Here is a 111,773-nt window from a genome sequence, read left to right as displayed (position 1 = left end):
CCATCGTCCCAAGCCCTTGGACGGGATCGACCTTGGCACGGAGACTTCCTTCTCCGTCTTCCCTCGCATCGCTCTCGGATTCGCGCTGGGCGTCAGCCTCCTGGTCGGGGTCGGCGGGTGGGCGGCGACGACCGATCTCAACGGCGCCATCCTGGCATCGGGAGCGGTCACCGTCGATCAGAATGCCAAAGCGGTCCAGCACCGGGACGGCGGCGTCGTCGGCGCGATCCTTGTGCGGGACGGGCAGGCCGTGACCGCCGGTCAGGTCCTCATCCGCATCGACGATGCCCAGACACGCGCCGAACTCGCGATCGTCAGGGGACAGTTGGGGGAGTTGTCGGCCAAGAAGGCCCGCCTGTTGGCGGAGCGCGACGGGCTGCGCGAGATCGCCATCCCGGCGAGCCTGTCGGACGGTGATGCGGAGATGCGGGCCATCCTCGACGGCGAGAGCCGTCTGTTCCGCGGCAATCTCGCCAGCCGTGACAGCCAACGCCAGCAGCTGGAGCTGCAGATCGGTCAGGTGGCCGAGGAGATCGCCGGCCTGGTCAAGCAGAAGGAAGCCAAGCGCGACGAACTCGCGATCCTCACGAGCGAACACGGCAAGCTGCAGGGCCTCGTCGACAAGCACCTGTTCGAGAGTTCGAAGTTTCTGCCCATCAGCCGCGACCGGCACCGCCTGACCGGTGAGCAAGGCTCGCTGGAAGCCTCCATTGCCAGGGCCAAGGTCCGCACCAGCGAAATTCGGGTCCAGCTTCTCGCCATCACGGAGACCGCGCGCACCGAGGCCCAGAAGGAGCTCAGCGTCGTCGATGCCAAGCTCGCTGAGCTGGGCAACCGACGCGTCGCCCTGGAGGATCGGCTCACCCGGACCGAGATCCGCGCCCCCGCCACGGGCGTCCTGCACGAGCTGAAGACCTTCACGGTCGGCGGCGTCGTCACGCCGGCCGACGTGCTCGCGACCGTCGTGCCCGTGGACGCCGCGCTGCGGATCGAGGTCCGCATCTCTCCGGCAAGCATCGACCAGATCGGCATCGGACGCCCGGCCAAGCTCCGGTTCACCGCCTTCAACCAGCGCACGACCCCCGAACTGAAGGGGACGCTGACATACGTCTCGCCGTCGACCACCAAGGGAGGCAAGGATGAGGCGTTCTACGTGGGGTACGTCGAACTCAACGAGGGGGAGATGAACCGTCTCGGCGAGAGATCTCACCTGGTTCCCGGCATGCCGGTGGAGGTGCACGTCGCAACCGAGGAACGCACGGCGCTTTCCTATCTGATGAAGCCCATTCAGGATCAATTCACGCGCAGCTTTCGGGAGAGATGAGTGCGGGAATGACGTAAATCATTCCATCTTGTCGCCCGATATGCAGTCGATGACTGGCGTGGCGGGAATGATATCAGGAATCGGTATTTCTACTTATTCCGAATTAGTGATTTCAGTGGTTTTTTGTGCTACTCTCATGACGATCAGGTCAAGGAGGGAGCGCGGCCGATGGGCCCAGAAGTCGTTGGCGTAGCGGACGTCGCGCGAGCATCGATCGCCATCGACCGAGAGGATTTCCTCGGCATGGTGTTCGGTGCCTTCACGGACGCCCTGGACGATGCCGTCGGAAGGTCGGAGGCGAGCGGCTTCATCGCCCTGGTGAGCATGGCCGTGTCGGAGGAAATCAAGGCGCGATACCTTCGCGCGTTGGGAACGCCTCGGCTGGATCTCGCCGCCACCGTCGACGCCATGATTGATCTCAAGCGGCGCTTGGGGGGAGACTTCTATGTCATCGAGGCGACACCCCGGCGCATCGTGCTCGGCAACAGGCGCTGCCCGTTCGGCGAGTTGGTGAAGAAGTCCCCCTCGATGTGCATGGTGACCTCGAACGTCTTCGGTCACATGGTTGCGGAGAGCCAAGGCTATGGTCGAATCACGCTTGGTGACACCATCGCCCGCGGCGGCGCCGGCTGCAGGATCGTCATCGACCTCGACCCCGATGCCCCCGACGAGGGAGGACAAGACTACTTCGGACAGGACTACTTCGGACAGGATGTCGCCTAAGTCGGATTTCGAAGTCCTGTTCGAGTTCGTCCCCGCCCCGATGCTCATCGTGCGGCCGAGCGGGGAACTCGAAGCCGCCAACGCCTCCGCGCGCGATGTGTTGGACGGTCTCCGGCTCGGTGACGTCCTGCCCGTCCAGCAAGCCGCCGAGCCGGAGTTGCGCCGTTATCTCGAACGCTGCGCTTCCTGTGCTGCCACGTTGCCGGGCACCCTGTTCCTCCAGGACGACGATGGAAACCTTGAGCGGCATGCCTGCCACGGGGCGCGTGCCCGGCTGGGCGGCTTCCCGGGTCGTCCGCTCGTCATCCTGCACCTCGACGGAGTGGGACTCGGCCGTCGGTTCGGGATTCTCGCCTCGAAGCTCCACGATGCCCGCCGCGTCATGCTGGAGCGGCGGCGGCGCACGCGCGAGATGCAGGCGCTCCTTCGGGAACGCGAGGATCTGCTCGTCCGCCTGGAGGCCGATGCCGCCGCACGCCTGGCGGCCGAACGGGAACGCGACGAGGTGCTGACCCGGCTGTACCGCGCCGGACAGGACGAGCGGCGCCGGCTTGCGCGCGACCTCCATGACCATGCCGGCCAGCATCTGGTTGCCCTGAACTTCGGTCTTCGACGCCTCCTGCCCTACCTCTCGGGTGAGGATGGACGCTGCGAACTCAACCGCCTCCTCGATCAGGCCCAGGAGGTGGGACAGGCGCTGCGTCGCGTCACCCTCGAACTGCGACCGGCGGCCCTCGACGAGTTCGGTTTCGTCACCGCCCTGCGCTACCTCGTGGAGGAGTGGAGCCGCACCACGTCGGTCCCGACGGAGCTGCAGGTCAGCGGGGCGGAGATCCCCCTGCCTGCCGAGCACGCCATCACGCTGTATCGCATCACGCAAGAGGCGCTCAACAACGTCGCCAAGCATGCGGGCCTGCCGAGCTACGTTTCCATCGTGCTCCTGTTCGGCGCGGGGCGGCTGACCCTCACGGTCGACGATGACGGCCTGGGATTCGAGGCCGATGCCGCCTCGGTGAATGTCCTGGTGACCCAGGGCAAGCTCGGATTGATCGGGATGCGTGAACGCATGGCCCTCATCGGGGGCGGCCTGGAGATCGAGTCCTCCCCTGGCCAGGGGGCGTCGGTCGTCGCACGGGTGCGGCTCGGAAAGGATGCCTCGGGCCATGAATGACCAACGCCCCATCCGGATCGCGCTCGCGGACGACCATCCCGTGTTCCGGCACGGCGTCGCCGACCTTCTGGCGAACACCGGCGGGATCGAGATCGTCGCGTCCGTGGATACTGGCCTCGACGCGGTGCAGGCGATATCCAGCTTGTCGCCGGACATCGCCATCCTGGACTTCGCGATGCCAGACATGAACGGGGTCGCGGTGATCCGCAAGCTGGTCGAACGGCAATGCCAGACCCGGTCGATCATCCTCAGCGCCTACGAGAGCCGGGTCTATGTCGACCAGGCGTTCGAGGCCGGCGCGGGGGGATACGTCCTGAAGCGCTCGGCCTTCCTCAACATCGTCCAGGCCGTCCGAGCGGTGGTTGCCGGCGGCACCTACGTGGATGCCGCATTGCCGTCGCGCGCTGCCGGCCACAAGGCGCCGATGGCGTGTCAGAGCCACGACGACATGCAGGCTTCGCTGGCCGACCGCGAGAGGGAAATCCTCCGCTTCGTGGCATTCGGCTTCACCAGCAAGGAGATCGCCAGCCACCTCGGTTCCACGCCGAAGACCGTCGAAACCCAAAAGGCCCGGGCATGCGGCCGGCTGGGCATCAACAGCCGCGCCCAGATCGTCCAGTTCGCCATCATGCAGGGATGGCTCCAGGGCTCGATCCCCATTCGTTGAGGATCGTTGAGGATCGCTGCGACGCCGTCGGAATGGGACGCCGGTGACGTGCGTGACGCAAGGCCCTGGATGAAGCCGACCAGAGTGCCGGGCTATGCCTCTCCGGCTGGCTCCATGATCGCCTCCGGGACCTTGAACGCGTCATCCGCCCGACGACACGTCAGCCTCCCAATACCTCGATGCATCGAGAGGTTGTCATGAGCCGGCCGCGAGTCGAGCGACCTGGCTAAGGTCGAGCGACCTGGCTAAGCATGAGACAGGCGAAGATATCCCGCTCCGGGCAGCCCGTCTTCCGGGAGGCCGGTCGCGGAGCTGCACGAAGTGCGGCCCGAGGAGCAGCGTAAGCAGCGGAGCATGGGGCCGCGCGCGTGAACACCTCCGCCGGGGCGCCCGTATTCCGGCGCCCGCCGCTTTGGCCTATCAGGCGTCCATGTCCGCCGTTCCCGTTGCTCCCGACGACATCGCCCACGTCATCCAGATCGCCCTCGCGCCGGCCTTCCTGCTGACGGCGCTGGCCACCCTGCTGAACGTCTTCTCGACCCGACTCGGGCGCGTCGCCGACAAGGTCGATGCCGCCGCCGCCGGCCTGCGGGACGCGGATGCGCGCGAGACCGTCCGGCTGACCCGCCAGATGTCGTACCTGCGGCGGCGCTCCTTCGTCCTGGACGCGGCCGTCGTGCTGGCATCGACCGGTGCGGCGATGACCGGCATCGCCGTGCTGACCCTGTATGTCGGGGCGCTGCGCGACGCCGCGACGGCCTCGATCCTGTTCGCCTGTTTCGGCATCGCCCTGGTCTGCACCGTGGCGGCGGTCTGTGCCTTCCTGGTCGAGATCCTGATGGCCGGGCGCGGCATCCGGGACGAGGTCGACCGCCAGCAGGAGCAGGCGGGCGATCCGGGTTCGTCCCGACGCGGCTGATCGGCCCGGGATGCGCCGGGCGGCGGGGCGTCCTGCGCCGAGGCCGTCTCGATCACCGGCCCGGCGCCTGCTAACGCGGTCCGGCGATCGGGCCGCCGGCCCGGACAGGCAGGAATTTCCGGGACCTTTCGATGGCGGTCGAGCAGACGACGAAGGCGGACATCATCGTCATCGGAGGCGGCATGGTCGGGCTCGCCTCGGCGATCGCCCTGCGCGACCGGGGCCTCGACGTCCTGCTGTGCGACCCCGGCGAGGCGCGGGCCAGAACCTCCTACGGCAATGCCGGCGTGGTCAGCCGGGGCTCGATCTTCCCGATGTCGAGCCCGGCGCTCTGGGCCAAGCTGCCGACCTACCTGCGCAACGCCGACCGGGGCCTGCGCCTGCGCCATACCCATGTCGCCCGCGTGCTGCCCTGGACGGCGCATTTCCTGGCCGCCGCCCGGACCTCCGCCTGGGAGCGGGCCGCCGCGGCCCTGGTCCCCCTGACCAGCGCGGCCCTGCCCGAGCATCTCGGCCTGGCCGAGCGGGCCGGGGCCGGCCACCTCATCCGCCGCTGCGGCTGGATCAAGCTCTATCGCACGCCCGAGGCCTTCGCCGGCGCCGCCCTGGAGCGTGCGATCCTGGCCCGGCACGGGGTCGCGGTGGACCTGCTCGATGCCGAGGCGGTCCGGGAAGCGGAGCCGGCGCTGATCCGCGCCTACGCGCACGGGATGCTCCTGCCGGAGACCGGCGCCGTCAGCGATCCGGGCGCCCTGATGGAGGCCTATCAACAGCTCTATGCCGACCTCGGCGGCCGAATCCTGCGGATGGTGACCACCGGCCTGCAGCCGACCGAAGACGGGTGGCAGGTGCGGCACGCCGAGGGCGCGGTGCAGGCGCGCCAGGTGGTGCTCGCGGCCGGAGCCGCCTCCGGCGAGATCGCCCGCGGCCTCGGCTATCGCTTCGCCTTCGCGGCGGAGCGCGGCTACCACACCCATTACGCACTCCATCCGGACAGCCCGGCGCTGACCCGACCGGTGCTCGACACCGGCGCCGGCTCGATCGTCGCCCCGATGGGGGAGGGGCGGGTGCGGGTGCTCTCCGGGGTGGAACTCAATGCCCGCGCGGCGCCGCCCGACTACGTCCAGATCGAGGCGGCCGCGCGGGAGGCGGCCGGGACGCTCCGCCTTGGCGCGAATCTCGACAACCGGCCCTGGATGGGCGCGCGCCCCTCGACCCCCGACGGCCTGCCGGTGATCGGCCCAGCCCCCCGCCATCGCGGCCTGATCTTCGCCTTCGGCCATGGCCATATCGGCCTCTCCACCGGGCCGATCACCGGTCGGCTGGTGGCCGACCTCGCCACCGGGCGCGAACCCGCCATCCCGGTCGCGCCCTTCGCGCCGCAGCGCCTGCTCGGCTGGCCGCGCCGGCGGCCGCCGCAGCCGGACGGTGCCATGGCCCGGCCGTAGCGCGCCTCGACCGTCCGGCCGCTCGCTTCCGAACCTCGCTCGGCCCCGGCGTGGATTGACGGCCCTCGCGCAAGGCCCCATTCCGAGCCGACGCGTCCCTTCCTCGTCCGAGGACACCGGTCTCCATGCGCCTGAGCGTTCGCCTCGACGGGGGCCTGTGCCGCCGTTGGCACCTCCGGCTGATCGAACGCATCCTGCGCCGTCCGGGCCTGTCGGTGTCGCTCGATGCGTCGCCGGGGCCGGGCGCCCTTCCGGCCAACGCCGCACTGCTGTTCCGCCTCGAATCCCTGCTGCGGCGCCTGCCGGGGACCGGGCCGTCCCAGCCCATCCCACGGGCGGGCCTCGACGCCGTCGCCGGCCCGGCCACCGGGGCGCCCGACCTGATCCTCGACCTGTGCGGCGATGCCGAGGCGCCCGCCGGGGTGCCGGTCTGGCGCCTCGCCTATGACGGCGTCTGCGGCGAGGCCGCCCTTCTCGCCGCCCTCCTGGCCGGCACGGCGCCGGTGGTGAGCCTGACCGATGGCGCACGCGTGGTGGCTTCCGGCCGGGTCGGCACCGAGGCGCGCGGCGTCATGCTCACCGCCTTCGAGGATGCCCTCGTGCGCACCACGAGCCTCATCCTGGCCGCCCTCGCGGGATCGGGTCCGTGCCTGTCCCCCGAGGGAGGCCCCGTCCGCGCCCCGCCGCCGGCATCCTTCACGGCGCTCGATCTCGCCGCCCGCGCCGTGCGCACCTGTACCCGGATCGCGGGCCGCCGGCTCCAGTCGCTGGTGACCCGGGCGCCGCATTGGCGCGTCGGCTGGCGCGCCCTGTCGGGGCCGGACCTGATCGACCTGCGGGCGCATCCCGAAACCGGCTGGCACACCCTTCCGGATGACGGCTTGCGCTTCTACGCCGATCCGTTTCCGATCGCCGATGCCGCGGGCACGGTGCTGTTCGTCGAGGATTACAGCCACGCCTTGCAGAAGGGCGTGATCTCGGCGGTGCGTTTCGGCCCGGCGGGGCCGCTCGGAACGCCGGTGCCGGTGCTGGAGGCGCGCCATCACCTGTCCTACCCCTTCGTGTTCGCCGCGGCCGGCGCCCACTGGATGGTGCCGGAGAGCGGCGCCACCGGCACCCTCGACCTCTATCGGGCCACCGCGTTTCCGGGCGGCTGGGTCCGGGAGGCGACCCTGATCGCGGGCCTCAACGCCAGTGACCCGACGCTCCTGTGCCACGGCGGGCGCTGGTGGCTGTTCGCCACCGTGCGCGACGACGGCGAGCAGGATGGCCCCTTCGCCGCCTGGGGTTCGTATTCGGACAGCCTGCACCTGTGGTCGGCGCCGGACTTTCGCGGGCCCTGGACGCCGCATCCCAAGAACCCCGTGCTCATCGACATCGCGGCGGCCCGGTCGGCCGGGCGCATCGTCGAACGGAACGGAACCCTGTTCCGGCCGGTGCAGGATTGCCGGTCGAGCTATGGGGAGGCCCTCGGCCTCGCGCGCATCCAGCGGCTCGATGACGACGGCTACGCCCAGAGCGTCGAGATGATCCTGCGCCCCGGCCCGCGCTTTCCAGGCACCGGACTGCACACGCTCAACCGCAGCCCGGCCTTCGAATTCATCGATGGCGCCGGCCGCGTCCGTCGGCGCTTCCGGGCGAGCCCCTGAGGGTCCGCAAGGATCGCTCGGCCGTTCTACGGCACGTCATCACGGAGAGTTTAATCCGTCCGCCAGGAACAATGGTTCGAAGCTGCGCTTTGGGCAGCGTCGTCGCGGACCGGGCTCCCCCGTCCGTGTTTCGTCCTGCTCGAACGTCCGGAAGGGCCCCTCCATGGCCGAGACGCCGTCTTCGCACATCTCGACCACGCCCGGAGGCTCCTTGCGGGCGCCCTCGACCGGGGTTCTGCGCGGGCTCGATGCCCTCAATTTCTTCCTCGCCGACGTGCGTGACGGGCTCGGACCCTACCTCGCGATCTACCTGATCGCCGTGCGGGGGCCGGACCAGGGCTGGAACGAGGCCACCACCGGCCTCGTGATGACCATCGCGGGCATCGCCGGCCTGATCGCGCAGACGCCGGCCGGCGCCCTCATCGACCGCACCAATCACAAGCGCGCCATCGTCATCGCGGCGGCCGTTGCGGTCACGCTGAGCTGTCTGGTGCTGCCCTTCATCTCGAATTTCTACGTGGTGGCCGCCACGCAGTCGGTCGCCGGCATCGCCGGGGCGATCTTCCCGCCGGCGCTGGCCGCCATCACCCTTGGGGTCGTCGGCCCGAAACTGTTTGCCAAGCGCATCGGCCGGAACGAGGGTTTCAACCATGCGGGCAATGCCGCCTCGGCGGCGATCGCGGGCGGCACCGCCTATTTCTTCGGCCCGATCGTGGTGTTCTGGCTGATGGCCCTGCTCGCCGTCTGCAGCATCGGCGCCATGCTGATGGTGCCGGCCAAGGCCATCGACGACGATCTCGCCCGGGGCCTCGACCAGACCGAGACGCAGGCGCGCACGGACGGGCAGGAGGAGCCCTCGGGCCTCACGGCCCTTCTGAAGAACCGGTATCTGCTGCTCTTCGCGGTGCTCGCCGCCCTGTTCCACCTGTCGAACGCCGCCATGCTGACCTCGGTGGGGCAATTGCTGACCAAGCTGTCCGGCAAGGACAACGCCACCTCGCTGATCGCCATCTGCATCGTGGCCGCGCAGCTGGTAATGGTGCCCGTGGCGGTGTTCGTCGGGGCCAAGGCCGACGCGATCGGGCGCAAGCCGATCTTCCTCGCGGCCTTCGGCGTCCTGGCGGTGCGGGGCGTGCTCTACACCCTGTCGGACAATCCGTTCTATCTCGTCGGCGTCCAGCTTCTCGACGGCATCGGCGCGGGCATCTACGGCGCGCTCTTCCCCGTCATCGTCGCCGACCTGACCCGCGGTACGGGCCGGTTCAACGTCTCGCAGGGGGCGGTCGCCACCGCCCAGAGCCTCGGCGCGGCACTGAGCGCCACGCTCGCCGGCCTGATCATCGTCTCGGCCGGCTATTCCACCGCCTTCCTGGCCCTGGCAGCCATCGCGGCGGCGGGGTTCGCCCTCTACCTCTTCGCGATGCCGGAGACCTACGGCTACGAACCCGGCGCCGCGCGCACCGGCGGCGGTCCGTCGCCGATCCCGTCCCCGGCGGCCTGACCCGTGTCCGCCTCCGACGACATCCTCGCCTTCGCCCATATCGGCGACCTGCACCTCACCGGCGCGGAGGCGGACAATGCCCGGGACTTCGCCGCCATCGTCGACCAGCTCAATGCCATCGAGGGGCTCGATTTCGTCTACCTGCCCGGCGACAACGCCGACAACGGCACGCTCGAGCAATACGCCCTGGTGCGGACCCAGCTCGATCGGCTGCGCAGGCCGGTCCACGTGATCACCGGTGATCACGACCGCGAGGGCGGCAGCCTCGAGGCCTTCTATGCCGGGCTCGGCACCCCGCGCCTGCCCTATGGCGTCACGGTCTCGGGAACCCGCTGCCTGTTCCTCGACATGTGCGGACCCGGGACGGGCGGCCTCGACTTTCGCCTCGGGCCGGATCAGCTGGCCTGGCTCCGGCAGGCCGTCGCCGCGGCCGAGGCGGAGGGCCGGGATTGCGCCCTGTTCATGCACAGCTATCCGGCCGACCTGACCGATGAGGGGGAGGCCAATGCGGTGGCCGAATTGGTTCACGCCTCGCGCATCCGCTTCGTGGAGATGGGCCACACCCACTACAACGAGCTCGCCAATGACGGCCGCACCATCTACGCGGCCACCCGCTCGACGGGACAGATCGAAGAGGGACCGGTCGGCTATACGGTCGCGGCGATCGACCGGGGCGTGGTGAGCTGGCGTTTCAAGGAACTCGCCGCAGGTTGGCCCTTCGTGGTGATCACTGCGCCGGCCGACCGGCGCCTCGCCCATGCCGAGGACCACATCGTCGCGGGACCGACCGAGATCCGCGCCCTGGTGCTCGGCGCCAACCGGATCGCGGTCTGCGAGTTCAGCCTCGACGGCGGCCCCTGGCGTCCGATGAAGCGCGGCGACGGCGAGCGCCGCTTCCGCGCGACCGTCGATTGGCCCGCCGGCGGAAGCCGCCTGACCGTCCGCGCCCAGGATGCCGAGGGCGGCGTCGGCGAGGACCGCATCGAGCCGGCGGGCGATGCCCCCGCCCTGGTCCGCTCGAAGGGGCTCGGCAGCGACGCTGATTCCGTCGGCGCTTGGCCCGACCGGGGAATTCTCGGAACCCAGCTCGGCCCGAACCGCAATGGGCGCCACTGGTGACGCGCGCCCGGCGCGCCTGAACGCTTCTCTCTCAAGGACGTCGAATCCCGATGGGTGCGCTGACGCTGACCCCGAACCTTGCCACCTGGGCCATCGCCGGCCTGGCCACCCTCGGGGTGATCACCCGGCCGTTCTCCTGGCCGGAAGCGGTCTGGGCCGTCCTCGGGGCGGCCGCCCTGGTGCTGTTCGGCCTGATGCCCGCCGGGACCGCCTGGGAGGGCGTCCTCAAGGGCACCGACGTCTACCTCTTCCTCGTCGGCATGATGCTGATGTCGGAGGTGGCCCGAAAGGAGGGGCTGTTCGACTGGCTCGCCGGCATCGCGGTGCGGGCGGCCAAGGGCTCGGCCACCCGGCTGTTCACCCTGATCTACATCGTCGGCACGGTCGTGACGGTGTTCCTCTCGAACGATGCCTGCGCGGTGGTGCTGACCCCGGCGGTCTACGCCGCCACCAAGGCCGCCAAGGTCGAAAACCCGCTGCCCTACCTGCTGATCTGCGCCTTCATCGCCAATGCGGCGAGCTTCGTTCTGCCCATCTCGAACCCCGCCAACCTGGTGGTCTTCGCCGAGCACATGCCGCCGCTGACGCAGTGGCTGGCGATGTTCGCGCTGCCCTCGGCGCTGGCCATCGTCGCCACCTACGCGACCCTTCGGCTGACCCAGAACGCCGCCCTGCGCACCCAGCAGGTCGCGACGGATGTCGCGGCCGTGCCCCTGTCGCGGACCGGCCTCGTCGCCGGCCTCGGCATCGTGGCGACCGGCGGCGTGCTCATCGGCGCCTCCGCCCTCGGGCTCGACCTCGGCCTGCCGACCTTCGTGGCCGGCGGCCTGACCACCGCGGCGGTGCTGCTGATGAAACGCAGCGGCCTCGTGGAGGTCGCCAGGGACGTGTCCTGGAGCGTGCTTCCCCTGGTGGCCGGCCTGTTCGTGCTGGTCGAGGCGCTCGAGACAACCGGCGTCCTGAGGATGATCGCCGATGCGCTGAAGCAGGCCGCCTCGACCGCGCCCACCGAGACCGCCTGGGGCGCCGGCACCCTGATCGCGGTGCTGTGCAACCTCGTCAACAACCTGCCCGCCGGCCTGATCGCCGGTGCCGCGGTGCAGACCGCCCACGTGCCCGACACGGTGGCGGGCGCGGTGCTGATCGGCGTCGATATCGGCCCGAACCTGTCGGTGACCGGCTCGCTCGCCACCATCCTGTGGCTGACCGCGATCCGCCGCGAGGGCCAGGATGTCGGCTTCTGGCGCTTTTTCAAGCTCGGCCTGCTGGTGATGCCGCCGGCCCTGCTGCTGGCGCTCGCCGGGCTGCTCCTCGTCTGACTCCCTGTCGTCCGATCCATCCTCGTCCGACCCGCGCTATCCAGCCCAAGGCTCCCCGTGAACGCCGCCCTGCTCTATCCCTTCATTCTCGTCGCCGGCATCCTGCAGGCGCTCGGCAATTCGATGAACGCGCAGCTGCGCGGCCGGCTCGTGAACCCCTGGCTCGCCGCCTCGGTCTCGTTCCTGCCCATCGTCTTCGTGTTCGCCACCCTGTTCCTGGTGATGCCGACGCCGCTCCCCACCCTGGAGAGCTTGGGCAGGATGCCCTGGTATGCGCCGCTCGGGGGTGTCGCCGGCGCGGTGGCGGTGTTCGGCGGCCTCGCCTTCATCGACAAGGTCGGGGCCGGGCCCTTCAACGGGTTGACGCTGACCGCCAACATCCTGGCCTCGCTGACGATGGATGCGTTCGGCCTGTTCGGGCTCCCGGGCGGCGGCTTCAAGCCGATGCCCTGGCTCGGCGGGCTGCTGATGGCCATCGGGGTGTTCTTCATCGCCCGCACCACCGCCGACAAGGGCGGCGCGAAGGACGAAGGCCATGGCCTCAATCCGAAGCTGCTCTACCCGTTCATCGTGGTTGCGGGCATCCTGCAGGCCGTCGGCGTGGTGTGGAACGCGCAGCTGCGCGGCGCCCTCGTGAATCCCTGGCTGGCCGCCACCGTCTCGTTCCTGCCGGTCGTGTTCGTGTTCGTGCTGGTGTTCCTCCTGCGCCCGACACCCCTGCCCGCGAAGACGGACGTCGCGGGCGTGCGCTGGTGGATGCCGCTCGCCGGCATCACCGGTGCCGTGGCGGTGTTCGGCGGCCTGCTGTTCGTCGACAAGGTCGGGGCCGGCGCCTTCAACGGGCTGCTGATCACCGCCAACCTGCTGACCTCGGTGGCCCTCGACCATTTCGGCTGGGTCGGCATGAAGCAAGTCAAGGCTGGCCCGGCTCGCCTCGGCGGCGCCGCCCTCATGGTTGGGGGCATCGTCCTCATCTCTGTGTTCTGAGGCCCGCCTGCGTATTCCCAAGCGCGAAGCTTGAGGACAAACGGTTGCACCCACCGGGTAACGTTGGCCTTTTCGGCCCCCGGCGTGCTAAAGCTTCGACGATCCCGCCCGGAGCCGATCCGCGTCAAGGGTGTGTGGACTGCCTCTCGTGCCGCCCGATCGCCGTTTCCGGCGTCATCCGGCGCGCGTCACGACCCCATCGGTCACCGGACCTCGGCGCGTCGAGCCGCCCACGCGGCCGCGCCGTCCGACAGTCAGGACGCTGCGCTGCGCGCGTGCGGGAGGGTTCAAGGATAGGAATGCAATGAGCGACGAGACCGACGCCCGGACCCGATCCGAGGAGCGTGCCGAGCGTGCCGAGCGGATGGCCAAGGAAGGCGCCCAGGCCATGGCCGAGCACATCGCTTCGGTGAAGGCCGTGGACGAGCGGACGGTGAAGCTGCGTGCCCTGCGTCTCGCCAAGGAAGCGGCCGAGGCCGAGGCGAAGGCCGCGGCTCCGCCGGCCGCCCCCAAGCGCAAGCGCTCCTGACACGATCCGGCGGAGAAGAAGCCATGGCATTCGATCGCTCCCGTCGCCCGAGCGACCCGCGACAGGCCGCCGAGGCGGCCTTCAAGGCCGCGACCACCAAGCCACCCGAGGTCGCCAAGCCGGCCGCCGTGGCGCCCGTCGCCGGCGTCGCGAGCGCTGCGGTGCCGGGTGCCCGCGAGATGGTGAGCCTGCGCCTCGATCGGGCGGTGCTGGAGCATTTCCAGAAGGACGGCCCGGGCTGGCAGGATCGGATCAACGCGGCCCTGAAGAGTGCCGCCGGCCTGTAGCCGACGCCAAGCCGGTTCAGCCGAACCCGCCCCGCTTGAGCCGCATCACCGTGCGGTCGAGGACGCCGAGGAATGCGGAGCGGTCACGGGCCGAGAACGGCTTCGGGCCGCCGGTGATCGCCCCGGCCTCGCGCAGGTCCTGCATCAGGTTGCGGGTGGCCAGCGCCATGCCGATTCCGCTCTCGCTGAACGGCTTGCCGTTGGGGCCGATCACCTCCGCCCCCGCCTTCACGCAGCGGCTGGCCAGCGGGACGTCCGCGGTGATCACGATGGCCCCCGGCCGCGCCCGCTCGGCGATCCAATCGTCGGCGGCATCGAAGCCGTCGCTGACCACCACCCGCTCGATCCAGGGTTCCCGCGGCAGGGCCATGAAGCTGTTGGCCACCACGAACACGTGGAGCCCGTAGCGGCCGGCGACCCGATAGGTCTCGTCCTTCACCGGGCAGGCATCCGCATCGATGTAGACCACGATCGGGTTGGGCGGGGCGGCGTCGGTCATTGGGCGGCGACGCTCTGGGCGAGGGGCGTTTCGTCCAACATCGCGACCGCTGCCGGCACCCGCTCCAGGGTCGAGACGCTGAGCGGTTGTCCACGCCCGCGCAGGGCATGGGCCCCGAGGGACCGGGCGCGGATGCCCTCGGGCAGGCGGGTGATCCGGGCCAGAAGGTCGTCGGAGACGAGGATCTCGGTGGCGAGGGGGCGACACAGGGATTCGATCCGCGCGGTCACGTTCACGGCGTCGCCGAAATACGCGATCTTGTGTCGGTCGACCCCGACTTCCGCCGTGACGATCGAGCCGCCGTGCAGGGCCGCGCGCAGGCGCGGCACGGTGCCGAACCGCGCCATCCAGGCCTCGGATTCGGCTTCGAGGCGATCCATCACGTCGAACACGCAGGCGACGCAGCGCGCGTCCTTCAGGCCACGGGCCATGGGCCAGGTGATCATCGCCATGTCGCCGATATAATCGTCGATGGAGCCCGAATTGCGCCGCACCGGTTCCGCGAGCGCGGCGAAGACCGCGCCCAGATAGGCCTGGGCCTTCAGGTCGCCATGGGTCTCGGCGAAGGCCGTCGACCCGACGACGTCGAGGAACAGGAAGATCCGCTCCTCGCGCACCGGCTGGTGATAGCGCCCGACGAGGAAGTTCACGAACACCTCGCCGCCGATGAGGTCGCGCATGCGGATGACGAAGACCAGCATCGCCGAGACCGCGAGGCAGTAGGCCAGCACCCGCGGGGTGATCCGCACCGCGTGGCTGAGGTCGTCGTCGGTCAGCCCGAGAGCCCAGACCAGAAGTCCGCCCAGGGCCATGCCGGCGGCGATCATCAGCACGTAGGCGAGTTCGGCCGCCGGAACGTAGAGCTTGGCCGGCATCCGGCGCATCCGCGCTTGGAGCCCGCCGAGAATCATGCCCCGGTCGAAGGCCAGGGTCGTGCCGCCGACCGCCAGACCGTAGATCATGCCGGCGAGCGGCGTGGCGCCGCCGGCGAAGAGCACGTTGTAGAGGAGGCCGGCCCCGCCGCAGGCGATGAGGATGAGGAGCCAGAACCAGCGGTGCTGCGGCAGCATCAGCGGCGTCCCCCGTGCGGCGCCCCGGCACGGTCCGGCGGCGGCGATCCGGCGGGAATGGGGGAGGGAGCAGCGCTGCGCAACGGATGTACCCCTTCGGGGATGGGTCCGCCGGCGGCGCAGCCCCTTGGCGCGCCGAGCTTCGAACCGCGTTCTGATCACCGTCGCATGATGGCGCGAGTAAGGCCAAGGTGGCGCCCCCCGTCGGAACGGGGACCGGTGTGGCCTCCGCGCGTTGGTAGGGGGACCCAACAGGACGGGAGTGGACGGGCATGCGCAGCAGAACCTTCGGCGGAACGGCACGCGCGGTCCCGGTGGTCGGGCAGGGCACGTGGCACCTCGACCAGGCCGATCCCGCCGCCGCCATCGCCACCCTGCGGGCCGGGCTCGAGGCCGGCATGACCCACATCGACACCGCCGAGATGTACGGCGAGGCCGAGCCCCTGGTGGGCGCGGCGATCGCTGGCCGGCGCGACGCGGTGTTCCTCGTCTCCAAGGTGGTGCCGGGCAATGCCAGCCGCGCGGGCGTGGTCGCCGCCTGCGAGCGCTCGCTGAAGCGTCTCGGCACCGACCGCCTCGACGCCTACCTGCTGCACTGGCCGGGCCGGCACCAGCTGGCGGAGACCATCGCGGGCTTCGACGCCCTGCGGCAAGCCGGCAAGATCCTGTCCTGGGGCGTGAGCAACTTCGATGTCGCCGATCTCGACGCCGCCCTGGCCATCGCCGGGCCGGGGCAGATCGCCTGCAACCAGGTGCTCTATCACCTGCAGGAGCGCGCCATCGAGCACGCGGTCCTGCCCTGGTGCCAGCGCAACGGAGTCGCGCTGGTGGGCTACTCGCCCTTCGGCAGCGGCGACTTTCCGGACCCTCGCAGTCCCGGCGGCCGCGTGCTCGCCCGCATCGCCGAGGCGCACGGCACCACCTCGCGCGCGGTCGCGGTCGCGTTCCTCACACGGGCCGAGGGCAGTTTCACCATTCCGAAGACGGCGCGGCCGGAGCGGGCGCGGGAGAACGCGGCGGCCGGGGCGATCACCCTGTCGCCGGAGGATCTCGCGGCGCTGGACGCGGCTTTTCCGCGTGGCCCGCGTCCGCGTAGCCTGCCGATGCTGTAATCCATCGGATGAACCCATGGCCTATGGCCAAGGTTGACACGGGTGGACCGTCCGCGCCGGAGGGCGGCGCCGGTCGATGCAGGGAGTGCGAGCGATGGCGCGTTGGCTGGGTCCGACCGGTCTTGGGCCGTACAATCGTGGATTGTTCGGTCTTGGGCTGTGCTGCCTCGCCAGTGCGCCCGCTGCGGCCGAGGAGGCCCGAGCGCAGACGCGCAATGCGTACCAGCCCAACGGCGAGACCCTGACGATCGACGAGAAGGGCATCACCCTGACCTTCCCGGACGATGTCGCCAAGCTGCGCATCGGCGGCAAGCTGCAGCTCGATTTCGGGGTCGCGGGAATCCGCCAAGCCGGGTTTCCCGAGCCGTTCCCCGAGAATTTCGCCGTGCGGCGCTCGTGGATCGAGAGCTATCTGACCCTCGGCAAGAGCCTGGAACTCGCCTTCCAGTACGATTTCGCCGACCCGATGCGGCCGATCAACGATGCGGCCGCCGCCTATACGGGCTTCGAGAACACCCTGCTGACCGTCGGCAACATGAAGGAGCCCTTCAGCCTCGATCAGCTCACCAGCGACAACAACACCCTGTTCACCGAACGCTCGCTGGCCGATGCCTTCGCGCCCGCCCGCAATTTCGGCTTCGCCGTCGGCCGGCACGGCGAGGACTGGACGGTGGTCGCCAGCGTCTTCGGCGGTAACGCCAACACGGGCGTCACTCGCGAGGGCGTCGCCGCCACGGCACGCGCCACCTATGCGGTCATCCACGAGGAGAACCGCGTGCTGCATCTCGGCCTCGCCGGCAGCGTGCGCGACCTGCCCCGCGACGGGTCCGGGCTGGCCCTGTCGAGCCGCTCCGAAGCCTTCCTGTTCCAGCGGACCTTCGTCGATACCGGTGACATCCGCGATGCGTCGGGGGTGCGCCGGATCGGGCTGGAGGCGGCCTATCGCGACGGGCCGTTCCTGGTCCAGGCCGAGTACATCCGCACGGAAGTCGACCGCTTCGGCGGAGCGCCGTCGGCCGGCTTCCAGGGCGGCTACATCCAGGCCAGCGTCGTTCTCAACGGCAAGGGCCGGGCCTACAAGCTCGCCCCCGATTACGGCACCACCTATGCGATCTTCTCAGGGGTGGAGGTGCCGGAAGCCGACCGGGTCTCGCGGGGCGGGATCGGGGTGTTCGAACTCGGCACCCGCTTCAGCGCCATCGACCTCGACGATGCCGGAATCCGCGGCGGCATCGAGCGGGACGTCACGGTGGGGCTGAACTGGTATCCCGACCGCAACATCCGGATCGTGGCGGATTACGTCCGCTCCCATACCAGCCCCTCCGCCGTCCAGGGCGGTCGCACCCTCGACGCGGACACCTTCATCGGCCGGTTCCAGCTCTACTGGTGAAGCGCAGGGCCAGGGTGCGGCAAGCGGTGCCCGGGCGCTACTCGCCGACGCCGAACAGCTTCTCCAGGAAGTTGCGGTCGTCGCGGCTCGGGCCGCGGCCGGCATCGGCGTGGCGTGCGGTCGGGCGCGAAGGGGCGGCCGCCTGCGGCTCGCCCAGGAGGGCGCCGATCAGGCCGCCGGGCGTGCTGTTGGTCACGGCCGGCTCGGAGGGAGCCCGATTGCGCCAGTTCCTGGCGCCGGGGAGCATCACGGGGGTCTGGCCCTTGAGCGCCACCGTCATGTAGGCTTTCCAGATCTCGCCCGGCAGGTTGCCGCCCGAGACCTTCTTGGTCGGCTCGCCATCGTCGTTGCCGAGCCAGACGCCGGTCACCAGGGTGGCCGAGTAGCCGATGAACCAGGCATCGCGAAAATCCTGGCTGGTGCCGGTCTTGCCCGCGAGATCCCAACCCGGGATCTCGGCCTTCCGAGCGGTGCCGGAGACGAAGGTCTCGTGCATCATCGCGTTCATCATCGCGTCGGCGTTGGCGTCCATGACCCGGCCGAGGCCGCCGTCCTTGCGCTTGTAGAGCACCTTGCCGTCGGCGCTCTTCACGCTGGCGATGATGTAGGGGATCACGCCGGTGCCCCCGTTGGCGAAGGCCGCGTAGGCGCCGACCATCTCGAGCGGCGTCACCTCCGAGGTGCCCAGCGCGATCGAGCCGTTGGCCTGGAGCGGAGAGGAGATGCCGAGCCGCTGCGCGGTCTGCACCACAGCCTTGGGGCCGACCTCCTGGCCGAGGCGGACCGCCACCGTGTTGAGGGAGAGCGCCAGCGCGTCGCGCAGGGTCACGGCCCCGCGATAGTCGCGCGAGTAATTCTCCGGGCTCCAGCCCTTGATGCTGATCGGCGCATCCTCCCGCACCGTGTCGGGGGTCAGGCCGCGCTCCACCGCCGCCAGGTAGACGAAGGGCTTGAACGAGGAACCCGGCTGGCGCTTGGCCGTGGTGGCACGGTTGAACTGGCTCTGGGCGTAATCGCGCCCGCCCACCAGGGCGCGGATGGCTCCGTCCGGCTTCATCGACACGAGGGCGCCCTGGCCGACGTTGTAGCGGCCCCCCTTCTGGTTCAATTCGTCCACCAGCGCCTTCTCGCCGGCCGCCTGCAGGCCGGTCTCGACGGTGGTGGAAATCACGATGTCGCTCTCGAACTTCGGCACGAAGTCGTCGAGCACGTCCATCACGAGGTCGGCGACGTAATTGGCCGAGCCGCCGCCGCGGATGCCGGCCGGTCGGGCCGGGGTCGCGAGCGCCAGCTTGACGTCGGCGGGCTTGGCGAAGCCCAGCTCCTCCATGGCGGCGAGCACCTGGGCGGCGCGGGTCTGCGCGGCGGGGAGGTTGCGGTTCGGCGCGAGGCGCGACGGTGCCTGCACGAGGCCGCCGAGCATGGCCGCCTCCGCCAGCGTCACGGCCTTGGCCGGCTTGCCGAAATAGCGCTGGGCCGCCGCCTCGACGCCGTAAGCGCCGGCGCCGAAATAGACCCGGTTCAGGTAGAGTTCGAGGATCTCGTCCTTGCTGTACTTGTGCTCCAGCCACAGGGCCAGGATCGCCTCCTGGATCTTGCGCGAGGCCGAGCGTTCCGGGGTGAGGAACAGGTTCTTGGCGAGCTGCTGCGTCAGGGTCGAGCCACCCTGCGACACCCCGCGCCGGGTGATGTTCTGGGCGACCGCGCGGGCGATGCCGACGGGATCGACCCCGAAATGGCTGTAGAAGCGCCGGTCCTCGATCGCCACGAAGGCGCGCGGCAGGTAGGGCGGCAATTCCTTGATGCTCACGACCCGGCCGCCGGTCTCGCCGCGATTGGCCAGCAGCGAGCCGTCGCTGGCCAGGATGGCGATGTTGGGTGGGCGCTTGGGCACCGCGAGCTGATCGATCGGGGGCAGTTGCGAGGCGTGATAGGCCACGAGGCCGGCGATGCCGATCACGCCCCAGAGTCCCACGACCACCGTGACGTAGGTGAGCCGTCCGAGGATCGAGCGACGCGCCCGGCGCGGCCCCTTGCGGGGACTGCGCCCGCGGGAGGGCGCGGGCTTGCCGGCAGACGCAACCCGTCCGCCCCGTGAACCTGACTCGCCTCGCGCCACGCCGCCTCCCGGGCGATCGGCCCGCGAGAGGCGCAGGTCGAGATCGGCCGGATCTCCGGCGCGCCCCTCGGGCACGTCGAAATTCGGCTCCCCCCTGCCTCCGCCTGCGCGTCCCTTCGCCATTCGTCCCGTCTGCCCCAAGGTTCGTTCGTGATCCGAGCGACCCTGCTTGCGCACGGTAATTGCGGCGGGTTTAAGGGGTGTTAACCGGAGGAATTTTCAACGCTTTGAGAAATCAGGGAAATTTCGGAATCGGCAGGCTTCGTCGTCAGGCTTTCTCGTCAGGTTTTCTTGCGCAGCGGCCTGACCCAGAGCGATCCGATGTCGGAGAAGCCGGTGGCCGCACTGAAGGCCATCAGTTCTGGTTGCTCCGGGCCGATCAGCAACTGGATGGTGCCGCATCCGGAGGCGCGGGCGGCCTGGGAGGCCGCCTTGAGCAGAAGGCGGCCGATGCCGCGCCGGCGCTCGTCCGGTCCGACCAGCAGGGTGGTGATCAGGGCCGTCGGCAGGTCCGCGTCGAGTGATCGGTAGGCGTGCCAGACGATGAGACCGCTGGGGGGACCCCATTCCAGGGCCAGGAGGGCCGACCCGGTTCCATGCCGGAAGGCTTCGATCCGTTGCGACAGGCGATCGGGGTCGAGGCGTTGACCGGCGGCGCGCAGGAGTTCTGACAGGCCAACCGCATCGGCGCCGGTCGCCGCCCGGATCTCCAGTCCGTAACGGCTCGCCACGTCCGACTCCGGTTTGCCCCGCGGGCGATGCGCCGGCGGAGCCAAGGTGTTTCGAGGGAATGGTGGCGGGCGGGTGTTGCCCGGGCGTCAGTCCCGCCGCATCAGGCCGTACAGGGCGAATCCCGCCAGGGCCGCCAAGCCGAGGGCCAGCCCGCGATTATCCTGGAGCCGGCCCATGGCCGCCTGGCCCGCGTCGCGCAGGTCGTTGCCGAGGGGCGAGCCGTTCAGGATGCGCTCGGCGCGAGCCTGGTTCTCCGGGCGGATCGCGATCGAGACGGCGAAGGCCTCGTCGTCGATGCGGTCGATCTCGACGCTGTTGCGAGCGAATCCGGCCCGGGACAGGCGGTCCCGCGCTGCACGGGCGGCCCGGAGGGACGGAACCGTCACGGAGGCCAACACGCTGTCAGACATTCAGTTTTCTCCTTATTTGGCAGACCAAACTTCGGCCGCGCGAAGGTGGTTCCGCGGGGACGCGTCGATGCCGGTCTCTTAAGCTCTCGGCAACCGCCCCGGTTCTAAGCCCCGCTCGTCTCGCCCGAGCCGATCCCGCGGGCCGTCGCATCAGGAGTTTGCCGGGCTTGCGCGATCCGTTCGTACCTGCCGCCCTTGCCGACCGCCTGCGGGAGAAGCGCCGCAAGGCGCGCCCGCGCGCAGCCCTCGCCTATGAGCCGGCCCAGCCGGTCTTCGCCGAACTGCTCGACACCCGCGGACACGGCACCGGGCAGTTCGTGCGCCTGTCGCAGGGGATGGTCGAGGCCATCACCCGGAGCGCGCGTGGGATGTCGGACCCGTCCTGACAGCCTGGCCTGTAGCCTGCCGGCTTGGCCTGTCAGCGGTCGCAGCCGATGCAGATGTCGCGCACCACGCGCTGGCGGCTTGGGCCGGTGCGCTGGTTCGGCAAACTTCTGTTGAAGGCGTGCTCGGCCGCGCGGGCCACCGGCGGGACTGGTCTCGCAGGTTGCGGTACCGGGGGTTGCGATGGCGTCGGGGCGGGGGCCGTCAGGGCCATGTACTGCGCCGCCGCAGGTGCCGGGAGTGCGAGCCCGGAGATCAGGCCCGCGACAGAAAGGGCGGCCAGCGCCCGTCGCCGCGACAGGACGGCGAACGCCTGTCTCGGCGGCTTGCCGGGCGTCGGCGGTGCAGGACGTCGCGTCGCCATCCGGGCCTCCGGTCGTCTATCCCTGGTCGGTGCGGCCTTCGTTCTCCGCCGCGGCTGCAGTGACGGGAACGAGGCGGAGTCCGGATCGTTCCGCGACCGGCTTGCCCGGGGGCTTGCCAGGGCCTTGCCGGGGGCTTGCCCAGGGGCGTGGCAGGCGCCTTACCGACGCGACGGATCAGACTGCCCGGAGCGATGCCACCTCCGGCCGCGTCCGTTCGCCGACGATGTGGAACGCCCGGGGCCGCACGAACAGGAACGACAGGCGCGTGTGGCGCACGAGCCGCTCGAAGGCCAGCGGGACCAGGATCGCCACCACGGTGACGACGAGGCTCGCGAGCCCGATGTCGGTGATCGCCCCGGATTTCACGATCAGCGTTCGGGTCAACGCCATCGGCAGGAAGAACGCCAGGTAGATCACGATCGAACGCTGGCCGCAGGCCCGCAGGGCCGCCGTCACCGGTCCGCCCGTGCGGGACAGCAGGGCGCCGATGGCGACGACCGCGAGGGCGCCCGCGCCGCTGAGGATCAGGGCGAGGCCCGGCAGGGCCGCCAGGACCGGAACCGCCCGGAACCCGGTCGGGACGAAGACCAGGGCGGCGTTGACCACGGCCCACAGGGCCAGCCCGATCAGGGCGGTGCGGGCGTGGCGCTGCACCAGACCGGCGAAGGTGAAGATGCGCTCGGCGAAGAGGTAGCCCACCAGGAACCAGACGTAGCGGTCGCAGAATTCATCGACGAGCTCCGCCCCGGTGTGGATCGGCAGCACCTGCAGCAGGGCCGCGCCGCCGAGGAGCCACGGCAGGGGCACCCGCCGAAGAGCCTTGGTCAGCACCGAGAACACTGCCAGCAGGTAGATGAACCACAGGGTGGAATAGGGCTCGATCAGGGCCTGGGCGAGATGGGCGACGAAGGCGCCCGGGCCGGCCCCGTCGACGATCTGGCCGTACTTCACCGCCGACTGGATCAGCACCCAGAGGAGGTAGAAATAGACGAAGTGCACGAGGCGCCGGTCGAGGAAGAGGCGCCAGTCACGGTCGATGACCCGACCGAGAAACAGGCCCGACAGCAGGAAGAAATCCGGGATTCGGAACGGGCGCGCGAAGGCCACCACAATGTGGAGGAAACCCTCGCCCTCCATCGCGATGCCGGTGCCGAGGGTCGAATGCATCATCACCACGAGGATGATGCAGAGGCCCTTGGCGACATCCACCCAGGCGAGCCGGTGGCTCTCCTTCGCGGACACCCCCGCATGCCGCTCCGCTCCGACCACCGTCATGATCCCGCCCCTGCCCACCGGGGGGGCAGTTTCGGCGCAGACCCTTAAGGAGGCGGATACGCGGCCGAACGCGCCGGGATCATGCCGAATGTGGGGTTAAGGAGCCGGTGGCGATTGTCCCGGTCAGTGCGGGTCGCGCTTGGCGCTCCGGCGCCCGCGGGTCATCCGCGTCGCGGCGTGGAAATCGTCGGGCTTGGTGCGGACCCAGGCCAGGAACTCCGCCATCTCGGGGGCGGCCCGCAAGGCGTCGACGTCGGCGAGGCGGCGGGCGATCTCGGCCTCGCTGAAGCGGGCATGGATCGCCGAGTGGCAGATCTGGTGCAGCCGCACCGTGCCGGCTCGCGCGCCGCCCTTCAGCTTCGGGGTGAGATGGTGCAGGCTCGACTTGGCGTGCGGCGGGATCGCGCGCTCGCAAAGCGGGCAGATGACCGCCGGCTTCGCCTGGGAGCCGTGCGTGGTCGGGTCGTCCTCTCGCCAGAGCCGGGCGCGTCGTCCCACGGTGTTCTCCTGATCAGACCCGCCGGGGGATTGGGCTCGACGAGGTGTTGGTGCCGACGAGGTGTTGGTGCGAACAAGGTCCTGGTGCGGACAAGGTCCTGGTGCCGATGATCGGCAGTGTTCCGGCGGCGGGGCCGGGAAAATCCGAAGCTTCCAGGCAGGTAGGGACTGGACTTTGGCGTGTCACCAGCGATGTTGCGTCGCGTGAAAGCCCCCGATCCGTCCACCACCTCCCGCATGGTCTTGCGCGCTCATCGCGGTGCGGCCCGCCCGCGATCCGCATCGGCGGTCAGGGTCGAGTGCCGCGCGGATTGATGGGCATGGCAGGGTGCGTGCGGGGAAAGGGGCGGATCGGCCTGAGCACGAACGTGCTGCTGGTCGGACTGATCTTCAGCGGGTTGGGCTTCGGGATCGGAGCCGACCTGATGGAAGGCTCGGGCGCCGCCTTCGTGTTCCTGATGGCCGGGTGGGTGCTGGGGCTCTGCCTGCACGAATTCGGCCATGCCGAGGCCGCTCGCCTCTGCGGCCTGCCCGCGGCCGGGAGCCTCAGCCTCGATCCGCTGCGCGCGCCGAATCCGCTGGCGACGATGCTGTTGCCGACCGTGTTCACGATCCTGGGCGGGCTCGGCTTTCCGGGCGGGGTCGGCGCGTCCCCCGAGGGCGTTTCGAGTCCGGCGCGCCGGTCGATGATCGCCGCGGCCGGCCCGGCGATGAGCCTCGCCTTCCTGGTCGCGCTCGTGGTCCTGTATGCCCTGGCCAGTCCCGCGGCGGAGACCCTGCGGGCCGCCCTGGCCGTCTCGGTGCTGTTCCAGGGCACTGCCCTGATCCTCGGCCTGATGCCCGTGCCGGGCCTCGACGGTTACGATATCGTCCGCCCCTGGATCTCAGGCCCTGCAACGGCCCGGGCCGGGACCGCCCCATCACGCCCGTCCGGCATATGGACCTGGGCGGATCGGATGGCCCGGCATTCGAGCCTCGTGCTGCTCGGCATCTTCCTGGTCTCCGGCGCCTTCACCCGCCCGCTCTTTCGCGCGAGCCTGCGGCTGACCGCCGGCCTCGGCATCGATCTTGCCGACGTCATCACCGGCTACAGGCTCGTACGCCTCTGGTGATCGCGGGCGGCGATCGGTCGGGGGTGCGTCCGTGGCGCGTGAGGATCGCGCGGCTTTCGTGCTAGGTGCGCTCCGCACCCGGACCCGGCTCGCTCCGCCGCGGAGCCGGTGGAGACCCAAGATGGCCCTCAAGACGACGTTCCTGGTCCAGACCTTCGTGATCAAGCGCAAGCGGCTCTCGCCGGGCGACCGGGAGGTGGCCGTGACGGAGAGCGGCGCCCTGAAGAAGGCCGAGGCGATGGCCGGCCGCTTCCCCGGCACGGCGGCGATCAAGGTCGTGGCCGACGACGAGACGGGCGAACTGGAAAGCGCCACCATCCTGGGCAGCTTCGGCGAGATCCCGGACGATTTCGCCGAGAGCCTGCAGGGCGGCTGAGGGCAGACCAGAGTCGGATCCCGGGTTCCTCGACGCACGAAGGCCCCGCCTTTCGGCAGGGCCCTCGCGGGTATCGGGGGATTCGTGCTTGGCTCGGATCTTACGGGCAGGCGTGGCGCTGGCCGTCATTGCCCAGATAGGTCCCGCTCCGGCGATCGTAGGAGCGGAAGCGCTGGACGCAGTAGGCGACATCGTTGCCGGCAGGCGCGACTTCCGTGGTTTCCGCGTAGCCGGCCGGGGCGTAGGCGCCGCCGTAGGGCGCATAGCCACCGCCGTAATAGGCCGGCGCGTAGCCGCCCGCGTAGTAGTCGTCGCCGTAATAGCCGCCATAGGCGCTGCCGAGGCCGTAGCCGATGCCTGCGCCGGCAAGACCCAGGCCGAGCCCGAGGCCGATTCCGCCGTAGCCGCGACGATACCCGTGGCCGTAGCCGCGGCCGGCGAAGTGGCCCCGATCGAAGCCGCCCCGGTGTCCGGCGAAGCCCGCGCGATTGAAGCCGCCCCGGAAGCCGTTATTGGCGGCGAAACCCGCTCCGGCGCCGAGACCAGCCCCCGCACCGATCACACCACCCCGGTTGAAGCCGCCGCGGTTGAGGCCACCCTGGGCCAAGCCGCCGCGGAAGCCGCCGCCACCGAAGTTGCCACCGCGGAAGCCGCCGCCCGCGAATCCGCCGCGACCGCCGAATCCGCCGCCACCGATTCCGCCGCCGTGGAAGCCGCCGCCGCCACCCCGGAACCCGCCGCCGCCCGGACGCGCGTCGGCGGTCACGGGAATCATCGAGAGGGCACCGACCAGGGCGGCCGAGGCCAGAAGAATGCGCTTCATGGGAGAAATCCTATGGTGGCATGCCGATCGTAGAGACCGGACGTCTGATCAGTAAACGCGGGACTGAGCGACGAAGTTCGTCTTGGACGACATTCCGCGTCGGTTTGTCAGGGCAACGATTGACAAACGCGACGCCGACCTTGAATCTGGAACCATTCCGAGGGGGGCCCCGAGTGCGGGGGCTGAGATTGGGCGCGTCGCCCTGACCCTTGAACCTGATCCGGTTCGTACCGGCGGAGGGACGGGAATTATCAGAAGCGGCGCGTGGGTTCAGGCGTCGTCCCATCCAAACCGCCGTTCGCGAGTCCGGATCGTCTCCCACGCCAGGAGCGACCCCGATGAATGCACCCGTTCTCCCGAAAGATCTGCCGCAGGGCCAGGCGCCCGCGGTGACCACCGGCCCGATCATGGGCTCGCGCAAGGTCTATGCGGCGGTGGCCGGGCATGACGACATCCGGGTGCCGTTCCGCGAGATCACCCTGAGCGATCCGAAGGAAGCGCCGGTGCGGGTCTACGACCCGTCGGGCCCCTACACGGAGACCGATGCGGGGATCGACCTCAGCGCCGGCCTGCCGCTGGTGCGCGAGCCCTGGATCGCTCGGCGTGGCTACGCCACCGTGACCCCGCGCGCGGTCAAGCCCGAGGACAACGGCTTCGTGCCCGAGGACAAGCTCGTGGCCCCGTGTCCGGCCACCCGCGAGATCCGCAAGGCCGCACCGGGCCAGATGGTGACGCAGTACGAGTTCGCCCGCGCCGGGGTCATCACCGAGGAGATGATCTACGTCGCGCACCGCGAGAACCTGGCGCGCGAGACGATGCTGGAGGGCGCCCAGGCGGCGCTCAGCGACGGCAACAGCTTCGGCGCCGCCCTGCCGGCCTTCATCACGCCCGAATTCGTGCGCGACGAGGTGGCTCGCGGCCGCGCCATCATCCCGGCCAACATCAACCACCCCGAGGTGGAGCCGATGGCGATCGGCCGCAACTTCCTGGTCAAGATCAACGCCAACATCGGCAATTCGGCCGTGACCTCGTCTGCGGCCGAGGAGGTCGAGAAGCTGGTCTGGGCGACCCGCTGGGGCGCCGACACGGTGATGGACCTCTCCACCGGGCGCAACATCCACAACATCCGTTCGTGGATCGTGCGCAACTCGCCGGTTCCGATCGGCACGGTGCCGATCTACCAGGCCCTGGAGAAGGTCGGCGGCGATCCGCTGAAGCTCGACTGGGAAGTCTTCAAGGACACCCTCATCGAGCAGGCCGAGCAGGGCATCGACTACTTCACCATCCATGCGGGCGTCCGCCTCGCGCACGTGCCCCTCACCGCGCGCCGGGTCACCGGCATCGTCAGCCGCGGCGGCTCGATCATGGCGCGTTGGTGTCTTGCCGGGCACCGCGAATCGTTCCTCTACGAGCGCTTCGACGAGATCTGCGACATCATGCGGGCCTACGACGTCTCGTTCTCGCTGGGCGACGGCCTGCGCCCCGGCTCCATCGCGGATGCCAACGACGCGGCGCAGTTCGCCGAACTCGAGACTCTGGGCGAACTCACCAAGATCGCCTGGGACAAGGGCTGCCAGACCATGATCGAGGGCCCCGGCCACGTGCCGATGCACAAGATCAAGGTGAACATGGAAAAGCAGCTGGTGGAGTGCGGCGAGGCGCCGTTCTACACCCTCGGCCCGCTGACCACCGACATCGCCCCCGGCTACGACCACATCACGTCGGGCATCGGCGCCGCCATGATCGGCTGGTTCGGCTGCGCCATGCTCTGCTACGTCACCCCGAAGGAGCATCTCGGCCTGCCCAACCGCGACGACGTCAAGGAAGGCGTGATCACCTACAAGATCGCGGCCCATGCGGCAGACCTCGCCAAGGGCCACCCGGCGGCGCAGCTGCGCGACGACGCTCTCTCGCGCGCCCGGTTCGACTTCCGCTGGGAGGACCAGTTCAACCTCTCCCTCGATCCCGACACCGCCCGCGCCTATCACGACGAGACCCTGCCGAAGGACGCCCACAAGGTCGCGCATTTCTGCTCGATGTGCGGTCCGAAGTTCTGCTCGATGAAGATCACGCAGGACCTGCGCGCCGAGGTGCTGGCGATGGAGGCGGCCGGCCAGGTTCTGGGCGAGGCGACGGCCATGAGCCAGGCCGAGCGCGAGGCCGGCATGGCGGCGAAGTCGGCCGAGTTCCAGGCCGAGGGCGGCAAGCTCTACGTCGACGCGGCGGAGTAGTCCCTTCCTCCCCGGATCGGTCAGGGGCGTCTGACGGGTCCGGGGCAGGCACGAAAAGGAAGGATCGCCATCGGTGCCTTGAACGCGAGCTGGGTCTCCATCCCTACGCCGTAGGCATCGTAAAGCGCACCGAGCATGAGCTTGGCTGCGATGTCATAGTCCGGTGGTGTCCCGAGCGTGATCTCCCGGGTGTGGTTTTTCGTCTGATCGGTTTGGGTAAATCCCAACTGCCGCAGAGCCGCGTCCGAAGCGTGCGAGAGCTCGAAGCGCAGTGTCGCTGATTGAGGGCCATAAGCACCGGACGAAGCTTCGCAGAACATCTTCGTGTCCTCATCGAAGAACATGCATTGAAGAACATGCATTGCACGTAGCTCTGGTCCAGTCGGGCATCGCTGACGACGAGGAACCGATCCCGAGAGGTTGAGCGCGGGCCAAGCCGGTGGATACTGCGCACCCGCTCGATGACGGCGCAGCGACGGGCTTTGATGAAGGCTGCCCGGTCGCGATCGGCTGGAGCCGCGTCGGAGGGCGGACCGGAGGCGGCCATCAGCATCGCGTAAGCGATGCAGCGGGTTCCGATTCGCCCCAAGGTGGTGAGGGTCATTCCAGCGGCTCCCGATTCCGATCGTCGGGAGAATCATCGCCCGCGCCCGTCATGCAGTCTGTAATTGCATCACGGGGCTTCTCCGCCATCTGTCATCTCAGGCGAACAGCCCGTGCACGAACCAGCGCGCCGGCGCCGGTATCGCCGGAACTTCTTCGCGATAGACCCAGAGGCGGCGGCCGGCCTCGTCCTCCACCACGTAGTAATCGCGCGTCGGGCCGGGGGCATGCCACCACTCGTCGGCGATGCGCTCCGGGCCGTCCGCATGGGCGATGCGATGGACCCGGCGGCGCCAGCGGAAGCGGTGCGGCGGCCCGTCGGGAGCCAGCGCGATGACGTCCTCGGCCGCCTCGCCCCGGCTGAGCAGCACCAGCGGGCGCGGCGGCAGGCGCGCGCGGGCTCCCGGATCGGGCCGGTCCGCCTGCGCGGGGAGGCTGGCGCGCCACGGCTCCGCGGCCTCGGCCTGCTCGGGCAGATGGGTCTGGCGAAACCCGAGCCGCATCATCCGCCGGCCGAGGCGCTGGCGCAGGGCATCGCCCAGATGCTCGGCGCCTTCACACCCGCCGGAGGCCTCCATCAGCGTCGCCTGGCGTGCCGTGATCGTGCCCGTGGCGGTGACGTCGAGACTGACGGTCTCGAAGCCGAACCCGGCATCGAGGGCCGGGCCGAGGCGGTCGAGGCGCAGGGCGAGCAGGCGTCCGATCTGGCTCGGGCAGCGGGTCGGCAGGCTCAAGCCGAGATCGAGGGTGCGCAGGATTCCATCGACGCGGGTCAGGGTCAGGCGCACGGCCCGGGCACCGAGGCCGGCCGCCTCCAGCCGGGGCCCAATGCGCTCCATCAGACCCATGGCGGTGGCCACGATGGTCTCCGGCTGCCCGATCGGTTCGAGGAAGCCGCGCACCGCCTGGAATTCCCGGGGGTCCTCGGCGGTGACCAGGGGGTCGGGCCGGTGTCCGAGGGCCTGATCGAGGCGCAGCAGCAGGGTTTCGCCGAAGCGTCGGGCCAGCGGTGCCCGGGGCGCCGTGGCGAGGTCGCCGATTCGGCGCAGGCCGAGGCGGGCCAACGCCTGCGCCATGGCCGCATCGAGGCGCAGGGCCGAGACGGGCAGGGCGTGCAGGGCCTCCGCGTTGCAGCCCGGAGCCACGAATCCGCCTCCGCCATGGCGCGCCAGGGCGAAGGCGCAGGCCGGCGTATCGGCGAGCGCGATGCGGGCCGTGATGTCGCGCGTCGACAAACGCCGGGCGAGGTCGTCCATCAGCGCGGCTTCGCCGCCGAACAGGTGGCTCGCCCCCGCGATGTCGAGGAAGAACCCGTCGCCGCCCTCCGCCGGGCCGTAGGGGGCGACGACGGGCGTGTAGCGCTTGGCCCAGAGGCACAGGCGGTGCAGCGCGGCGGCATCGGCCTCCGGATCGGCCGGATGGACGGCGACCGGCGTCCCGATCCGGGCGCGTGCCCGGGCCAGGGTTTCGCCGGGCGCGAGGCCGAGCGCGCGGGCGGCCGCGTCCACCGCCACCAGGCGCAAGCCGTTGGCCTCCATGGCGGCCACGACCATCGGGCCGCCTTCGCCGGTCCCGCCTTCGCCAGGGCCACCTTCATTTGGGCCGCCATCAGCCCGAGCGCTGGGCGCGTCGTTCGCCGAGGATGCCGCCTGGGCCCGCCTCAGCCGCGTGATCGGCCAATGCTCCAGCCAGACCGAAACGATGCGCGGCATGATCCCACTCCAGAAGCCAATGTCCGGTCCGTCCGTTGCGGCTCCGGTCGAGCGTCACCTGCCAGCACGGCCGCTCGATGCAGCCGAAGCGGTCGCGCAGGGCCTTGCCGGCGGCGACCCGCCAGCGCGTCGCCGCCACGTTGGGGCTGTCCGCCTCCGGTGGTCTCAGCACGAGGAGCAGCAGGTCGGTGCGGGCCGCCGCGAGATGGAGCCGGCGGCTCTGGGCGAGAGGCAAGGCGGCATCGATGAGGCCCGCCACCGCCGCCAACCCCTGCGCGCGCAGGGATTCCTCGAGCGCCCGGTAGGCGTCGCCGTCGCTCGCCACGTCGAACAGCAGCAGGCGGCCGGGATCGAGGCCGAGCCCGGCCAGCCCATGCCCGTAGGGGAGGGGGTGCCCCCGGCCCACCACCAGCAGGGCCTCGCCGCGCACCCGGGCGAGGTGGCGCGCCACCAGCGCGAGGGCGAAGCCCAGCGCCGCCGGTTCGTCGCCCGCCTGCGCCGGGGCGATCTCGTGCAACTGCCCGAGGGCGAGGCCGCCCTGGGCGAGGCGTGTATCGACGTCGTGGATGCCGAGGGGCAAGGCCCCCCGGAGGACGGACGTACCCCCGCGATCGGCCACGAGGGCGCGCAGGGCGGCCAGATCCAGGGGCGCCAGATCCAGGGGTACACTCGAACTCAAAACATCCGGACCCGAAGCATCCGGACCCGAAGCATCCGGGCTCGAAGCATCCGGGCTCGAGGCGTCCGAATCTGGCGCATTCGCCGATGACGTCTCGGTCTCCGCGTCGGGAGGGTCTTCAGGGCTCTGTCTCATCGGCTCCGTTCCATCCCGCTACGCTAAGAACAAAACAGGAACACACTCAATCGGTTTCCGGGGGGATTCAGAATTTCGCTCGTGCTCAAGGACTTGGCCTGTGGACGGCTGTGGATGCCTGTGGATGGCGGTCTCCGGGCCGGCCGATCCGCCACGCTTGACCCTGTGGCGAGGGCAGGGCAGCACTCCTCACCTGCCGCGCAGAAGACGCGGATCAGCCGGGAGAACTCCATGCGTCTCGCTCGTGCCCTCGTGATCCTGTCGGGCCTGATCACCGTCGCGGGCGGCCTGCCCGCTGCCGCGCAGACGGCGGCCCAGCCCAGGAGCGAGGCGGCCAGAACGCGCCGGCCCCAGGCCGTGTCGCAGCCGATCCAGGTCTACGATGCCCGTTTCGAGAACGGGGACCTGCGCATCTCCGGCAGCGTGCGCAAGCCGGGCACCGTGGTGGTGCTCGACGAAGACATCTCGATCATCGCCGACAGCCGGGGCCGGTTCGTGTTCCGCCTGCCCTACGTGCCCACCAACTGCATCGCTACCCTGAAGGCGGGCGAGGACGAGCGCGAGGCGGTGATCGCCAATTGCGGCCCGGCCGGCCAGCCCGGCCCGAAGGGCGAGACGGGGCAGAAGGGTGACACGGGCGACAAGGGCGAGACCGGCCCCGCCGGACCGCAGGGCGTCGCCGGCCTGCCCGGTCCCCAGGGGCCGAAGGGCGAACCGGGCGCCAAGGGCGAGACCGGTGCGAAGGGCGAGACCGGTCCCAAGGGTGAGGCGGGACCCAAGGGTGAGGCGGGACCCAAGGGCGAGACGGGACCCAAGGGCGAGGCCGGCCTTAAGGGAGAGGCGGGCGCGAAGGGTGATCCGGGCGCGAAGGGCGAACCGGGCCAGAAGGGATCGGCTGGCGAGCGCGGCCCGGCGGGCCCGAAGGGCGAAGCCGGTCAGGCCGCCCTCGCGGCCGCCGCACCCGCTTCCCCGTTCCGGGTCGTGCGCCAGGACACCTGCCCGGCGACGGGCTGCGCGATCACCTGCGAGGGCACCGAGATCCTGGCTTCGGCGCTCTGCCTGAAGGGCGGCAGCGCCATCGTGACGGCGGGCGCCGACGGAACCTTGAGTGCCGCCTGCCCCAGCGAGAGCCAGGGTCTCGTCGGCCTCTGCGCCCGACGCTGAGGCGCCTCTCGCCTATCGCCGAACCGAAGCCGTCCGGTGTAAGGACGCGCTTCGTTTCGCGCCGATATCGATTCTGCCCTTGTCGATCCCCCTCATGCCGCTTGCCCGTTCCAGCATCCATCCCAGCCCCCGCGAGGCCATCCGATGAGCCTTGGGATCTGGGGCAAGCTCGGCGGCACCGGAATCGGCCTCGCCATCGGCGGCCCCCTCGGCGGCCTCGTCGGCGGGGTCGCCGGGCACTTCCTGGTCGACCGCGAGGGCGCGCTGTTCGGCACCACGCCCCGCGACGTGGTGTTCACCACGGGCCTGGTGGCGCTCGCCGCCAAGATGGCGAAGTCCGACGGCGTGGTGACGCCGGCCGAGGTCGAGGCCTTCGCCAAGGTGGTGCAGGTGGACGAGCGGGCCCGGCCCGGCGTGCAGCGCCTGTTCGATCTCGCCAAGGGGACTTCGAACGGCTTCGAGGCCTATGCCCGCCAGCTGGCCACCACCTTCCGTGACGAGCCGGCCCTGCTGGAGGACGTGCTCGACGGCCTGTTTCACATCGCCAAGGCGGACGGCGCCATCCACGAGGCGGAGGAGCGCTACCTGCGCGCGGTGGCGGAGACCTTCGGCTACGACGAGGCCGCGTTCCGGCGCATCGCCGCCCGGCATGTGCGCCTGTCCGACGACCCCTACCTGGTGCTGGGTCTCGATCACGACGTCGACGATGCCGCCCTGAAGGCGGCGCACCGCGCCCTGGTGGTGGAGAACCACCCGGACCGCGCCATCGCCCGCGGCCTGCCGCCGGAGGCGGTGGCCATCGCCACCCGCCGGCTCGCGGCCATCAATGCCGCCTATGACCGGATCACCGCCGAGCGGGGCCTGCCATGAAACCCACCCCCGAGAGCCCCATCGCCACCAGCGTCCACCCTTCGCCGAACCACGGTGAGCGCCGGGCCGGCCCGATCGACCTGCTGATCCTGCACTACACCGGCATGGACAGCGCGGCCGCCGCCCTGCAACGCCTCGCCAACCCGGTGGCGGAGGTCTCGGCCCATTACGTGGTGCTGGAGGACGGCCGCGTGGTGCAGATGGTGCCCGAGGGGCGACGGGCCTGGCATGCGGGCCAGGGCTCCTGGGGGGGAATCACGGATATCAATTCGCGCTCGCTCGGCATCGAGATCGTCAACGGAGGCCATGCGGGCGGGCTGCCCGCTTATCCCCCGGCGCAGATCGAGGCGGTGATCGCCCTCTGCCGCGATCTCACCCAGCGCTGGAACCTCGCCCCGCACCGGATTCTTGCCCATTCCGACGTCGCGCCCGAGCGCAAGGAAGATCCGGGCGAGCATTTCCCGTGGGAGACCCTGGCCCGCGCCGGCATCGGCCACTGGGTGGCGCCGGCCCCGATCCGCGACGGACGCTTCTTCGCGCAGGGGGATGCGGGGCCGCCGATCGAGGCGCTGCAGGCGATGTTCGCCCTCTACGGCTACGACCTGCCGGTGAGCGCCACCTTCGACGCGCGCATGGGTGCGGTGGTGACGGCGTTCCAGCGCCACTTCCGCCCGGCCCGCGTCGACGGCGTGGCGGATGCCTCCACGATCACGACGCTGCGGGACCTGATCGCGGCCCTACCGGGGCGGTAGCGCACCCGGATGCGCAACCCTCCCCCTCTGCGGGGAGAGGGAAGAGCCGGCGTGAAACTCCAGGCACAGGTCGCCGCTCACGCGCGGTGCTGCGCCGCCTCGCCGCCCTGCGCCTGCATATCCTCCGCAACGGTAACGCGGGTGCGCCAGAGGCTGTAGCTGACGCCGGCCACCAGGAACACGATGGTCACCGCGAGCGAGACCCACGGCGGCACGTGGACGAGGTCGAAGGTATCGGCCACCACGATCTTTCCGCCGATGAAGATCAAGATGAAGGCCAAAGCCGTCTTGAGATAGGCGAAGCGATCCACCATCGCGGCAAGCGCGAAGTAGAGCGCGCGCAGGCCCAGGATCGCGAAGATGTTGGAGGTGTAGACCACGAAGGTGTCGGTGGTGATGGCGAAGATCGCCGGCACGCTGTCGACGGCGAAGATCACGTCGGCGCCGTTCACCAGGATCAGCGCCAGGGCCAGCGGGGTCAGCCAGAGGGCTGTCTTGCCGGTCTTCGGGTCGGGTTTGCGCACGAAGAAGTGCTGCCCGTGCAGCTCGGGCGTGATCCGCAGGACCCGCTGCAGGAACCGGACGGCCCGGTTCTCGCGGATGTCGCCCGGCTCCTCGTCCTTCGAGAACAGCATCTTGAGGCCGGCGAAGATCAGGAAGGCGGCGAAGATCGACAGCACCCAGGCAGCCTGGTGCACGAGGGCCGCGCCGAGGCCGATCATCAACCCGCGCAGCAGCACGGCCGCCAGGATGCCCCAGACCAGGACCCGGTGCTGGGCGGCGCGCGGGATGCCGAGCGCGGTCAGGATGACGGCGATCACGAAGACGTTGTCCATCGACAGCGACTTCTCGACCACGAGGCCGGCCACGTATTCCTGCCCGGTCTGCGGACCGAGAAACCACCAGACCCACCCGCCGAAGATCATCCCGAGGGTGAAGTAGAACAGCGTCAGGAGCAGGCTCTCCTTCACGCCGATTTCGTGGTTCTTGTCGCGGTGCAGGAGCCCGAGATCAAAGGCCAGCAGCCCGGCCACGAGGGCGTGGAACCCAAGCCACATCCATACGGGCTTGCCGAGCCAGTCGTAATACAGAAAATCAACCATGACGCAGGACCGTCGATGCTTCTTGAGGAGAGAAAGCATCGGCTCCGACATCACGGAATGCATCATGCAGCATCCCGCCAGAGGGGCCCGCAGCCGATGAGGCGCAGTTGGGACTCGCCCGATGGCGAATCAAGGGCGAAGACCGGCTGCGTTTGAGAAGACCGGCTACGCTTGACAGGCGTGCCGCGCGACGGCTTCCCAGAACGCATGACTGAGATTGAACGGAGCGGCCCGAACACGTGTGAACCGCAGCCCTGCGATCCGAAGGCCCGTGGCCCTGCCGTGATCGGCGGCGGCCCGGCCGGTCTTGCGGCAGCGGAGGTGCTGGCGCAGGCCGGGCATGCCGTCACCCTGTACGACCGCATGCCGAGCGTCGGCCGCAAGTTCCTCATCGCCGGGCGCGGCGGGCTCAACCTGACCCATTCCGAAGCGCTGCCGGCCTTCCTGGCGCGCTACCACCCGGAGGGCGGCACCCTGGCCGGGGCCATCACGGCATTCCCGCCGGACGCCCTGCGCGGCTGGTGCGACGACCTCGGCCAGCCGACCTTCGTCGGATCGAGCGGCCGCGTCTTTCCGGAGCGCTTCAAGGCTTCGCCCCTGCTGCGCGCCTGGCTGCAACGCCTCGAGGGCCTGGGTGTCCGCATTCGAACCCGCCACCGGTTCACCGGCTGGGCGGCCTCGGGCGGCCCGGTCTTCGAGACGCCGGAGGGCCGGATCGAGACCGCCCACCGCCCGGTGCTCCTGGCGCTCGGAGGCGCGAGTTGGCCCCGCCTCGGCTCGGACGGGACCTGGGTGCCGCTCCTCGAAGGCGAGGGCGTCGCGGTGGCGCCGCTGAAGCCCGCCAATGTCGGCTTCACCGTGCCCTGGACGCCGGTCTTCGCCGAGCGCTTCGCCGGGACGCCTCTCAAGCGCATCGCCCTCGCGATCGACGGCACTTCGGTTCGCGGCGAGGCCGTGATCAGCGCCGACGGGATCGAGGGCGGGGCGATCTATGCCCTCTCGCGCATCCTCAGGGCGGCGACGGAACGGGGCGACGCCGTAATGCACCTGGATCTGCGCCCCGATCTCGCCGCGGCCACCCTGGCGAAATCCCTGCGCGATCCGAAGCCCGGGCTGTCGCTCGCCAACCGCCTGCGGAAGGATGCGGCCCTGCCGCCGGTGGGCATCGGCCTCCTGCGCGAGGCCGCCCATCCGCTGCCCGTCACCACCGAGGCGCTGGCGGCGCTGATCAAGGCGGTGCCGATCCGCCTCCTGGCTCCGCGCGGGCTCGACCGGGCGATCTCGACGGCAGGCGGTGTGAATGGTCGCGAACTCGACGCACGCTTCATGCTGGCGCGGCGGCCCGGCACCTTCGTGGCCGGCGAGATGCTGGATTGGGAGGCGCCCACGGGCGGATACCTGCTCCAGGGTGCCTTCGCCTCCGGCCGCGCGGCGGCCGAGGGCATGCTGGCCTGGATGGCGGCCCGGACAGAGGCATGAGACAGACGCATGAAAAAGGCTCCCTCTCGGGGGAGAGGGAGCCTCGCGGTCCGGCGCAGGCCTGAGGGCCGTACGGGTTTTGGGGTCTCAGCGGCAGTACACGTCGCCGTAGGCGTCGCGGTAGGTGCCGTAGGGGCAGCGGGGAGCCGTGGAGGCGCCAACGATGGCGCCGCCGGCGCCGCCGATGGCCGCACCCGCGAGCGCACCGCCGGCGCGGCCGGTGGCGGCTCCGCCGATGGCGGCACCCGCGAGGGCGCCGAGGCCGGCGCCGCCGAGGGCGCGATCCTGCGGCGTGTTGCAGGCGCCGAGCGAGAGGGCGAGGGCGCCCGCGAAGGTGGCGGCGATGAGCTTCTTCATGGTTCCGAGACTCCCTTGTGCGTCGTGACCCGGCCTTCGGCCGTGATGTTCGTGCCGCCCGAGCTTAAGCATTCCACCTCGGAAATGCACCCCGTACGGCTAAGGTTCCGGCCCGCCTTTCCGTTTGGTGAAAAAACCCTCTAGTGATGCGGCCTTCAGGACCCATCGGGGTGGTGCCGGCCACCCCTTCCGACGCGAGGAAATCATGCAGCGCGCCACCGCCATCGTCCGCAAGGTCGCCGTCCGCGCCGATGCGATCGTCGACACGATCGTGCTCGATCACGCCGCCCGGCAGGCCCCGCCGGAGAGCCTGACGGCGGAGGGTGGCCTGAGTCTCACCCTCGCGCTGGCCAAGGCGGCCGCCTTCGAGGACGGCGATGCCCTGCGCCTGGAGGACGGCCGTCTCGTCGCCATCCGGGCCGCGGGGGAGCCGCTCCTCGAAGTGCGCGCCGAGAACCCGGCCCGGCTCCTGCGCCTCGCTTGGCAGCTCGGCGGAAGCCATGTCCCGGCCGAGATCGCGGCCGACGTGCTCTACGTGCCCCGCAGCGCCGCCGAACTGGTGCGCGGCCAGGGCTGCGCCGCCACCCCGGTGACCCGCGCCTTCAAGCCTGAGCGCGCTGCCCACGACCACAGCCAGTGCGGCCATGATCATCATGCGCATGATCACCACGCGCACGAACATCACGATTATGCCCATCACGATCACGATCACGGCCATTCCCATACGGGGCATGACCATGCGCACGACCATTCCCATGCAAGGCATGACCATGCGCACGACCACTCCCATGCGGGGCATGACCATGCGCACGACCACGGCGCCCCCGGCCATGTGCACGGGCCGGACTGCAAGCACGACCACTGAGCGGGCCGGCCCCGCGTTGAAGCTCCGGGCGCGGACGGTTATGTCCGGCTCATGATCGCCCGCGACCTCCGCTTTTCCATCGCGCCCATGATGGACTGGACCGACCGTTACTGTCGGGCCTTTCACCGCACGCTGTCGCGGCGGGCGCGCCTCTATACCGAGATGGTCACCACCGGGGCGGTCATCCATGGCCCGCGCGCCCGGCTGCTCGGTTTCGACGCGATGGAGCATCCGGTGGCGGTGCAACTCGGCGGATCGAACCCGGCCGACCTCGCGCATGCCGCCCGCATCGCCGAGGGCTTTGGCTACGACGAGGTCAACCTCAATGTCGGCTGCCCGTCCGACCGGGTTCAGGACGGGCGCTTCGGCGCCTGCCTGATGCGCGAGCCCGCCGTGGTGGCCGCGTGCGTCGCCGCCATGAAGGCGGCGGTGTCGGTGCCGGTTACGGTGAAGTGCCGCATCGGCGTCGACGACCAGGACACCGAGCAGGCCCTCGATGCCCTGGCGGAAGCGGTGATCGCGGCCGGCGTCGACGGCCTCGTGGTGCATGCCCGCAAGGCCTGGCTCCAGGGCCTGTCACCCAAGGAAAATCGCGACGTGCCGCCCCTCGATTATCCGCGGGTGGCGCGGCTGAAGCGGGCCCACCCCGCCCTGCCCATCGCCATCAATGGCGGCATCGCCACCATCGCCGACGCGCGGTCCCATCTCGCGGAGGTGGACGGCGTGATGATCGGTCGGGCCGCCTACAGCGATCCGGCGATCCTCCTCGACGTCGATCCGGTCCTGTTCGACGAGGCCGCGCCGGCCGCCGACCCGTTCGCCGCGATCACGGCCTTCGAGCCCATCCTCGCCGGATTCCTGCAGGACGGCACGCGCCTGCATGCGGTGACGCGGCACATGCTCGGCCTATTCAACGGCCGCCCGGGCGCGCGCGCCTATCGCCGGCACCTCTCGACCTTCGCCCTCCAGCCCGAAGCCGGGCTCGCGACCCTCCGGGACGCGGTCGAGCTGGTGGTGCAGGCCGAGCGCCGGATGAGCGCAGCCGACGCTGATGCGGCCTGAATCGCGTACGGCATGGTCCCGTTTGGATCAGCAAGTAAAAATTCGAGACCTTATGAATTTAATTGAATAGAAGCGTTCCGACGTTGCTTGAATATCACGGGTCTAGCGCTGGTAAAACATGACTACATTATGAACGGGCGGCTATGCCTGTTTGCCGCCATGCCTGCGGCGGCGCCCTCCCGCCGATTCGTTCGGGAGGGTCTTGCACGGGGGCAGAGATGCGACGTCATTCAGGTGTTTCCCTTTCCGGTCTTTCCCGATCCGGGGTCTCCGTGGCGGCGATCATCGCCGCTACGCTCGGCGCGACCGGCGCACGGGCCCAGTCGGCCCAGAATATCACGGCCACGGGCCTGGTTTCGGGCCTGAGCGTCCTTCCGAACACCAATGTCGGCATCGCCGACCTCAAGGCGAATCTTGCCACCGCGCTGGCGATCAACAACGGCGCAACCCCCGACCAGCAGCGCCGGGCCATCATCGACAACACCATCACCGGTTCCAACGGCGTCGCGCTGGCTGATGCCTTCGGCTCGCGCCTCGGTGCCATCTACCGGGCCGCGAGCCCGACCAGCGCGATCAATCCGGGGCCCGCCACGATCGGTCCAACCAGCCAGTCCTCGTTCTCGCCGAACGTGCTGCAGCTGATCCGTCAGGCGAATGCGGTCTCCGGAAGCGACTCGGCCTTCGCGAAGAACTATCTTGCCAACGGAACATTCTCGGGTTCGCTAACAACTTATGTCGGCCCGCAATACCTTCCCACCGGTGGCGTGTTCGGGGCCTATGACCGGATCTACGATCCTCCGGTTGGAGCCAACACGGTGGGCAATGCCCGCCCGGGACAGGTCCGCCTGGACCAGACGGCGTCCTTCACGCAGCCGAACTTCTTCGGCGTGCCGGCGAACAATAAGACGGACATTCTCCCGACCGTGCGCACCAACGCCGCCTACCCGAGCGGCCACACCACCTTCGCGCAGACCACAGCGATCCTGTTCGCCCAGCTCGTCCCAGAGCGCTTTCAGGAGGCCGTTGCGCGCGGCTCCGAATACGGCAACAGTCGCGTCGTACTCGCCGTCCATTATCCCATGGACGTCATCGCCGGCCGTATTCTGGCGACCTATGATCTCGTCCAATTGCTCAATAACAATCCGCAATACCTGAACTACGCCGTTTCGAGTTCGCTCACCACGACCAGCGACTTCCAGGCGCTGTTCAATGCCGCACGCAGCGACCTCACCGGCCTGTTCACCAGCCAGTGCGGCACCACGATTGCGGTCTGCGCCGCGTCGGGTGCGCCGGACCGCTTCGCCGACAAGGCCAAGACCAAGGCCGACTACACCTACCGGCTGACCTACGGCTTCGCGCCGGTCGGGCCAACCGATCTCGCCCCCGTGGTGCCGGTTGGCGCCGAAATCCTGCTAGCCACCCGCTTTCCCTATCTCACCGCCGCCCAGCGCCGCGACGTGCTGGCGACCACTGAGATCGCCTCCGGCCAGCCCCTTGACGACGGGTCGGGTTATGCCCGCCTGAACCTGTTGGCGGCGGCGGACGGGTACGGCGCGTTCAACGACGCCGTGACGGTGACGATGGATGCGGCGCAGGGCGGGGTCTCGGCCCTCGACAGCTTCAACAACGACATCGGCGGTCGCGGCTCGCTGACCAAGGCGGGCAGCGGCACCCTGGTGCTGACCGGCACCAACACCTATGCGGGCGGCACCACCATCGCGGGCGGCACCCTCGTGGCTTCCGCCGCCGGCCTCGGCTCGGGCGCCATCCTGGACAATGCCAGCCTGATCCTCCACCAGGCCACCGACGCCACCCTGGCCAACCCGATCGCCGGCCGCGGCACCCTGACCAAGACCGGCGCCGGCAGCCTCGCGCTGACCGGCCTCAGCACCCTGTCCGGCCCGGTCGGCGTCGCCCAGGGCCGGCTCGCGGTCGACGGCAGCCTGGCCAACGCGCTCGTGACGGTGGGCGACGGAGCCAGCCTCGGCGGCACCGGTACGATCGGCGGCCTCGCGGCCCAGGCCGGCGCCGTGGTGGCGCCGGGCAATTCCATCGGCACCCTGACCGTCGCCGGCAACGCCGCCTTCGCGGCCGGCACGACCCTCCGGGTCGAGGCCGACGCCGCCGGCCGGGCCGACCGCCTCGCCGTGGCCGGCACCGCGACGCTGGCGGGCGGCACCGTGCAGGTGCTGGCGGCCGACGGCGCCTACGCTCCGCGCACCCGCTACACCGTCCTGACCGCCGCCGGCGGCGTGCAGGGCCGGTTCGCCGGGGTCAGCGCCAACTTCGCCTTCCTGACGCCGACCCTCGGCTACGGCGCGAACGCGGTCGACCTGACCCTGACCCGCAACGACGTGGCCTTCTCCACCATCGCCCAGACCCGCAACCAGGGCGGCGTCGCCGACGCCATCCAGGCGGCGGGGGCCGGCAGCGCCCTCTACGCCCGCACCGTCGGCCTGAGCACGCCCGAGGCCCGGGCCGCCTTCGGGGCGCTCACCGGCGACATCCACGCCAGCGCCACCGCCGCCCAGTTCGAGACCGCCTTCTTCGTGCGCGAGGCCATCCTCGACCGCCTGCGCCGGGGGCCGGCCCCGGGCGCGGACGAGGCCGAGGATTACGGCGCCCTGCCGGCGACCTATAGCGCCGACCTGCCGGGCCGGGCCGCGCCCGTGGTGCCGGTGCCCATGCGGGTGCTCGACCCGCGGGTGTTCGGGCTCTGGGGCCAGGGCTTCGGCAGCTTCGGCCAGGCCCGCGGCGACGGCAACGCCGCCGCCCTCGCCCGCCAGACCTCCGGCTTCGTGCTCGGCGCCGATGTCCGCCTCGAGACCGGCTTCCGCCTCGGGTTCACCGGCGGCTACACCGTCACCAGCCTCGACAGCGCCGGGCGCCTGTCCTCCGGCACGATCCAGAGCGGCTTGGGCGGCGTCTATGGCGGCTTCGAGCGTGGGCCCTTCGCCCTGCGCCTCGGCGCGGTCTATGCCGACCAGGCGAGCCGCCTGCGCCGGAGCGTCACCTTCGCGGGCTTCTCCGACAGCGACACGGCCCGCTACGGCGGCTCCGCCGTGCAGGGCTTCGGCGAGATCGGCTACCGGTTCGTGATGGCGGCGGCCCCGGCGCCTGCGCTCCAGCCGACCTCCCTCGAGCCCTTCGTGGGCGGCGCCTACGTGTCGATCGGGCGCGACCGCTTCGCCGAGACGGGCGGGCTCGCGGCCCTGAGCGGCGCGGCCCAGACCACCGAGGTGGCGACCTCGACGGTGGGCGTGCGCGGCCAGACCAGCCTGGATCTGGGCGCCGGGGCGCCGGTGTCCCTGCACGGGCTGGTGGGCTACCGCCGGGCCTACGGCGAGGTGGTGCCGAAGGCGCTCCTCAGCTTCGGCGCCGGTCCGGGCTTCCTGACGGCGGGCACGCCGATCAGCCGCGACGCCCTGGTGGCGCAGGCCGGCCTCGACGTGCGGGTGGGCCGCGCCACCACCCTGGGCGTGGCCTATACCGGCCAGGTCGGCGAACGCGCCCAGGACCACGCCGTCAAGGGCAACTTCACCTACCGGTTCTGACAGGCGACCCACCGGGTCTGAGAGACAGGACGCCGCCCGCTCGGCCGGGCGGCGTCCTCGTTCCGCGAAAACGTCAGCGGCCGCGCAGCACCAACCGGTCGCCCCGGACCTCGAACGAGGCCAGCCGGTCGAGGAAACTCATGCCCAGGAGATTTTCGCGCAGGGCGCCCGGGCGGCTGATCAGGGCCGGGACGCGGCGCTCGACGATGGCGCCGACCCGGAGGCTGTCGAGGAAGGCCGGCGCCGCGACCGTGACGCCGTTGGCCGTCGAGACCCGGACGCTGAACTCCGATTCCGCCGGTCGGAGGCCGAGGGCGGCCGCACTCTCGGCGGTGAGGACGACGGAACTCGCCCCGGTGTCGAACTGGAATCCCTGAGACTGACCGTTCACCTCGGCCCGGACGTGAAAATTGCCGTCCGAGCGCCGGGTGATCGTCACGGTGCCGTTCGGGCCCGTGACGGCGCTGCCGGGCCGTACCGCCCCGAGCATCCGGTCGCCGATGACCCGTGCCTCGTCGCGATAGGCGTAGCCGGCCACCAGTGCCGCGCCGAGGGCGCCCCAGATCAGGAGGGCCGTGAGGTTGGCGCCCATGCGGCCCCGGAACTGGTGCCAGAAGCCGGCCGCCACCACGGCAAGGAGCCCGGCGCTCATGGCCAATTGGGCGAACTGGTCGGGCTCCATGCCGACGATGCGCTGGGTGTCGTCCGAGAACAGCAGGACCGCGAGGGCACCGCCCAGGAGAATCAGGCCGAGGGCCATCATGAGGCGGCCGGGGAGGGGGCACGCGCCGGGAAGGCGGCGCGCAGCCGCGCCTCCAGGGTGGCCATCACGGCCCGCCGCTGCGTCTCGGAGAGGGAGCCCCACAGGGCGATCTCGTCGCGCGTGCGGCCACAGCCCTCGCACAGGCCGGTCGCGGCATCGAGAAGGCAGTGCTTGGTGCAGGGACTGGAAGGTTTGGGACGGGTCTGGGTCATCGCCCCTGTCCATGACGGGCTGGGGCCACGCGATCAAGCCCGGTCGCCGTCAGGCGGGGATCGCCGCCAGCAGCCCGAGCAGCGCCGCGATCTCCGCCGCCTGCTGGGCAGCCCCGACCACATCCCCGGTCTGGCCGCCGATCTGGCGCTGCGCCAGGGCGGTGACGCCCAGGGCGGCGGCGAGGCCGAGGCCGATCATCAGGCCGCCGCCCCAGGGCGGCAGCCCGAGGGCGAGAGCCGCCAGCGTGAGCGCGAGCGCGAGGGCCGTCGCGGTGGCCAGGGTTTCCCGGCTCGGGCGGCCGACGGAGGCGCCGGCGCCCCCCGGCCGGGCCGGCGCCAGGAGCGTCAGGGGTGCCAAGGCTGCGCTGCGCGACAGGGCGGCGGCCAGCACCAGGGCGAGAGCGGCCAGAGACCCGACCCGATCGAGGAGCGTCGCCAACGCGGCGATGCGCAGGGCGAGCGACAGCATCAGGGCGACGCCCCCATAGGCGCCGATGCGGCTGTCGCGCATGATCTCCAGGCGGCGGGCCGGATCCGCTCCGCCGCCGAAGCCGTCGGCGACATCCGCCAGCCCATCCTCGTGCAGCGCGCCCGTCACGAGGACGCCCGCCGTCACCGCCAGACTTGCCGCCAGGAACGGCCCGAGGCCGAGCCCCCAGGCCCCGAGCAGAACCCCGGCACCGGGCAGGCCGAGGATCAGGCCGGCGAGCGGCAGCATCCGGGGCAGGGAGCGGAAATCCGGCACCGCGTGCGGGTCGCCCTCGCCGGGCAGCCGCGGCACCGGCAGGCGGGAATAAAAGCGCAGGCACCCGGCGAGGTCGTAGGCCAGGCGGGCCCCCGGAAAAGCGGGTTCGGCCTCCTCGTTCATCGCGATCCTGCCTTGCCTTCACCACCCGCGTCGCGCCCGTTATAGCTGCCGCAACGGGCGGCCCGCCATCCTGGCGCCGGGGCCGGCCACCGGAATTGCCTCATGACCGACGCCACCACCCCGTTCAGCGATATCCGCCGCCTCGTCGAGACCCTGCCGGGGCCGGACCGGGACGCGGTGGCGATGGTGGCCGAGCGCGACGCCACCCTGACGAAGCCGACCGGCGCCCTCGGACGCCTCGAGCACCTCGTGTCCTGGCTGGCTGCCTGGCAGGCCAAGGGCCAGCCGACCCTCGATCGCCCGCTGGTCTGCGTCTTCGCCGGCAGCCACGGCGTCACCGCCCGGGGCGTCTCGGCCTTTCCGGACGCGGTGAACCGCCAGATGCTCGACAATTTCGCCGCCGGCGGTGCGGCGATCAACCAGATCTGCGCCGCCTACGGCCTCGGCTTCAAGGTGTTCGACCTCGCCATCGACATGCCCACCGGGGACATCACCACGCAGGCCGCCTTCGACGAGAAAGCCTGCGTCGCCACCATGGCGTTCGGCATGGAGGCGGTGGCCGCCGGCACCGATTGCCTCGCGCTCGGCGAGATGGGCATCGGCAACACCACCGTGGCGGCGGCGATCTACGCGGCCCTCTATGGCGGCGAGGCGGCGCATTGGGTCGGGCGCGGTACCGGCGTCGACGCGGCCGGGCTCGCCCGCAAGGTCGCGGCGGTGGAGGCCGCACTCGCCCATCATGCCGGCCATCTCGCCGATCCGCTGGAGATCCTGGCCCGCCTCGGAGGCCGCGAGATCGCCGCCATCGCGGGGGCGATCCTGGCCGCGCGCCTGCAGCGGGTGCCGGTCATCCTCGACGGCTACGTGGCGACCGCCGCCGCCGCCATCCTGCACGCCCTCGACCCGTCGCTCCTCGACCACTGCCTCGCCGGCCACGTCTCGGCCGAGGGCGCCCATGCGGACGTGCTCGAGCGCCTCGGCCTCGTGCCGCTGCTGGCGCTCGGCATGCGCCTCGGCGAGGCCTCTGGCGCGGCCCTTGCCCTCGGTCTCCTCAAGGGCGCGCTCGCCTGCCACCGCGACATGGCGACGTTCGCCCAGGCCGGGGTGTCGGAGCGTAGCGCCGGCTGAGCCGCTTCCAGGGCGGCGCCGGCTCTGAACGGCGCCGGCTTCAGGCGGCACCGCTTTCAGGCGGCACGGGCCCGCTTCTCGGCGGGAGCCGCCGGGGATTCGCCGGGCACTTCCAGGGCCGGCAGGGTCTCCATCACCCGGCTCGCCGGGAAGATCACGATGACCTCGGTGCCCTCGCGCGGCTTCGACTTGAGCTGAAAGTTGCCGCCGTGCAGGTCGATCAGGCCCTTCACGATGGGCAGACCGAGGCCCGAGCCCTGTTCGGCCGTCTTGATCGCCAGCGATCCGCGTCCGAACGACGACATCACGGTGCCGATCTCGTCCTCGGGGATGCCCGGCCCGCTGTCCTTGACGCTGACATACTGGCCGCCCGACGAGGTCCAGCCGACCTTGATGGTGATCTCGCCGCCCGGGGGCGTGAATTTTACCGCGTTCGACAGGAGGTTCAGCACGATTTGGCGCAACGCCCGCTCGTCGGCCCAGAGCCGGGGCAGGCTATCATCGATGAACTCCTGGATCATCTGGTGCTTGCCGCGCGCGCGCAGGCCCATCATGTGGCGGCACTCCTCGACCGCATGGCCGAGCTGGACCGCTTCCTCGTTGAGTTCGTAGCGTCCGGCCTCGATGCGCGAGAGGTCGAGGATCTCGTTGATGAGGTTGAGGAGGTGCAGCCCGCTGTCGTGAATGTCGGAGGCGTATTCCTTGTACGAGGCCGCCACATGAGCGCCGAACACCTCGTTCTTCATCACCTCCGAGAAGCCCAGGATGGCGTTGAGCGGCGTGCGCAGCTCGTGGCTCATGGTGGCGAGGAAGCGTGATTTGGCCAGATTGGCCTCCTCTGCGCGGCGCCGGGCCTCGTCGGAATTGGCCTTGGCCTGTTCCAGCTCGCCGAAAATCGAGTCTTTTTCGGCGTGCGATTGCAGAGCCTCGACCGTCGAGGCGTAGACGCGGCGTCCGAGCCCCAGGAAGAACAGCTGCGCGACGACCACCATGGTCACCAGCAGCATGGTGTTCATGTCCTGCGACACCGCCAGGAGCGACAGCGCGGCGATGCAGAGCGGCACCAGCGCCGCACAGGCGGCGGCCGGCAGGGTCGCGGCCAGCATGGTCGCTTTGGCGGCCACGATGACGAGGCCGAACAGCACGAAGGTGCGCGCGCCCAGGGCGCCGACCAGGACCATCATCGCCCAGGCGGTGCTCTGCAGGAATTCCGCCGTCATGAACGCCCGGCGCCAGCGCCGCACGGAGACCGTGGCCGGGTCCTGCGCCAGAAAGCGGCGCGTCAGTAGCTTGGAGAGCGCCACCGTCGCCAGAAGGCACAGGCCCCAGGCTCCCGCCACGATCGGCTGCACCCAGATCGACGCGACGCCGGCGACTAGGAGGCCCAGCAGCGCCAACGGGATCACCGCTCCCGAACGGTACTGCGCATAGACCCGGATCAGTTCGTAATCGAAGGCGCGTTCCAACCCACTCGTCGAGGTGAGCTTCTCCCGGGCCGAGCGCATGTCGCGCGCGACTTCGCGACGACGGGCCACCTCCTGTGCGGAGGGCCCGCGGCCACGCTGAATCATTTCCGCAGTCAGGTCGGTCATCACCGTCTTGAGGATTCGGGGAGGCATCGCGGTCGATGTCGGGACCGCCGAGAGGCCGGGATACGCGACGTCCGAGACTGCTGGGCATGTGTTAAGAAGGGCCTGCCGGAACCGGCCGAATTGTCGGAATTTTCCGGCCGTCCACTGTTGTTCGGGGGGGACGTCGGCGGCGCCTCACGACCTTGATCCAGGATCGAGCCGCACAGGATCGACTTCGCGATCGTGTGCTGGCGCACATGGTTACGCCGCGGCAAGGATTAGCCTCATTCCAAACTGTGCATCGGGAGGTCGGGATGCTGAAACTCACCGTCAACGGGGTCGCCCATCAGGTTGATGCCGATCCCGACATGCCGCTCCTCTGGGCTTTGCGCGATCATCTGAATCAGACCGGCACGAAGTACGGTTGTGGCATCGCGCAATGCGGCGCCTGTACGGTCCATCTCGACGGACAACCGGTTCGCGCCTGTCAGACCCGCATCGGCGATATCGGCGAGGCGAAGATCACCACGATCGAGGGTGTCTCCGGCAAGGTCGCTGAGGCGGTACGCACCGCCTGGCGCGGCCTCGACGTGGTCCAGTGCGGCTATTGCCAGTCCGGCCAGATCATGTCGGCGATCGGCCTCCTGTCCGAGAACGCGAAGCCGACGGATGCCGACATCGACGGCGCCATGGACGGCAACGTCTGCCGCTGCGGCACCTACCAGCGCATCCGCGCGGCCATTCACGAAGCGGCCCGCACCCTCGCCTGAGCGGGGGTTCAAGCCTTCGATCCGTCCGATTCTCTCTCGATCCCGCGTCTGAACTGGAGCCCCCCATGCTGAAGGTCCGTCAGGCCACGCCGCCCGTGCCCTCCCGCCGCGCATTCCTTGGCGGGGGCGCCGTGGCCGCCGGTGCCCTCGTCATCGGCTTCACCCTCGATCCGGCGAAGTTCGCCAAGGCCGCCGCCGGTCCCGACCTGTCGGGCCTGCCGGCCCAACCCAACGCCTTCGTGCGCATCGCCGCCGACGACACCGTGACGGTGGTGATCAAGCACCTCGACATGGGCCAGGGCAACACCACCGGCCTCGCCACCATCCTGGCGGACGAGCTCGACGCGGATTGGGCCACCATCCGCACCACCTTCGCGCCGGCCGATGCCACGCTCTACAACAACTTCGCCTTCGGCCCGGTCCAGGGCACCGGCGGCTCCACCGCCATCGCCAATTCCTGGGTCCAGCTCCGCAAGGCGGGTGCGGCCGCCCGGGCCATGCTGGTGGCCGCGGCGGCCGAGCGCTGGAAGGTCGCGGCCTCGGAGATCACGGTCGCGTCCGGCACCGTGCGCCACGCCGCTTCGAACCGGCAGGCCCGCTTCGGCGAACTGGCGGAAGCCGCCGCCGCCCAGCCGGTGCCGAAGGAGCCCCGCCTCAAGGAGGCGAGCCAGTTCACCCTCATCGGCAAGAAGGTGGCGCGCCTCGATTCGACGGCCAAGACCGACGGCACGGCAATCTACTCCCTCGACATCCGTCGCCCCGGCCAGCTCACGGCGGTGGTCGCCCATTCGCCGCGCTTCGGCGGTACCGTGAAGACCGTCGACGACGCGGCTGCCCGTGCGGTGGCGGGCGTGGTCGACGTGGTGACGATTCCCACCGGCGTCGCCGTGCTCGCCAAGGATACCTGGTCGGCGATGAAGGGCCGCGACGCCCTCAAGCTCACCTGGGACGACAGCGCCGCCGAGACCCGCTCCTCCGACGCGATCCTGGCCGATCACCGCAAGCGCCTCGACACGCCGGGCCTCGTCGCCTCGCAGAAGGGCGACGCCGCCGGCGCCATCGCGGGGTCGGCCAAAGTGCTGGAGGCCGAGTTCACCTTCCCGTACCTCGCCCATGCGGCGCTCGAGCCCCTCAACGCCACCATCGAGAAAGCCTCGGACGGCACCTACGACGTTTTCGCCGGTTGCCAGCTCCAGACCATCGAGCAGGCCGTGGTGGCGGCCAATCTCGGAGTGACCACCGACAAGGTTCGGCTGCACACCCAGTGGGCCGGCGGTTCGTTCGGCCGGCGCGCGACGCCGAGCGCCGACTACTTCGCCGAGACGGCTTCGATCGTCCGGGCGACGGGCGGCAAGGCGCCGGTCCATCTGGTCTGGACCCGCGAGGACGACATGGCCGGCGGCTTCTACCGGCCGATGGTGGTTCATCGCCTGCGCGCCGGCCTCGACGCCAAGGGCGGGATCACCGGCTGGGAGCACCGGACCATCGGCAAGTCGATCATGATCGGCACCGCCTTCGAGACCATGATCGTCAAGGACGGCATCGACGCGACCACCGTCGAGGGCGCCTCCGATACGCCCTATGCGCTGCCGGCCTACCGCTTCGAGGTCCACAACGCCCGCGAGGGCGTGCCGGTGCTGTGGTGGCGCTCGGTCGGTCACACCCACACTGCCCAGGCGATGGAGGTGTTCATCGACGAGCTCGCTCACGCGGCCGGCGCCGATCCGGTGGCTTACCGCCTCGGGTTGCTGGGTGGCGCCCCGCGCCTCTCCGCCACCCTGAAGCTGGCAGCCGAGAAGGCCGGCTGGGACCCGAAGAAGACGACCGACAAGAACCGCGGCCTCGGCGTCGCGGCGCACGAATCCTTCGGCTCCTACGTCGCCATGGTGGCCGATGTCACGGCCGAGGATGCCAAGGTGAAGGTCAACCGCATCGTGGCGGCGGTCGATGTGGGCGTCGCGGTCAACCCGGACGTGATCCGCGCCCAGGTCGAGGGCGCAGTCGGCTTCGCCCTGTCGTCGGTCCTGCGCAACAGGATCACGCTCAAGGACGGTGTGGTGCAGGAGAAGAACTACGACGCCTACGAGCCGACCCGCATGAGCGAGATGCCGGTGGTCGAGGTCCATATCGTGCCCTCGACAGCCGCGCCCACCGGCATCGGCGAGCCCGGCGTACCGGTGATCGCCCCGGCGATCTCGAACGCGATCTTCGCCGCCACCGGCCAGCGCCTACGCTCGCTGCCTCTCGACCTCAGCGGCCTCAAGGGCGCCTGAACCGAGCCGGAGCGACGACACGGCCCCTCGCCGCCGGGGGAGGGGCCGCCTATCTCGGTGGGCATCATGCTTCCCGAAACCGATTGCGCCGAGATCGCCGCCCCCGAGATCGCCCCCGCCGAAACCGCCTTCGACGTCACGGTGGCGCGCCTGCGGGCCTGCCGGATCTGCCGTGACGCTCCCCTCTACGGCGCTCCCCTGCCGCAGGAGCCGCGTCCCATCGTGCAGGGGCTCGCCTCGGCCCGGCTCTGCGTCGCGAGTCAGGCGCCGGGCAACCGCGCGGACCAGAGCGGCATCCCGTTCATGGACCCGTCGGGCACCCGCCTGCGCGATTGGCTCGGCCTCGACGAGGCGGCGTTCTACGATGCGCGCCGCCTCGCCATCGTGCCCATGGGCGCATGCTTTCCGGGCTACGATGCCAAGGGCGGGGACAAGCCGCCGCGACGCGAATGCGCGGAACGCTGGCGGACCGAGCTGTTCGCCGGGCTGCCGAAGCTCGAATTGATCCTGGTGATCGGCCAATACGCGCAAGCCTGGCATCTCGGCCGATCGAAGGCCGGCCTCACCGACACCGTCCGGCGCTGGCGCGAGGTTCTGGGAAGCCCGGGCACGCCGCGGGTGCTGCCGCTGCCCCATCCGTCCTGGCGCAACAGCGGCTGGCTCAAGGCCAATCCGTGGTTCGAAACGGAGCTGCTGCCCGTCCTGAAGGCGGAAGTGGCGCGCGCGATGGCGCCCCGTTGACACGAGGGCCGGCGCGCGGGATCGCTCGCTGCGAAACCGGAGAGACCCATGACCGCCCTGCTGGACCCGCGCGACCGCCTGATCGTCGCCCTCGACGTGGCAAGCGTGGACGAGGCCGAGCGCCTCGTCGACCGGATCGGCGATGCGGCGACCTTCTACAAGATCGGCTACCGGCTCGCCTATGCGGGCGGTCTCGCCCTGGTGCCGCGCCTCGCCGCCAGCGGCCGCAAGGTGTTCCTCGACCTGAAGCTCCACGACATCGGCAACACCGTGGAGGAGGGGGTGCGCGCCCTCACCGACCTCGGCGCCACCTTCCTTACCGTTCACGCCTATCCGCAGACCATGCGGGCGGCGATCCGGGGCCGGGGCGCGAGCGGCCCCCGGATTCTCGCCGTCACGGTCCTGACCTCCTACGACGATGCCGATGCGGCGGAGGCGGGCTATGCCCTGTCGGTGGCCGACCTCGTCGCCCGCCGCGCCGCGCAGGCGGCCGAGATCGGCATCGACGGCATCGTCTGCAGCGCCGCCGAGGCGCCGGCGGTGCGGACGCGGATCGGGCCGGACCGCGCCATCGTCACCCCGGGCATCCGGCCGGCGGGGGCCGAGGCCGGCGATCAGAAGCGCGTGATGACGCCCGGAGAGGCGCGCCGCATCGGCATCGACCACGTAGTGGTCGGCCGCCCCATCACCCAGGCGGCGGACCCGCGCGCGGTGGCGGAGGCCATCGTCGCCGAGATGCGCTAGACCCGAAAGCTGTCAGGTCGTGCGCAACAACCGCATCCAGTTGGCGAAACCCTGAGCGTCAACCAAGCCGTCCGTATGGGCTGCGACCAGCGCGTTTCCGCGCTCACGCGCATTTCGCGGGGAAATGCCGAACGCCTCTCGGAACGCACGCGCGAAGGCCGCGGCGCTGGCGAAGCCCCACTGACAGGCGACCTCGCTGATCCGCTCGCGTTTGATCGGATCCGCCAATTGTAACGCCGCGCCCGTCAGCCTCCGGCGACGAATCAGATTGGCTACGCCGCCCGCAGACTCGCAGGCCCGGTACAAAGCTGAGCGGGAGATGCCCAGGTGGCTGGCGATCCGGGCCGCGTTCAAGTCGGGATCTGCGATATGGGCATCCACGTATTGGCCTATGCGGCGTAAATCCGAGGGCTGACCACAAGCGATTCGACGATCATGGTCCGCTGGCTGGCCCGCCAGAACCGCACCCGCCAGCGCGACGGTCGCTCCCGCCGCGAGCATGGCCTGGCGCACGCTCAACAGCGCGGCGCGTCTTGTCAGAGACAGGAGGTATTCCCCGAGGAGGTCCGTCAGCGGATCGCCGGCGGCGAGAACGACCCCATGCAATCGACCGAAATCCTGCAGGAAGGGCCGAAACTCGTCGCGTGGAAACAGGAGGCTGACGTTGGCGAAACAGCTACTGCGGGTCTCAAGCGTGTCGCTCAGATCGAAGACGCAGATGTCTCCCGCCGCGACCCGGATCGAACGCGTGCGCGTAGCGCCAACGAAACCGCCCTCGAGATAAAGTTGAATGAGAATGTGGTCGAGTCCACTGGTCGCCACGAGCGCCGCCGATCGCCTGAAGATCAGGGGCGGGCCACGAAACACGCCGAGCATCATTTTTCCGAGGTGCCAGCTCAGCAGATCCACGACGACGGGGTCGTCTTCGCCTGTCCGCTCCACCGAAAACACGTCTTCGACGGCGACCTGGAACTGCTTCAGCGCCACATCCGCCCCAAGGGCGGAGCCATCGATCCTGAAGGTCGGTATCGCGGTCGCGCTGTTTGGGTCGCCAAGCGAACTCATGCGGGGGTCACGGCGGGAGTGGGCAACACAGCATGTTGCAAAATCAATGACCTGGACCAGAATCAGCGGCTCATTCCAGACTGCTTAGCGCCGTATCCGGGAGTTGTCGAAATTGCCTTCCGGTCGAGGCTTGGGAAGGTTGCGGTCAGAGCCTGTTTGACGTCCTCCGCCGGCCGTCCCCAACTGTCGCCGAGGGCGCCGCGCCCGCAAGTGCGCTCGTCAGGCGCCGACCGGCGCGCCGGCGGGTTCGGCGGCCGGCGTCCCGCAGGCCGAGCAGAAGCGCTCGAAGGTGCTCTTTCGATGGCTGCAGGCGGGGCAGCGCTCGAACACGCCGATCCCGCAATGCGGACAGAAATTCGCCTCTGGGTTGGCGAGGTCGATCGGCCGCTCGCATCCGGGGCAGGCCTTCTTGGCGAGGCGCAGCAGAGCCTGATCGGTGACGATCTCGGTCCGGCGCTCGGCATTCGGCCGCAGCTCGGCGGCCTTCTGGCGCTCGTTGTAGGCGTGGAGCGCGGTGATCGCGGCGCGGCCCGCCACGAGGGTGAGCACCACCCCGACCCCGTACTGCACATAGCCGCCATAGCTCGGCAGGTAGGGCACCAGTTCGACGAAGAACCCGAAGATCGCCGCGAGCGCGAAGCCCCAGACGAAGGGCCAGTTGCGGGTGCGCCGGCGCTTCAGCATCAGCCATCCGGCGAGGATCAGCAGGGGCAGCGTCACGGCGAGCCGGTCGCCGAACACACGCAGCTCCTGCTCGCGCTCGGCGGCATCGAGCCGGGCCTGGGCCGCATCGCGCAGGTCGCCGACGACCTTCTCCTGGGCTTCCTCCCGGTCGGACAGGGTCAGTCGCGCGCTGGCCCGGGCTTCCAGGCGCTCCTCGATGGCGCGCTCCGCCGCCTTCAGGGCATCGAGCTGCTGCGTGCGGGCGACGAGGCCGGGATCCTGGTCGACGCGCTGGGTCGCATCGCGGGTCTTGAGCCAGTTGGTGAAGGTCTCCTGTGCGGAGAGAGAGGCGGAGCGGGCGGCTTCCAGGGCGAGCTGGTCCTGCTCGTCCTGCCGCAGGGTGTCGGCCTGCTCGCGGCGGATTTGCTTCAGGGCCTCGTCTGCCGGCCGCGCGTCCTCGGTGTCGAGGAACTGCTGCAGGGTGTAGCGATGCTCGACCTGGGGCATGTTGCCGACCACCAGGGAGCCGAGGCCGATCAGGAACCAGGCGAAGAGGAGCGCGACCAGCCAAAGGAACAGCGTGAACCAGCGTTCGGAAAGCCTGCGACCGGATGCCATGTTAGTCCCTTGTTCGGCGCGAGGCGCCCGCGTCCCGCGCGGCTCGGCCCCCGGTCTCTTAATCCAAGGTCGAGGTCCGGGACCATCCGGTTCGAGCCCGGGCCTGCCCGTGCAACCGATCGGGTTTACCGGGGCGTGGCCCTAGCGCTTCCCGAAGCCGACATCCGCCGCCACTGCCCTCAGGCGCTCCGGCTCCCGGTCCTTCCGCTCGCTGTAGCGGTCCACCAAGTAATCGGCGCGCTCTCGGGTCAGGAGCGTGAACTTCATCAACTCTTCGCACACATCGACCACCCGCTCGTAGAGCGGCCCCGGCTTCATGCGGCCGTCGTCGTCGAACGCCGTGTAGGCCATCGGCACCGACGATTGGTTGGGGATGGTGATCATCCGCATCCAGCGCCCGAGGATTCGCAGGTTGTTGACCGCGTTGAACGATTGCGACCCCCCTGAGACCTGCATCACCGCCAGGGTGCGCCCCTGCGTCGGTCGCACGCTGCCCTCGCTCAAGGGAAGCCAGTCGATCTGGCTCTTCATGACGCCGGTCATGCTGCCGTGCCGCTCTGGCGTCACCCAGACGTGGCCTTCGGACCAGATCGAGAGCTGCCGCAGTTCCTGCACCTTCGGGTGATCGACGGTGCCATCGTCGGGAAGGGGGAGCCCGTGCGCATGGTAGAGGCGCACCTCTCCGCCCATCGCTTCCAGAAGCCGGGCCGCCTCGTAGGCCAGGAACCGGCTGAACGAGCGCGGACGCAGCGAGCCGTAGAGGATCAGGAACCGAGGGGCGTGCGCGAACGGCCGAGCCACCGCAAGATCGGCCGGGACCGGCACCGCGAAATGCGCAGGGCTCACGTTCGGCAAACCATCGGCGAACGGCTGTTCGGGCTTGTCCACGGTACGACTCTCCTCTACATTTCAATGATCGTTGAGATATTGTGTGAATGATCGAGGAACGGCAAGCCCTCGCGGCCTTCGCGGCTCTGGGTCAGGAACATCGCCTGCGCATCGTGCGGGCGTTGGTCATCGCGGGTCCGGCCGGTCTGTCGGCGGGGGCGCTTGCCGGGGCGGTCGGAGTTTCGGGCACCAACCTGTCCTTCCATGTGAAGGAGCTTCTCCATGCCGGCCTGATCCAGGCCAGGCGGGACGGGCGATCGATCCTCTACAGCGCTGCCTATCCGGGCCTCTCGGGGCTGATCGAATTCCTCATGCGCGACTGCTGCCAGGGTCGCCCCGAAGTCTGCGGCCAGATCACCGGAGCGCTGGCCGCCTGTCCCTGCCAACCTGGAGAGGCCGACGATGCCTGACCCGTTCGATGTCGTGATCTACCACAACCCAGATTGCGGCACGTCCCGCAATACCCTGGCGATGATCCGCAACGCCGGCATCGAACCGCACGTGATCGAGTACCTGAAGACGCCGCCCGCACGGGCGCTCCTGGTGCAACTGCTCTCCCGTGCCGGCCTGTCGGTCCGTGATGTCCTGCGCGAGACGGGCACGCCCTACGCGGAATTGAACCTGGGCGACTTGGCGCTGACCGATGCGCAGTTGCTGGATGCCGTCGAGGCGCATCCGATCCTGCTCAACCGCCCGCTGGTGATCACGCCGCGCGGCGTCGCCCTGTGCCGACCGTCCGAGGCCGTGCTGCATCTCCTGCCGGTCCAGCAGGGCGAATTCGTCAAGGAAGACGGTGAGCGGGTGGTGGACGAGCACGGCCGGCGCATCGCGACGGCCTGAGCCTCACCTGCAACCACAACAAGAAACCTCGCCGATGCTCGCGCTTGCGATTTTCCTCGTCACCCTCGTGTTCGTCATCTGGCAGCCCAGGGGCTTCGGGATCGGATGGAGCGCCCTGATCGGTGCCGCGGTCGCCCTCGCCACGGGGGTGATCCAGCCGGGTGATATTCCGGTGGTCTGGCAGATCGTCTGGGATGCCACGTTCACCTTCGTGGCACTCATCATCATCTCGCTGCTGCTGGACGAGGCCGGCTTCTTCCACTGGGCGGCGCTGCACATCGCCCGCTGGGGCGGCGGCCGGGGCCGGCTGCTGTTCCCGCTGGTCATTCTGCTCGGTGCCGCCATCGCGGCGGTGTTCGCCAACGATGGCGCGGCCCTGCTCCTGACGCCGATCGTGCTGGCCATCCTGCTCCGGCTGAACTTCAAGCCGGCGGCGGCGCTGGCCTTCATCGTCGCCTGCGGGTTCGTGGCGGACAGCACCAGCCTGCCGCTGGTGATCTCGAACCTCGTCAACATCGTCTCGGCGAACTTCTTCGACGTGACCTTCGGCCGCTACGCTGCCGTGATGGTCCCGGTGAACCTGGTGTCGCTGGCCGCCACCTTGGGGGTGCTGTGGGCCTATTACCGGCGCGACCTGCCAGCGACGTACCCGGTCGATGAACTGGAACCGCCTCGGGACGCGATCCATGATCCGGTCGTGTTCAAGGCCGCCTTTCCGCTGCTTGGCCTGCTCCTGCTCGCCTATTTCATCACCGCACCGCTCGGCGTCCCGGTCTCCGTCGTCACCTGTGCGGGCGCTGCGGTGCTGCTCGGTCTGGCGCTGCGCAGCCGGGTCATTCCCATTTGCAAGGTGCTCACCGGTGCGCCCTGGCAGATCGTGCTGTTCAGCCTCGGCATGTACCTCGTGGTCTATGGCCTGCGGAATGCCGGCCTGACCGACGCGCTGGCCAAGGGCCTCGTGTGGCTGGCCGGGCATGGCCCCTGGGTCGGGACGCTCGGCACCGGGTTTGCCGCCGCGATCCTGTCTTCGGTCATGAACAACATGCCGAGCGTGCTGGTCGGCGCGCTGTCGATCCAGCAGGCCCCGGACCTGACACCGCTGACCCGCGAGCTGATGATCTACGCCAACCTGATCGGCTGCGATCTCGGGCCGAAACTTACGCCCATCGGCAGTCTGGCGACCCTGCTCTGGCTGCACGTCCTGGCGTCGAAAGGCCAGACCATCACGTGGGGGCAGTACATGCGGGTCGGGCTCGTCATCACCCCGCCCGTACTGGCGGTGACGCTTCTGGCACTCGCAGCCTGGCTGCCGCTGCTCGGGACGCAGCCGATCGTCCCGTAAGGTGGACCGGCGCAGCCCGTTTCGACTCCGGGATGTCCGGACGAACGACCCTCAGGTGCGAGGCCGCAGGCTTCCGATCAGGAACTCGATCATGGCCGCCAAGGGCGGGGCCCCGGCATCCGGGTAGTGGCTGACGAGTGCGGGATGACAGTAACGGATGATCGCCGTGTGGATGCAGGCCGCGGCGAGGGCGGGATCGGCCACCACGAACTCGCCTGCTTCGGCGCCCTCGCGGACCAGGCGCTCGAACAGCGAGCCGATCTGATCGACATGCGCACGGCACACGTTCCAGCTCTCGGTGATCGCCGCTTCGACCATCTCGTGCAGGCGCGGGTTGGCCTCGCAGCGCTCGACGCAAGCCGTATGCATCACCGTGATCGTGCGGGCGATGCGATCCACGGCACTCAGGCCGGGCGTCTCCACGACCTCGGTGACTCTGAGCTCGGTGTCGTCCATCAGCCGCTTGATGACGGCTTCGTGGATCGCCTTCTTCGAGTCGAAGAAGCGGTACACGTTGGCTGGGCTCATCCGCAGTGTCTTGGCGATGTCGGCGACGGTGGTCTTCTGATAGCCGACGACGCGGAACGCCTCTTCGGCCGTCGCCAGGATCCGGCAGCGGGTGGTGGGGGCAGCCTCTTCGGGGATCGTGCGATCGATGACCGCGGAACGCATCATCCGGGTAAACTAGGCCGTTGCGACCGCAACGTCAAAAAATCACAAATCTCCCGACGCGTCGCGACGGTCCCGAATGGATGGCGCCGGGTACAGCGACGGGAACCCTGAGGCGAGTCAGGCCCAGGCGACGCCAGGCCCATGCGTACGAGGATGCGACGGGCCGTGGCGGAGGTTTCGATGCTTAGGAGCCGAACTGGGAACCCAATTGCTCCAAGTATTCGGCCAGATCGACGCCGCCGACGCGCTTGCCGTAATCGAAGCGCATACCCTGCTGAATGTCGACGCGGCTCTCCTTCGTCGTCAGCGTGAAGGGCTTGACGCAGATCCAGGCGCCATCGCGACGATGTTCGAAGAAGCTCAAAATTTCATGCTTGGCCATTGGGGCCTCCCCGGCTGTCTCGACGGACAACGGGGATGGGCCGGAACGGTTGCGCGGTGGGTTAACGAACTTCGCGGCGAATCTTTAGTCTTGCGGGATGCCGCAGCACGTTGGCCCGATGCTGCATCGCAACGATTTCCTGCTTGCGGGCCCTCCCTCTCTGGGAGCAGAGAGCCGTCCGGAGGGCCTCGACCCTCCGGACCGATGAGGCCGGGTCAGGCCGCGCTCTTGAGGGCGCCGGTGTGGTCGTGGAAGTCGGGTCCGTTGATCGTCCGGGTCACGTAACCGTCGCGGATGAGGTAGTCGCCGAAGCGCTCGCCAGCCTGCTTGTGCCGGGCATAAGCCGCGAAGAGCGGGTCCAGGATCGTCTTGATCTCCGAGGCGGTGACGTCTTCCGCGAAGAGCTTGCCCAGGCGCGAACCGTCGAAGGCCGCCCCGAGATAGAGGTGGTAGCGCTCGGGGCCGCGGCCGACGAGGCCGATCTCGGCGATGAACGGCCGGGCGCAGCCGTTGGGGCAGCCGGTCATCCGGATGGTGATCTCGTCGTCCTGGAGCCCGTGCGACGCCAGGCTGGTCTCCAGCTCGGTCATCAGGTCCGGCAGGTAACGCTCGCTCTCGGCCAGCGCCAGTCCACAGGTCGGCAGGGCGACGCAGGCCATCGAGTTGCGGCGCAGCGCGCTCGCGCCCTTCAGCATGCCGTACTGGTCCACCAGCGCCTCGATCTCGGCGCGCTTCTCGGCCGGCACGTTGGCGATGATGACGTTCTGGTTGCCGGTGAGGCGGAAATCGCCCTGATGGATCTCGGCGATCCGGCGCAGGCCGGTGAGCAGCTGCGGACCGTTGTCGTAATCCTTGATCCGGCCCGAGGCGACGTAGAGCGTCAGGTGATGGCGCCCGTCGTCGCCCTCGGTCCAGCCGTAGCGGTCGCCGTTGCCGGTGAAAGCGAAAGGCTTCGGATCGGCGAGCGGCTTGCCGACGCGCGTCTCGACCTCGGCCCGGAAGGCTGCGAGGCCGTAACGCTCGATGGTGTATTTCAGGCGGGCGTTCTTGCGGACCTTGCGGTTGCCCCAGTCGCGCTGCACCGTCATCACGGCCTCGGCGACCTTCAGGGCGTCCGCCGGTTCGACGAAGCACATCACGTCGGCGGTGCGCGGGAAGGTGTCGGTCTCGCCATGGGTCATGCCCATGCCGCCGCCCACCGTGACGTTCCAGCCCGTCACTTGGCCTTTATTGTCCAGGATGGCGATGAAGCCGAGATCGTGGGCGAAGATGTCCACCTCGTTGGACGGGGGCACCGCCACCACGGTCTTGAACTTCCGGGGCAGGTAGGTCTTGCCGTAGACCGGCTCGACCTCGGCCACCTCCGCGCCGCCGACCACGCGCTCGCCATCGAGCCAGATCTCGCGCCAGGCGCTGGTCTTGGGCAGGAGCGAGTCGGAGATGTCCTTGGCGAGCTGGTAGGCGGCCTTGTGGGCGCCGGTCTGGGCCGGGTTGGTCGCCGCCATGACGTTGCGGTTGACGTCGCCGCAGGCCGCGATGGTGTCGAGGAGCGTCGCGTCGATGGCCGCCATCGTGCGCTTGAGGTTCGACTTGATGACGCCGTGATACTGGAAGGTCTGGCGCGTGGTCGCGCGCAGCGCCCCGCCCGCGTAGGTCGTGGCGATCTCGTCCAAGGCCAGCCACTGCTTCGGGGTGACGACGCCGCCGGCGATGCGCAGGCGGATCATGAAGCTGTAGGCCTTCTCGAGCTTCTTCTTGGTGCGCTCGGCCCGGATGTCGCGGTCGTCCTGCAGGTACATCCCGTGGAACTTCACGAGCTGCCCGTCATCCTCCGAGATGGCGCCGGTGGCGTGCTTCAGCAGGCCGTCAGCGAGGGTCCCGCGCAGGTAGCCGCTGGCGATCTTGATGTGTTCGTTGGCGGCCAGACCGGCCGCGCGCGCCGCTTCCGCGTCCGAGATCGGGCGGTCGGTGGGCGGGGTCTCGTAGGTGCGGGTGGTGGTCTTGTCGGCCATGGCGGGCTTTCCGGTCTTTTCGATGTTGAGCGGTGCGGGCTCTTCCCGCTCTCCTCTGCGGGAGAGGGTGGCCCGCGAAGCGGGTCGGGTGAGGGGAGCGCCCTATCCGGAGAGGTTGCCCCTCTCCCGCCTGCTCCGCAGGCACCCTCCCCGCGGAGGGGGAGGGTCATGCTCGTGTCCTAGTAAACGTCCTGCTGGTAGCGGTGCGCCTTCTCCAGGGCGGCCACCGCCGCTTCCGCGTCGGCGGGGCTGAGCGCCTTCACGTCCTGGAAGGCCTTCACCACGGCGTTGCGGACGTCCTTGGCCATCCGGGTGGCGTCGCCGCAGACGTAGAAGCTGGCGCCGCCGTCGAGCCAGGCGACGACCTCCTTCGCGTGCTGGGCGATGCGGTCCTGCACGTAGATCTTCTCCGGCTGGTCGCGCGAGAAGGCCACGTCGATCTGGGTCAGCGACGTGTCCTCCAGGGCCTCCTGCCATTCGAGCTGGTACAGGAAGTCGTGGGTGAAGTGGCGGTCGCCGAAGAACAGCCAGGAACGGCCCGGGGCCGCGACGGCCCGGCGCTCCTGCACGAAGGCGCGGAACGGGGCGACGCCGGTGCCCGGCCCCACCATGATGATGTCGGTGGCGGGGTCCTGCGGCAGGCGGAAGTGCCGGTTCGGCTTCAGCTTCACCCGCAGCTTGGCGCCGTTGCGGATGCGGTCGGCCACATGGGTCGAGGCCACACCCGAGCGCGCCCGGCCGTGGGTCTCGTAGCGCACCGCCGCGATCACGAGGTGGACCTCGTCGCCCACCTCCTTCCGCGATGAGGCGATGGAATAGGCCCGCGGCGGCAGCGGCCGGGTGATGGTGCCGAGGTGCTCGGCCGTGAGCGTGGCCGGGAAGCTCTGGATGAGATCGATGAGGTGGCGCCCCTCGATCCAGGCCTTGGCCTCGCCGCTGTCGATGAGCTTCTGCGCCTCGGCATGGCCGGTGGCCTTGACGAAGCGCTCCACGGTCGTCGCCGACAGGGTGGTGATGTCCCGCTCCGCCAGCAGGGCCTGGCGCAGCGCCGCGTCGCCGGACAGGCCGGTGGCGGCGAGGATCTCGTCGACCAGGGCCGGGTCGTTCTCCGGATAGATCTCCAGCGAATCACCCGGCTCGTAGGCGGGGGCTCCGTCCTCGAATTCGAGGGCGAGGTGGATGGTCTCCTTGTCGGAGCGCGAGGAGTTCAGGTTCACATGGTCGATGACCTCGACCACCTTGGGCTCGCGGCTCGGCTCGACGTCGTCGTCCTCGTCGCCCGCGACCCGCGCGGCGAAATCGACGGCTACCACGTTGTCGGCGCTCGGCGGGGGGGTGAGCGCTTTCAGGGTGTCCTTGATCCAGGCCGCTGCCGGCGTCTCGAAATCGAGGTCGAGGTCGGCACGCTCGTGGGCGCGGATGCCGCCCAGGGCTTCGAAGCGGGCGTCGAGCGCCTTTCCGATGGCGCAGAACTCGGCATAGGAGGTGTCGCCCAGCGAGAGCACGCCGAACGAGACGCCGTCTAGCCGCGGGGCGCCGTCGCCCATCAGCTCGTTATAGGCCCGCGTCGCGCGGGCCGGGGGCTCGCCCTCGCCCCAGGTCGCCGCAATGGCGACGATGCGCTTCTCCTTGGCGAGGCTGGCGATCTCGAGATCGGCGAAATCGACCACCTTCGGCTTGAAGCCGTTCTTGCGGGCGAGCTTGGCCATGTTGTTGGCGAGCGTCTCGGAATTTCCGGATTCACTGGCGAACAGGATGGTCAGGGGCTCGGCCGCCTTCGGCGGCGCGGCCGGGACGGCAGCGGCCTGCGGCGCTCCGCCGGCGTCGAGGCCGGCCAGAAAGCCAGCCAGCCAGGCGCGCTGTATCGGGGTGGCGGCGCCGAGGACGGCGTCGAGGCTCGCGCGTTCGGTGTCGCCGAAGGGAGCCGTGCGGGGAAGGATCGCGTGTCGTGCCATAAGGAAAGCCATGTCGTCCTGAGAGGCCGGCTGTCAACGGGGTTGTCCGTTTTACAGAACGACGTCACGGTAGAAGGAGCTGCCTGCGCGGGCAGGGCAAAAGAGAATTCTATTCTCCAGCCACCACCGACAGGGTCGGGGTGAAGCGACCGTTGGCAGGCGGGGCCGGGAGGGGCAGCGCGGTGGTGGATTTGACCTTCTCCATCGCGAAGCGGGAGGTCACGTTCTTGAGCGGCAGAGTCGCGATGAGATGCTTATAGAACGTATCGTAGGCGCGCATATCGGCGACGACGACGCGGAGCATGTAATCCACGTCCCCTGCCATGCGGTAGAATTCCAGCACCTCGGGCATCGCCGAGACGGTCTCGGCGAAGCGTTCGAGCCATTCGCGCGAGTGATCCGCCGTCTCGATGGAGACGAACACCGTCAGCCCGAGGCCGAGCTTCACCGGATCGAGCACGGCCACGCGCCGGTCGATGACGCCATCCGCCTCGAGGCGCTGGATGCGCTTCCAGCACGGCGTCTGCGACAGGCCGACCTTTTCGCCGATGGTGGCGATGGACAGGGTGGCGTCGTGCTGGAGCAGCGCCAGGATCTTCAGATCGATCGAATCCAAGCTGGCCTCGCGGGTTCGTGAGCGGCGTTGGCGTGCGGGACGGCACGCAACGCTGTCCGATGGAGAAGGAAGTTTCCTCGTTGGGCAACAGAATACGTCCGAGCCCGTTGCCGCAAGGAGCATCGCCGGTGGGGTTTGCCCCCTGGAGATAGCCGCCATGCCTTGACAGCGTTCGTTATAGCGAACATTTCACACGTCAGACAAGCCAGCATCGCAAAGTCTCTGATGACCTCTCAACTGGAAAACACGGCGCGCGACCTCGCCTCCGCCCTGGCGGGACTCGACCTCAAGGGCCGGATCGCACTCATCGAGTCGACGGTACCGGGCCGTCTGGTCTTCACCACGAGCCTCGGGATCGAGGATCAGGCGCTCACCCACGCGGTGGCGATGCACAAGGGCCGGACCGAGATCGTCACCCTCGACACCGGACGGCTCTACCCTGAGACCTACGACACATGGACCGAGACCGAATCGGCCTACGGCATCCGCATCCGCGCCTATGCGCCCGAGCGCGAGGCCGAGGAGCGCTTCGTGGCCGAGTCCGGTATCAACGGGTTCCGCCATTCGGTCGCCGCGCGGCAGGCCTGCTGCGGCTTCCGCAAGGTCGAGCCCCTGGGTCGAGCGCTGGCGGGAGCCGCCGGCTGGCTCACCGGCCTTCGCGCCGGACAGTCGGCGAACCGGGCCGAGACGCCCCTGGCCGAGTCGGATGAAGGGCGTGGCCTGATCAAGATCAATCCGCTCGCCGATTGGACCCGTGCCGACGTCGAGCGCTTCGTCTCGGAAAACTACGTGCCCTACAATGTGCTGCATGATCGCGGCTTCCCGTCGATCGGGTGCGCCCCTTGCACCCGCGCGATCCGGGTCGGAGAGGATGAGCGCGCCGGCCGCTGGTGGTGGGAGCAGGCCTCCAAGAAGGAGTGCGGCCTGCATGTCCACGCGCCCGAAGAAAACGTCGCACCCGGTCAGGAGGCGGCCGCCTTCGAAACCACCCTTCACACCAAACCTCTGGAGATGGCCCGATGAGCGCCGCACCCCTCACCACCCAGGCGGCGAGCCGGTCCGCGCGGCTGACGCACCTGCAGCGCCTGGAGGCCGAGAGCATCCACATCATGCGGGAGACGGTCGCCGAGACCGAGAACCCGGTGATGCTCTATTCCATCGGCAAGGATTCGTCGGTGCTGCTGCATCTGGCGCTGAAGGCTTTCGCGCCCGGCCGCCTGCCGTTCCCCCTGATGCACATCGACACCACATGGAAGTTCAAGGAGATGATCGCGTTTCGTGATCGGCGCGCCCAGGAACTCGGCCTGGATCTCCTCGTCCACACCAACCAGGATGGCCTGGCCCGTGGCATCGGCCCGGTCAGCCACGGTTCGGAAGTCCATACCGACGTGATGAAGACGCAGGCGCTGCGTCAGGCCCTCGACAAGCACAAGTTCGATGCGGCTTTCGGCGGGGCGCGCCGCGATGAGGAGGCGTCCCGCGCCAAGGAGCGTATCGTCAGCCTGCGCACGGCCCAGCATCGCTGGGACCCCAAGCGCCAGCGCGCCGAACCCTGGCACCTCTACAATATGAAGAAGAAGCGCGGCGAGTCGCTGCGGGTGTTCCCGCTCTCCAATTGGACCGAACTCGACGTCTGGCTCTACATCGAGCAGGAGCAGATCCCGATCGTGCCGCTGTACTTCGCCAAGCCCCGCCCGGTGGTGGAGCGCGACGGCCAGCTCATCATGGTCGACGACGAGCGCCTGCCGCTCGAGCCCGGCGAGACGCCGAAGGAGGTGTCGGTCCGTTTCCGCACCCTCGGCGATTACCCGCTGACCGGGGCCGTCGAGAGCGACGCCGCGACGCTGCCGGAGATCATCGGCGAGACCCTGGCCGCCCGCACCTCGGAGCGCCAGGGCCGCGTGATCGACAAGGACGGAGCCGGCGCCATGGAGCGCAAGAAGCAGGAGGGCTATTTCTAAGATGACGATCCATCAGGCACCCCAGGCTTTCGGCTACGACGACTTCCTGACCGCGCACCAGAACAAGGAAGTCCTGCGCTTCATCACCTGCGGCTCCGTCGATGACGGAAAGTCGACGCTGATCGGCCGCCTCCTGCACGACACCAAGCAGATCTTCGACGACCAGGTGACGGCGCTGCAGCGCGATTCGCGCAAGCACGGCACCCAGGGCGCGGAGATCGATCTGGCCCTTCTGGTCGACGGCCTCCAGGCCGAGCGCGAGCAGGGCATCACCATCGATGTCGCCTACCGCTTCTTCTCCACCGACAAGCGCTCCTTCATCGTGGCCGACACCCCCGGCCACGAACAGTACACCCGCAACATGGCGACCGGCGCCTCGACGGCGGATGTGGCCGTGATCCTGGTGGATGCCCGCCAGGGTCTGACCCGGCAGACCCGGCGCCATGCGCTGCTGGTGTCGCTGCTGGGCATCCGGCGGGTCGCGCTCGCGGTGAACAAGATGGACCTCGTCGGCTGGTCCGAGACCCGCTTCGAGGAGCTTCTGGCGGCGTTCCAGGATTTTGCGGCGCCGCTCGGCTTCACCGAGATCCGGGCGATCCCGCTCTCGGCCAAGAACGGCGACAACGTCGTGCTGCCGGGCGCTGCCGCGCCCTGGTACACCGGCACACCGCTGCTGCAATACCTCGAAGAGGTGCCGGTGCGTATCGAGGAGCAGGCCGCACCGTTCCGCATGGCGGTGCAGTGGGTGAACCGCCCGAACTCGGATTTCCGCGGGTTCGCCGGCCTGATCGCCAGCGGGCGCGTGGCGCCGGGCGATGCCGTGATCGTGGAACCCTCGGGCCGGACCTCGACCATCGCCCGCATCGTCACCGCCGACGGCGACCTGCCGTATGCGGTGGAGGGCCAATCCGTCACCCTGGTGCTCGCCGACGAGATCGACGCCTCGCGCGGATCGGTGATCGTCACCGCCGACGCGCCGATGCGCGTCACCGACAGCCTCGACGCCCGCCTGTTCTGGGCCGCCGAGACCGAGCTGCTGCCCGGCGCCACCCTGCTGGCCAAGATCGGCACCGTGACGGTGAATGCCGTCGTGACCACGATCCGCACCCGGATCGACCCCGAGACGGGCAAGCCCGAGCCGGCCGCGCGCCTGACCGCCAACGACATCGCCGACGTCACCCTGACCCTCGACCGAGCGGTGGCGGTGGATGCCTACACGGCCAACCGCGACACCGGGGGCTTCATCCTGATCGACCGCGAGACCACCGACACGGCCGCCCTCGGGTTGATCCAGGCCGACGCGACCGCGACCGCCGTGAAGGACGAACCGGCCGAGATCCGCGAAAAGCGCTCCGGCGGCGGCTTCCTGTCGAAGTTGCGCTGGGTCTTCGGCGGAATCTGACGAGTCCGGACCCGGCCCGCCGGCGCCGAGCAGCAGCCCCCCATCGACGGCCTCACCGCCGCGGCTCCCCCGGAGTCGCGGCGTTTTTTCGTTCGTCGCAAGCCTTCGCTGGGTTGCAGGGGGGAACGCCGCAGCAACGGCAGGTCTCCCTTGCCCGTGCGCGGCGGCGCGACTAGGGTCCGCGCCGCTCGATCCGACCTTCGTAAAATGTACGGGAGTGACCACCCATGGGCTTTCTGGCCGACGCCTTGTCCCGCGTGAAGCCGTCCGCGACCATCGCGATGACGCAGAAGGCCCGTGAGCTGAAAGCGCAGGGGATGGACGTAATCAGCCTCTCGGTCGGAGAGCCCGATTTCGATACGCCCCAGCACATCAAGGATGCGGCCGTCGAGGCGATCCGGCGCGGCGAGACCAAGTATCCCCCGGTCTCCGGCATCGTGCCGCTGCGCGAGGCCATCGCCAAGAAGTTCAAGCGCGAGAACGGGCTCGACTACAAGCCGTCGCAGACCATCGTCGGCACCGGCGGCAAGCACGTCATCTACAACGCGCTGCTCGCGACCCTGAACCCCGGTGACGAGGTCGTCATCCCGCGTCCCTACTGGGTGTCCTACCCCGAGATGGTGGTGCTCTGCGGCGGGACGCCGGTCTTCGCCGAGACCGACATGGCGCATGATTTCAAGCTCCAGCCGGAGGAGCTGGAGCGGGTGATCACCCCGAAGACCAAGTGGATCATCCTCAACTCGCCGTCGAACCCGTCCGGGGCGGCCTATGCCCGCGACGAGCTGAAGAAGATCACCGACGTGCTGATGCGTCACCCCCAGGTGTGGGTGCTCACCGACGACATGTACGAGCACCTGACCTACGGCGATTTCGAATTCGTCACCCCGGCGCAGATCGAGCCCGGCCTTTACGACCGCACGCTGACCATGAACGGCGTCTCCAAGGCCTACGCCATGACGGGCTGGCGCATCGGCTACGCCGCCGGGCCGGAGCACCTGATCAAGGCGATGGATTTCGTGCAGGGTCAGCAGACCTCGGGCGCGTCGTCGATCTCCCAGTGGGCGGCGGTGGCGGCCCTGGAGGGCACGCAGGCGCATCTCGGCGAGTTCCGCAAGGCCTTCCACACCCGTCGCGACCTCGTGGTGTCGATGCTGAACCAGACCAAGGGCCTGAAGTGCCCGACGCCCGAGGGCGCGTTCTACGTCTATCCGTCCTGCGCCGAGACCATCGGGCGCAAAACTCCGTCCGGCAAGACCATCGCGACCGACGAGGATTTCGTGGTCGAGCTGCTTCAGGCCGAGGGCGTCGCCGCCGTCCATGGCTCCGCCTTCGGCCTCGGCCCCAACCTGCGCATCTCCTACGCCACCTCGAACGCGGCGCTCGAGGAAGCCTGCACCCGCATCCAGCGCTTCTGCGGCTCGCTCACCTGACGGCATCGGCTGGACAGGCGCACGCCTTGCATCCCGAACGACGACCACGCCGCGGCCCTGAACCGCGGCGTGGTCGTTCCCGTTTCGGAGGAAGCCCGCCCCATGCCGACCATCGCCATCCTAGCCGCGGGGGCCATGGGCAGCGCCCTCGCGGCCCGTCTCACCGAGAACGGCGCCACGGTGCTGACGGTCCTCGACGGACGGAGTTCCGCCACCCAATCGCGGGCGCGCGCCGCCGGCATGATCGGGACCGACCTCGTCGGCCTGATGGGTGCGGACCTCCTGCTCTCGATCGTGCCCCCCGCCGAGGCCGAGACGCTGGCCGAACAGCTCGCCCCGATCCTGGCCACAGCGACGCGCAAGCCGGTCTATGTCGACTGCAACGCGGTCAACGTCGTGACGGTCCGGCGGATCGCCGACCTGATCCGGCCGACCGGTGCGGCCTTCCTGGATGCCGCGATCATCGGCCTGCCGCCGAAGCCCGGCACGCGGGGTCCGCGCGTCCATGTGTCCGGTGAGGCTCCGGAAACCGCGCGACCTCTACGCGACCTCGGTGTCGACCTCCGCGTCGTTGAGGGTGGAATCGGCGCCGCTTCGGCCCTGAAAATGTCCTATGCCGGCATCAACAAGGGGCTCACCGCCCTCGCGTCCATCATGGTGCTCGCTGCCGATCGTGCCGGGGCCGGCGACGCCCTGCGGGCCGAACTCGCCGAGAACGAGCCGGAGCTGTTCTCACGCTTTGCCCGCAATCTCCCCGATATGATCCCGAAGGCCCGACGCTGGGTCGCCGAGATGCATGAAATCGCCGCGTTCCTCGGCGACGATTCAGATGGCCGTCAGGTTTTCTCAGGTGCCGCAGGCCTTTACGCCCGGTTGTCGGACCCCTCGTCCGACAATGAGCGCGCGACCTTGCAGGCCTTCGCGACGGCGTGCGGATCGTCGCAGCCGGAATGACGCGGCTGTTCCCGGTTGCCGCCCTCGCTCCCGCCACCTACATCGGCGATCCCTGCTGCTGAGGCGCTCGACGGTTTCGCGAACCCTCTCGGGCTTGGCATGGCGGCGGGGTCTGTCGTGACGGGGCGATGCGGACCAGTTCTCTGCGGCGTTCCTGTGAGGCCTTGTGGGCCGGGTAGCGACAGGCGTGTCACGGACGCGGGGAACAGGAACCGCTGCTGTGGCGCAAGGCCCACATCGATAAAGCGCACCGAATTGAAACGCGTAGTTTGTTCGCCAGGATGGTGGTCGTTAACGCTCTTCGGCAAGTGTAGGAGTCGGTCGGGGAACCGGCCGGGTGCCAACGCGTAGTTTCGGGCCTGACCACATGAGACGCCTCCTGACGGGTGGCATCAAGGCGATCCTCGCGGTCGCTGCGCTCTCCACCGCCGCCCACTGGACCTTGCGCCTGCAGCGCGAGCATGCCTCTCCTACCCGAGTTCCGGCGGATGCAGCTGATCCCCTCACCACCGGGTCGATCACACCGCGCCCCTCGGAAGCGACGGCACGAGTTGAGGTGGCTCCCGACTTCGCCAAAACTTTCGATCAGCGTCGGCTGTCGGAGCTCTTCGCCGGCGCCGTCCCGGATCAGGCAAAGATTCAGAAAACGGTCATCAAGCACTGATCCCGCCGACGGACCGCGCGATCTCTGACCGCTCACGGGCTGCTGATATGGGAGGCCCCTAGGCGGCAAGCCGTCGAACGCCGTGATTCCATTGTTCGATCTCCTCGATGATCTTGGCACTGAAAGCATCGAGCTCGCCCGGGTTACGGCTCGTGACGATGCCTTGATCGGCAACCACCGGCGGATCCTGCCGCTCCGCGCCGGCGTTGACGACATCCGTGCGGATCGACGCGAATGAGGTCATCCGACGACCCTTCGCCGCCCCGACCTCGATGAGAAGCCAGGGCGCGTGACAGATGGCGGCCACGTCCCTGCCGGACTCCACAAAGCTTCAAACGACATCCAAAGCGCTTGGCTTAAGGCGCAACTTGTCCCGGTTGATCTGTCCGCCAGGAAGTATCAGCGCATCGTAGCCGTTCTGGTTTATAGTTTCGATGTTCTGATCGTAGCCGACGTTCTTTCTCCGGTCCGCCTTGTCCCGTCCACGAATAGATTCCGATCCACTCCGAGACTTTGGGGCAGCAATGTGAACAATCGCGCCGGCTTGATTCAGCTTGCTTTGCGGAACCGTCAGCTATGTCTCTTCAAAGCCGGCGGTTGCGATGATCAAGACATTAGCCTGCCTGATATCAACCATTCAGAACTCTCCGGACATGGGTGAGAATGTGGAACTGAACGGGTCCGATCGGATGCGGGTTTCCGGCGGAACCCCGCCCTGCTCGACCGTGTTGGTTCAGGCATCTCGCAGACAAGAACAGGAGGCTTCGCATGGCCAACCATGAAATGGCCAATCCCGGCCTGCCGATTCCCGAGCCTTTGCCGGGTGGGATTCCCGGTGATCTGCCCACCCCGCCTACGCCTGACGAGGAACCCGACATCGGACCGACCGGTCCTCGAACGCCGTATCCGGTTAACGATCCCGGGATTGGCGAGCCGGCCGGCCCGGGCTCCGAGCCGGATTATCTGCCGGGCGGCCCGACCGACCCCGGCGTCAGGATGTGATCCTCGTCAGTGATCCCCGTGTGAAGCGCGCACATCGCGCGGTGCGCTGAGAATTTCGGAGAGGCTCGTCGCAACGTGACGGGCCTCTTCGTCGGTTAGGCGCAGCTGAAAGGGGGGTAGGGCACCCGCTTGCAACGCTACGACAGCTTGGCCCTGTTCGTCAGTCCCGACTTCGATGGCTGACGATGTGACATCGAGCATTGCGATGTCTTCGTCGCTCAGGTCATCCGGAATATCTCCGTCATCAGGCTCGTCGATGGCGGTCAAAAGTTGGCCCACTGCGCGGACGAGCGCGCGCGCAGCCCGCGCGTCCATAACGACCGCTGTCGCTTGATCATCCTTCTGGAATGAAAGCTGAATGTTCGCCCCTTCGAGGGAAACTGAGATGCCCGCCATGAATCGCCTAACTGCCTGCTCGGGAACTTTTATATGCGGTCGGGGGGGCAATTAACACAGGGGCTGCGCCCCCGCCCGCCCCGCCAGAGTGCTCTTAGGTCGGATCGAATGCCTTGTTGCGGCCGCATGATCGGACTACATGAGTTGTAGCGGGTATCGGTGAGCTGAGATCTTGTACCGTCAAGCGTCTCACGTCCTGCTGATTCCGTCAGGCCTACCGAAGAGGATCCGCTGCTTGCGTCGAGTAGACGCAGGCTGTTGATCGACGAACGATACGAGGATCTATTTCGTGAATACCGGTACTGTAAAGTGGTTCAACGAGACCAAGGGCTACGGCTTCATTCAGCCTGACGACGGCGGCAAGGATGTGTTCGTTCACATCTCCGCAGTCGAGCGCGCTGGCATGCGCAATCTGATCGAAGGTCAGAAGATCTCCTACGAGATTCAGACCGACAAGCGCAGCGGCAAGGACTCGGCTGGTAACCTCCAGGCGGCCTGACGCTCCCGGCGCCAGCCCTTGGGCTGGCGTCACCCTCCAGGGCCTCTGACGAGGCTTCCGCTGCCGATGGTCATGACGGTTCCCCACAGGATTTGTGGCGTGAATCGGATCGGACTTCGGTAAAACTTTAGCACCAACGACGTACCAAGCTCGTTTTGGGCTGAAACGTCCGAGATACGGCAAGCAAAACCTGCACGTTTTTGAAAGCACACAAGAAAAATATGTTGTTTGAATACACCTGGCGCCGTGGCGCCCGTTCGCCCGTTACTGATGCGGCGACCTTCAAGGTGGATCGTCTGAAGCAGTCGATGGCACATGAAGCTAAGGCCATTGATCTCAGCCACCTTATCGATACTTCTTACAACTACCATTCGGCACGCGAATTGCGTTGGCATCTTGCTGAGCGCTTTGGTATGGCGCCTGAAGCTATCGCGTTGCGCGAGCATCACTGATCAAAGTAGCCACCAAGTTCCGTTTGGAGGCGTGATCGGCGCTTCAGTCCGGGAAAGTCAAACGAAGTGACGTCGAGCCCGGCACCATGGTGTCGGGCTTTGCTATTTGGCATCCGAGTGGGGTGTCGTGGATCGGATCAGAGCTGACCCATGGCTGCCACGACGCCATCTCGAAGGCCGCGCGACACCGCGACGAGCTCGCCATGGACGGGGTCCGGACGATTGTAGGTCGTGGGATGCCCCTTGAGATCGCAGACGGTTCCCCCTGCTTCGCGGAGGATCAGGTCGGCACCGGCGAGATCCCAATCTCGGGCATTGGGAGAAACCAAGCCGACATCGATGGAGCCTTCAGCGACCCGAACGACCCTCAGAGCCAGGGACGGAACGCGTTCCACAGCAACGAGGTCGGCTCGGGTCCCCGCCGAGCCGGCGCCGCGTGCCAGCCGATCCATCATCGGTTTCGGGCCGGTCACCCGGGCACCCTCGACACCGGCATGGTCTGAGGCTGCGATGGTCTGGCCGTTCCGCGTCGCCCCCAACCCCGCGGCCGCCTCGTAGAAGGTGTCCGTTACGGGGGCATGCACGAAACCGAGGACCGGCTGCCCGCCCGACAGCAGGGCCACGGCGATGGACCAGTCCGGGTGTCCCGACATGAATGCTCGCGTTCCGTCGATCGGGTCGACGATCCAGACAAGATCGGCTTCAAGCCGGACGGGATTGTCGCTGGTTTCCTCTGAAAGCCACGCCGCCCGGGGTAGCATCGCGCTGAGCCGTACCTTCAGGAACGTGTCAACGGCCACGTCGGCCTCCGTTACCGGGGAGCCGCCGGATTTGGACCAGACACGTGCGCCCGTCTGTCCACCAGCTTTGAAGAACGGCAGGGCGAGGGCTGCCGCCTCTCGGATCGTAGCGCGCAAGGCGGGGAGGAGGGCATGCACGGCGTCTGAGGCGATCGGGTGGGACATGCGTCTCCGGATAGGTAATGGGAATTGGGCTTGCCGCCGAGGCCCGTTCGCTCGTCATTCGCGTGTGCCGGGAAGCGCCTCGCCTGTTCTAAGGTGCTGAGCGGATTGTCACAAGCGGAGCTCCGCAGATCTCGATACGCACGAATGTCGTTGAACCCGGCAAGGAAACGTTGAGCATTCTGGCTGCTTCACCCTTGTCCATACTCGCTTAACGCTCACTCTTAAGGTGGTCTGAGGAGGTTAGACGCAATTCTGCTTGTCATAGACGGGTGGCCCACAGAGGTTGCCGGGACCAACAGGGTGTACGAGCCATGAAGACTTTCGCGAACATGAATGGGATGTCCCCGGCGGGCTCCTTTGGAAAGCTTCTTGCCGCATTCGCTGCGTCCGATCTGCCGGTGATCACGCGCAGCGGAGCGCGTCGCCCGGCCGGTATCGCTCTAGCCTTCGCTGAGGATGATTCGGATGCCTGCGGCGAGGACCGTTTTGACCTCTTGCTCGTCGACGCTGCCGGCGGAGTGGTGACCCGGCTCGGGCCCTTCTGTGAGAATGAGGTGGTGGCGCACTGGCGGGACTTCTCAGCCAAGTCCGGATTGCCGCGTATGATCGTCAAGGAGGATGGCGAACTGGCGAGTGTGTCGAACCAGATCGGTCCGGTTGCTCTCGGTCGGACCCGCACTCGTCGCCGTCACGGTCTGCTAAACGGTCGCCGCCCGCGCTTCCTCGTCAGGCGCAAGACCGGCGCTCTTCCGGTTCGCCCCCTGATCCATCGCGGTGAGAGCGAAATCATCTCCGGCGCCCGCTGCTGATCAACCTCTCACATTGAGCCGGCGTCAGCCGACAATCTGCTTCAACGCAGCATCTGCCGCTAGACCAAGAAACAGGATCAGACCCGCCTGTCGATTTGATCGGAACAGCATGAGCGCCCCGCGTCCGTCGCGCGTGTCGAGGCGCAGCACCTGCGAACCGAGATGAGCAGCGAACAGGACGACGCCGAGGAGACCAACGGCACCAGCACCAGCCAGGAGTGCGGCTGCTGCGATGAAGCCGACGCTGGCTCCATAGCAAAGCCCGATCGCCCCCCGCATCCGACGGCCGAAGAAGCGTGCCGACGAGCGGATGCCGGCGATCTCGTCGTCCTCGATATCCTGGACCGCGTAGATCGTATCGTAGCCGATCACCCAGGCGATGGTGCCGGCGTAGAGCAGCAGGGCGGCTGCATCGAGCTGCCCGAACACCGCCACCCACCCCATCAGTGCGCCCCAGGCGAAGGCGAGACCGAGAACCGCCTGCGGCACCGGCATGATCCGTTTCATGAACGGATAGATGGCGACGGGTATCAGGGAAGCGATTCCGACGGCGATTGCCACAGCATTGAGTTGCAGCAGGACGGCAAGGCCGACCAAGGACTGGACCACGAGGAACAGCGCGGCGTGGCGCGCCCGGATTTGGCCCGAAGGGAGCGGACGGGAGCGAGTCCGCTCCACCAGCGCATCAAGATCGCGGTCGGCGATGTCATTGTAGGTCGAACCGGCACCGCGCATGGCCACCGACCCGATGAAGAACAGCACCAGATGAAGAGGGTTGGGAGCGGCTGCCCCGCTCGCGATGGCTGCGAGCGCGGACGACCACCAGCACGGTAGCAACAGCAGCCACCAGCCAATCGGCCGATCGATCCGGGCAAGCCGGAGGTAAGGGCGTGCCCGCTGCGGCGCCACCCGGTCGACCCAATGGCCGGCTACGGCGTCGGCGACGCGGTGGTCCGCCCCGTGGGAGCCCGCATCGGTCATCGGCCCGCTCGGTGCCTGCAAGTCGACGCGATCTGGCCTGTCAACGGATGCGATGGCACCGGGTCAGAGGGCGCCCTGCGGCATCTTCAAGCTTCCGGTCAGCCCCGGACCGCCGAGCAAGCCGCCGCCACCGCCACCGTTCTGGGCTTGTGCACGGGCCTGAGCCTCCATCTTAGCGGCCTTGGCGGCGACGCCGCAGACCTGCGTCCGGATGCCGGACACCTTAGTATGATCAGCCTTGAAGCCCTCGGCGAAGGAGTCCGGAATCGAGCACCACTCCTTGTTGGCGGTGATCCACTTCAACCCGGCGACGCCGTTGGCCTGGAGCTTCCCGAAGAGCGTGCAGGCTTCGGCGGGCGTCATCTTCTTCTTCGAGTTCGAAGCGGCGTTCGCCTTGCCGATGAGGTCTTTTCGGGCCTGAAGCGTCTGCTGGATTTCGCCGCATTCGGCAGCCTGTGCGAAAGCCTGCCCGCTGAACAGGACCGCACCAGCGACAGCAGCGGTGGCGATGGTTTTGAACGACATGATTCGAAATCCCTTCTCCCACCACGCGTGGATCCGGCTGGCTCAGCCCAGTCGCCGGCTGCGGAATGGCCTGTTTCGCGTTGGGACGCGCCTGCTTCTGAGCGCACTCCGGTCTTCACATTGTTTCGGCATAGGAATGTGGCGTCTTTCAAGCTGCAAACGCTTCACCCGGATCGAATGTGGATTCGCGGCGCAATGTTTCGGCGTGTTGCGAATCAGCATCAGGGCGGCCTGGTTGAACCTGAGCCGTTGACAGCTGAAACACCTCACGCGACCACATCGGTCATGGCCGCTTATGACTTCACCGCCCCGCGTCTCTATGTCGAAGCCCAACTCGTGCCCGGGGCCACGCTCCCGTTAGACCGGGCGCAGGCCAACTATCTCTTGAATGTCCTGCGGCGAGGACCGACGGATCCGGTGCTGTTGTTCAATGGGCGGGACGGCGAGTGGCGTGCCGAGATCGCGCCGACCGGCCGCAAGAGCGCTGACCTGATCGTGCGAGAGCGCACACGCCAACAGCCGGAGCGCGCAGACCTGCACTACCTTTTTGCCCCGCTGAAGTCGGCACGCCTCGACTACATGGCCCAGAAAGCGGTCGAGATGGGGGCTGGAACGCTCAGGCCGGTTCTGACTCGCTACACCCAGAACGAACGACTCAATATCGATCGCTTGCGCTCCAACACGATCGAAGCCGCCGAACAATGCGGCATCCTCGAAATCCCTGTGATCCAGGACGTCGCCAAGCTTCCTGCCGCGCTTGCCGACCTCAACCCTTTGCGTCTGTTGGTGTTCTGCGACGAGGACGCCTTGGTGTCAGATCCGGTTCTTGCGCTGCGTCAGGTGGCCAATCCTGCTGCGCCGCCGCCCCTCGCAGTGTTGGTCGGCCCCGAGGGCGGCTTCGCACCCGAGGAGCGCGCGCTTATCCTGGATCGTCCGAATACGGTGGCATTATCGCTCGGTCCTCGTATTCTGAGGGCCGACACAGCAGCTGTGGCGGTGCTCGCGCTCGTCCAGTCTGTCCTCGGTGACGCACGCTGAGGCAGTCTGGTCCCGCGTTGTTCGCTGGGGTCCCCTGGCCTATGAGGCGAGTTGACCAGATAGAGGCCACGCTGCTGCGGTCCGGCGCGCCTCTCCCTTGAACGACCTTCTGAAGAGGCTGCGCATGGCGCGCGATACGTCCGATACGACGCCCCTGACCACGCGTGACGAACTCATCGCTTGGTTTGCCGAGGGCGAGAAGCCGCGGGATCGCTTCGCCATCGGCACGGAGCACGAGAAGGTCCCCTTCTATCGCGACGGTAATCGTCCGGTTCCTTACGAAGGGCCAAACGGCATTCATGCGCTGCTGCAGGGGGTCGCGGAGGAAACCGGCTGGGAGGCGATCGAGGATGCTGGACATCTGATCGGCCTCGCGGGTGCGGAGGGGGGAGCGATCTCCCTGGAGCCGGGCGGACAGTTCGAGTTGTCTGGTGCCCCGCTCCCGGATGTCCATGCGACTGCCGCCGAACTGCAGGCGCATTTGGATGCCACGTCACGGGTGGCCGACGGCCTCGGCATCGGATTCCTCGATCTCGGGATGAGTCCCAAGTGGACACGGGAGGAAACCCCCGTGATGCCGAAGAGCCGCTACAAGATCATGGCGTCGTATATGCCGAAGGTCGGCAGCCTCGGTCTCGACATGATGCTGCGGACCGCCACCGTACAGGTGAATCTCGATTTCGCCTCCGAGGCCGATATGGTGGCCAAGATGCGCGTGGCGCTGGCTCTTCAACCCGTGGCGACGGCGCTCTTCGCCAATTCCCCGTTCACCGATGGACGTCCGAACGGATATCTTTCGCGGCGGTCGGAGATCTGGCGCGATACCGATGGCGATCGGACCGGCATGCTGCCGCGCGCTTTCGAGGCAGGGTTCGGATACGAATCCTACGTCGATTGGCTCCTCGACATGCCGATGTATTTCGTCAAGCGTGGTGAGACCTACCACGACGTGTCCGGCGCCTCGTTCCGCGACCTGATGGCCGGCCGTCTGGCTGCCCTGCCGGGTGAGCGCGCAACGGTGTCGGACTGGGCCAACCATGCCTCGACCGCCTTTCCGGAAGTCCGCCTCAAGCGCTTCATCGAAATGCGGGGTGCCGATGTCGGTGGACCCGCGATGATTGCCGCACAGGCCGCTTTCTGGGTCGGGCTGCTCTACGATGAAGCGGCGCTGGCAGCTGCCTGGGATATCGCCAAGGACTGGTCCGCCAGCGATCGAGAATGCCTGCGCGCGACGGTGCCGCGTCTCGGGCTCGCCGCCCGCATCGTCGGTCGCCCTCTCGGGGCTGTCGCTGCCGAAGCGCTGACGATTGCTCGAGCAGGGCTTGTCGCCCGTGCTCGAAAGGATGGTCACGGGCGGGACGAATCCCACTTTCTGCAGCCACTCGAAGCAATCGTCGCTGCTGGACGGTCGCTCGCTGAGGACCGCCTTGCGGATTACGAGGGGCCTTGGCAGCGCTCGGTTGAGCAAGCGTTCACCCAGTGCAGTTTCTGACTGTCTCGGGACCGGATCGTAGGCCCCATCTCCGCCGGAATGTAGGAGGGAACACGCACCGGCTCGCTTCACTGATCCTGAGGGGGATGAATCGCCGAACCCTCCGTTCACTCGAGTGATTTTTCACCTGTGGAGGCCGCACGCCTGTCGCGCATCTCGTCCATCGCTCTGGCGGGCGCTGCCACTCTTGATCTTTCGGCCATTTCATTGACGTCGGCGCAGACCGCTCCGATGTCGACGATCAGCATCGGACAGATTTCCGGTGGTTACATCTCGATTGAGAACGTGCGCTATTGCGGCGGTTACGGCCGTGGCTACCATGGTGGTTACCGCCGCGGCCCGGGGATTGGTGGTGCCCTCGCTGCTGGAGCAGCACTTGGCATTATCGGCGGCGCCATCGCTGCCAGCCAAGCGCCGCGTTACGAGTATTATGACCGTGGCTATGTCGGCGCCGGATATGGGGCGTACGGCTACACCGGACCGTCCTACGCTTATGACTATGGATATCCGGCTTACGGTTACTGATTTAAAGATCTTGACACGTCAGAAGCTCAGCCTAACCCGAGGTTCCGGCGGGCAGTCTTTCTCGTTTGCCGGAGTTTTGCTAGGTTTAAGCGATCCGCCTGGAGTTGGGCATATGAGCGGGTTCGGGGATGCGGATGGCGGATGATTCAACCCTGTGCCTTGATCTCAGCGGCCTGAAATGCCCCCTGCCCACGCTTCGCACCCGAAAGGCGCTGCGGAGGCTCTCGCCAGGCACCATTCTCGTTGTGACCTGTACTGATCCGATGTCGGCGATCGATATCCCGCATCTGGTCCGCCAAGAGGGCGACATCCTCTTGAGCCAGGATGCGACGGCCACCCATGTGTCATTCACAATCCGCAGAAGCGCGACGGAAATCACGCCGGGCTCGCCTCAATGATGCGCCAAGCTCCTGCTAGGCCCCGAAACATCCGATCGCCCTGACCGCGGTGATCTGAACGGGGAGAGCAGAATGGCGCCGAATATCCGCGGCACCCGGATTGTGCACGACGGCTGGAGCCGGTTTCTCGTCGCAGAGGTAACGATGGGCGATGGTACCCGACTCGCGCGCGAGATCGAGGATCACGGACGCGCCGCCGCGGTCCTCCCCTATGACCCACTTCGCCGCGTCGCATTGCTGGTCGAGCAATTTCGTGCCCCTGCCTTCTACGCTGCCGGCGCGACATCCGTTCTTGAGGTTCCTGCCGGCCTCCTTGATGAGGCCGAAGCGGACGATGGCGCGCGACGCGAAGCCTTCGAGGAGACCGGCGTACGTCTCGGAAAGCTGGAATTCGTTACCTGCGCCTGGAGCATGCCAGGAATATCGACCGAGCAGATCGATCTGTTTCTGGGGGCTTACGACGCTGTCGATCGTGTTGGCCCAGGAGGCGGTCTCGCCGGGGAGCACGAGGACATCATTGTCCGAGAATTGGCACTGAACGAGCTTGCCGCCATGACCGACCGAGGTGAGATCACCGATCTTAAGACCATGACGTTGATCCTCTCCCTCCGACTACGTCATCCGGATCTTTTTATCCCCGACAAGGTCGTTTCCTGAAAATTCCCGGTGTCTGAACCCGGATCAAGGTGTATCGCGAGCACCGCTTGGTGTGGATGCTGTCGTGGCTCTTTGAGGATTGTGTCTGACGAAAAACCTTCGAAGGACCAATCCCACCAAGCGCCAGGATCGGACGAAATACCGACGGAACAGACGGTGTGGCGCGTTCAGGAAGCGGAAAAGCCACTCGAGGCCAGCACGTTGAAGAATCACGGGTGCGCGAGGGACCAAACCAGCCGCAACGTTTAAAGCTTCTCCTACGGCGAGCACCATTGGGCCCCCGAGGGCTTCACCCTGGCGATCGACCCAGATTTCGGATCGGGGAGCGCCAACCCCGAACACCAGCAGCGTCGTACCATGCGCGCGCACTGCCGCCGCGAGTTGTGTCCCGTAGGCTTCGTCGGCCTCGAATCCGTAAGGAGGGACCGTGACGGCGATGGCGTGGCGCGGAAGGCCCTTCGCAAGAAGACGCTCCGTCAGGCGCGTGCCGACGATGTCCGATGCACAGATAAGGAAGATCCGTTGGCCGGCCGGCCATGGCTCGGCGAAGGCTGCCTCCACGAGGTCATGTCCAGTGACCCTTCGAGCCGTTGTCGCACCGGAGAGCCGTGCTAGCCAGACCAGCGGCATTCCGTCGAGCGTTCTTGCAACGGCCCGATCATAAGCTTTCCTGAATGCTGCGTTTTCGGAAAGCGTAACGATGTGATCGAGGTTTGCCGTCACGATCAAGCGCGGCCCCGTGACAGATTGGTCGCGGGCGACAGAGAGGATTTCGACGGCCGATCCGGGCGTGAACGTGATGTCGAACAGGCGAACACGCCTGTCGTCGCCTGAGCAACTCCCCTGATTTCTCCTGCCGTCGCTGTTGGTCAAAAGATGCCCTGCCCATCTAAATGGTCGGTTTGATCCACCCCGCGTAGAACAACTCCGTTCACTACCTCATGGTGCGATCCAACGCGCCAACCTCCCCACGGCTTGGTGGCGCGGACGAGAACACTCACGGACGTTCTCACGCATCAACGGCGCGGAAACTGCGGGCACCTGACATCGATTTTTGGGTAGTCGGCCAAGCCAAACGCCGGTCGCGCCGTGCCCCGGACAGCAGAGCCAGACCTGAGCCAACAGCAAGTCCGACTAGCAGGGCAAACGGCAAGACCACCTTCGGCGAAGGAGGCCAGGTGCGGCTGCGTGGAGGCGTCGCCGACGAAATAACCCGTACATTCGAACTGTTCAGGCGCTCTTGCTCGCTTGTCTCGCGCGAGCGGCGCAGGAAGGTTTCGTAAATCGACCGGCGGGCATTTAGTTCGCGCTCAAGCTCGCGCAAACCCACGTTGGCCCGATCGTTTCCGGCGGTTTCCACCTTGGCTCTCTCAAGACTCCGTCGAACCGCTGCTTCGTTGGCGGCGGCGCGATCATGCTCCTTCTGCGACGTATCGATGATCCGCTCCTTCTCACGTTGGATCAGTCGCTGAAGATCACGCTGTTGCGCGTACTGATCAGCCATGGCCGGATGGCGATCGCCCAGCCGCGCCGCAAGTTCGGCCGTACTCCGCGAAAGGGTGGCGTATTGCTGCCTTAGGTTCTGCATCTCTGTCGACTGCAGCATTTCCGGAAGAGCTGTGCCAGCTTCCCCCGTCCGCATTCGCCGCGCCTGATCCAGCCGAGACTTGGCGTCTGCCAACCTGAGAGTTGCGGCTACAAGTTGCTGGTTTAGATCGCTGAGCTGCTGATCGCTCAGTAATCGTCCGCTCGATGTCACGAGCTTGTTCGTCTCGCGATATTGCAGAACCTTGCGCTCTGCCTCCTCAACCGCTTGGCGCAAAGCCGTCAAACGGCTCGTCAGTGCTTCCGAAGCTCGACGCGCAACATCGGTGCGAGCCGAAGCTTCCTCAGCGAAATAAGCATCCGCAATCCCGTTGGCGATCCGCGCCGATTTTTCCGGATCCCGGGTCTGCACGTAGACATCGATCACGAAAGTCCGCTCGGCGCGGCGAACGCCCAGCTTGAGGCGCAGGTTATCCAGCGCGAGATTAACGGGGTATCGGCTCGCCGGCGGCGGTTCCATGCCGAGGATCGCTTTCACCCGGATCATCAGAGGGTTGGTCGAGGCAGGCGAAAAGAATTCCTCGTCCTGCGTCAGATCAAGGTTCTCGATGACCCGGCGTAGCACATTGTCCGATTGAATGACGCGAGTCTGGCTCTCGGCAATCGACACGCCGCTATCGGCTTGCGGTTGGCGATTGCTGAGGTCGTTCGCAATAACCGGCAGGTCGGCCGGATCGACCAGGATTTGTGTGACGGCCGTATAGGTTGGTGTCATCGTATTCAGCAGTGCCACGGCGACGATCACCGTCATGAGTCCGCTCAGCAGGATCAAGATTTTCCCGCGCCAGAGGCGCCGAAGCGCCAGAAGGCCATCGAAGCTGCTCTTTGGTGTTGTCTCGACGATCACCGGCTCTCCGCGAACCTGGCTTCCGAAGTCGAACATCTGTTCCGTCTCCCGACTTGGCCGCTCCTGAAGCGCAAAGTCCGACCTGCCGTTCAAACTGCATTCGTTCCATTTCCGATCGGTGCCGTTCCGGAATGAGACGATCGTGACGCGAGAAACGACGAACACCCGAGGTTCCGCAGATCGCATGCCACAAAGCGCCTTGCTATCGACGGAACACCCGAACCATTCTGAATCATCGTTTCCCAAAGATGGATGATTTTAGCGGACCAAGCTTGACGCAGAAAAATCCTCCGGCGGTTTATCGTTTATGGCCGCGGTATAACTTGAGCCTCGTGCCTGTGTACAAAGTGTTGCCTCATGTCAGACCCTCTCTGCCGTGCTGAATGAGCGCGTCTCTGGCATTCTGATAGGCGGTGGCTCCCTGCTTGAGGAAGGCTGAGAAGTGAACCGCGTCCTGGGCGGCAAGGCCGTTCCAGCTCGCGACGTTCGCACGCGATATCGATGGGACGGCAGCAAAGTCTTTGGAGCTGATCCAGCTCAGAATCGCCGAGGCAGCCTTTTCGGGTTGAGTTGTGTCGATCAGAAGGCCGGAACGTTTCAACACCTCGGAGAAGACGGGTCCCGAAGGTGCGGCGATCGGCAGGCCACCGTGCTGTACTTCGAGCAATGGCAGTCCGAGCCCCTCTGCTTTCGAGGTCGAGAGAAGCAGGTGGCATTGAGCCGCCACGCGCCGGACCTCGGCGTCGTCGCAGTATCCATGTAACGTGAGGAATGGCGGTCGCGCTCCTAGGAAGGCATGGTCCCCCCACCCGACCCGGCCGACCACGTGGAGTTCGGCCGGTATGCCGGATGCATTCAGCGCCGCCGTGATGGCGATGGCCGCGGGGTAATCCTTGCGCGGTTCGATCGTGCCGATCGCAAGAATCCGGATCGGGGAGCCGGCTTCATAGGGTGGCCGCGCGAACAGGTCGCTCAACCCGAAGACGTCGTGAACGGGAGGTCTCAGGAGGGCGACCAGGGCTCGGCGCGAGCAGACCGCTCGTACCGCTTCGCCCGTGGTGCGTGAATTGACCAGGAAGGTGCGTCCGAACCGCAGGGCGAACGCGAAGCTCGGTGCCATGTAGAGCCGGCTTTTCCAGCTTAGATCCTTGGGTCGGGTGAGCAGGAAGGTGTCGTGGACATAGGTGATGCAGCGCTGCCGGTGCAGCGCGACGAAGGGGCTTGGCGGGAAACCGGGGAAGATGAACAGCGCGGAGCGGTCGCGAAGCATCCGGATCGGAAATCCGAGTTGCTGGGCGGCGATCATCCCGGCCAGGCCGGTGGAGCGGATCAACGTGACGGGATGTGGCTGCAGCGTCTCTGGACCGAACAGGTCGATGGCGACGCGCTCGATGCCGGTCACGTGCCCACGGAGGTGCGTGTGATCCACGTAAATCCGGCATGCTGGATCGTCCATTGGCGGTGCGTCCATCGGCCGAGTCATCGTGACGCCGGCCTGGATCCGCGATGGTCGAGGGCCATGCGCAGAATCGCCGCGATATAGAGGACCCAGCGTAGCCAGAGCGGCATCTCGCGTCCCAGCACAGCTTGTTTCATGCGTCGCGCGAACCGAACGAGTGGGGATGAGAGCGCCGGTATCGTCCCCACCCGCCCCATCGCAGGGGTCTCGGCCATTGCGAACTGCGACAGCGTTTGAAGGGTAAACCGAAGACGCGCTGCGCCAGCCGAAGGCGGCAGGATATGACGCGCGACAAGGATGTCGTTCAATCGCATAGCTGCCGCGGCGTGGCTGTTTCGGCTTTCCAGGGCGATGCGTCCGAGGAACCCGAGTTGCCGGCGCGCCGGTACATCGGCGATCAGATCGCGGAGCGCGGCTTCCAAGGCGATGGGTGCCACCGGAGCCAGACGTCCGGATATGCGGTCGATCACGGCCGTCGCGAGGCCGGTCGCATCGTAGCTGACTGTCGGAGTGCCACAGAGACCGGCTTCGACGGCCGTCTGCCCGAAGGTCTCCTGCCGGCTCGCGGTGATGTAGAGGTCGCACGCCCCGTACCAGCGCGCCAGAACCGTCTCTTCGCTGATCGGGCCGGCCACGATGAGATTCGGAATGTCGAGAGATGCCGGGTCGTCGAGGCGGCCGACGGCGACGAAGCTGAGCCCCGGCCGTGCGATCCGTCGCAGGAGCGCAGCGAGTTCGGAGGTTCCCTTGCCGGGCGCATCGGCGATGGCGGCTGCGAACATCACCAGCACGTTCTCGAGCGGCAGCCTGAGTTGACGGCGGAGGTTTTGGCGATCCTGCGGCCGGAAAACGCCGGTCGGGAAGGCGAGATCGATCCGTGCGATCGGTGTGGTCTCCGGGGCGAGGTCACGGGCGGCCGCCTCGGTCCAGTCCGAGGCGGCGAGGAGGAGGGGCGCTGAGGCTTCGGCGAGGATCGCGTGTTTTTCGGCATAGACCCCGGCGATCCGGCTCCGCGCCAGTTGCGGATAGGCGGTGGGGAAGGGACAGCGAGCATCGCAACCCTCCGGAAGGATGGGGCAGCCGGAGGGCGAGGCGCATCGCCCTGAGAGCGGAAACAGGTCGTGGAGCACGAGAGCGACCGGGATTCGCTGTCCCAGGCGGCGCAGGATCGTGGTGCGCCGGGTCGCGCCGTGGAGGTTGCCGGCCAGGATCAGATCGTAGCCGCCCGTGAGCAGCTGGCGCTCCGTGTTGGGGAACGCCTCGACCCATTCCGCGGCAGCGGCAGGCGATTCCGCCGTCAGTTGGTGGTCGCTGACACGGTGACCTGCGAGGGCGAGCGCGTCGGCGAGGCGCCTGTGGGCGATGCCGGCTCCGCCGCTATAGCCCTGGTCGGTCAGGATCGCCACGGAGAGGCCAGGCGCCATCGGTGGCGGGACATGGCCCGGTTCGCATTGCAGCAGGACCGGGCGGCCGATGCGGGCGAAGCGGGCGCCGTGGCGAACCAGATGGGGCCAGAGCGCCACGACGGGGTCGGGGGCGGCCGGATCGAGGCCGCCGGCGCGGTGGACCAGAGTTCGGGAGAGCAGGACCTCGCCGCCGCGGAAGGGCGCCAGGGGGCCTTCCGGAGGATTGGGGTCGGTGAGGGGGCCGGGTGCCGCCGCGAGGGCATCGAGCCCGAGGGGGGCTTCGTCGAAGACGATCCGCAGGCCGGCGACCACGTCGGCGCCGGTCAGGGCGAAGTGCAGGCCCAGGGCGAGCAGGGCGCCCGGCGCCAGCAGGTCACCGGGACGGAGCAGCAGCAGGGCCTCGGCAGAGGCATCGGATACGAGGCCTGGCAACCGCGCCGCCGCCTCGTCCGGCGAGACCACGTCGTGGCACCAGTCCGGATAATCCTGAGCGTTGACAGAGGCTTGGGTGGCGAGCCAAGCGGGGCCGGCAGCTTGGCCGAGGGTGATGATGCGAAGGCGCGGCCACGGGCGGCCGTCCGGCAGGGGAACACGATCGGCAGGCTGCGACGTCCGGAACGGCCAGTCCGCAACCCCGTGGGCGGCCGGCCCGAAGCGAGCGGCAGCGGCGTCCAGGTCGGTCTTCGCGACCGCGTTGTCAGGCCGTCCGGTCACGCTGCGTCGATCATCCATCCGGTCCCACGGCATCTTTGCGGGCCAAACCGAGGATGTGCGGGAACCCTGAATCTTCCGTGAGCGCGCCTCGGTATACACCAGGGTCGCGTCGCGGTCGCGGGAGAAAGGACCGCGTCGGCGGTGACACGCACCTCGCCATACACAATACCACCCGGCTGCGTGCCGCAGTCTGACGCAAAAACCCTCATCGACCCGCAACAGGAATTGACGGACCCGGCGCGGGGGACGGCTGCGATGGCAGGGTCGAATCGGTCCGTTGGTTCGGCTGTCGGCGCAGCGTCGCCGAATCGGATTGTCGACAGGTTTGAGTGGCAAGATATCGGCGTGGAAATCCTGCGTCGCGAACGGCTCACCCTTTCGCCCTCACGATGTCCATGCCGATCGTCGTTGCCCGGGACACGGTGTCCGGACCCCGCACCGCGGGGCCGAGGTCGGTGCCGAGGCTCGGGGCTTCGCGAGGTCGCCGATGCAGGGTCTTCGCCCGGGCTCGGCCGGGCGACGATCCTGGGTTGGGCGGACGGTCGGGTGCGGGCGCCGACGAGGGCGCCCGCGTCCTCAGCGATGTGCGAGGTGGGCGACGAGACGCTCGGCGGCGGGGCCGGAGGAGGCCGGGTTCTGGCCGGTGATGAGCAGGCCGTCCGTCACGACGAAGGGGCTCCAATCGGCCCCCTTGGCGTAGAGGCCTCCGTTCCGCTTGAGCTCGTCTTCGACCAGGAACGGAACCACCTGGGTGAGGCCGACGGCCTCCTCCTCGGTGTTCGTGAAGCCGGTGACGGTCCGGCCTTCGACGAGGGGCTTCCCGTCGGGACCCTTGGCGTGGCGCAGGACGCCGGGTGCGTGACAGACCAGGGCCACGGGTTTGCCGGCCCCGAGCGTCGTCTCGATCAGCCCGATCGAGGCGGGGTCCTCGGCGAGGTCCCAGAGGGGCCCGTGACCGCCGGGATAGAAGACGGCGTCGAAGCCCTCGTAGCCGACGGCATCGAGCCGGCCTGTCTCGGCCAGCACCGCCATGGCCGCCGCGTCGGCTTCGAATCGCCGCGTCGTGTCGGTTTGGAAGCTCGGCTCGGCGCTCTTCGGATCGAGCGGCGGGCGGCCGCCCTCGGGCGACACCAGGACGATCTCCGCCCCCGCATCCTTGAACACGTAATAGGGGGCCGCGAGTTCCTCCAGCCAGAAGCCGGTCTTCCGACCCGTGTCGCCGAGGCGGTCGTGTGAGGTCAGGACCATCAGGATCTTCATCGTCGTTCTCCGGGTCTTTCGCTTGGGTGAGAAGAAGGTTTTCGATACCGGGTCGGTCGCCGGGTCGACGGACTTCGCCGGGTTCGGGAGGGCTGAGCGGCGTATCGTGCGTTTGCGATGCGTCCCGCGTCTGGATCTCGCGTCAGCGCCATTTGTCGGGGGCAGGATTCTCGGTTCGCGCCGCCCACCTCCTCGAACCAGGTCCTGCGGAGTTCAGTAGACCGGTCGTCTTTTTCCTGGGCCTGGGAATGGGGGTGTCCTCGATCTCGTTGCAACGCGATGGCTCAGGGCGAGGCGAGGCCAAGGATGCGTCGGGTCGTCCCCATGGCAGCCCCGAACGGTGCGTCGGTCCGAACGATCTTGGCCATCAGGCTCGCACCGAGCCAGACGTGGTACAGATCCTCGGCGGTCGTATGCGGTTCGCTCTCGACCGTGAGCGAGCCTTCCGCCACGCCTGCCGCGATGGATTGCGACAGCCGTGCGATGATCGAGGCCGTGCCGTCCTTCAGGGCGAGGCGCATCGGCTCGGACAGGTCCGAGACTTCTGCCGCAAGCTTCACCGCGAGGCACTTGCGCCGGTCGTCGATGCTCCCCTGTGTCGCCTGCCATTTCCGCCAATAGTTCATCAGGCGCTCGGCATGGTTCAGCCCCGGCTCCGCCAGTGTGATGTCGAGGTCGGCAAGATAGGTTTCGAAGTAGTCCGCCAGGAGGGCTTCGCCGAAAGCCTCCTTGGAGCCGAAGTAGTGGTAGAACGACCCCTTCGGCACGCCGGCCGAGGTCAGGATCTCGTTGAGCCCGACTCCGGAGAAGCCCTTCGCGCCGACGAGGCCATAGGCGGTGTCGAGGATCCCCCGACGGGTGTCGGTCTGTGCGGTGACGCGTCCCATGACCGTGAGATAGTCCGAATTAGACCGGTCGTCTAGTGGCGATTGGGTCTTTTTGTCGGGGACATCACCGGAGCGTATGCCCGACAATCCTGCGGCGTTCGGAGATCATCGCGGAACGTTTCATCGCGGGGGCCTGCTTCGACCACATCGTATCGGCAAGACCCGTTTCGATGTCTGAACAGGGCGGGCGATTGCCGGCTCGGGCTCGATGTCGGAATGACCATCGGTTACCTCATCGTGCGCAGCGCCTGATCCACGCTTCGTCCCCGAGCGGCATCCGGAGCCGAGGGCATCCCTTGCGGCGTCGCGCTGCGGCCTCGAACAACTGCGTTAGGGTGCGAGGCGACCGGTCGAGCTGACGCCCGCATCACGGACGATCTGAAGGCATCGACGGCGCTGCTCGGGATCGGCGATTCGGCAGTAGGCGTCGAGCAGTTCGAGGCATTCACGGCTGAGGGCGACGTCGTAGCCTTCGACCGGCATACCCGCTCCCGGCCCGCCAGAAACCGAACGTGGTGATGTGCCGAACGCGTCTGGCGAGATGCCGAGCTTCTCTGCAATCTGCTCCTGAAGCAGCCGTTTGCGGTTCGATGGAAGAAGTTGACCTTCCGAACTTGCATCAGAAGAGGCGGACGAAGTGGCGTCGACGAGGTTCAGCTTACGGTCCACGTCCTGTCCCCAATCGTCTGCCCATGAGCTTGAGGCCTACATGCCACAGGCCAAAGTGTATGCAAACGCGTGGCCGTATCGTGTCGGGAGAGCGGGAAACACTTTATCCTGTGTTAACCAGCCGTAAAAATGCCTCATGATTCAGTGAACGGAGGAATTGACGCGGGTTGGAGGTGAGAGTGGGACGAGGTCAGTTGGGTGGCGCGAAGGTTTCGCAGATCGGACTGCAGGATGCGATCGACGCCACGGACGTGATCGGCCGCTGGGATTGGGATATTCCCAATGACCGGGCCTTTTCAGATCCGACCGTTGCCCTGCTGTTCGGCGTCGACCCCGCTTTGGCAAAAGCCGGAACTCCCCTCGCTCGGTTCATGAGCGGAATGCATTCTGAAGATCGCGATCCGACACATCGCCTGATCGAACGATGCGCCGAGGCCGGGCGCTCATATCTGGCGGAATACCGGGTTTGTTCGGCCGACGGCAATCTGCGCTGGGTCCTTGCACGCGGTCGATTCGCGCTCAGCCAAACCGGCGCTCCACTGCGAGGCAGCGGGATCCTGATCGACGTGACACAGAAGTGGTTTGACCAGGCAGATCACGCCTCGGCTGCGGTCCTGCATTCCGAGCACCCCCTGGAACGTGCAGCCGAGCACTGCTTGGCTGCACACAAAGCCATCAATGAATTGCCCCGGTCGGTTCTCCACCTGCTGAGCGACGCACTCCTGCTGGAAGTTGGCAGCCAACTGGCGAAGCTCGAGGGCGATCAGCGCCGTGCGCGCATGAACTGATCGACCGCTGGCGCTACCAGCGCCGAAAGCGATCGAAAACCTGTGCGGAATGGGTTGCGACGCACGAGAACAGGGCGCCGGCGCGTCCGAGGTCGGTCCTGCCACATCCGCTCTGTGAACTGCTCCGGCGGGCGGAAGTCTTGTTTGCAGACGGGACAACCGACCGGCCAGCGAAGGACCTCGACCCGGTGCTCGAAGGATCGCGACCCGCTGCAACCGGCTCAAGGACCTCCGGGCTAATTCATTGCACCGCGACGTCGTTCGTCCGTGAGTTTGGAGAGCGCACGCCCAACCTCCAGCAGCAGCATATCGCTCATCCGGTGTAGGAGGGGCTCGGGATACTCATGAATCGCTTCACGGGCCGCAAGGCAATGCTCTGCCGCGCGTTCCAAGGGGTGCTGAGCCTGGCAACTCGCATCAGAACTTCTCGCATGATCACCGAGGCGAGATTGTGTGATGTCGATCAGCACACCGCTACCACGCTGAGGCCGTCCTGCCTCGTCCAATGCGATGCGTCCACGATCCAGAACCCAGCGTACCACACCGTCGGCCGAGCAAACTCGGTACTCGAACGCGCAGCAAAGGCCCGTTTCAGTGCTCAGTTTGATCTCGCGAATAAACCGCTCGCGGTCCTCCGGATGAACGCCGGCGAGGAACGTACCGAGAGAGGTGCCCGCTGCGGTCTCCGCGGGGTTGATGTTGAAGACAAGTGCTACGAGGGCGTCGGCATAGACGCGATCATTCGGAACGTCATATTCCCAGCGTCCGATAATATCGGATGCGTCAAGCGCCTGTTGCAGCATGATTTGCGACACCAGGGTCTCACGCGTTTGAAATCGCCCCACTCGCATCTCCGTGGTCGGATACAATGTGATGTTGCAGCATAATAAGAAAAAAACTAGCGAAAGCTATCCTCATCAAAATCTCGATGCGACATAAAAAGCTGTATGGTATCCTCCATGAAAGCGTTCGAGATGCAGTTTTGGGTTGTGGTGGAGAAGCGCCATGGGCCGTAAGCTGAGCCCGGCTGAAGCCGATGCGTTTACTAAAAACATCACGCGCCTGCCGGATCAGGAGGCGGAGGCTTCACCCTCGTATGGCTCGACCCTTCAATCCCGCATTGCAGATGCGCTCGGTCTGTCCGTATCAGACCTTTTCGATCGAGGGGCTTCCGACAATCAGGTTCCAGACGCCGGTCCTGGCGGGCCACCGGCCGAGACGGCGTTGAGCCGAGACTGTTCCGATCTCGTCGCGGTTTTCGCGTGTGTGGAAGACCCGGAAGAGCGCCAGCGCCTGCTGAAGATGGTTCGGGACGCAGTTCAAAGGAACAAGCACGGCAAGCTCTGACGTCGAGCATTCGGTATCGGACGTAAGCCTCTGAAACACGCGATTGAAATTGTTGATCGATTATAAAAGTTTACACCGCGTTCATATTAAGACACATCAATGAAACGCCCTTCCTTGCAACAGAATGGCAGCGTGCAACTTCGTTCTCTGTCTTTTGTTATCACGCTGAAGCAGGCTTGATCCTCAATGGAATACGACGAACGTTTCGAGGCCATGGCGGACGCATGCCTCAAAGCTCATGAAGCGGTCGCCGAGACAGGCACCCCGGCGATGCGCGCCATGACACGCGCCTTGCTGTGGCAGGTTGCACAGGAACTCGCTCAGAAAGACGAGCGCCGCAAAATGATGGACCGTTTTGACGAGGCGTCGGCGGAACGGCTGGAGGCGTGATCGCCAGCGTGAGATCAATGCGGCGACGTACTTTTAACCGGCTACCGTCGAGCCATCATGCTTCTTCCACCGGGCCCTCGTCTGCCGAGGCAGATGCCACCTCGCGAACGGCTTGAAGGCATCGACGGCGTTGCTCAACATCTGTGATGCGGATGTACGCGTCGAGCAGTTCCAGGCACTCCCGGCTCAAGGCGGTGTCGGTCGACTGAAACGGGTCGGACGCGCTGTGCACGGCGTTCGGGGTTTCGCCTGGGTCCCGCAGCTCGGCGGCGGATATTCCGAGCTGCCGCGCGATGCGATTCTGAAGGTCCTGCCTCAGATCGGAAATGACTTGATCGTGTCCGTCGACGTCTGGTTCGGGTGGAAAGGACCTTGCTCCCTCGCTGGCATCGAGCTTGTGCCCCATCTCTCATCCCCGGTTGCATACAAAATTTGGCACCGTCGATTTAGCTGACCGGACGCTCGAACGCGATGGTGCAAAAAGACCAGTACGAGGTGTGAACCTGATTTCATATGTTAATATTTTGTTTTTCAGTTTCGGTGCCAAGTTATGTCGGAGATTCACGAGGCCAGGATCATCTGATGGCGCGGCGGGATACATGCGCGGCTGAAACCCCACAGATCGCGCTACAAGATGCCATGGATGCGTCGGATATGATCGGGCGCTGGGAATGGGATATCCCCAATGACCGGTTGTTTGCCGATGCGACCGTTGCTCTGCTTTCGAGTGTCGACCCTTCGGTGGCGCGCGGCGGAGCTCCGCTGAGTCTGTTCCTGAAAGCCGTTCATCCCGAAGATCGGGTAAAAACGGCCGAGATCATCGCCAGAAGCGCGCTGTCGGGCCGCTCCTATGTGCATGAGTATCGCATTCATTCAGCCGACGGCGCCCTGCGCTGGGTTTTGGCACGCGGTCGCATCGAGTTGGATGAAACGGGCCAGCCCCGCCGCGGCTCCGGCTTCCTGATCGACGTGACTGAAAATCACGCCGATGAAGCCGCTTGTTCCGCCGGGTTACCGGATCTCTCAGAGCATCCGTTGGAGGAGGCGGCGGAGCATTGCCTCGCCGCCCGTCAGGCCGTCCAGAAGCTCGCCGATCCTCTCCTGGAGAACATGACCAACATGCTTCTGCTGGAGCTTGGGCGACGCCTCTCGAAACTGGAACGTGATCAGCGCCGCGCGCGCATGAACTGATCGTCGGATCGACCCGCTATCTCCCGACCAGCGCGCGCCTCCGCGGCGTTTGATATGCGTCGCCTTTTTTCAAAAGGATGTCGGGACGGTAAGCCGTCCTCCGCCGACCCTCAAACGTCACCGGGTCAAGACCACGGTGTTCGTGGCGCCCACGCCCGATGGGGTGCTGGGACAGGTTACGTTGAACACGGCATCGTTGTAGTCCTTGTCGTCGACCAACCCGCCCATATCATTCCATTTGTAGGTGATTTTCCGGCCCGGCGTCTGATTGCAGTTGACCGTTGCATTGCTCGGAGCGCCCAACGAGCAGAAGCCGTTACTCAGTAACCCGCCCTGCGTCGTCGTCTGAAGACTGCAGTTGAACAGCTGCAGCGCATAGGCGGCGGATGACGGGGGAACGAGGTGCGAATAGAAGATGTGGCTGCTCCCCGGAGCGGCGCCATAGCCATTGCGGCCATAGCTCGAGATCCCACCGGTCACGTTCTTCAGAGCGAACCCGATCTTCTGGCCGGTTCCGATGACGGCGGAAATATCCTTGGAACTGCTCCCTGCCGTGTTGGAAAATAGTAAGTTCAGATCGCTGTTGCTTGGAATTCCGTTGTTGGCTGGCACGACGTACCAGTAGATACTGTTCGCGTCGGCGGAATTGCTGGCGAAGCTCGACAGTGAGAACGCCAGCTTGTAGCCGGCACTGCGGGCCTCCGACAGGACCGTGACGGCAGTCTCGCTCGACACCATCGAGAGGATGGAGTTCGGGACCCGCGCTTCAGCCGCCACGGCCACGCTGTAGACGGCCGCGCTCGCCGCGCTCGGCGTTGCGGTGAAGGTCACATTCGCTGCGGAGGGCATCCGCGCGATGGCGTTGGCCATGAAACGCGTCGCGGTCGCCTGAGCGGTCGAACTTGTCGTGGCCGATACGTAGACGGACGCGCCCGCCAAGGCGGCGCTGTCGGCCGCCGCCTGAAGCTCGGATCGGAGCTGGACCGCCCGCATCATGTCGAGCCCGCCGCCCGCAATCAGCAGAACGGGAACGAGCATGACCCCGAACCAGACCGCAAACGTGCCCCTGCAATCCGTCTGGAAACAGCAAGGCGTGTCGCGTGGCGAGGAAGCGACCGGCATCCGCATGCTCTCAACTGCCGTAGGTCACCGCCGTGCCGGAACGCGGGCGCGCTAGGGCGGAAACCGAGAAGGTCACGTTCAACGCAAGGGGAAAGGTCAGGGGTGATGCGTAACGAAAGCTCGCCTTGACAACGATCGCGCTGTCTCCGGAACTGGTCGTGACGGGCGCGGCATCGCTCGCGGCATTGGCGATCGCCGAGACGATGCCGCAGCTGGTGTTCGTCCAGTCGACCTTCCGAACCGTGTTGAGGTAACTCACGCTCGCAACCGATGCCGCAAAGCCCGCGGTATCGAGGGGCAGCAGCGAGAGCTTGGCACCCTTGCAGTAATCCGCGACGTCCGAGGCCGTGACGCTCGCCTGCTGCGAAACGAGATCCGCCAGGTTGCGCGTGGCAGCAACGGCGAGCATCCGTGCCCGCGCCAGTGCGAAGACCTGGAAACTCCCGAGCATCGCGATCAGGATGAACGGAGCGATCAGGGCGAACTCGACGGCGCCGACGCCGGCTTCGTCGGACCGGTACCGCCTTGCCAAGGCGAGCATCAGTAGGGCTCGTTCTGAAACGACAAGGTCGTCAACAGCAGAACATGCGTGTCGAAGCCTGCGCCCTTCAACATCCCCGATAGCGGCGCCTTGCTATAGCCGATCTGGAGAATAACGTCGGATCCGGAGCTGCCGGAATTGAAGCCGGTCTTGCTCAATCCCCCGGCGCTGGTCGATGTCGCGGGCGAGAGGCTGGCAAAGCTCGTACCCGACTGAACATAATAGACGATCTTGTCGCAAGGAATGACGGGTGACGCCTTCGCGCAGATCGCGGCCTTGAAGGTCGCCTCGTTCACCGACCCGATCCGGAGCAGCCGGCTCGCATCACGCGCCGCGTTGTCGAGGGTACTGAGCATCAGCAGGCACAGACCAACCTCGATCCAGGCGAGAACCATCGCCAGGAAGCACGGCGTGATCATCGCGACCTCGACGGCTGTCGCCGCGCGCGTGTCGCGGATGAAGTCAGCCCATAGCCGGCACCACCGATGTGATCCGGAGCGTGTTCGACGGGACGGGGCGTCGCATGGGCGATCCATCTGCGCTCTCCCAGCTCGACAAGCCCCGTCGCGGCGACCGACCGGGATCCGCGGGCCGATGTTCAGTCGGAATGGGCGAATCGCGCCGGAGCCGGATCGGACGGCGTCGGGGCAAACGTAGAGCTGTAGAGCTGCTCGTGCTGCCCCAGCAGCGTCAGGATCTGCGCGCGCAAGCCCGCATAGGAGTCCTGCATCTGGCGGAAATTCGCGTTGGTGGCCGTCTGCATATCACTCAAACGGTCGAGATCGTCCGTCTGGCTCTCCGCTTCGAGGAGACGGCTGCTCTCCCGTAACGCCAGAGTTCGCACCTGACGTTCGATGGCCTTCAAGGCCGCGACCTGTCCAGCGATGTAGTCCTGGGCATCCATCAGCTGCTCTACGCTTCTCTGGATGGTTCGCCGGAACTGCACCACATCCGGCACGGAGATCAAATCGTTGGCGGGGATCATGAGGGCAAGACCTCGATCTGCTGCTGTTCGGCTCTCAAACCCGGTGAAGTGGGGCTCGCCAGGCTGTACGGCTGCCCTGATGAGGCTTGGCCCCCGGGCGGTGTTCTTGTGACGTCACGGAACGCTGGATTCGTCCCGTCCGGCCAAAGCATGACCGGTGGAGCCCGCGACGATTCTCGCGGGCTCCGGTCTTGCGGGATCTCAGACCGGGAGGCGGCCTTCCTTCATGCCGAACTCAAGGAAGTGTTGCAGGGGATCCCAGCCGGCGGCGGCGACATCCGGGTTGGCTTCGAGGTAGGCGTTCGTGTGAAAGCCGGGTCCCGGATCGCGCCCCTCGTGCCATCCATACTCCTGGTAGTGGATCAAGGGATTGGCCCCATTCGCGGCGACGTCGGGGTTCGCGGCCAGGTAGGCGGCCGGATCGAACAGCTCGTTGGGGGCTCGCCCTTCCTTGGCACCGAAGTCGAGGTAGTGCTGGAAGGCGTAGTCCCCCGGCTGAACGCCCGTCGCTGACCGTGCGGCGGCAGCGACGTCGGGATTGTGTCCCAGGTAGAACTCGACATCGAAGTCTCCCACAAGAGTCGGAGAACTTTCACCTTCGTACACGCTACGACCTTCCCGCTGGCCATGCTGAAGGTAATGCTCCAGGGCATTGGCACCCGCCGCCTTCACGTCCGGATTCAGAGACAGATACGTCTCAGGTGCGAAATCCGAACCCGGACTCCGGCCTTCCCGTTCGCCGTAGTTGAAGTAATGCTCCAGGGGATTGACGCCGGCCGCCGCCACGTCGGGATTTTCGGCCAAATACTCGCGCGTATGGAAGTAGGCGTTCGGATCACGTCCCTCGCGCCAGCCAAACGTCTCGTAATGGGTGTCGGCATCGACGTGGGCCCTCCACACATCCAGGTTGTTCGACAGGTACCAGACATCATCCACGAGTGAGTGGCCGTCGTTCTCCTGGATCGTACCATCCGTGAAGTGGAGCGTTCCGATACCACTGATGTCGTGATGCACGCCCTCCGGGTCCGTCAGGACGAGAGACTCGCCAGCCAAGGTGACGTGAGCATCGACGAAGGCGAAGCCAAACGTTGCCGCGGCAGCTGGAGCGACCCCTTGAAGAGCGACGCTGAGGGACGCCGAGTTCGACAGACCTTGTTCGTCCGAGACCGTGTAGGTGAAGATCTCAGTTCTGGTTTGCGCGCCGTTCCCGACGTTGTTGGCTCCGATGGCTTGATAGCTGTAGTGACCGTCTGCGGAGATCTGGAGAGTTCCATGGTCGGACACGACCGTGGCGGTACCCGTCGTCGGAACCTCAGCGGTCACGCCGTTTGCAAAGCGCACTGACGTCACGTGCAGGACATCGCCAGCATTGGGGTCAGTGTCGTTGGCGAGGACGTTGCCGGTCACCGCTGGTGCGTGCGTCACCGTCGAGATTGCCTCCGACACCGCCTGCGGGGCGACATTTCCGGGGCTGGTCGCATCGATCGTCATAGCGATGCGGCTCGTACTCGGCCCCACGTTGCCAGCCGCATCGATGATGTCGGCCGTCAACACGGTGTTCCCATCCGCCAGCGGGGTGGTGGGCGTGAAGGTGAAGCGTCCGTCGGTCCCGACCAGCGCCGTGCCGAGCACGGTGCCGTCAGACGAGATGGTGATGGTGGCGCCGGCCTCGGCCGTACCCGTGATGGTTGGGGTGGTGTCGGTGGTGGGCGTCAAGGCGTCCAGCACCGGTGCGCCCGGCGGCATGAGGTCGATGACCAGGGGCGTCGCTGCGGAGGCGGGCGAGGCGTTGCCCGCCACATCCACGGCGACCGCCGTGAGGCTGGCCGTGCCTTCGGGCAGAGCGGCCGGCGTCAGGCTGAAGCTGCCATCGGCAGCGGCCACGGTCGAGCCGATCTGGGTCGAGCCGTTCGAGACGATGACGGTCGAACCCGGCTCGGCCGTACCGGTGATGGTCGGAGTGGTGTCGTTGGTGGGCGCCAGGGCATCCAGCACCGGGGCGATGGGAGGCGTGGTGTCCCCGTTGCCCGGCGTGGCGGTGACCACGAGGGTGACCGGGGTGGAGCCCGCCCCCACATTGCCGGCCGCATCGGCGGCGGTACCCGTCAGGACGTTGTTCCCGTCCGCCAGCGGGATGGTCGGCGTGAAGGTGAAGCGTCCGTCGGTCCCGGCGAGCGCCGTGCCGAGCACGGTGCCGTTGTCGGAGATGATGACGGTGGTGCCGGCCTCGGCCGTACCCGTGATGGTCGGGGTGGTGTCGGTGGTCGGCGCCAGGGCGTCGAACACCGGTGCGCCCGGCGGCGTGAGGTCGATGACCAGGGGCGTCGCTGCGGAGGCGGGCGAGGCGTTGCCCGCCACATCCACGGCGACCGCCGTGAGGCTGGCCGTGCCTTCGGGCAGAGCGGCCGGCGTCAGGCTGAAGCTGCCATCGGCAGCGGCCACGGTCGAGCCGATCTGGGTCGCGCCGTTCGAGACGATGACGGTCGAACCCGGCTCGGCCGTGCCGGTGATGGTCGGGGTGGTGTCGTTGGTCGGTGCCAGGGCATCCAGCACCGGGGCCGTGGGAGGCGTGGTGTCCCCGTTGCCCGGCGTGGCGGTGACCACGAGGGTGACCGGGGTGGAGCCCGCCCCCACATTGCCGGCCGCATCGGCGGCGGTACCCGTCAGGACGTTGTTCCCGTCCGCCAGCGGGATGGTCGGCGTGAAGGTGAAGCGTCCGTCGGTCCCGGCGAGCGCCGTGCCGAGCACGGTGCCGTTGTCGGAGATGATGACGGTGGTGCCGGCCTCGGCCGTACCCGTGATGGTCGGGGTGGTGTCGGTGGTCGGCGCCAGGGCGTCGAACACCGGTGCGCCCGGCGGCGTGAGGTCGATGACCAGGGGCGTCGCTGTGGAGGCGGGCGAGGCGTTGCCCGCCGCATCCACGGCGATCGCCGTGAGGCTGGCCGTGCCTTCGGGCAGAGCGGCCGGCGTCAGGCTGAAGCTGCCATCGGCAGCGGCCACGGTCGAGCCGATCTGGGTCGCGCCGTTCGAGACGATGACGGTCGAACCCGGCTCGGCCGTGCCGGTGATGGTCGGAGTGGTGTCGTTGGTGGGCGCCAGGGCATCCAGCACCGGGGCGATGGGAGGCGTGGTGTCCCCGTTGCCCGGCGTGGCGGTGACCACGAGGGTGACCGGGGTGGAGCCCGCCCCCACATTGCCGGCCGCATCGGCGGCGGTACCCGTCAGGACGTTGTTCCCGTCCGCCAGCGGGGTGGTCGGCGTGAAGGTGAAGCGTCCGTCGGTCCCAGCGAGCGCCGTGCCGAGCACGGTGCCGTTGTCGGAGATGATGACGGTGGTGCCGGCCTCGGCCGTACCCGTGATGGTCGGGGTGGTGTCGGTGGTCGGCGCCAGGGCGTCGAACACCGGTGCGCCCGGCGGCGTGAGGTCGATGACCAGGGGCGTCGCTGTGGAGGCGGGCGAGGCGTTGCCCGCCGCATCCACGGCGACCGCCGTGAGGCTGGCCGTGCCTTCGGGCAGAGCGGCCGGTGTCAGGCTGAAGCTGCCATCGGCAGCGGCCACGGTCGAGCCGATCTGGGTCGTGCCGTTCGAGACGATGACGGTCGAACCCGGCTCGGCCGTGCCGGTGATGGTCGGGGTGGTGTCGTTGGTCGGTGCCACGAAGGCGGTGATGCTTGGAGCGTTCGGCGCAACGCTGTCGATGGTCAGAGCGACCGCAGCAGAGGGCGCCGAGACGTTACCGGCGAGATCCTGTGCGGTGACGGTGATGCTGTTGGTGCCCTGAGCCAGGTCGGCGACTGGGGTATAGCTGAACACGCCGTTCGCGCCGGCGGTGGCGGTGCCCAGAACGGTGCCGTTGTCCGAGAGGGTGACGGTCGAACCCGCCTCGGCCGTGCCCCTGATGGTCGGGGTGGCGTCGGTGGTGAGGCCGGCCGCGGTGGTGATCACCGGTGCGCCGGGAGCGACGCTGTCGATGGTGAGAGCCACGGCGGTCGACGGTGCCGAGACGTTGCCGGCGAGATCCTGCGCCGTGACGGTGAAGCTGCTGGCACCCTGAGCCAGATCGGCGGCCGGGGTGAAGCTGAAGACGCCGTTCGGTCCGGCCACGGCGATGCCCAGCACGATGCCGTTATCCGAGATGGTCACGGTCGAACCGGCCTCGGCCGTGCCCGTGATGGTCGGGGTGGCGTCGTTGGTGAGGCCGGGGGCGATAGTGAGGGTTGGCGCAGCGGGGGCGAGGCTGTCGATGGTGAGAGCGACCGCGGCCGAAGGCGCCGAGACGTTGCCGGCGAGATCCTGTGCGGTGACGGTGACGCTGTTGGCGCCCTGAGCAAGGTTGGCGGCCGGGGTGAAGTTGAACGCGCCGCTGGTGTCGGCGACGGCGGTGCCCAGAACAAGGCCGTTGTCCGAGATGGTCACCGTCGAACCGGCTTCGGCCGTGCCCGTGATGGTCGGGGTGGCGTCGTTGGTGAGACCGGCTGCGCTTGTGATGACCGGTGCGTCGGGGGCGAGGCTGTCGATGGTGAGAGCCACGGAAGCCGAGGGCGTGGAGACGTTGCCGGCCGGACCCCGTGCGGTGGCGGTCAGGAGGTTGCTGCCTTCCGTGAGCGGGGTGGTGGGGGTGAAGCTGAACACGCCGTTCGCGCCGGCCAGCGCCGTCCCCAGCAAAATGCCGTTGTCCGAGATGGTCACCGTCGAGCCGGCCTCGGCCGTGCCCGTGATGGTCGGAGTGGCGTCGTTGATGAGGCCGGCCGGGGTGGTGATCACCGGTGCGCCGGGAGCGACGCTGTCGATGGTGAGAGCCACGGCGGAGGACGGTGCCGAGATGTTGCCGGCGAGATCCTGCGCCGTGACGGTGACGCTGTTGGCACCCTGAGCCAGATCGGTGGCGGGCGTGAAGCTGAAGACGCCGTTCGTGTCGGCGACGGTGGTGCCCAACACGATGCCGTTGTCCGAGATGGTCACGGTCGAACCGGCCTCCGCCGTGCCCGTGATGGTCGGGGTGGCGTCGTTGGTGAGACCGGCTGCGCTTGTGATGACCGGTGCGTCGGGGGCGAGGCTGTCGATGGTGAGCGCCACGGCAGCAGAGGCTGCCGAGACGTTGCCGGCGAGATCCCGTGCGGTGACGGTGAAGCTGTTGGCACCCTGAGCCAGATCGGTGGCCGGGGTGAAGCTGAACGTGCCGTTCGTGTCGGCCAGGGCGGTGCCCAGCACGATGCCGTTATCCGAGATGGTCACCGTCGAACCAACCTCGGCCGTGCCCGTGATGGTCGGGGTGGCGTCGTTGGTCAGGCCGGGTGCTGTGGTGAGGGTTGGCGCATCAGGCGCAACGCTGTCGATGGTGAGCGCCACGGCGACAGAGGCTGGCGACACGTTGCCGACGAGATCCAGCGCGGTGGCGGTCAGGACGTTGCTGCCTGCCGTGAGTGGGATGGTGGGTGTGAAGCTGAAACCCCCGTTCATGCCAGCGACGGCCGTGCCGATCAGGATGCCGTTGTCCAAGATGGTGACGGTGGCGCCGGCCTCGGCCGTGCCCGTGATGGTGGGAGTCGTGTCGTTCGTGGGGCCTGCAAACGCTGTGATGCTCGGAGCGAGAGGAGCCACCGTGTCGACCAGCACCGTCACGGGTGCGGCCGGCGAGGCGGAGCCGCCGAGGGGCGTTGCCGTGACCTCCAGCGCATTGGTGCCGTCCGCCAGCGGAACCGTGAGAGTCACGCTGAAGAGACCGCCGGGACCAGCGGTGCCGACGCCGACCGCGCTCCCGTTGCTGGTGATCGTGATCAGGTCGCCAGCCAGGGCCGTCCCGGTGATGACGGGCGTGTCGTCGTTGGTCGGCGCCACGTAGTCGACGAGAGGGGCGCCGGGCACCCTCGTGTCGATGACGACCGGCGTCACGACCGAGGGAGCCGACAGATTGCCGGCGCCATCCTGCGCCGTGGCGGTGAGGTTGGCAGGTCCGTTCGGCAGAGGCACCGTCGGAGTCAGGCTGAAGCTGCCATCGGCGGCGGCGATGACGGTACCCAGCACGAGTGCGTCGCTGCGGACCGTGACCGTCGCCCCTGCCTCGGCCGTGCCCGTGATGGTCGGGGTGGCGTCGGCGATGGTGCCTGCAAAGGCGGTGATGGTCGGCGCACCGGGCGCAACGCTGTCGATGGTCAGAGCTACGGCAGCAGAGGGCGCCGAGACGTTGCCGGCGAGATCGCGCGCGGTGACGGTGACGGTGTTGACACCCTGGGCCAGGTCTGCGGTCGGGGTGAAGCTGAAGAGCCCGTTCGTGTCAGCCACGGCGGTGCCCAGCACGGTGCCGTTGTCCGAGACGGTGACGGTGGAGCCAGCCTCGGCCGTGCCCGTGATGGTCGGGGTGGTGTCAGGGGTGAGACCGGCCGCTGTGGTGATCACCGGTGCACCGGGAGTGAGGCTGTCGATGGTGAGAGCCACGGCGGCGGAGGCTGCCGAGACGTTGCCGGCGAGATCGCGGGCGGTCACGGTGACGGTGTTGACACCCTGGGCCAGGTCTGCGGCCGGGGTGAAGCTGAAGATGCCGTTCGTTCCGGCCACGGCCGTGCCGAGCACGGTCCCGTTGTTCGAGACGGTGACGGTGGCGCCGGCCTCGGCCGTGCCGGTGATGGTCGGGGTGGCGTCGTTGGTGAGGCCGGGCGCGATGGTGATCACCGGCGCACCGGGGGCGAGGCTGTCGATGGTGAGAGCCACGGCGGCAGAAGGCACCGAGACGTTGCCGGCGAGATCCCGCGCGGTCACGGTCAGAACATTGCTACCCTGGACCAGATCGGCCGCCGGGGTGAAGCTGAACACGCCGGTCGTGTCGGCCACGGCCGTGCCGAGCACGATGCCGTTATCCGAGATGGTGACGGTGGCGCCCGCCTCGGCCGTTCCTGTGATGGTCGGAGTGGCGTCGGGGGTGAGACCGGGCGCTGTGGTGATGGTTGGCGCGCCGGGGGCGAGGCTGTCGACGGTCAGAGTCACGGCGGCAGAGGGTGTCGAGACGTTGCCGGCAAGATCGCGCGCGGTCACGGTCAGAAAATTGGGACCCTGGACCAGATCGGCCGCCGGGGTGAAGCTGAAGAGGCCGTTGGGTCCGGCCACGGCGGTGCCCAGCACGATGCCGTTATCCGAGATGGTGACGGTGGCACCGGCCTCGGCCGTGCCCGTGATGGTCGGAGTGGCATCGTTGGTGAGGCCGGCTGCGGTGGTGATCACCGGCGCACCGGGGGCGAGGCTGTCGATGGTGAGAGCCACGGCGGCGGAGGGCGCCGAAACGTTGCCGGCAAGATCGCGTGCGGTCACGGTCAGAAGGTTGGGACCCTGGACCAGATCGGCCGCCGGGGCGAAGCTGAAGACGCCGTTGAGGCCGGCCACGGCGGTGCCGATCACGGTGCCGTTGTTCGAAATGGTCACCGTCGAACCGGCCTCGGCCGTGCCGGTGATGGTCGGGGTGGCATCGTTGGTGAGGCCGGCCGCGGTGGTGATCACCGGCGCACCGGGGGCGAGGCTGTCGATGGTCAGAGCCACGGCAGCCGAGGGCGCCGAGATGCTGCCGGCGAGATCGCGTGCCGTGACGGTGATGCTGTTGGCACCCTGGACCAGATCGGCCGCCGGGGTGAAGCTGAACACGCCGTTGGGTCCGGCCACGGCGGTGCCCAGAACGGTTCCGTTGTTCGAGATGGTGACGGTGGCGCCGACCTCGGCCGTACCCGTGATGGTCGGGGTGGCGTCGTTGGTGAGGCCGGCGGCGGTGGTGATCACCGGTGCGCTGGGGGCGACGCTGTCGATGGTGAGAGCCACGGCGGCGGAGGGCGCCGAAACGTTGCCGGCAAGATCGCGTGCGGTGACGGTGAAGCTGTTGGGACCCTGAACAAGGTCGGCGCCCGGGGTGAAGCTGAACACGCCGTTCGGTCCGGCCACGGCGGTGCCGAGCACGATGCCGTTATCCGAGATGGTGACGGTGGCGCCGGCTTCGGCCGTACCCGTGATGGTCGGGGTGGCGTCGTTGGTAAGCCCTGCTGCCGTTGTGATCACCGGTGCGCCGGGGGCGACGCTGTCGATGGTGAGAGCGACAGCGGCCGAGGGCGCCGAGATGTTGCCGGCGAGATCGCGGGCGGTCACGGTCAGGACGTTGCTACCCTGACCCAGGTTGGCGGTTGGGGTGAAGCTGAACACGCCGTTCGGTCCGGCCACGGCGGTGCCGAGCACGGTGCCGTTATCCGAGATGGTCACCGTCGAACCGGCCTCGGCCGTGCCCGTGATGGTCGGGGTGGCGTCGTTGGTGATCCCTGCTGGCGTTGTGATCACCGGTGCGCCGGGGGCGACGCTGTCGATGATGAGAGCGACGGCGGCGGAGGCTGCCGAGACGTTGCCGGCGAGATCGCGCGCGGTGACGGTGAAGCTGTTGGCACCCTGAACAAGGTCGGCGCCCGGGGTGAAGCTGAACACGCCGTTCGGTCCCGCCACGGCGGTGCCGAGCACGATGCCGTTGTCCGAGATGGTGACGGTGGCGCCGGCCTCGGCCGTGCCCGTGATGGTCGGGGTGGCGTCCGTGGTGAGCCCTGCTGCCGTTGTGATGACCGGTGCGCCGGGGGCGACGCTGTCGATGGTGAGAGCGACAGCGGCAGAGGGCGCCGAGATGTTGCCGGCGAGATCGCGGGCGGTCACGGTCAGGACGTTGCTACCCTGACCCAGGTCGGCGCCCGGGGTGAAGCTGAACGCGCCGTTCGGTCCGGCCACGGCGGTGCCGAGCACGATGCCGTTGTCCGAGATGGTGACGGTGGCACCGGCCTCGGCCGTGCCCGTGATGGTCGGGGTGGCGTCGGTGGTGAGGCCGGCGGCGGTGGTGATCACCGGTACGCCGGGGGCAACGCTGTCGATGGTGAGAATGACGGCGGTGGATGATGCCGAGACGTTGCCGGCGAGATCGCGTGCGGTCGCGGTGAAGCTGTTGGCACCCTGAGCCAGGTTGGTGGTTGGGGTGAAGCTGAACACGCCGTTCGGTCCAGCGACGACCGAGTCCAGCACCGTGCCGTTGATCGAGATGGTGACGGTCGAACCCGCCTCGGCCGTGCCTACGATGGTCGGGGTGGCGTCGTTGGTGAGCCCAGCTGCGGTTGTGATGGTTGGCGTACCGGGCGCAACCGTATCGATCGTCAAGGCAACATCGTCGATTCCAAAACCGAGCTGTCCAAGTGAAACATCTAGAACGCTCCCTCTGAACACCCTGACTTCAGTCAGATTTTGCCATGCGGAGCTGAACTGATACCGAGTCTCCCCCAGGAGCAGGCCGAGACTGACCAGGTCTCCGGACGCAGCCGAAACAACCTCGACGCCGTTTCTGTATCCGACGAAGACGACACCGGATAAAACACTCAAATCTGCTCTGATCGACAAAGCATTTAAATCGAATAACGTCCCGGTTTGGCGCGAGATCGACAGATAGCCCGAGATCGATCCGGTTTTCAGGCTCGCATCCGGCTCCAAAAATTCGCGGTTGACGGCAAGTGTTCCCGTTGTGGCTCCAGAGGCATTCCGCTGAGCATAAACAAATCCATCGATCGTCAGCGAGCTGCCTGATCTGCCGGAGGATGCTTCAAACGTTTGGGTGCTTGCCATAGCTGTTCTCTCTAGGTGCGCCCGCGGATCCACATCCAACGGCTGGTTACACTTCAGACTGGACATGCCTGACGAGGACGCGGTGTTGTTCCCGTCGGTCATTCACAAATATCAACCTACATACGAACAGTTCTCACGCAAGTATGTGTCGGCAGAGCCCGGGTGCGAAAACGACCGGCAGCAGCGGTTCTCGCTTTGCAAGCTTAATGACTGCCTAATGAACCCGATAACGGCAGAAATTCGATCGGATTTCCGGAAGTTTCCGCGATTCGGACAAGAAAATTTAGGATATTTTTAAGAGCCTGAAGATCGTCTTAGGTGATGTGAGGCGCGCAACCAGCCCGAACGACACCCGACGCGCGGTTCGAACTTAGCGTAAAAGGCGAAAAGCTTCGCCTTACGGCTGATCAGCTTAGAGCAAACAGGCGAACTCCGATGCGACTTCATCAGAATGCGGAGCTGAGAACGGCCCTTCTCCGCTGCCGGCGCGCGTTCTTCGGCGTCGGCGTCATGAGCGGCATCATCAACATCCTGTACCTGACGGGATCGTTCTTCATGCTCGAGGTCTACGACCGGGTCATCCCGGCCCGCTCGATCCCGACGCTCGTCGGGCTCGGCCTGCTGACGCTGACACTGTTTCTGTTCCAGGGGCTCATCGAGACTATCCGGGCGCGGGTCCTGGCCCGGATCGGCAGCTCGCTGGACGAGGCTTTGTCCGGGCGGGTCTTCGACATGGTGGTGCGCCATCCTCTCGAGGCACCGGCCGGCGGAGACGGACTCCTGCCGTTGCGAGACCTCGATCAGATCCGGAATTTCTTTTCGAGCCTCGGACCGACGGCGATCTTCGATCTGCCTTGGATGCCGATCTACCTTGGGATCTGCTTCCTGTTCCATCCGCTGATCGGCATCGCGGGCTTGGCCGGCGCTCTCGTCCTGGCGGCGCTGACCCTGCTGACCGAACTCCTGACCCGCCGGCCCCAGCGTGAAGCCACCCAGCATGGGGCGAGCCGTAACGCCCTCTCCGAGGCCGGGCGCCAGAACGCGGAGGTGCTTCGGGCCATGGGCATGCAGAAGGAGTTCGCGCAGATCTGGAACGCGGAGAATAACGCGTACATGCGGCGTCAGCGGCGCGTCGCCGACATCGCGGCGGGTCTCGGGACCACCTCGAAGATCTTCCGCATGGTGCTGCAATCCGCGGTGCTGGCGCTCGGGGCCTACCTGGTCATTCAGGGGCAGGCCACGGGCGGCATCATCATCGCCTCATCCATCCTCGTCTCGCGGGCGCTGGCACCGGCCGAGATCGCGATCGCCAACTGGAAGGGCTTTGTTGCGGCCCGGCAAGGCTGGGTGCGCCTGCATGACATGCTCGCGCGCTTCACCCCGGACAAACCGGCCCTCGCTCTGCCGGCTCCCGTCAGGTCCCTGACGGTCGAGAACGCATCGATCCTGCCGCCGGGCGGAACGCGTGCGATCGTCTCCGACGTCAGCTTCGGCCTCAAGGCGGGCGAGGGCGTCGGCATCATCGGGCCGAGTGCATCCGGCAAATCCACCCTGGCGCGGGCGCTCGTCGGCGTCTGGACGCCGATGCGTGGGGCGATCCGTCTCGACGGCGCCACCCTCGATCAGCGGTCCGGCGGCAGTCTCGGCCGCCACGTCGGCTACCTCCCTCAGGACGTCGAGCTCTTCGCCGGCACCATCGCGTCGAACATCGCGCGGCTGGCGCCGGACCCGAATGCCGAAGCCGTCGTTGCGGCCAGCCGGAGCGCCGGCGTGCACGAGCTGATCCTTCGGCTGCCCGAGGGATATGAGACCCGCATCGGCCCCGGCGGGGCGGGGCTCTCGGCAGGGCAGCGCCAGCGGATCGGCCTCGCGCGCGCACTCTACGGCGATCCTTTCCTGGTCGTTCTCGACGAACCGAACGCCAACCTCGACGAGGCCGGGGAAGCGGCACTCACGCAGGCGCTCCTCGGCGTGCGCATGCGCGGCGGCATCGTCGTCGTCGTCGCTCATCACCCCAGCGTCCTGGCCGCCGTCGATCTCGTGCTGGTCATGGAAGAGGGGCGGGCACGCGCCTTCGGCCGCAAGAACGAGGTGCTGAAGACGAATCTTCGCCCGACGGCTTTTCCCAACGTGCGCGCTCCGAAACGCACCATCACCGCAACCGCGAATCCGGCCGAGACGAACCTGAAGGCTTCCGCATGACCCCGAGCAGCATGACTCTGAACGGCGTGACGGCTGGGTCGCTGCCGACGCGCGGCGCTGGTCCCCGGCACTCCGAGGCCGACCAGTCGATCGGCCGGCACTTGACCGTGGTCTCCGGCATCATCGCCGTCCTCGTCTTCGGCATCGGCGGATGGGCGACACTGACCGAGATCCACGGGGCTGTGGTGAGCCCGGGGCAGCTCGTCGTCGAGAGCGACGTCAAGAAGGTCCAGCACCCGACAGGCGGTGTTGTGAGCGAGATTCATGTCCGAGACGGCATGCGGGTCTCCCGCGGGGATGTCCTGATCACGCTGGACGAGACCCAGATCCGCGCCAACCTCGACATCATCCTGAAGGCCATGGACGAATTGACGGCCCGGCGTGCCCGCAACGAGGCGGAGCGCGATGGCCTGACGACGATCGATTTTCCCGACGCGCTTACACGGCGCAGGCGCGAGGAGCCGGCCGTCGCGCAATTGATCGATGGAGAGCGCCGCCTCTTCGAAACGCGCCGATCCGGCCGGGAAGGCCAGAAGGCCCAGCTACAACAACGTATCCTGCAGATCCGCCAGGAAATCACCGGTCTCGCCGAGCAAGCCGCCGCCAAGGCCCGCGAGATCGCCCTCATCGGAGACGAACTCGTCGGTGTGCGCGAGCTGTGGGCGCGGAATCTCGTGGCCGTTTCGCGGGTGACGGCTCTGGAGCGCGATGCGGCGCGCTTGGGCGGCGAGCGCGGGCAACTGGTCGCCGCCCAAGCGCAGGCGAACGGCAAGATTACGGAAACCGAGCTGCAGATCCTTCAGATCGATCAGGACATGCGGAGCGAGACGGGCAAGGAACTTGCCGATATCCGCGGCCGCTGGTCCGAGTTGTCGGAGAAACGCGTCGCCGCCCTCGACCAGTTGAAGCGCACGAATCTGCGTGCGCCTCAGGACGGCGTTGTGCACCAGATGACCGTCCACACGGTGGGTGGCCTGGTCGTCCCGGGTGAGCCCGCGATGCTGATCGTGCCCGATGCGGACACGCTCGCCGTCGAGATGCGCATCCAGCCCCAAGATATCGACAGCATCCACCTCGACCAGAAAGCCGTGCTGCGCTTCGCCGCCTTCAACCAGCGCGTGACGCCGGAGATCGGTGGAATGGTCAGCCGCATCTCCGCGGATGTCAGCCAGGACACGAAGACCGGCATGAGCTACTACACGGCCCGGATTCGTGTGCCCGACACGGAACGGGATCGCCTGGGCAAGGCACGGCTCGTACCCGGCATGCCGGTTGAGAGCTTCATCCAGACCGGAGAACGTTCCGTCCTATCCTACCTCGTCAAACCTCTGACGGACCAGATCGCGAAGGCCTGGCGGGAGCGCTGAACGACCCGTCGCGATGCAGGCCCGAAGGCTTCGTCCTCCAGGCGCGAACGGGACATCACCGGCTGCCCGGTTGCGCCCACGAGCCGCCTTGGACGGCCATGCCGATCATCGGTCCGGTTATTTTCCCGCCTCGATCTCGCATATCACGCGGGCAAGCTCGGAGAGCAGGTACCGGGCGCGCGGGTCCTTGATCTTGTCGAAATGCTCGTTGAACAGAATCCCCTCAGGCGTCGGTGAGGCTTGGCCTCGACGGGCCTCCTTGTCAGGCAAGGCCTCTCCGCTGCGCGTATCGTAGAAGTAGTTCACGTCTACGTTCAGGGCTTGCGCGATTCGCTGAAGCTTGTCTGCTGCGATCCTGCTGCGTCCACTCTCGTATTTCTGGATTTGCTGGAACGTTACACCCAGGCTCTCGCCGAGATTGGCCTGGCTGAGCCCGACCGAGCGGCGCAGTGACTTGATGCGATTGCCGATCGTGTCTGCGCTGCCATCTTTATCTGCGTCTGACATCGTGTGTTACTCGAAAGAAGTCTGGATCACCGAGAGGGGCGCCAGCACGACAAAGTCACGTCGTGCCGTTTGACTGCGCTCATGACACGGATCGTCATCTCGTGCGCGCGACAAGCCCGCGCAATATCGAAGTCCTGGACATGAGTACGAGCGCCCACCGGCGCTGCGACCTGACCGTTCTCGTTCGAACGGCCAGGGTGCGGCGCCGGCGGACCGATCCCACCAAGGACGTGGCGGGGATCGCGCGCCACTTGTGTGCCATCGTCTGCTTATCAATGAATCATGAACACAAGCTTGGGGCAATGTCACAACGCCGTGACGTGGATCGCGCGAATCCTCGATTCATGACTCTCCCGCCGCTTGCTGACCAGGATAGCCGGCCGAGGTGGGGCGTTGCATGCGGCCCGCTCAGGACGGCACCCCCACACGAACAGCGTCGAGACATCGCCGGCGATGCGACGGGGTCGCGATGCGCATTGAGGCGATGAGCAGTCCGGTGCGGTCATGTGTGAACATTGTGACGATGAAAGTCGCGCCGTGGCCAGCAAGGGACGAGCGCGGATTTCGGGCCGATCCGCCCGATCAGGCATCGAGCAGAGATCGCCGCTCGCAGGATACAGGGCAGTGCGTCCTCTCAGGCTGCTGGTCGTGTCCGACTCCGACCGGCCGCATCATGCCCTTGATGACACTCGGCGGCATCGGTTTGCCGAAGATGAAGCCCTGGACTTCGGAGCAGCCTTCGCGTCGGACCCAGTCCAGCTGCGCCTGCGTCTCGACACCTTCGGCGGTGATGGTTGCGCCGAGGTGCCTGCCCAGGCCCACCACGGCACGGACGATGGCTCCGGACGTCGACGCGCAGGCATCCTGGATGAACGACCGATCAATCTTGATCTTGTCGAACGGGAACTGACAGAGGTAGCTGAGCGAGGAGTAGCCGGTCCCGAAATCGTCGATCGCCAGCCGGACACCGATCCTGCGGAGCCGATGCAGGCAGGCGATGACCCTCTCGGCGTCTTTCACAAGCACGCTTTCGGTGATCTCCAGCTCGAGGCGCTCCGGCGCGAGACCGGACCGGACCAGGGCGTCGAGGACGTGCTGGTGGAAGTCGATGTGCTGGATCTGAACCGCAGAGACGTTGACGCCGACGCGAAGATCGGAGGGCCACGATGCTGCTTCCTGACAGGCATCGCGCAGCGCCCAGGCTCCGAGCTCGACGATCAGGCCGGTCTCCTCGGCGAGCGGAATGAAATCGGCTGGCGAGATCATCCCCTTTGCCGCGTGCGGCCAGCGCAGCAAAGCCTCGAAACCGCGGAGCGTATCACTCGCAAGGTCAATGATCGGCTGGTAGTGCAGCGCGAAACCGCCGTTGCGGACGGTGTCCTTCAAGTCGATCTCAAGCAGATTACGGGACGCAACCGCCATATCCATCCCTGCCTCGTAGAAGCGGCACGTGTGACGACCCGCCTCCTTGGCCCGGTACAGCGCAATGTCCGCGTTCTTGAACAGGAGGTCGGCACGATCCCCGTCGTCCAATCCGATGGCGACACCGATGCTGACACCCACATTCGTCAGGTGCCCGTCGATATCCACGGGCTCGCCCACGACCTCGATGAGACGCTGCGCGGCCGCTCCCACGCCGTGCGGATGGCTTCGACCCAGCAGGATGATCGCAAACTCATCGCCTCCGAGACGCGCCACGATGTCGCCCGGCTGAAGTGAGCGCCGCATGCGGTCGGCCAGGGTACACAACAGGGCGTCGCCGGCCGGATGCCCGAAGGTGTCGTTGACCGTCTTGAAGCGATCAAGGTCGCAGCAGAGAACGGCGACCGCGGTCCCTTGCCGCTGCGCATGGACGAGTTCTTGGGTCAGCCGTTCCTGGAACTGCCGACGGTTGGGCAGGCCCGTCAGGGCATCATGCCGGGCCATGTGCTCGATCTGTGCCTCGGCGCGCTTTCGCTCCGTCGCATCCACGACCGTACCCTCGAAGCAGGATGGGCATCCTTCGGCATCGCGGACCAGCCACGCGGTTTCGGAGACCCAAATCGGTCGGCCGGTCGCGTGACCCGTGACCTCGGAGACAAAGTCATCGACTCTGCCATGCGTCAGCAGAAGGCGCATGAACGCGTGCGTCCGGTCGCCGTCGACGTACCAGTCATGGGTGAAGCCGGTGCCGGGCGCCGTCGCGCACGCCGAGTCACCGTATCCGTGAAGTTTCGCGAGAGCCTGGTTCGCCCGAACGAGCGTGCCATCGAGATTCGCGCGATAGACGCCGACCACGGCGTTCTGGAAGAGTGTCTGGTACTCGGCCTCGGCGAGGCGAAGGGCCGCCTCGCGCCGCTTTCGCTCCGTGATGTCGGTGAAGGTCCGAACCAGTCCGCCTGTCGGCAAGGGCACCGATCGCACCTCGATCGAGGTGCCGTTCGGGCGTTCCCGCTCATAGGTGACGGCCGCGGTTCCCAGGGCGGCGCTCTCCAGCAGGTGTCGGAGTTCGCCATCGACCTTGCGGAACTCGCCGCGGTCAATCTGATGCTGCTGCAGGAGATCGAACCGGGCCCCCTCGTGGAGCAGCCCCTCCGAAACGCCGACAAGATCCCGGGCCTTCTGGTTGTGCACAAGGACGCGATTGTCCGCACCGACCATCAGGATGCCCTGGTCCATGTTCTCCAGCGTCACACGAAGAAGCGTGCTGACTCCGCGCAACTGCTCCTCGGATCGCACGAGATCGGTGATGTCGACACAGACGCCGAGGAGAGCGACGACCGCACCGGTTTCATCGTGTTGCGGCAATCCGCGCGAGATGACGGTCCGGACCGTGCCGTCCGCCCTGACGAGGCGGCGCTGCCGGTCGAAGGGTCGAAGGACCATCCCGTTGCCCCCAGCATTCCTGGGATCGAAGGCCGCAAACATGTCGCGGTGTTCGTCGGGATGCAGGACATGAAGGAGGTCATCGAGAGTCAGCTCGCCGTCGGACACATCCTGTCCCACGAGCCTGCCCATGCTGGGCGACCACGTCGCCTTTCCGGATTTCAGATTGTACTGCCAATACCCGATGCCCCCGACCTGCTCGACGAGAAGCTGGTAATCCGCGGCTTCCCGCAGCTTGGCTTGTGCCGATTGCAGCGCCTCCAGATCCCGTCCGATCTGGTTCCGGGCCTCGTGCAGGCGCAGATGGGCAACCACGATGTTCGCAAGATCCTGAAACTGCCTGACCTGCTCGGGGGAAAAGGACCGCCGCTGGGAATCCATGAGACACAGGGTTCCGACGCGAATTCCCTGATGCAGAATGAGGGGCGCTCCGGCATAGAACCGGATGCCGAGCGGACCCGTGACCAGAGGGTTTTCCGCGAATCGAGGATCGGCCAGTGCATCCTCGATAATGAGGGCATCATCCGAAAGGATCGCATAGTTGCAGAACGCGATGTTCCGCGGCGTCTCCTTGACGTCGATCCCGCACCGGGCCTTGAACCACTGACGATTCTTGTCCACCAGCGAGACGAAGGCGATTGGGGCCGAGAATAAAGCCTGTGCCGTGCGACACACGGCATCGAAATGTGTTTCGTCAGGCGTATCGAGCACCTTGAGATCGCGCAGGACTGCAAGCCGTTCGGACTCATTCTCCAATAACGGATACATTCAGTGCCTTATTGGACAGCTTGACCGCCCGTGTGCGGTTTCTGGCAGGAGATGACATTCCCAGGATCAAGCCACACCGGTTAACGATCCATGCCTCTTCGCTCTTGAAATTCAACCATCAGGCGATTTATTCTAATTTGGGAATCGGCGCTGCCTTGGGGGATGCGACCGGCGCCAAGCCCGAGGATTTTGACGTGAGACAAGCGCGGATGCTCCCCGGAACAGCAGATTGATGGCGGTCCCCGCCGCACCGCCTGAAGTCCGGTGCGGTTCGCATTTTAGTTGATCTGTTCGCCTTCAAATAACAGTTTGGGAGCGACATAGGCAATCGAGAACCCGATCCCACCCGAACGATGCGAGGGAACCGGATGACTGCAAAAGCGTGGGATCACATCGAACCCGATAGCGAAGATGCCTTTGGATTTATTGTCGTCGATGAACATAGTTACAAAGGCTGCGTCATACAGGATGCTACCGATCTTGGCGCAAGATTGATCTTGATAAACGCGGAAATGATTCCGATGAATTTCGTTCTTTGTTCTTTGTCTTTCGATAAGGCGGTCCTATGCGCATCAGTCTCGCGAACCG

Annotated in this window: 103 protein-coding genes, 1 pseudogene and 1 riboswitch (2 of these 105 only partly in view); of the genes and pseudogenes, 56 read left to right on the top strand and 48 right to left on the bottom strand. The window is 67.6% G+C overall.

Going from position 1 to position 111,773, the window contains the following annotated elements:
* From ACV7NL_RS01145 to ACV7NL_RS01085, 13 genes are all read left to right on the top strand, one after another.
* Positions 1 to 1,324, top strand: partial view of an HlyD family type I secretion periplasmic adaptor subunit gene (locus ACV7NL_RS01145; protein ID WP_463354691.1) — the 3' portion only. It extends 23 nt beyond the left edge of the window; only the last 1,324 of its 1,347 coding nucleotides appear in the window; its start codon lies off the left edge, out of view; the stop codon is at positions 1,322 to 1,324.
* 168 nt (positions 1,325 to 1,492) lie between these two features.
* Positions 1,493 to 2,047, top strand: coding sequence for a methanogen output domain 1-containing protein (locus ACV7NL_RS01140; protein WP_463354690.1), 555 nt, complete (start codon positions 1,493 to 1,495; stop codon positions 2,045 to 2,047).
* Positions 2,037 to 3,218, top strand: a complete 1,182-nt coding sequence (locus tag ACV7NL_RS01135; RefSeq protein WP_463354689.1) for a sensor histidine kinase — start codon at positions 2,037 to 2,039, stop codon at positions 3,216 to 3,218. Before ACV7NL_RS01140 ends, ACV7NL_RS01135 begins: the two co-directional genes overlap by 11 nt.
* Positions 3,211 to 3,885 (top strand): response regulator, encoded by a 675-nt coding sequence (locus ACV7NL_RS01130; RefSeq protein ID WP_463354688.1) that lies wholly within the window; start codon positions 3,211 to 3,213, stop codon positions 3,883 to 3,885. Before ACV7NL_RS01135 ends, ACV7NL_RS01130 begins: the two co-directional genes overlap by 8 nt.
* Positions 3,886 to 4,315: 430 nt before the next feature.
* Entirely contained in the window at positions 4,316 to 4,804 is a 489-nt protein-coding gene (locus tag ACV7NL_RS01125; protein ID WP_056182172.1) for a DUF2721 domain-containing protein, read from the top strand.
* 131 nt (positions 4,805 to 4,935) lie between these two features.
* Positions 4,936 to 6,252: an NAD(P)/FAD-dependent oxidoreductase gene (locus tag ACV7NL_RS01120; protein WP_463354687.1), complete on the top strand. Its 1,317-nt coding sequence runs from the start codon at positions 4,936 to 4,938 to the stop codon at positions 6,250 to 6,252.
* 125 nt (positions 6,253 to 6,377) lie between these two features.
* Positions 6,378 to 7,901, top strand: a complete 1,524-nt coding sequence (locus ACV7NL_RS01115; protein WP_463354686.1) for a glucosamine inositolphosphorylceramide transferase family protein — start codon at positions 6,378 to 6,380, stop codon at positions 7,899 to 7,901.
* 163 nt (positions 7,902 to 8,064) lie between these two features.
* The gene (locus ACV7NL_RS01110) at positions 8,065 to 9,402 is read left to right on the top strand and encodes an MFS transporter (RefSeq protein ID WP_463354685.1); all 1,338 of its coding nucleotides are present in this window, start codon (positions 8,065 to 8,067) and stop codon (positions 9,400 to 9,402) included.
* 3 nt (positions 9,403 to 9,405) lie between these two features.
* Positions 9,406 to 10,521 (top strand): metallophosphoesterase family protein, encoded by a 1,116-nt coding sequence (locus ACV7NL_RS01105; protein WP_463354684.1) that lies wholly within the window; start codon positions 9,406 to 9,408, stop codon positions 10,519 to 10,521.
* Positions 10,522 to 10,571: 50 nt separating this feature from the next.
* The gene (locus tag ACV7NL_RS01100) at positions 10,572 to 11,840 is read left to right on the top strand and encodes an arsenic transporter (RefSeq protein WP_463354683.1); all 1,269 of its coding nucleotides are present in this window, start codon (positions 10,572 to 10,574) and stop codon (positions 11,838 to 11,840) included.
* 57 nt (positions 11,841 to 11,897) lie between these two features.
* Complete coding sequence (locus tag ACV7NL_RS01095; RefSeq protein ID WP_463354682.1) at positions 11,898 to 12,827, top strand: DMT family transporter; 930 nt, start codon at positions 11,898 to 11,900, stop codon at positions 12,825 to 12,827.
* Positions 12,828 to 13,131: 304 nt separating this feature from the next.
* The gene (locus tag ACV7NL_RS01090) at positions 13,132 to 13,356 is read left to right on the top strand and encodes a hypothetical protein (RefSeq protein ID WP_056182194.1); all 225 of its coding nucleotides are present in this window, start codon (positions 13,132 to 13,134) and stop codon (positions 13,354 to 13,356) included.
* Positions 13,357 to 13,379: 23 nt separating this feature from the next.
* Positions 13,380 to 13,643 carry a BrnA antitoxin family protein gene (locus tag ACV7NL_RS01085; protein WP_056182197.1) on the top strand — a complete coding sequence of 88 codons (264 nt, stop codon included), beginning with the start codon at positions 13,380 to 13,382 and terminating at the stop codon, positions 13,641 to 13,643.
* A gap of 16 nt (positions 13,644 to 13,659) precedes the next feature.
* On the opposite strand, the gene ACV7NL_RS01080 is transcribed toward ACV7NL_RS01085, so the two are convergent.
* Positions 13,660 to 14,142, bottom strand: a complete 483-nt coding sequence (locus tag ACV7NL_RS01080) for a YaiI/YqxD family protein (protein WP_056182200.1) — start codon at positions 14,140 to 14,142, stop codon at positions 13,660 to 13,662.
* Positions 14,139 to 15,212 (bottom strand): adenylate/guanylate cyclase domain-containing protein, encoded by a 1,074-nt coding sequence (locus ACV7NL_RS01075; protein WP_056182203.1) that lies wholly within the window; start codon positions 15,210 to 15,212, stop codon positions 14,139 to 14,141. Before ACV7NL_RS01075 ends, ACV7NL_RS01080 begins: the two co-directional genes overlap by 4 nt.
* Positions 15,213 to 15,484: 272 nt before the next feature.
* Between ACV7NL_RS01075 and ACV7NL_RS01070 the strand changes: the two genes are divergently transcribed.
* Positions 15,485 to 16,324 carry an aldo/keto reductase gene (locus tag ACV7NL_RS01070; RefSeq protein WP_463354681.1) on the top strand — a complete coding sequence of 280 codons (840 nt, stop codon included), beginning with the start codon at positions 15,485 to 15,487 and terminating at the stop codon, positions 16,322 to 16,324.
* A 94-nt stretch (positions 16,325 to 16,418) separates the two neighbouring features.
* Positions 16,419 to 17,714 (top strand): OprO/OprP family phosphate-selective porin, encoded by a 1,296-nt coding sequence (locus tag ACV7NL_RS01065; protein ID WP_463354680.1) that lies wholly within the window; start codon positions 16,419 to 16,421, stop codon positions 17,712 to 17,714.
* Positions 17,715 to 17,751: 37 nt separating this feature from the next.
* Here ACV7NL_RS01065 and ACV7NL_RS01060 read toward each other — a convergent pair whose 3' ends face one another.
* The 3 genes from ACV7NL_RS01060 to ACV7NL_RS01050 form a co-directional block, all read right to left on the bottom strand.
* On the bottom strand, positions 17,752 to 19,956 hold the full coding sequence (locus ACV7NL_RS01060; RefSeq protein WP_463354679.1) for a transglycosylase domain-containing protein: 2,205 nt from the start codon (positions 19,954 to 19,956) through the stop codon (positions 17,752 to 17,754).
* A gap of 158 nt (positions 19,957 to 20,114) precedes the next feature.
* Complete coding sequence (locus tag ACV7NL_RS01055; RefSeq protein WP_463354678.1) at positions 20,115 to 20,564, bottom strand: N-acetyltransferase family protein; 450 nt, start codon at positions 20,562 to 20,564, stop codon at positions 20,115 to 20,117.
* An 87-nt stretch (positions 20,565 to 20,651) separates the two neighbouring features.
* Positions 20,652 to 20,975 carry a hypothetical protein gene (locus tag ACV7NL_RS01050; RefSeq protein ID WP_056484710.1) on the bottom strand — a complete coding sequence of 108 codons (324 nt, stop codon included), beginning with the start codon at positions 20,973 to 20,975 and terminating at the stop codon, positions 20,652 to 20,654.
* Between the two features lie 167 nt (positions 20,976 to 21,142).
* Between ACV7NL_RS01050 and ACV7NL_RS01045 the strand changes: the two genes are divergently transcribed.
* Positions 21,143 to 21,361 (top strand): hypothetical protein, encoded by a 219-nt coding sequence (locus ACV7NL_RS01045; RefSeq protein WP_463354677.1) that lies wholly within the window; start codon positions 21,143 to 21,145, stop codon positions 21,359 to 21,361.
* A 32-nt stretch (positions 21,362 to 21,393) separates the two neighbouring features.
* On the opposite strand, the gene ACV7NL_RS01040 is transcribed toward ACV7NL_RS01045, so the two are convergent.
* From ACV7NL_RS01040 to ACV7NL_RS01030, 3 genes are all read right to left on the bottom strand, one after another.
* The gene (locus ACV7NL_RS01040; protein WP_463354676.1) at positions 21,394 to 21,723 is read right to left on the bottom strand and encodes a hypothetical protein; all 330 of its coding nucleotides are present in this window, start codon (positions 21,721 to 21,723) and stop codon (positions 21,394 to 21,396) included.
* 175 nt (positions 21,724 to 21,898) lie between these two features.
* On the bottom strand, positions 21,899 to 22,999 hold the full coding sequence (locus ACV7NL_RS01035) for an acyltransferase family protein (protein WP_463354675.1): 1,101 nt from the start codon (positions 22,997 to 22,999) through the stop codon (positions 21,899 to 21,901).
* A gap of 123 nt (positions 23,000 to 23,122) precedes the next feature.
* Positions 23,123 to 23,497: a hypothetical protein gene (locus ACV7NL_RS01030; RefSeq protein ID WP_056182222.1), complete on the bottom strand. Its 375-nt coding sequence runs from the start codon at positions 23,495 to 23,497 to the stop codon at positions 23,123 to 23,125.
* Between the two features lie 320 nt (positions 23,498 to 23,817).
* Between ACV7NL_RS01030 and ACV7NL_RS01025 the strand changes: the two genes are divergently transcribed.
* Complete coding sequence (locus ACV7NL_RS01025) at positions 23,818 to 24,609, top strand: zinc metalloprotease (RefSeq protein ID WP_463354674.1); 792 nt, start codon at positions 23,818 to 23,820, stop codon at positions 24,607 to 24,609.
* A gap of 121 nt (positions 24,610 to 24,730) precedes the next feature.
* Positions 24,731 to 24,985: a hypothetical protein gene (locus tag ACV7NL_RS01020; protein WP_056485910.1), complete on the top strand. Its 255-nt coding sequence runs from the start codon at positions 24,731 to 24,733 to the stop codon at positions 24,983 to 24,985.
* A gap of 100 nt (positions 24,986 to 25,085) precedes the next feature.
* On the opposite strand, the gene ACV7NL_RS01015 is transcribed toward ACV7NL_RS01020, so the two are convergent.
* A complete protein-coding gene (locus ACV7NL_RS01015; protein WP_463354673.1) occupies positions 25,086 to 25,808 on the bottom strand; it encodes a BA14K family protein in 723 nt (240 codons plus the stop codon).
* A 150-nt stretch (positions 25,809 to 25,958) separates the two neighbouring features.
* A riboswitch (TPP riboswitch) is annotated at positions 25,959 to 26,067 on the top strand.
* Between the two features lie 79 nt (positions 26,068 to 26,146).
* Here ACV7NL_RS01015 and thiC point away from each other — a divergent pair.
* Positions 26,147 to 28,039 carry a phosphomethylpyrimidine synthase ThiC gene (thiC, locus tag ACV7NL_RS01010; RefSeq protein ID WP_463354672.1) on the top strand — a complete coding sequence of 631 codons (1,893 nt, stop codon included), beginning with the start codon at positions 26,147 to 26,149 and terminating at the stop codon, positions 28,037 to 28,039.
* 20 nt (positions 28,040 to 28,059) lie between these two features.
* On the opposite strand, the gene ACV7NL_RS01005 is transcribed toward thiC, so the two are convergent.
* The 3 genes from ACV7NL_RS01005 to ACV7NL_RS00995 all read right to left on the bottom strand — a co-directional run bounded on the left by ACV7NL_RS01005 (position 28,060) and on the right by ACV7NL_RS00995 (position 31,033).
* Entirely contained in the window at positions 28,060 to 28,383 is a 324-nt protein-coding gene (locus ACV7NL_RS01005) for a TY-Chap domain-containing protein (protein WP_056182234.1), read from the bottom strand.
* A gap of 357 nt (positions 28,384 to 28,740) precedes the next feature.
* Positions 28,741 to 30,195, bottom strand: coding sequence for a Y-family DNA polymerase (locus ACV7NL_RS01000; RefSeq protein ID WP_463354671.1), 1,455 nt, complete (start codon positions 30,193 to 30,195; stop codon positions 28,741 to 28,743).
* A gap of 55 nt (positions 30,196 to 30,250) precedes the next feature.
* The gene (locus ACV7NL_RS00995) at positions 30,251 to 31,033 is read right to left on the bottom strand and encodes an ImuA family protein (protein ID WP_244476950.1); all 783 of its coding nucleotides are present in this window, start codon (positions 31,031 to 31,033) and stop codon (positions 30,251 to 30,253) included.
* 366 nt (positions 31,034 to 31,399) lie between these two features.
* Here ACV7NL_RS00995 and ACV7NL_RS00990 point away from each other — a divergent pair, with 366 nt between their 5' ends.
* The 3 genes from ACV7NL_RS00990 to ACV7NL_RS00980 all read left to right on the top strand — a co-directional run bounded on the left by ACV7NL_RS00990 (position 31,400) and on the right by ACV7NL_RS00980 (position 33,954).
* Entirely contained in the window at positions 31,400 to 32,332 is a 933-nt protein-coding gene (locus ACV7NL_RS00990; RefSeq protein ID WP_056484696.1) for a collagen-like domain-containing protein, read from the top strand.
* Between the two features lie 144 nt (positions 32,333 to 32,476).
* Positions 32,477 to 33,202 carry a TerB family tellurite resistance protein gene (locus ACV7NL_RS00985; RefSeq protein WP_056182243.1) on the top strand — a complete coding sequence of 242 codons (726 nt, stop codon included), beginning with the start codon at positions 32,477 to 32,479 and terminating at the stop codon, positions 33,200 to 33,202.
* Complete coding sequence (locus tag ACV7NL_RS00980; protein WP_056182245.1) at positions 33,199 to 33,954, top strand: N-acetylmuramoyl-L-alanine amidase; 756 nt, start codon at positions 33,199 to 33,201, stop codon at positions 33,952 to 33,954. Before ACV7NL_RS00985 ends, ACV7NL_RS00980 begins: the two co-directional genes overlap by 4 nt.
* A 77-nt stretch (positions 33,955 to 34,031) precedes the next feature.
* Here the strand turns inward: ACV7NL_RS00980 and ACV7NL_RS00975 are convergent, their stop codons facing one another.
* Positions 34,032 to 35,057 carry a TerC family protein gene (locus ACV7NL_RS00975; protein ID WP_463354670.1) on the bottom strand — a complete coding sequence of 342 codons (1,026 nt, stop codon included), beginning with the start codon at positions 35,055 to 35,057 and terminating at the stop codon, positions 34,032 to 34,034.
* A 207-nt stretch (positions 35,058 to 35,264) separates the two neighbouring features.
* Between ACV7NL_RS00975 and ACV7NL_RS00970 the strand changes: the two genes are divergently transcribed.
* Positions 35,265 to 36,536 (top strand): TIGR03862 family flavoprotein, encoded by a 1,272-nt coding sequence (locus tag ACV7NL_RS00970; RefSeq protein WP_463354669.1) that lies wholly within the window; start codon positions 35,265 to 35,267, stop codon positions 36,534 to 36,536.
* 87 nt (positions 36,537 to 36,623) lie between these two features.
* Here the strand turns inward: ACV7NL_RS00970 and ACV7NL_RS00965 are convergent, their stop codons facing one another.
* Positions 36,624 to 36,893, bottom strand: a complete 270-nt coding sequence (locus ACV7NL_RS00965; protein ID WP_056182251.1) for a hypothetical protein — start codon at positions 36,891 to 36,893, stop codon at positions 36,624 to 36,626.
* A 205-nt stretch (positions 36,894 to 37,098) separates the two neighbouring features.
* Between ACV7NL_RS00965 and ACV7NL_RS00960 the strand changes: the two genes are divergently transcribed.
* From ACV7NL_RS00960 to ACV7NL_RS00950, 3 genes are all read left to right on the top strand, one after another.
* Positions 37,099 to 37,758 (top strand): urease accessory protein UreE, encoded by a 660-nt coding sequence (locus tag ACV7NL_RS00960; protein ID WP_463354668.1) that lies wholly within the window; start codon positions 37,099 to 37,101, stop codon positions 37,756 to 37,758.
* A 51-nt stretch (positions 37,759 to 37,809) separates the two neighbouring features.
* Entirely contained in the window at positions 37,810 to 38,820 is a 1,011-nt protein-coding gene (gene dusA / locus ACV7NL_RS00955) for a tRNA dihydrouridine(20/20a) synthase DusA (protein WP_463354667.1), read from the top strand.
* 272 nt (positions 38,821 to 39,092) lie between these two features.
* On the top strand, positions 39,093 to 42,374 hold the full coding sequence (locus ACV7NL_RS00950) for an autotransporter domain-containing protein (protein WP_463354666.1): 3,282 nt from the start codon (positions 39,093 to 39,095) through the stop codon (positions 42,372 to 42,374).
* Positions 42,375 to 42,447: 73 nt separating this feature from the next.
* Here the strand turns inward: ACV7NL_RS00950 and ACV7NL_RS00945 are convergent, their stop codons facing one another.
* Genes ACV7NL_RS00945 through cobS form a run of 3 tightly spaced genes read right to left on the bottom strand, consistent with a single transcriptional unit; the run spans position 42,448 to position 44,217 of the window.
* A complete protein-coding gene (locus ACV7NL_RS00945) occupies positions 42,448 to 43,137 on the bottom strand; it encodes a retropepsin-like aspartic protease family protein (protein WP_463354665.1) in 690 nt (229 codons plus the stop codon).
* On the bottom strand, positions 43,134 to 43,349 hold the full coding sequence (locus tag ACV7NL_RS00940) for a DUF1289 domain-containing protein (RefSeq protein ID WP_463354664.1): 216 nt from the start codon (positions 43,347 to 43,349) through the stop codon (positions 43,134 to 43,136). The genes ACV7NL_RS00945 and ACV7NL_RS00940 overlap by 4 nt, the downstream gene beginning before the upstream one ends.
* Before the next feature lie 49 nt (positions 43,350 to 43,398).
* Entirely contained in the window at positions 43,399 to 44,217 is an 819-nt protein-coding gene (gene cobS / locus ACV7NL_RS00935; RefSeq protein WP_463354663.1) for an adenosylcobinamide-GDP ribazoletransferase, read from the bottom strand.
* 102 nt (positions 44,218 to 44,319) lie between these two features.
* Between cobS and cobT the strand changes: the two genes are divergently transcribed.
* A complete protein-coding gene (gene cobT, locus ACV7NL_RS00930) occupies positions 44,320 to 45,345 on the top strand; it encodes a nicotinate-nucleotide--dimethylbenzimidazole phosphoribosyltransferase (protein WP_463354662.1) in 1,026 nt (341 codons plus the stop codon).
* A 56-nt stretch (positions 45,346 to 45,401) separates the two neighbouring features.
* Here cobT and ACV7NL_RS00925 read toward each other — a convergent pair whose 3' ends face one another.
* On the bottom strand, positions 45,402 to 46,937 hold the full coding sequence (locus tag ACV7NL_RS00925; RefSeq protein ID WP_056488426.1) for a sensor histidine kinase: 1,536 nt from the start codon (positions 46,935 to 46,937) through the stop codon (positions 45,402 to 45,404).
* A gap of 293 nt (positions 46,938 to 47,230) precedes the next feature.
* On the opposite strand from ACV7NL_RS00925, the gene ACV7NL_RS00920 reads away from it, so the two are divergent.
* The 4 genes from ACV7NL_RS00920 (at position 47,231) to pyrF (ending at position 51,444) form a co-directional block, all read left to right on the top strand.
* Positions 47,231 to 47,686 carry a (2Fe-2S)-binding protein gene (locus ACV7NL_RS00920; RefSeq protein ID WP_056184965.1) on the top strand — a complete coding sequence of 152 codons (456 nt, stop codon included), beginning with the start codon at positions 47,231 to 47,233 and terminating at the stop codon, positions 47,684 to 47,686.
* 65 nt (positions 47,687 to 47,751) lie between these two features.
* Positions 47,752 to 49,959, top strand: a complete 2,208-nt coding sequence (locus ACV7NL_RS00915) for a xanthine dehydrogenase family protein molybdopterin-binding subunit (RefSeq protein ID WP_463354661.1) — start codon at positions 47,752 to 47,754, stop codon at positions 49,957 to 49,959.
* 66 nt (positions 49,960 to 50,025) lie between these two features.
* Complete coding sequence (locus ACV7NL_RS00910; RefSeq protein WP_247636829.1) at positions 50,026 to 50,700, top strand: uracil-DNA glycosylase family protein; 675 nt, start codon at positions 50,026 to 50,028, stop codon at positions 50,698 to 50,700.
* A 48-nt stretch (positions 50,701 to 50,748) separates the two neighbouring features.
* Positions 50,749 to 51,444: an orotidine-5'-phosphate decarboxylase gene (pyrF, locus tag ACV7NL_RS00905; protein WP_056488347.1), complete on the top strand. Its 696-nt coding sequence runs from the start codon at positions 50,749 to 50,751 to the stop codon at positions 51,442 to 51,444.
* Positions 51,445 to 51,456: 12 nt separating this feature from the next.
* On the opposite strand, the gene ACV7NL_RS00900 is transcribed toward pyrF, so the two are convergent.
* The 3 genes from ACV7NL_RS00900 to arsH all read right to left on the bottom strand — a co-directional run bounded on the left by ACV7NL_RS00900 (position 51,457) and on the right by arsH (position 54,678).
* The gene (locus tag ACV7NL_RS00900) at positions 51,457 to 52,509 is read right to left on the bottom strand and encodes a helix-turn-helix domain-containing protein (protein WP_463354660.1); all 1,053 of its coding nucleotides are present in this window, start codon (positions 52,507 to 52,509) and stop codon (positions 51,457 to 51,459) included.
* 219 nt (positions 52,510 to 52,728) lie between these two features.
* A complete protein-coding gene (locus tag ACV7NL_RS00895) occupies positions 52,729 to 53,790 on the bottom strand; it encodes a double zinc ribbon domain-containing protein (RefSeq protein ID WP_463354659.1) in 1,062 nt (353 codons plus the stop codon).
* Positions 53,791 to 53,931: 141 nt separating this feature from the next.
* Entirely contained in the window at positions 53,932 to 54,678 is a 747-nt protein-coding gene (gene arsH / locus ACV7NL_RS00890) for an arsenical resistance protein ArsH (RefSeq protein ID WP_056184982.1), read from the bottom strand.
* Between the two features lie 50 nt (positions 54,679 to 54,728).
* On the opposite strand from arsH, the gene ACV7NL_RS00885 reads away from it, so the two are divergent.
* Genes ACV7NL_RS00885 through ACV7NL_RS00875 form a run of 3 tightly spaced genes read left to right on the top strand, consistent with a single transcriptional unit; the run spans position 54,729 to position 56,860 of the window.
* Entirely contained in the window at positions 54,729 to 55,088 is a 360-nt protein-coding gene (locus ACV7NL_RS00885; RefSeq protein ID WP_463357035.1) for an ArsR/SmtB family transcription factor, read from the top strand.
* Positions 55,081 to 55,518 (top strand): arsenate reductase (glutaredoxin), encoded by a 438-nt coding sequence (arsC, locus tag ACV7NL_RS00880; RefSeq protein ID WP_247636824.1) that lies wholly within the window; start codon positions 55,081 to 55,083, stop codon positions 55,516 to 55,518. Before ACV7NL_RS00885 ends, arsC begins: the two co-directional genes overlap by 8 nt.
* 34 nt (positions 55,519 to 55,552) lie before the next feature.
* Complete coding sequence (locus tag ACV7NL_RS00875; protein ID WP_463354658.1) at positions 55,553 to 56,860, top strand: arsenic transporter; 1,308 nt, start codon at positions 55,553 to 55,555, stop codon at positions 56,858 to 56,860.
* Between the two features lie 51 nt (positions 56,861 to 56,911).
* Here ACV7NL_RS00875 and ACV7NL_RS00870 read toward each other — a convergent pair whose 3' ends face one another.
* The 5 genes from ACV7NL_RS00870 to ACV7NL_RS00850 all read right to left on the bottom strand — a co-directional run bounded on the left by ACV7NL_RS00870 (position 56,912) and on the right by ACV7NL_RS00850 (position 62,497).
* A complete protein-coding gene (locus tag ACV7NL_RS00870) occupies positions 56,912 to 57,532 on the bottom strand; it encodes a TetR/AcrR family transcriptional regulator (RefSeq protein WP_056185176.1) in 621 nt (206 codons plus the stop codon).
* A gap of 184 nt (positions 57,533 to 57,716) precedes the next feature.
* A complete protein-coding gene (locus ACV7NL_RS00865; RefSeq protein WP_056184995.1) occupies positions 57,717 to 57,914 on the bottom strand; it encodes a hypothetical protein in 198 nt (65 codons plus the stop codon).
* A gap of 215 nt (positions 57,915 to 58,129) precedes the next feature.
* Positions 58,130 to 59,926: an NADPH-dependent assimilatory sulfite reductase hemoprotein subunit gene (locus ACV7NL_RS00860; RefSeq protein ID WP_463354657.1), complete on the bottom strand. Its 1,797-nt coding sequence runs from the start codon at positions 59,924 to 59,926 to the stop codon at positions 58,130 to 58,132.
* A 179-nt stretch (positions 59,927 to 60,105) separates the two neighbouring features.
* A complete protein-coding gene (locus ACV7NL_RS00855; RefSeq protein ID WP_463354656.1) occupies positions 60,106 to 61,881 on the bottom strand; it encodes a diflavin oxidoreductase in 1,776 nt (591 codons plus the stop codon).
* A 109-nt stretch (positions 61,882 to 61,990) separates the two neighbouring features.
* Positions 61,991 to 62,497 carry an Lrp/AsnC family transcriptional regulator gene (locus ACV7NL_RS00850; protein WP_056185002.1) on the bottom strand — a complete coding sequence of 169 codons (507 nt, stop codon included), beginning with the start codon at positions 62,495 to 62,497 and terminating at the stop codon, positions 61,991 to 61,993.
* Between the two features lie 225 nt (positions 62,498 to 62,722).
* Here ACV7NL_RS00850 and ACV7NL_RS00845 point away from each other — a divergent pair, with 225 nt between their 5' ends.
* The 6 genes from ACV7NL_RS00845 (at position 62,723) to ACV7NL_RS00820 (ending at position 68,908) form a co-directional block, all read left to right on the top strand.
* Complete coding sequence (locus tag ACV7NL_RS00845) at positions 62,723 to 63,520, top strand: phosphoadenylyl-sulfate reductase (protein WP_463354655.1); 798 nt, start codon at positions 62,723 to 62,725, stop codon at positions 63,518 to 63,520.
* The gene (gene cysD / locus ACV7NL_RS00840) at positions 63,517 to 64,458 is read left to right on the top strand and encodes a sulfate adenylyltransferase subunit CysD (RefSeq protein WP_056185009.1); all 942 of its coding nucleotides are present in this window, start codon (positions 63,517 to 63,519) and stop codon (positions 64,456 to 64,458) included. Before ACV7NL_RS00845 ends, cysD begins: the two co-directional genes overlap by 4 nt.
* A gap of 1 nt (position 64,459) precedes the next feature.
* Positions 64,460 to 65,860: a sulfate adenylyltransferase subunit CysN gene (gene cysN, locus ACV7NL_RS00835; RefSeq protein ID WP_463354654.1), complete on the top strand. Its 1,401-nt coding sequence runs from the start codon at positions 64,460 to 64,462 to the stop codon at positions 65,858 to 65,860.
* A 227-nt stretch (positions 65,861 to 66,087) separates the two neighbouring features.
* Complete coding sequence (locus ACV7NL_RS00830) at positions 66,088 to 67,290, top strand: pyridoxal phosphate-dependent aminotransferase (RefSeq protein ID WP_056185016.1); 1,203 nt, start codon at positions 66,088 to 66,090, stop codon at positions 67,288 to 67,290.
* A gap of 102 nt (positions 67,291 to 67,392) precedes the next feature.
* Positions 67,393 to 68,244: an NAD(P)-dependent oxidoreductase gene (locus tag ACV7NL_RS00825; protein ID WP_463354653.1), complete on the top strand. Its 852-nt coding sequence runs from the start codon at positions 67,393 to 67,395 to the stop codon at positions 68,242 to 68,244.
* A 367-nt stretch (positions 68,245 to 68,611) separates the two neighbouring features.
* Positions 68,612 to 68,908, top strand: coding sequence for a hypothetical protein (locus ACV7NL_RS00820; protein WP_463354652.1), 297 nt, complete (start codon positions 68,612 to 68,614; stop codon positions 68,906 to 68,908).
* Between the two features lie 58 nt (positions 68,909 to 68,966).
* On the opposite strand, the pseudogene ACV7NL_RS00815 reads toward ACV7NL_RS00820, so the two are convergent.
* Positions 68,967 to 69,482, bottom strand: a pseudogene (locus tag ACV7NL_RS00815) (DJ-1/PfpI family protein).
* Between the two features lie 209 nt (positions 69,483 to 69,691).
* Between ACV7NL_RS00815 and ACV7NL_RS00810 the strand changes: the two are divergent.
* Positions 69,692 to 69,910: a hypothetical protein gene (locus ACV7NL_RS00810; protein ID WP_082504441.1), complete on the top strand. Its 219-nt coding sequence runs from the start codon at positions 69,692 to 69,694 to the stop codon at positions 69,908 to 69,910.
* Positions 69,911 to 69,916: 6 nt separating this feature from the next.
* On the opposite strand, the gene ACV7NL_RS00805 is transcribed toward ACV7NL_RS00810, so the two are convergent.
* A complete protein-coding gene (locus tag ACV7NL_RS00805; protein WP_056185026.1) occupies positions 69,917 to 70,306 on the bottom strand; it encodes a hypothetical protein in 390 nt (129 codons plus the stop codon).
* Positions 70,307 to 70,595: 289 nt separating this feature from the next.
* On the opposite strand from ACV7NL_RS00805, the gene ACV7NL_RS00800 reads away from it, so the two are divergent.
* Both ACV7NL_RS00800 and ACV7NL_RS00795 read left to right on the top strand, forming a co-directional pair.
* Complete coding sequence (locus ACV7NL_RS00800) at positions 70,596 to 70,805, top strand: cold-shock protein (RefSeq protein ID WP_055956856.1); 210 nt, start codon at positions 70,596 to 70,598, stop codon at positions 70,803 to 70,805.
* 221 nt (positions 70,806 to 71,026) lie between these two features.
* On the top strand, positions 71,027 to 71,257 hold the full coding sequence (locus ACV7NL_RS00795; protein ID WP_463354651.1) for an AsnC family transcriptional regulator: 231 nt from the start codon (positions 71,027 to 71,029) through the stop codon (positions 71,255 to 71,257).
* 137 nt (positions 71,258 to 71,394) lie between these two features.
* Here the strand turns inward: ACV7NL_RS00795 and ACV7NL_RS00790 are convergent, their stop codons facing one another.
* The gene (locus ACV7NL_RS00790) at positions 71,395 to 72,222 is read right to left on the bottom strand and encodes a 3'(2'),5'-bisphosphate nucleotidase CysQ (protein ID WP_463354650.1); all 828 of its coding nucleotides are present in this window, start codon (positions 72,220 to 72,222) and stop codon (positions 71,395 to 71,397) included.
* 311 nt (positions 72,223 to 72,533) lie between these two features.
* Here ACV7NL_RS00790 and ACV7NL_RS00785 point away from each other — a divergent pair, with 311 nt between their 5' ends.
* Positions 72,534 to 73,031: a DUF6101 family protein gene (locus tag ACV7NL_RS00785; protein WP_463354649.1), complete on the top strand. Its 498-nt coding sequence runs from the start codon at positions 72,534 to 72,536 to the stop codon at positions 73,029 to 73,031.
* A gap of 24 nt (positions 73,032 to 73,055) precedes the next feature.
* Here the strand turns inward: ACV7NL_RS00785 and ubiA are convergent, their stop codons facing one another.
* Entirely contained in the window at positions 73,056 to 74,012 is a 957-nt protein-coding gene (gene ubiA, locus ACV7NL_RS00780) for a 4-hydroxybenzoate octaprenyltransferase (protein WP_463354648.1), read from the bottom strand.
* A 63-nt stretch (positions 74,013 to 74,075) separates the two neighbouring features.
* The gene (locus tag ACV7NL_RS00775) at positions 74,076 to 74,537 is read right to left on the bottom strand and encodes a hypothetical protein (protein WP_463354647.1); all 462 of its coding nucleotides are present in this window, start codon (positions 74,535 to 74,537) and stop codon (positions 74,076 to 74,078) included.
* Positions 74,538 to 74,822: 285 nt separating this feature from the next.
* On the opposite strand from ACV7NL_RS00775, the gene ACV7NL_RS00770 reads away from it, so the two are divergent.
* Positions 74,823 to 75,575: a 16S rRNA (uracil(1498)-N(3))-methyltransferase gene (locus ACV7NL_RS00770; RefSeq protein WP_463354646.1), complete on the top strand. Its 753-nt coding sequence runs from the start codon at positions 74,823 to 74,825 to the stop codon at positions 75,573 to 75,575.
* A 124-nt stretch (positions 75,576 to 75,699) separates the two neighbouring features.
* Complete coding sequence (locus ACV7NL_RS00765) at positions 75,700 to 77,067, top strand: glutamate--cysteine ligase (RefSeq protein WP_463354645.1); 1,368 nt, start codon at positions 75,700 to 75,702, stop codon at positions 77,065 to 77,067.
* 107 nt (positions 77,068 to 77,174) lie between these two features.
* Here ACV7NL_RS00765 and ACV7NL_RS00760 read toward each other — a convergent pair whose 3' ends face one another.
* On the bottom strand, positions 77,175 to 77,315 hold the full coding sequence (locus ACV7NL_RS00760; protein WP_463354644.1) for a hypothetical protein: 141 nt from the start codon (positions 77,313 to 77,315) through the stop codon (positions 77,175 to 77,177).
* Between ACV7NL_RS00760 and ACV7NL_RS00755 the strand changes: the two genes are divergently transcribed.
* The 3 genes from ACV7NL_RS00755 (at position 77,299) to ACV7NL_RS00745 (ending at position 78,647) form a co-directional block, all read left to right on the top strand.
* Positions 77,299 to 77,592 (top strand): hypothetical protein, encoded by a 294-nt coding sequence (locus ACV7NL_RS00755; protein ID WP_463354643.1) that lies wholly within the window; start codon positions 77,299 to 77,301, stop codon positions 77,590 to 77,592. The genes ACV7NL_RS00760 and ACV7NL_RS00755 overlap by 17 nt on opposite strands.
* A gap of 128 nt (positions 77,593 to 77,720) precedes the next feature.
* Positions 77,721 to 77,990: a sulfurtransferase TusA family protein gene (locus ACV7NL_RS00750; protein ID WP_463354642.1), complete on the top strand. Its 270-nt coding sequence runs from the start codon at positions 77,721 to 77,723 to the stop codon at positions 77,988 to 77,990.
* Positions 77,991 to 78,062: 72 nt separating this feature from the next.
* A complete protein-coding gene (locus ACV7NL_RS00745; RefSeq protein WP_056185050.1) occupies positions 78,063 to 78,647 on the top strand; it encodes an NUDIX domain-containing protein in 585 nt (194 codons plus the stop codon).
* 24 nt (positions 78,648 to 78,671) lie between these two features.
* Here ACV7NL_RS00745 and ACV7NL_RS00740 read toward each other — a convergent pair whose 3' ends face one another.
* From ACV7NL_RS00740 to ACV7NL_RS00710, 7 genes are all read right to left on the bottom strand, one after another.
* On the bottom strand, positions 78,672 to 79,520 hold the full coding sequence (locus ACV7NL_RS00740) for a WecB/TagA/CpsF family glycosyltransferase (RefSeq protein ID WP_463354641.1): 849 nt from the start codon (positions 79,518 to 79,520) through the stop codon (positions 78,672 to 78,674).
* Between the two features lie 136 nt (positions 79,521 to 79,656).
* On the bottom strand, positions 79,657 to 81,135 hold the full coding sequence (locus ACV7NL_RS00735; RefSeq protein ID WP_463354640.1) for a GumC family protein: 1,479 nt from the start codon (positions 81,133 to 81,135) through the stop codon (positions 79,657 to 79,659).
* 319 nt (positions 81,136 to 81,454) lie between these two features.
* On the bottom strand, positions 81,455 to 82,501 hold the full coding sequence (locus ACV7NL_RS00730; protein WP_463354639.1) for a glycosyltransferase: 1,047 nt from the start codon (positions 82,499 to 82,501) through the stop codon (positions 81,455 to 81,457).
* 77 nt (positions 82,502 to 82,578) lie between these two features.
* Positions 82,579 to 84,678 (bottom strand): glycosyltransferase, encoded by a 2,100-nt coding sequence (locus tag ACV7NL_RS00725; RefSeq protein ID WP_463354638.1) that lies wholly within the window; start codon positions 84,676 to 84,678, stop codon positions 82,579 to 82,581.
* A gap of 576 nt (positions 84,679 to 85,254) precedes the next feature.
* Positions 85,255 to 85,938 carry a type 1 glutamine amidotransferase domain-containing protein gene (locus ACV7NL_RS00720; protein WP_463354637.1) on the bottom strand — a complete coding sequence of 228 codons (684 nt, stop codon included), beginning with the start codon at positions 85,936 to 85,938 and terminating at the stop codon, positions 85,255 to 85,257.
* Positions 85,939 to 86,222: 284 nt separating this feature from the next.
* Entirely contained in the window at positions 86,223 to 86,825 is a 603-nt protein-coding gene (locus tag ACV7NL_RS00715) for a TetR/AcrR family transcriptional regulator (protein WP_247636806.1), read from the bottom strand.
* Between the two features lie 330 nt (positions 86,826 to 87,155).
* Positions 87,156 to 87,494 (bottom strand): hypothetical protein, encoded by a 339-nt coding sequence (locus ACV7NL_RS00710; protein ID WP_463354636.1) that lies wholly within the window; start codon positions 87,492 to 87,494, stop codon positions 87,156 to 87,158.
* A 194-nt stretch (positions 87,495 to 87,688) separates the two neighbouring features.
* Between ACV7NL_RS00710 and ACV7NL_RS00705 the strand changes: the two genes are divergently transcribed.
* The gene (locus ACV7NL_RS00705; protein WP_463354635.1) at positions 87,689 to 88,282 is read left to right on the top strand and encodes a PAS domain-containing protein; all 594 of its coding nucleotides are present in this window, start codon (positions 87,689 to 87,691) and stop codon (positions 88,280 to 88,282) included.
* A gap of 236 nt (positions 88,283 to 88,518) precedes the next feature.
* Here ACV7NL_RS00705 and ACV7NL_RS00700 read toward each other — a convergent pair whose 3' ends face one another.
* Positions 88,519 to 89,097, bottom strand: a complete 579-nt coding sequence (locus tag ACV7NL_RS00700; RefSeq protein WP_463354634.1) for a PAS domain-containing protein — start codon at positions 89,095 to 89,097, stop codon at positions 88,519 to 88,521.
* Positions 89,098 to 89,287: 190 nt separating this feature from the next.
* Between ACV7NL_RS00700 and ACV7NL_RS00695 the strand changes: the two genes are divergently transcribed.
* Both ACV7NL_RS00695 and ACV7NL_RS00690 read left to right on the top strand, forming a co-directional pair.
* On the top strand, positions 89,288 to 89,629 hold the full coding sequence (locus tag ACV7NL_RS00695) for a hypothetical protein (protein WP_156376312.1): 342 nt from the start codon (positions 89,288 to 89,290) through the stop codon (positions 89,627 to 89,629).
* A gap of 186 nt (positions 89,630 to 89,815) precedes the next feature.
* Positions 89,816 to 90,019 carry a hypothetical protein gene (locus ACV7NL_RS00690; protein ID WP_463354633.1) on the top strand — a complete coding sequence of 68 codons (204 nt, stop codon included), beginning with the start codon at positions 89,816 to 89,818 and terminating at the stop codon, positions 90,017 to 90,019.
* 55 nt (positions 90,020 to 90,074) lie between these two features.
* Here ACV7NL_RS00690 and ACV7NL_RS00685 read toward each other — a convergent pair whose 3' ends face one another.
* A complete protein-coding gene (locus ACV7NL_RS00685) occupies positions 90,075 to 90,425 on the bottom strand; it encodes a hypothetical protein (RefSeq protein ID WP_463354632.1) in 351 nt (116 codons plus the stop codon).
* A gap of 176 nt (positions 90,426 to 90,601) precedes the next feature.
* Between ACV7NL_RS00685 and ACV7NL_RS00680 the strand changes: the two genes are divergently transcribed.
* On the top strand, positions 90,602 to 91,210 hold the full coding sequence (locus tag ACV7NL_RS00680; RefSeq protein ID WP_247636799.1) for a PAS domain-containing protein: 609 nt from the start codon (positions 90,602 to 90,604) through the stop codon (positions 91,208 to 91,210).
* A gap of 117 nt (positions 91,211 to 91,327) precedes the next feature.
* Here ACV7NL_RS00680 and ACV7NL_RS00675 read toward each other — a convergent pair whose 3' ends face one another.
* The 5 genes from ACV7NL_RS00675 to ACV7NL_RS00655 form a co-directional block, all read right to left on the bottom strand.
* Positions 91,328 to 92,332 (bottom strand): pilus assembly protein TadG-related protein, encoded by a 1,005-nt coding sequence (locus ACV7NL_RS00675; protein WP_463354631.1) that lies wholly within the window; start codon positions 92,330 to 92,332, stop codon positions 91,328 to 91,330.
* Between the two features lie 10 nt (positions 92,333 to 92,342).
* Entirely contained in the window at positions 92,343 to 92,873 is a 531-nt protein-coding gene (locus ACV7NL_RS00670) for a TadE/TadG family type IV pilus assembly protein (protein WP_463354630.1), read from the bottom strand.
* A complete protein-coding gene (locus ACV7NL_RS00665) occupies positions 92,873 to 93,409 on the bottom strand; it encodes a TadE/TadG family type IV pilus assembly protein (RefSeq protein WP_082507932.1) in 537 nt (178 codons plus the stop codon). The genes ACV7NL_RS00670 and ACV7NL_RS00665 overlap by 1 nt, the downstream gene beginning before the upstream one ends.
* 62 nt (positions 93,410 to 93,471) lie before the next feature.
* Positions 93,472 to 93,858: a hypothetical protein gene (locus tag ACV7NL_RS00660; protein WP_463354629.1), complete on the bottom strand. Its 387-nt coding sequence runs from the start codon at positions 93,856 to 93,858 to the stop codon at positions 93,472 to 93,474.
* Positions 93,859 to 94,059: 201 nt separating this feature from the next.
* On the bottom strand, positions 94,060 to 103,017 hold the full coding sequence (locus ACV7NL_RS00655; RefSeq protein ID WP_463354628.1) for an Ig-like domain-containing protein: 8,958 nt from the start codon (positions 103,015 to 103,017) through the stop codon (positions 94,060 to 94,062).
* Between the two features lie 894 nt (positions 103,018 to 103,911).
* Between ACV7NL_RS00655 and ACV7NL_RS00650 the strand changes: the two genes are divergently transcribed.
* Complete coding sequence (locus ACV7NL_RS00650; protein ID WP_056488253.1) at positions 103,912 to 105,678, top strand: type I secretion system permease/ATPase; 1,767 nt, start codon at positions 103,912 to 103,914, stop codon at positions 105,676 to 105,678.
* An 11-nt stretch (positions 105,679 to 105,689) separates the two neighbouring features.
* Positions 105,690 to 107,045, top strand: a complete 1,356-nt coding sequence (locus ACV7NL_RS00645; protein ID WP_463357034.1) for an HlyD family type I secretion periplasmic adaptor subunit — start codon at positions 105,690 to 105,692, stop codon at positions 107,043 to 107,045.
* 117 nt (positions 107,046 to 107,162) lie between these two features.
* On the opposite strand, the gene ACV7NL_RS00640 is transcribed toward ACV7NL_RS00645, so the two are convergent.
* Entirely contained in the window at positions 107,163 to 107,552 is a 390-nt protein-coding gene (locus ACV7NL_RS00640) for a helix-turn-helix domain-containing protein (RefSeq protein ID WP_056185095.1), read from the bottom strand.
* 582 nt (positions 107,553 to 108,134) lie between these two features.
* Positions 108,135 to 111,185, bottom strand: a complete 3,051-nt coding sequence (locus ACV7NL_RS00635) for a bifunctional diguanylate cyclase/phosphodiesterase (protein WP_463354627.1) — start codon at positions 111,183 to 111,185, stop codon at positions 108,135 to 108,137.
* Positions 111,186 to 111,553: 368 nt separating this feature from the next.
* On the opposite strand from ACV7NL_RS00635, the gene ACV7NL_RS00630 reads away from it, so the two are divergent.
* A protein-coding gene (locus ACV7NL_RS00630) for a hypothetical protein (protein WP_156376309.1) crosses the window boundary here: on the top strand, positions 111,554 to 111,773 show its 5' portion. The gene runs 77 nt beyond the window's last position; only the first 220 of its 297 coding nucleotides appear in the window; it begins with the start codon at positions 111,554 to 111,556; its stop codon lies off the right edge, out of view.

The organism is Methylobacterium sp. Ger2507, from assembly GCF_055231875.1.
This window is presented reverse-complemented; position numbering and strand designations above follow the sequence as displayed.

Excerpts from the sequence above, each read along its gene's own strand:
- ACV7NL_RS00645 (WP_463357034.1), top strand. The coding sequence starts at position 105,690 with ATGACTCTGAACGGCGTGACGGCTGGGTCGCTGCCGACGCGCGGCGCT.
- ACV7NL_RS00690 (WP_463354633.1), top strand. The coding sequence starts at position 89,816 with ATGGAATACGACGAACGTTTCGAGGCCATGGCGGACGCATGCCTCAAA.
- ACV7NL_RS00810 (WP_082504441.1), top strand. The coding sequence starts at position 69,692 with ATGGCCAATCCCGGCCTGCCGATTCCCGAGCCTTTGCCGGGTGGGATT.
- ACV7NL_RS00670 (WP_463354630.1), bottom strand. The coding sequence starts at position 92,873 with ATGCTCGCCTTGGCAAGGCGGTACCGGTCCGACGAAGCCGGCGTCGGC.
- pyrF (WP_056488347.1), top strand. The coding sequence starts at position 50,749 with ATGACCGCCCTGCTGGACCCGCGCGACCGCCTGATCGTCGCCCTCGAC.
- ACV7NL_RS01135 (WP_463354689.1), top strand. The coding sequence starts at position 2,037 with ATGTCGCCTAAGTCGGATTTCGAAGTCCTGTTCGAGTTCGTCCCCGCC.
- ACV7NL_RS01020 (WP_056485910.1), top strand. The coding sequence starts at position 24,731 with ATGGCCCTCAAGACGACGTTCCTGGTCCAGACCTTCGTGATCAAGCGC.
- ACV7NL_RS00920 (WP_056184965.1), top strand. The coding sequence starts at position 47,231 with ATGCTGAAACTCACCGTCAACGGGGTCGCCCATCAGGTTGATGCCGAT.
- ACV7NL_RS00795 (WP_463354651.1), top strand. The coding sequence starts at position 71,027 with ATGTTGTTTGAATACACCTGGCGCCGTGGCGCCCGTTCGCCCGTTACT.
- ACV7NL_RS00735 (WP_463354640.1), bottom strand. The coding sequence starts at position 81,135 with ATGTTCGACTTCGGAAGCCAGGTTCGCGGAGAGCCGGTGATCGTCGAG.
- ACV7NL_RS00760 (WP_463354644.1), bottom strand. The coding sequence starts at position 77,315 with ATGCTGATCGTCGACATCGGAGCGGTCTGCGCCGACGTCAATGAAATG.
- ACV7NL_RS00805 (WP_056185026.1), bottom strand. The coding sequence starts at position 70,306 with ATGGCGGGCATCTCAGTTTCCCTCGAAGGGGCGAACATTCAGCTTTCA.
- ACV7NL_RS00940 (WP_463354664.1), bottom strand. The coding sequence starts at position 43,349 with ATGACCCAGACCCGTCCCAAACCTTCCAGTCCCTGCACCAAGCACTGC.
- ACV7NL_RS01130 (WP_463354688.1), top strand. The coding sequence starts at position 3,211 with ATGAATGACCAACGCCCCATCCGGATCGCGCTCGCGGACGACCATCCC.
- arsC (WP_247636824.1), top strand. The coding sequence starts at position 55,081 with ATGCCTGACCCGTTCGATGTCGTGATCTACCACAACCCAGATTGCGGC.
- ACV7NL_RS00845 (WP_463354655.1), top strand. The coding sequence starts at position 62,723 with ATGACCTCTCAACTGGAAAACACGGCGCGCGACCTCGCCTCCGCCCTG.
- cysD (WP_056185009.1), top strand. The coding sequence starts at position 63,517 with ATGAGCGCCGCACCCCTCACCACCCAGGCGGCGAGCCGGTCCGCGCGG.
- ACV7NL_RS00925 (WP_056488426.1), bottom strand. The coding sequence starts at position 46,937 with ATGACCGACCTGACTGCGGAAATGATTCAGCGTGGCCGCGGGCCCTCC.
- ACV7NL_RS00910 (WP_247636829.1), top strand. The coding sequence starts at position 50,026 with ATGCTTCCCGAAACCGATTGCGCCGAGATCGCCGCCCCCGAGATCGCC.
- ACV7NL_RS00785 (WP_463354649.1), top strand. The coding sequence starts at position 72,534 with ATGAAGACTTTCGCGAACATGAATGGGATGTCCCCGGCGGGCTCCTTT.
- ACV7NL_RS00750 (WP_463354642.1), top strand. The coding sequence starts at position 77,721 with ATGCGGATGGCGGATGATTCAACCCTGTGCCTTGATCTCAGCGGCCTG.
- ACV7NL_RS00715 (WP_247636806.1), bottom strand. The coding sequence starts at position 86,825 with ATGGGACGCGTCACCGCACAGACCGACACCCGTCGGGGGATCCTCGAC.
- ubiA (WP_463354648.1), bottom strand. The coding sequence starts at position 74,012 with ATGACCGATGCGGGCTCCCACGGGGCGGACCACCGCGTCGCCGACGCC.
- ACV7NL_RS01060 (WP_463354679.1), bottom strand. The coding sequence starts at position 19,956 with ATGGCGAAGGGACGCGCAGGCGGAGGCAGGGGGGAGCCGAATTTCGAC.
- ACV7NL_RS00825 (WP_463354653.1), top strand. The coding sequence starts at position 67,393 with ATGCCGACCATCGCCATCCTAGCCGCGGGGGCCATGGGCAGCGCCCTC.
- ACV7NL_RS00790 (WP_463354650.1), bottom strand. The coding sequence starts at position 72,222 with ATGTCCCACCCGATCGCCTCAGACGCCGTGCATGCCCTCCTCCCCGCC.
- ACV7NL_RS01050 (WP_056484710.1), bottom strand. The coding sequence starts at position 20,975 with ATGTCTGACAGCGTGTTGGCCTCCGTGACGGTTCCGTCCCTCCGGGCC.
- ACV7NL_RS00980 (WP_056182245.1), top strand. The coding sequence starts at position 33,199 with ATGAAACCCACCCCCGAGAGCCCCATCGCCACCAGCGTCCACCCTTCG.
- ACV7NL_RS00720 (WP_463354637.1), bottom strand. The coding sequence starts at position 85,938 with ATGAAGATCCTGATGGTCCTGACCTCACACGACCGCCTCGGCGACACG.
- ACV7NL_RS01070 (WP_463354681.1), top strand. The coding sequence starts at position 15,485 with ATGCGCAGCAGAACCTTCGGCGGAACGGCACGCGCGGTCCCGGTGGTC.
- ACV7NL_RS00695 (WP_156376312.1), top strand. The coding sequence starts at position 89,288 with ATGGGCCGTAAGCTGAGCCCGGCTGAAGCCGATGCGTTTACTAAAAAC.
- cysN (WP_463354654.1), top strand. The coding sequence starts at position 64,460 with ATGACGATCCATCAGGCACCCCAGGCTTTCGGCTACGACGACTTCCTG.
- ACV7NL_RS00635 (WP_463354627.1), bottom strand. The coding sequence starts at position 111,185 with ATGTATCCGTTATTGGAGAATGAGTCCGAACGGCTTGCAGTCCTGCGC.
- ACV7NL_RS01100 (WP_463354683.1), top strand. The coding sequence starts at position 10,572 with ATGGGTGCGCTGACGCTGACCCCGAACCTTGCCACCTGGGCCATCGCC.
- ACV7NL_RS00650 (WP_056488253.1), top strand. The coding sequence starts at position 103,912 with ATGCGACTTCATCAGAATGCGGAGCTGAGAACGGCCCTTCTCCGCTGC.
- ACV7NL_RS00755 (WP_463354643.1), top strand. The coding sequence starts at position 77,299 with ATGTCGACGATCAGCATCGGACAGATTTCCGGTGGTTACATCTCGATT.
- ACV7NL_RS01015 (WP_463354673.1), bottom strand. The coding sequence starts at position 25,808 with ATGAAGCGCATTCTTCTGGCCTCGGCCGCCCTGGTCGGTGCCCTCTCG.
- ACV7NL_RS00960 (WP_463354668.1), top strand. The coding sequence starts at position 37,099 with ATGCAGCGCGCCACCGCCATCGTCCGCAAGGTCGCCGTCCGCGCCGAT.
- ACV7NL_RS00765 (WP_463354645.1), top strand. The coding sequence starts at position 75,700 with ATGGCGCGCGATACGTCCGATACGACGCCCCTGACCACGCGTGACGAA.
- thiC (WP_463354672.1), top strand. The coding sequence starts at position 26,147 with ATGAATGCACCCGTTCTCCCGAAAGATCTGCCGCAGGGCCAGGCGCCC.
- ACV7NL_RS01080 (WP_056182200.1), bottom strand. The coding sequence starts at position 14,142 with ATGACCGACGCCGCCCCGCCCAACCCGATCGTGGTCTACATCGATGCG.
- ACV7NL_RS00900 (WP_463354660.1), bottom strand. The coding sequence starts at position 52,509 with ATGAGTTCGCTTGGCGACCCAAACAGCGCGACCGCGATACCGACCTTC.
- ACV7NL_RS00745 (WP_056185050.1), top strand. The coding sequence starts at position 78,063 with ATGGCGCCGAATATCCGCGGCACCCGGATTGTGCACGACGGCTGGAGC.
- ACV7NL_RS00970 (WP_463354669.1), top strand. The coding sequence starts at position 35,265 with ATGACTGAGATTGAACGGAGCGGCCCGAACACGTGTGAACCGCAGCCC.
- ACV7NL_RS00945 (WP_463354665.1), bottom strand. The coding sequence starts at position 43,137 with ATGATGGCCCTCGGCCTGATTCTCCTGGGCGGTGCCCTCGCGGTCCTG.
- ACV7NL_RS01110 (WP_463354685.1), top strand. The coding sequence starts at position 8,065 with ATGGCCGAGACGCCGTCTTCGCACATCTCGACCACGCCCGGAGGCTCC.
- ACV7NL_RS01005 (WP_056182234.1), bottom strand. The coding sequence starts at position 28,383 with ATGTTCTTCGATGAGGACACGAAGATGTTCTGCGAAGCTTCGTCCGGT.
- ACV7NL_RS01025 (WP_463354674.1), top strand. The coding sequence starts at position 23,818 with ATGGCAGGGTGCGTGCGGGGAAAGGGGCGGATCGGCCTGAGCACGAAC.
- ACV7NL_RS00990 (WP_056484696.1), top strand. The coding sequence starts at position 31,400 with ATGCGTCTCGCTCGTGCCCTCGTGATCCTGTCGGGCCTGATCACCGTC.
- ACV7NL_RS00965 (WP_056182251.1), bottom strand. The coding sequence starts at position 36,893 with ATGAAGAAGCTCATCGCCGCCACCTTCGCGGGCGCCCTCGCCCTCTCG.
- dusA (WP_463354667.1), top strand. The coding sequence starts at position 37,810 with ATGATCGCCCGCGACCTCCGCTTTTCCATCGCGCCCATGATGGACTGG.
- ACV7NL_RS01075 (WP_056182203.1), bottom strand. The coding sequence starts at position 15,212 with ATGCTGCCGCAGCACCGCTGGTTCTGGCTCCTCATCCTCATCGCCTGC.
- ACV7NL_RS01040 (WP_463354676.1), bottom strand. The coding sequence starts at position 21,723 with ATGGCGACGCGACGTCCTGCACCGCCGACGCCCGGCAAGCCGCCGAGA.
- ACV7NL_RS00675 (WP_463354631.1), bottom strand. The coding sequence starts at position 92,332 with ATGCCGGTCGCTTCCTCGCCACGCGACACGCCTTGCTGTTTCCAGACG.
- ACV7NL_RS00870 (WP_056185176.1), bottom strand. The coding sequence starts at position 57,532 with ATGCGTTCCGCGGTCATCGATCGCACGATCCCCGAAGAGGCTGCCCCC.
- ACV7NL_RS00820 (WP_463354652.1), top strand. The coding sequence starts at position 68,612 with ATGAGACGCCTCCTGACGGGTGGCATCAAGGCGATCCTCGCGGTCGCT.
- ACV7NL_RS01120 (WP_463354687.1), top strand. The coding sequence starts at position 4,936 with ATGGCGGTCGAGCAGACGACGAAGGCGGACATCATCGTCATCGGAGGC.
- ACV7NL_RS00985 (WP_056182243.1), top strand. The coding sequence starts at position 32,477 with ATGAGCCTTGGGATCTGGGGCAAGCTCGGCGGCACCGGAATCGGCCTC.
- ACV7NL_RS00855 (WP_463354656.1), bottom strand. The coding sequence starts at position 61,881 with ATGGCACGACACGCGATCCTTCCCCGCACGGCTCCCTTCGGCGACACC.
- ACV7NL_RS00830 (WP_056185016.1), top strand. The coding sequence starts at position 66,088 with ATGGGCTTTCTGGCCGACGCCTTGTCCCGCGTGAAGCCGTCCGCGACC.
- cobS (WP_463354663.1), bottom strand. The coding sequence starts at position 44,217 with ATGAACGAGGAGGCCGAACCCGCTTTTCCGGGGGCCCGCCTGGCCTAC.
- ACV7NL_RS00975 (WP_463354670.1), bottom strand. The coding sequence starts at position 35,057 with ATGGTTGATTTTCTGTATTACGACTGGCTCGGCAAGCCCGTATGGATG.
- ACV7NL_RS00775 (WP_463354647.1), bottom strand. The coding sequence starts at position 74,537 with ATGTCGTTCAAAACCATCGCCACCGCTGCTGTCGCTGGTGCGGTCCTG.
- ACV7NL_RS01125 (WP_056182172.1), top strand. The coding sequence starts at position 4,316 with ATGTCCGCCGTTCCCGTTGCTCCCGACGACATCGCCCACGTCATCCAG.
- cobT (WP_463354662.1), top strand. The coding sequence starts at position 44,320 with ATGACCGACGCCACCACCCCGTTCAGCGATATCCGCCGCCTCGTCGAG.
- ACV7NL_RS01065 (WP_463354680.1), top strand. The coding sequence starts at position 16,419 with ATGGCGCGTTGGCTGGGTCCGACCGGTCTTGGGCCGTACAATCGTGGA.
- ACV7NL_RS01035 (WP_463354675.1), bottom strand. The coding sequence starts at position 22,999 with ATGACGGTGGTCGGAGCGGAGCGGCATGCGGGGGTGTCCGCGAAGGAG.
- ACV7NL_RS00640 (WP_056185095.1), bottom strand. The coding sequence starts at position 107,552 with ATGTCAGACGCAGATAAAGATGGCAGCGCAGACACGATCGGCAATCGC.
- ACV7NL_RS00915 (WP_463354661.1), top strand. The coding sequence starts at position 47,752 with ATGCTGAAGGTCCGTCAGGCCACGCCGCCCGTGCCCTCCCGCCGCGCA.
- ACV7NL_RS01115 (WP_463354686.1), top strand. The coding sequence starts at position 6,378 with ATGCGCCTGAGCGTTCGCCTCGACGGGGGCCTGTGCCGCCGTTGGCAC.
- ACV7NL_RS00860 (WP_463354657.1), bottom strand. The coding sequence starts at position 59,926 with ATGGCCGACAAGACCACCACCCGCACCTACGAGACCCCGCCCACCGAC.
- ACV7NL_RS00875 (WP_463354658.1), top strand. The coding sequence starts at position 55,553 with ATGCTCGCGCTTGCGATTTTCCTCGTCACCCTCGTGTTCGTCATCTGG.
- ACV7NL_RS00770 (WP_463354646.1), top strand. The coding sequence starts at position 74,823 with ATGGCCGCTTATGACTTCACCGCCCCGCGTCTCTATGTCGAAGCCCAA.
- ACV7NL_RS00865 (WP_056184995.1), bottom strand. The coding sequence starts at position 57,914 with ATGGCCAAGCATGAAATTTTGAGCTTCTTCGAACATCGTCGCGATGGC.
- ACV7NL_RS00685 (WP_463354632.1), bottom strand. The coding sequence starts at position 90,425 with ATGGGGCACAAGCTCGATGCCAGCGAGGGAGCAAGGTCCTTTCCACCC.
- ACV7NL_RS01000 (WP_463354671.1), bottom strand. The coding sequence starts at position 30,195 with ATGGTCGTGGCCGCCATGGAGGCCAACGGCTTGCGCCTGGTGGCGGTG.
- ACV7NL_RS01140 (WP_463354690.1), top strand. The coding sequence starts at position 1,493 with ATGGGCCCAGAAGTCGTTGGCGTAGCGGACGTCGCGCGAGCATCGATC.
- ACV7NL_RS00680 (WP_247636799.1), top strand. The coding sequence starts at position 90,602 with ATGGCGCGGCGGGATACATGCGCGGCTGAAACCCCACAGATCGCGCTA.
- ACV7NL_RS00660 (WP_463354629.1), bottom strand. The coding sequence starts at position 93,858 with ATGATCCCCGCCAACGATTTGATCTCCGTGCCGGATGTGGTGCAGTTC.
- ACV7NL_RS01085 (WP_056182197.1), top strand. The coding sequence starts at position 13,380 with ATGGCATTCGATCGCTCCCGTCGCCCGAGCGACCCGCGACAGGCCGCC.
- ACV7NL_RS01090 (WP_056182194.1), top strand. The coding sequence starts at position 13,132 with ATGAGCGACGAGACCGACGCCCGGACCCGATCCGAGGAGCGTGCCGAG.
- ACV7NL_RS00665 (WP_082507932.1), bottom strand. The coding sequence starts at position 93,409 with ATGGATCGCCCATGCGACGCCCCGTCCCGTCGAACACGCTCCGGATCA.
- ACV7NL_RS00895 (WP_463354659.1), bottom strand. The coding sequence starts at position 53,790 with ATGGCATCCGGTCGCAGGCTTTCCGAACGCTGGTTCACGCTGTTCCTT.